At 49.0% G+C, this 115,343-nt stretch carries 93 protein-coding genes (2 of these 93 cut by a window edge); 34 read left to right on the top strand and 59 right to left on the bottom strand.

Annotation, left to right across the window (positions count from 1 at the left end):
• The 3 genes from AC58QD_RS18980 to AC58QD_RS18990 form a co-directional block, all read right to left on the bottom strand.
• Positions 1-615, bottom strand: partial view of a glycerol-3-phosphate dehydrogenase/oxidase gene (locus tag AC58QD_RS18980; protein ID WP_497336106.1) — the beginning only. The gene continues 1,065 nt to the left of window position 1, outside the view; the window shows 615 of its 1,680 coding nt (coding positions 1-615); the start codon lies at positions 613-615; the stop codon falls past the left edge of the window.
• Between the two features lie 158 nt (positions 616-773).
• Positions 774-2,273, bottom strand: coding sequence for a glycerol kinase GlpK (glpK, locus tag AC58QD_RS18985; RefSeq protein WP_497336108.1), 1,500 nt, complete (start codon positions 2,271-2,273; stop codon positions 774-776).
• Between the two features lie 45 nt (positions 2,274-2,318).
• Positions 2,319-2,873: a glycerol-3-phosphate responsive antiterminator gene (locus AC58QD_RS18990; protein ID WP_497336110.1), complete on the bottom strand. Its 555-nt coding sequence runs from the start codon at positions 2,871-2,873 to the stop codon at positions 2,319-2,321.
• A 339-nt stretch (positions 2,874-3,212) separates the two neighbouring features.
• Between AC58QD_RS18990 and AC58QD_RS18995 the strand changes: the two genes are divergently transcribed.
• Together AC58QD_RS18995 and AC58QD_RS19000 are read left to right on the top strand one after the other, a co-directional pair.
• On the top strand, positions 3,213-4,658 hold the full coding sequence (locus AC58QD_RS18995; protein WP_497336112.1) for a DEAD/DEAH box helicase: 1,446 nt from the start codon (positions 3,213-3,215) through the stop codon (positions 4,656-4,658).
• Positions 4,659-4,671: 13 nt separating this feature from the next.
• On the top strand, positions 4,672-6,243 hold the full coding sequence (locus AC58QD_RS19000; RefSeq protein ID WP_497336114.1) for an ABC-F family ATP-binding cassette domain-containing protein: 1,572 nt from the start codon (positions 4,672-4,674) through the stop codon (positions 6,241-6,243).
• A gap of 162 nt (positions 6,244-6,405) precedes the next feature.
• Here the strand turns inward: AC58QD_RS19000 and AC58QD_RS19005 are convergent, their stop codons facing one another.
• From AC58QD_RS19005 to AC58QD_RS19015, 3 genes are read right to left on the bottom strand one after another with little or no spacing between them, the layout of a single operon-like run.
• Entirely contained in the window at positions 6,406-6,882 is a 477-nt protein-coding gene (locus tag AC58QD_RS19005) for a VOC family protein (protein ID WP_497336116.1), read from the bottom strand.
• 60 nt (positions 6,883-6,942) lie between these two features.
• Complete coding sequence (locus AC58QD_RS19010) at positions 6,943-7,449, bottom strand: SRPBCC family protein (protein ID WP_497336118.1); 507 nt, start codon at positions 7,447-7,449, stop codon at positions 6,943-6,945.
• Positions 7,449-7,799 (bottom strand): ArsR/SmtB family transcription factor, encoded by a 351-nt coding sequence (locus AC58QD_RS19015; protein WP_497336120.1) that lies wholly within the window; start codon positions 7,797-7,799, stop codon positions 7,449-7,451. Before AC58QD_RS19015 ends, AC58QD_RS19010 begins: the two co-directional genes overlap by 1 nt.
• 359 nt (positions 7,800-8,158) lie before the next feature.
• On the opposite strand from AC58QD_RS19015, the gene AC58QD_RS19020 reads away from it, so the two are divergent.
• Positions 8,159-8,782, top strand: coding sequence for a DUF3298 and DUF4163 domain-containing protein (locus AC58QD_RS19020; RefSeq protein WP_497336122.1), 624 nt, complete (start codon positions 8,159-8,161; stop codon positions 8,780-8,782).
• Between the two features lie 299 nt (positions 8,783-9,081).
• Here the strand turns inward: AC58QD_RS19020 and AC58QD_RS19025 are convergent, their stop codons facing one another.
• Positions 9,082-10,671, bottom strand: a complete 1,590-nt coding sequence (locus tag AC58QD_RS19025; protein WP_497336124.1) for an extracellular solute-binding protein — start codon at positions 10,669-10,671, stop codon at positions 9,082-9,084.
• 371 nt (positions 10,672-11,042) lie between these two features.
• Between AC58QD_RS19025 and AC58QD_RS19030 the strand changes: the two genes are divergently transcribed.
• Positions 11,043-13,292 (top strand): helix-turn-helix domain-containing protein, encoded by a 2,250-nt coding sequence (locus tag AC58QD_RS19030; protein ID WP_497336126.1) that lies wholly within the window; start codon positions 11,043-11,045, stop codon positions 13,290-13,292.
• Between the two features lie 556 nt (positions 13,293-13,848).
• Positions 13,849-14,871: an SGNH/GDSL hydrolase family protein gene (locus AC58QD_RS19035; protein ID WP_497336128.1), complete on the top strand. Its 1,023-nt coding sequence runs from the start codon at positions 13,849-13,851 to the stop codon at positions 14,869-14,871.
• Between the two features lie 48 nt (positions 14,872-14,919).
• Here the strand turns inward: AC58QD_RS19035 and AC58QD_RS19040 are convergent, their stop codons facing one another.
• From AC58QD_RS19040 to AC58QD_RS19050, 3 genes are all read right to left on the bottom strand, one after another.
• Entirely contained in the window at positions 14,920-15,801 is an 882-nt protein-coding gene (locus tag AC58QD_RS19040) for a TetR/AcrR family transcriptional regulator (RefSeq protein ID WP_497336130.1), read from the bottom strand.
• Between the two features lie 21 nt (positions 15,802-15,822).
• Positions 15,823-18,960: an efflux RND transporter permease subunit gene (locus tag AC58QD_RS19045; RefSeq protein ID WP_497336132.1), complete on the bottom strand. Its 3,138-nt coding sequence runs from the start codon at positions 18,958-18,960 to the stop codon at positions 15,823-15,825.
• 355 nt (positions 18,961-19,315) lie between these two features.
• Positions 19,316-19,675, bottom strand: a complete 360-nt coding sequence (locus AC58QD_RS19050) for a response regulator (RefSeq protein WP_497336134.1) — start codon at positions 19,673-19,675, stop codon at positions 19,316-19,318.
• Positions 19,676-19,868: 193 nt separating this feature from the next.
• Here AC58QD_RS19050 and AC58QD_RS19055 point away from each other — a divergent pair, with 193 nt between their 5' ends.
• Entirely contained in the window at positions 19,869-20,291 is a 423-nt protein-coding gene (locus tag AC58QD_RS19055) for a universal stress protein (RefSeq protein WP_497336136.1), read from the top strand.
• Here the strand turns inward: AC58QD_RS19055 and AC58QD_RS19060 are convergent.
• From AC58QD_RS19060 to AC58QD_RS19075, 4 genes are all read right to left on the bottom strand, one after another.
• Positions 20,251-21,681 (bottom strand): ArnT family glycosyltransferase, encoded by a 1,431-nt coding sequence (locus AC58QD_RS19060; RefSeq protein WP_497336138.1) that lies wholly within the window; start codon positions 21,679-21,681, stop codon positions 20,251-20,253. The genes AC58QD_RS19055 and AC58QD_RS19060 overlap by 41 nt on opposite strands.
• Before the next feature lie 133 nt (positions 21,682-21,814).
• Positions 21,815-23,251, bottom strand: a complete 1,437-nt coding sequence (locus AC58QD_RS19065) for an ATP-binding protein (protein WP_497336140.1) — start codon at positions 23,249-23,251, stop codon at positions 21,815-21,817.
• A complete protein-coding gene (locus tag AC58QD_RS19070) occupies positions 23,248-23,922 on the bottom strand; it encodes a response regulator transcription factor (protein WP_497336142.1) in 675 nt (224 codons plus the stop codon). Before AC58QD_RS19070 ends, AC58QD_RS19065 begins: the two co-directional genes overlap by 4 nt.
• Positions 23,919-25,706, bottom strand: coding sequence for an ABC transporter ATP-binding protein (locus AC58QD_RS19075; RefSeq protein WP_497336144.1), 1,788 nt, complete (start codon positions 25,704-25,706; stop codon positions 23,919-23,921). The genes AC58QD_RS19070 and AC58QD_RS19075 overlap by 4 nt, the downstream gene beginning before the upstream one ends.
• A gap of 148 nt (positions 25,707-25,854) precedes the next feature.
• Between AC58QD_RS19075 and AC58QD_RS19080 the strand changes: the two genes are divergently transcribed.
• Both AC58QD_RS19080 and AC58QD_RS19085 read left to right on the top strand, forming a co-directional pair.
• The gene (locus AC58QD_RS19080; RefSeq protein WP_497336146.1) at positions 25,855-27,111 is read left to right on the top strand and encodes a peptidylprolyl isomerase; all 1,257 of its coding nucleotides are present in this window, start codon (positions 25,855-25,857) and stop codon (positions 27,109-27,111) included.
• Positions 27,112-27,308: 197 nt separating this feature from the next.
• On the top strand, positions 27,309-29,168 hold the full coding sequence (locus tag AC58QD_RS19085) for an LTA synthase family protein (RefSeq protein WP_497336148.1): 1,860 nt from the start codon (positions 27,309-27,311) through the stop codon (positions 29,166-29,168).
• 103 nt (positions 29,169-29,271) lie between these two features.
• On the opposite strand, the gene AC58QD_RS19090 is transcribed toward AC58QD_RS19085, so the two are convergent.
• The 4 genes from AC58QD_RS19090 to AC58QD_RS19105 all read right to left on the bottom strand — a co-directional run bounded on the left by AC58QD_RS19090 (position 29,272) and on the right by AC58QD_RS19105 (position 35,290).
• Complete coding sequence (locus AC58QD_RS19090) at positions 29,272-29,538, bottom strand: hypothetical protein (protein WP_497336150.1); 267 nt, start codon at positions 29,536-29,538, stop codon at positions 29,272-29,274.
• A gap of 525 nt (positions 29,539-30,063) precedes the next feature.
• Positions 30,064-31,575 carry a DHA2 family efflux MFS transporter permease subunit gene (locus tag AC58QD_RS19095; RefSeq protein ID WP_497336152.1) on the bottom strand — a complete coding sequence of 504 codons (1,512 nt, stop codon included), beginning with the start codon at positions 31,573-31,575 and terminating at the stop codon, positions 30,064-30,066.
• A gap of 59 nt (positions 31,576-31,634) precedes the next feature.
• The gene (locus AC58QD_RS19100) at positions 31,635-33,563 is read right to left on the bottom strand and encodes an ABC transporter ATP-binding protein (protein ID WP_497336154.1); all 1,929 of its coding nucleotides are present in this window, start codon (positions 33,561-33,563) and stop codon (positions 31,635-31,637) included.
• Positions 33,560-35,290 carry an ABC transporter ATP-binding protein gene (locus AC58QD_RS19105; protein WP_497336156.1) on the bottom strand — a complete coding sequence of 577 codons (1,731 nt, stop codon included), beginning with the start codon at positions 35,288-35,290 and terminating at the stop codon, positions 33,560-33,562. The genes AC58QD_RS19100 and AC58QD_RS19105 overlap by 4 nt, the downstream gene beginning before the upstream one ends.
• A gap of 190 nt (positions 35,291-35,480) precedes the next feature.
• Between AC58QD_RS19105 and AC58QD_RS19110 the strand changes: the two genes are divergently transcribed.
• Positions 35,481-36,839: an FAD-dependent oxidoreductase gene (locus AC58QD_RS19110; protein WP_497336158.1), complete on the top strand. Its 1,359-nt coding sequence runs from the start codon at positions 35,481-35,483 to the stop codon at positions 36,837-36,839.
• Positions 36,840-36,920: 81 nt separating this feature from the next.
• Here AC58QD_RS19110 and pyrH read toward each other — a convergent pair whose 3' ends face one another.
• Entirely contained in the window at positions 36,921-37,664 is a 744-nt protein-coding gene (gene pyrH / locus AC58QD_RS19115; RefSeq protein ID WP_497336160.1) for a UMP kinase, read from the bottom strand.
• 319 nt (positions 37,665-37,983) lie between these two features.
• On the opposite strand from pyrH, the gene AC58QD_RS19120 reads away from it, so the two are divergent.
• A complete protein-coding gene (locus AC58QD_RS19120; RefSeq protein ID WP_497336162.1) occupies positions 37,984-38,805 on the top strand; it encodes a (2Fe-2S)-binding protein in 822 nt (273 codons plus the stop codon).
• 32 nt (positions 38,806-38,837) lie between these two features.
• On the opposite strand, the gene AC58QD_RS19125 is transcribed toward AC58QD_RS19120, so the two are convergent.
• Together AC58QD_RS19125 and AC58QD_RS19130 are read right to left on the bottom strand one after the other, a co-directional pair.
• Positions 38,838-40,382 (bottom strand): histidine kinase N-terminal 7TM domain-containing diguanylate cyclase, encoded by a 1,545-nt coding sequence (locus AC58QD_RS19125; RefSeq protein WP_497336164.1) that lies wholly within the window; start codon positions 40,380-40,382, stop codon positions 38,838-38,840.
• A 132-nt stretch (positions 40,383-40,514) separates the two neighbouring features.
• Positions 40,515-44,255: a glycoside hydrolase family 44 protein gene (locus AC58QD_RS19130; RefSeq protein ID WP_497336166.1), complete on the bottom strand. Its 3,741-nt coding sequence runs from the start codon at positions 44,253-44,255 to the stop codon at positions 40,515-40,517.
• A 93-nt stretch (positions 44,256-44,348) separates the two neighbouring features.
• Between AC58QD_RS19130 and AC58QD_RS19135 the strand changes: the two genes are divergently transcribed.
• The 4 genes from AC58QD_RS19135 (at position 44,349) to AC58QD_RS19150 (ending at position 49,920) form a co-directional block, all read left to right on the top strand.
• The gene (locus AC58QD_RS19135) at positions 44,349-45,020 is read left to right on the top strand and encodes a response regulator (RefSeq protein WP_497336168.1); all 672 of its coding nucleotides are present in this window, start codon (positions 44,349-44,351) and stop codon (positions 45,018-45,020) included.
• Positions 45,010-47,046 carry a sensor histidine kinase gene (locus AC58QD_RS19140; RefSeq protein ID WP_497336170.1) on the top strand — a complete coding sequence of 679 codons (2,037 nt, stop codon included), beginning with the start codon at positions 45,010-45,012 and terminating at the stop codon, positions 47,044-47,046. The genes AC58QD_RS19135 and AC58QD_RS19140 overlap by 11 nt, the downstream gene beginning before the upstream one ends.
• A 119-nt stretch (positions 47,047-47,165) precedes the next feature.
• Entirely contained in the window at positions 47,166-47,321 is a 156-nt protein-coding gene (locus AC58QD_RS19145) for a DUF1540 domain-containing protein (protein ID WP_497336172.1), read from the top strand.
• 199 nt (positions 47,322-47,520) lie between these two features.
• Positions 47,521-49,920, top strand: a complete 2,400-nt coding sequence (locus tag AC58QD_RS19150; RefSeq protein ID WP_497336174.1) for an S-layer homology domain-containing protein — start codon at positions 47,521-47,523, stop codon at positions 49,918-49,920.
• A 72-nt stretch (positions 49,921-49,992) separates the two neighbouring features.
• Here AC58QD_RS19150 and AC58QD_RS19155 read toward each other — a convergent pair whose 3' ends face one another.
• Together AC58QD_RS19155 and AC58QD_RS19160 are read right to left on the bottom strand one after the other, a co-directional pair.
• Entirely contained in the window at positions 49,993-51,540 is a 1,548-nt protein-coding gene (locus AC58QD_RS19155; protein WP_497336176.1) for a PLP-dependent aminotransferase family protein, read from the bottom strand.
• A 53-nt stretch (positions 51,541-51,593) separates the two neighbouring features.
• Positions 51,594-51,893, bottom strand: a complete 300-nt coding sequence (locus AC58QD_RS19160) for a hypothetical protein (protein ID WP_497336178.1) — start codon at positions 51,891-51,893, stop codon at positions 51,594-51,596.
• A 298-nt stretch (positions 51,894-52,191) separates the two neighbouring features.
• On the opposite strand from AC58QD_RS19160, the gene AC58QD_RS19165 reads away from it, so the two are divergent.
• Complete coding sequence (locus AC58QD_RS19165; RefSeq protein WP_497336180.1) at positions 52,192-52,749, top strand: permease; 558 nt, start codon at positions 52,192-52,194, stop codon at positions 52,747-52,749.
• 71 nt (positions 52,750-52,820) lie between these two features.
• On the opposite strand, the gene AC58QD_RS19170 is transcribed toward AC58QD_RS19165, so the two are convergent.
• On the bottom strand, positions 52,821-53,756 hold the full coding sequence (locus tag AC58QD_RS19170) for an aldo/keto reductase (protein ID WP_497336182.1): 936 nt from the start codon (positions 53,754-53,756) through the stop codon (positions 52,821-52,823).
• Between the two features lie 219 nt (positions 53,757-53,975).
• Between AC58QD_RS19170 and AC58QD_RS19175 the strand changes: the two genes are divergently transcribed.
• The 4 genes from AC58QD_RS19175 (at position 53,976) to AC58QD_RS19190 (ending at position 59,125) form a co-directional block, all read left to right on the top strand.
• Positions 53,976-54,908 carry an ABC transporter ATP-binding protein gene (locus tag AC58QD_RS19175; RefSeq protein ID WP_497336184.1) on the top strand — a complete coding sequence of 311 codons (933 nt, stop codon included), beginning with the start codon at positions 53,976-53,978 and terminating at the stop codon, positions 54,906-54,908.
• Complete coding sequence (locus AC58QD_RS19180; RefSeq protein ID WP_497336186.1) at positions 54,901-55,671, top strand: ABC transporter permease; 771 nt, start codon at positions 54,901-54,903, stop codon at positions 55,669-55,671. Before AC58QD_RS19175 ends, AC58QD_RS19180 begins: the two co-directional genes overlap by 8 nt.
• 105 nt (positions 55,672-55,776) lie before the next feature.
• Positions 55,777-58,455: a sensor histidine kinase gene (locus tag AC58QD_RS19185; RefSeq protein WP_497336188.1), complete on the top strand. Its 2,679-nt coding sequence runs from the start codon at positions 55,777-55,779 to the stop codon at positions 58,453-58,455.
• Complete coding sequence (locus AC58QD_RS19190) at positions 58,424-59,125, top strand: response regulator transcription factor (RefSeq protein WP_497336190.1); 702 nt, start codon at positions 58,424-58,426, stop codon at positions 59,123-59,125. The genes AC58QD_RS19185 and AC58QD_RS19190 overlap by 32 nt, the downstream gene beginning before the upstream one ends.
• A 635-nt stretch (positions 59,126-59,760) precedes the next feature.
• Here AC58QD_RS19190 and AC58QD_RS19195 read toward each other — a convergent pair.
• Positions 59,761-60,927, bottom strand: a complete 1,167-nt coding sequence (locus AC58QD_RS19195) for a hypothetical protein (RefSeq protein ID WP_497336192.1) — start codon at positions 60,925-60,927, stop codon at positions 59,761-59,763.
• A gap of 10 nt (positions 60,928-60,937) precedes the next feature.
• A complete protein-coding gene (locus AC58QD_RS19200) occupies positions 60,938-62,416 on the bottom strand; it encodes an S-layer homology domain-containing protein (RefSeq protein WP_497336194.1) in 1,479 nt (492 codons plus the stop codon).
• Between the two features lie 196 nt (positions 62,417-62,612).
• Here AC58QD_RS19200 and AC58QD_RS19205 point away from each other — a divergent pair, with 196 nt between their 5' ends.
• The 3 genes from AC58QD_RS19205 (at position 62,613) to AC58QD_RS19215 (ending at position 67,491) form a co-directional block, all read left to right on the top strand.
• Positions 62,613-63,650 (top strand): ion channel, encoded by a 1,038-nt coding sequence (locus tag AC58QD_RS19205; RefSeq protein WP_497336196.1) that lies wholly within the window; start codon positions 62,613-62,615, stop codon positions 63,648-63,650.
• Positions 63,651-63,733: 83 nt separating this feature from the next.
• The gene (locus AC58QD_RS19210; protein ID WP_497336198.1) at positions 63,734-65,050 is read left to right on the top strand and encodes an NAD(P)/FAD-dependent oxidoreductase; all 1,317 of its coding nucleotides are present in this window, start codon (positions 63,734-63,736) and stop codon (positions 65,048-65,050) included.
• A 143-nt stretch (positions 65,051-65,193) separates the two neighbouring features.
• Positions 65,194-67,491: an ATP-binding protein gene (locus tag AC58QD_RS19215; RefSeq protein ID WP_497336200.1), complete on the top strand. Its 2,298-nt coding sequence runs from the start codon at positions 65,194-65,196 to the stop codon at positions 67,489-67,491.
• Here AC58QD_RS19215 and AC58QD_RS19220 read toward each other — a convergent pair.
• From AC58QD_RS19220 to AC58QD_RS19265, 10 genes are all read right to left on the bottom strand, one after another.
• Positions 67,451-68,404, bottom strand: coding sequence for an ABC transporter permease (locus AC58QD_RS19220; protein WP_497336202.1), 954 nt, complete (start codon positions 68,402-68,404; stop codon positions 67,451-67,453). The two genes, AC58QD_RS19215 and AC58QD_RS19220, sit on opposite strands and share 41 nt — an antisense overlap.
• Positions 68,405-68,408: 4 nt before the next feature.
• On the bottom strand, positions 68,409-69,464 hold the full coding sequence (locus tag AC58QD_RS19225) for an ABC transporter permease (RefSeq protein ID WP_497336204.1): 1,056 nt from the start codon (positions 69,462-69,464) through the stop codon (positions 68,409-68,411).
• On the bottom strand, positions 69,461-70,987 hold the full coding sequence (locus AC58QD_RS19230; protein WP_497336206.1) for an ABC transporter ATP-binding protein: 1,527 nt from the start codon (positions 70,985-70,987) through the stop codon (positions 69,461-69,463). Before AC58QD_RS19230 ends, AC58QD_RS19225 begins: the two co-directional genes overlap by 4 nt.
• Positions 70,988-71,061: 74 nt before the next feature.
• A complete protein-coding gene (locus tag AC58QD_RS19235) occupies positions 71,062-72,153 on the bottom strand; it encodes a BMP family lipoprotein (RefSeq protein WP_497336208.1) in 1,092 nt (363 codons plus the stop codon).
• 309 nt (positions 72,154-72,462) lie between these two features.
• The gene (locus AC58QD_RS19240; protein WP_497336210.1) at positions 72,463-73,608 is read right to left on the bottom strand and encodes an ABC transporter permease; all 1,146 of its coding nucleotides are present in this window, start codon (positions 73,606-73,608) and stop codon (positions 72,463-72,465) included.
• A 1-nt stretch (position 73,609) separates the two neighbouring features.
• Positions 73,610-74,731, bottom strand: a complete 1,122-nt coding sequence (locus AC58QD_RS19245; protein WP_497336212.1) for an ABC transporter permease — start codon at positions 74,729-74,731, stop codon at positions 73,610-73,612.
• 29 nt (positions 74,732-74,760) lie between these two features.
• The gene (locus AC58QD_RS19250) at positions 74,761-75,696 is read right to left on the bottom strand and encodes an ABC transporter ATP-binding protein (RefSeq protein ID WP_497336214.1); all 936 of its coding nucleotides are present in this window, start codon (positions 75,694-75,696) and stop codon (positions 74,761-74,763) included.
• Positions 75,697-75,820: 124 nt separating this feature from the next.
• The gene (locus AC58QD_RS19255; RefSeq protein WP_497336216.1) at positions 75,821-76,930 is read right to left on the bottom strand and encodes a sensor histidine kinase; all 1,110 of its coding nucleotides are present in this window, start codon (positions 76,928-76,930) and stop codon (positions 75,821-75,823) included.
• A gap of 10 nt (positions 76,931-76,940) precedes the next feature.
• Entirely contained in the window at positions 76,941-77,630 is a 690-nt protein-coding gene (locus AC58QD_RS19260; RefSeq protein ID WP_497336218.1) for a response regulator transcription factor, read from the bottom strand.
• Entirely contained in the window at positions 77,614-78,237 is a 624-nt protein-coding gene (locus AC58QD_RS19265; RefSeq protein WP_497336220.1) for a TVP38/TMEM64 family protein, read from the bottom strand. The genes AC58QD_RS19260 and AC58QD_RS19265 overlap by 17 nt, the downstream gene beginning before the upstream one ends.
• Before the next feature lie 261 nt (positions 78,238-78,498).
• On the opposite strand from AC58QD_RS19265, the gene AC58QD_RS19270 reads away from it, so the two are divergent.
• The 3 genes from AC58QD_RS19270 to AC58QD_RS19280 all read left to right on the top strand — a co-directional run bounded on the left by AC58QD_RS19270 (position 78,499) and on the right by AC58QD_RS19280 (position 81,331).
• Positions 78,499-79,530: an agmatine deiminase family protein gene (locus AC58QD_RS19270; protein ID WP_497336222.1), complete on the top strand. Its 1,032-nt coding sequence runs from the start codon at positions 78,499-78,501 to the stop codon at positions 79,528-79,530.
• A gap of 50 nt (positions 79,531-79,580) precedes the next feature.
• The gene (gene aguB / locus AC58QD_RS19275; protein WP_497336224.1) at positions 79,581-80,456 is read left to right on the top strand and encodes an N-carbamoylputrescine amidase; all 876 of its coding nucleotides are present in this window, start codon (positions 79,581-79,583) and stop codon (positions 80,454-80,456) included.
• A 170-nt stretch (positions 80,457-80,626) separates the two neighbouring features.
• Positions 80,627-81,331 carry a copper homeostasis protein CutC gene (locus AC58QD_RS19280; protein ID WP_497336226.1) on the top strand — a complete coding sequence of 235 codons (705 nt, stop codon included), beginning with the start codon at positions 80,627-80,629 and terminating at the stop codon, positions 81,329-81,331.
• Positions 81,332-81,340: 9 nt separating this feature from the next.
• Here AC58QD_RS19280 and AC58QD_RS19285 read toward each other — a convergent pair whose 3' ends face one another.
• The gene (locus AC58QD_RS19285; RefSeq protein ID WP_497336228.1) at positions 81,341-82,132 is read right to left on the bottom strand and encodes a lipase family protein; all 792 of its coding nucleotides are present in this window, start codon (positions 82,130-82,132) and stop codon (positions 81,341-81,343) included.
• Positions 82,133-82,221: 89 nt separating this feature from the next.
• On the opposite strand from AC58QD_RS19285, the gene AC58QD_RS19290 reads away from it, so the two are divergent.
• Positions 82,222-82,878, top strand: a complete 657-nt coding sequence (locus AC58QD_RS19290; RefSeq protein WP_497336230.1) for a Crp/Fnr family transcriptional regulator — start codon at positions 82,222-82,224, stop codon at positions 82,876-82,878.
• A gap of 9 nt (positions 82,879-82,887) precedes the next feature.
• On the opposite strand, the gene AC58QD_RS19295 is transcribed toward AC58QD_RS19290, so the two are convergent.
• The 9 genes from AC58QD_RS19295 to AC58QD_RS19335 form a co-directional block, all read right to left on the bottom strand.
• On the bottom strand, positions 82,888-83,655 hold the full coding sequence (locus tag AC58QD_RS19295) for a sugar phosphate isomerase/epimerase family protein (RefSeq protein WP_497336232.1): 768 nt from the start codon (positions 83,653-83,655) through the stop codon (positions 82,888-82,890).
• Positions 83,656-83,678: 23 nt separating this feature from the next.
• Positions 83,679-84,530 carry an AAC(3) family N-acetyltransferase gene (locus tag AC58QD_RS19300; protein ID WP_497336234.1) on the bottom strand — a complete coding sequence of 284 codons (852 nt, stop codon included), beginning with the start codon at positions 84,528-84,530 and terminating at the stop codon, positions 83,679-83,681.
• Positions 84,514-85,224, bottom strand: a complete 711-nt coding sequence (locus tag AC58QD_RS19305; protein ID WP_497336236.1) for a cyclase family protein — start codon at positions 85,222-85,224, stop codon at positions 84,514-84,516. The genes AC58QD_RS19300 and AC58QD_RS19305 overlap by 17 nt, the downstream gene beginning before the upstream one ends.
• Positions 85,225-85,462: 238 nt before the next feature.
• On the bottom strand, positions 85,463-86,461 hold the full coding sequence (locus AC58QD_RS19310) for a Med9 domain-containing protein (RefSeq protein WP_497336238.1): 999 nt from the start codon (positions 86,459-86,461) through the stop codon (positions 85,463-85,465).
• A 167-nt stretch (positions 86,462-86,628) separates the two neighbouring features.
• On the bottom strand, positions 86,629-86,895 hold the full coding sequence (locus AC58QD_RS19315) for a zinc ribbon domain-containing protein (RefSeq protein ID WP_497336240.1): 267 nt from the start codon (positions 86,893-86,895) through the stop codon (positions 86,629-86,631).
• Positions 86,896-86,923: 28 nt separating this feature from the next.
• Positions 86,924-88,384: a CAP-associated domain-containing protein gene (locus AC58QD_RS19320; protein WP_497336242.1), complete on the bottom strand. Its 1,461-nt coding sequence runs from the start codon at positions 88,382-88,384 to the stop codon at positions 86,924-86,926.
• A gap of 108 nt (positions 88,385-88,492) precedes the next feature.
• Positions 88,493-89,473, bottom strand: a complete 981-nt coding sequence (locus AC58QD_RS19325; protein WP_497336244.1) for an ABC transporter permease — start codon at positions 89,471-89,473, stop codon at positions 88,493-88,495.
• Complete coding sequence (locus tag AC58QD_RS19330) at positions 89,466-90,377, bottom strand: ABC transporter ATP-binding protein (protein ID WP_497336246.1); 912 nt, start codon at positions 90,375-90,377, stop codon at positions 89,466-89,468. Before AC58QD_RS19330 ends, AC58QD_RS19325 begins: the two co-directional genes overlap by 8 nt.
• A gap of 14 nt (positions 90,378-90,391) precedes the next feature.
• Positions 90,392-91,189, bottom strand: a complete 798-nt coding sequence (locus AC58QD_RS19335) for a GDSL-type esterase/lipase family protein (RefSeq protein WP_497336248.1) — start codon at positions 91,187-91,189, stop codon at positions 90,392-90,394.
• Positions 91,190-91,463: 274 nt separating this feature from the next.
• Between AC58QD_RS19335 and AC58QD_RS19340 the strand changes: the two genes are divergently transcribed.
• Genes AC58QD_RS19340 through AC58QD_RS19350 form a run of 3 tightly spaced genes read left to right on the top strand, consistent with a single transcriptional unit; the run spans position 91,464 to position 94,132 of the window.
• Positions 91,464-92,444, top strand: a complete 981-nt coding sequence (locus AC58QD_RS19340) for a glycosyltransferase family 2 protein (protein ID WP_497336250.1) — start codon at positions 91,464-91,466, stop codon at positions 92,442-92,444.
• 45 nt (positions 92,445-92,489) lie between these two features.
• Positions 92,490-93,281 carry a DUF6492 family protein gene (locus tag AC58QD_RS19345; RefSeq protein ID WP_497336252.1) on the top strand — a complete coding sequence of 264 codons (792 nt, stop codon included), beginning with the start codon at positions 92,490-92,492 and terminating at the stop codon, positions 93,279-93,281.
• A complete protein-coding gene (locus tag AC58QD_RS19350) occupies positions 93,275-94,132 on the top strand; it encodes an alpha-1,2-fucosyltransferase (RefSeq protein ID WP_497336254.1) in 858 nt (285 codons plus the stop codon). The genes AC58QD_RS19345 and AC58QD_RS19350 overlap by 7 nt, the downstream gene beginning before the upstream one ends.
• 5 nt (positions 94,133-94,137) lie before the next feature.
• Here AC58QD_RS19350 and AC58QD_RS19355 read toward each other — a convergent pair whose 3' ends face one another.
• The 7 genes from AC58QD_RS19355 to AC58QD_RS19385 all read right to left on the bottom strand — a co-directional run bounded on the left by AC58QD_RS19355 (position 94,138) and on the right by AC58QD_RS19385 (position 103,220).
• Positions 94,138-95,121, bottom strand: a complete 984-nt coding sequence (locus tag AC58QD_RS19355) for a glycosyltransferase family 2 protein (RefSeq protein WP_497336256.1) — start codon at positions 95,119-95,121, stop codon at positions 94,138-94,140.
• A gap of 219 nt (positions 95,122-95,340) precedes the next feature.
• Positions 95,341-96,858 carry an extracellular solute-binding protein gene (locus AC58QD_RS19360; protein WP_497336258.1) on the bottom strand — a complete coding sequence of 506 codons (1,518 nt, stop codon included), beginning with the start codon at positions 96,856-96,858 and terminating at the stop codon, positions 95,341-95,343.
• Positions 96,859-96,885: 27 nt separating this feature from the next.
• The gene (locus tag AC58QD_RS19365) at positions 96,886-97,734 is read right to left on the bottom strand and encodes a carbohydrate ABC transporter permease (protein WP_497336260.1); all 849 of its coding nucleotides are present in this window, start codon (positions 97,732-97,734) and stop codon (positions 96,886-96,888) included.
• Positions 97,735-97,807: 73 nt separating this feature from the next.
• On the bottom strand, positions 97,808-98,767 hold the full coding sequence (locus tag AC58QD_RS19370) for an ABC transporter permease (protein WP_497336262.1): 960 nt from the start codon (positions 98,765-98,767) through the stop codon (positions 97,808-97,810).
• A gap of 110 nt (positions 98,768-98,877) precedes the next feature.
• Positions 98,878-100,704: a cache domain-containing sensor histidine kinase gene (locus tag AC58QD_RS19375; RefSeq protein WP_497336264.1), complete on the bottom strand. Its 1,827-nt coding sequence runs from the start codon at positions 100,702-100,704 to the stop codon at positions 98,878-98,880.
• The gene (locus tag AC58QD_RS19380) at positions 100,701-102,260 is read right to left on the bottom strand and encodes a response regulator (protein WP_497336266.1); all 1,560 of its coding nucleotides are present in this window, start codon (positions 102,258-102,260) and stop codon (positions 100,701-100,703) included. Before AC58QD_RS19380 ends, AC58QD_RS19375 begins: the two co-directional genes overlap by 4 nt.
• Before the next feature lie 189 nt (positions 102,261-102,449).
• The gene (locus AC58QD_RS19385; protein WP_497336268.1) at positions 102,450-103,220 is read right to left on the bottom strand and encodes a phytanoyl-CoA dioxygenase family protein; all 771 of its coding nucleotides are present in this window, start codon (positions 103,218-103,220) and stop codon (positions 102,450-102,452) included.
• 235 nt (positions 103,221-103,455) lie between these two features.
• Between AC58QD_RS19385 and AC58QD_RS19390 the strand changes: the two genes are divergently transcribed.
• Positions 103,456-104,307 carry a helix-turn-helix domain-containing protein gene (locus AC58QD_RS19390; protein ID WP_497336270.1) on the top strand — a complete coding sequence of 284 codons (852 nt, stop codon included), beginning with the start codon at positions 103,456-103,458 and terminating at the stop codon, positions 104,305-104,307.
• A gap of 272 nt (positions 104,308-104,579) precedes the next feature.
• Here the strand turns inward: AC58QD_RS19390 and AC58QD_RS19395 are convergent, their stop codons facing one another.
• The 3 genes from AC58QD_RS19395 to AC58QD_RS19405 all read right to left on the bottom strand — a co-directional run bounded on the left by AC58QD_RS19395 (position 104,580) and on the right by AC58QD_RS19405 (position 108,244).
• Positions 104,580-106,151 carry a histidine kinase N-terminal 7TM domain-containing diguanylate cyclase gene (locus tag AC58QD_RS19395; protein ID WP_497336272.1) on the bottom strand — a complete coding sequence of 524 codons (1,572 nt, stop codon included), beginning with the start codon at positions 106,149-106,151 and terminating at the stop codon, positions 104,580-104,582.
• A gap of 199 nt (positions 106,152-106,350) precedes the next feature.
• Positions 106,351-107,379 carry a GntR family transcriptional regulator gene (locus AC58QD_RS19400; protein ID WP_497336274.1) on the bottom strand — a complete coding sequence of 343 codons (1,029 nt, stop codon included), beginning with the start codon at positions 107,377-107,379 and terminating at the stop codon, positions 106,351-106,353.
• A gap of 61 nt (positions 107,380-107,440) precedes the next feature.
• Positions 107,441-108,244: a phytanoyl-CoA dioxygenase family protein gene (locus tag AC58QD_RS19405; protein ID WP_497336276.1), complete on the bottom strand. Its 804-nt coding sequence runs from the start codon at positions 108,242-108,244 to the stop codon at positions 107,441-107,443.
• A 206-nt stretch (positions 108,245-108,450) separates the two neighbouring features.
• Here AC58QD_RS19405 and AC58QD_RS19410 point away from each other — a divergent pair, with 206 nt between their 5' ends.
• Complete coding sequence (locus AC58QD_RS19410) at positions 108,451-109,194, top strand: RNA-guided endonuclease InsQ/TnpB family protein (protein ID WP_497336278.1); 744 nt, start codon at positions 108,451-108,453, stop codon at positions 109,192-109,194.
• 216 nt (positions 109,195-109,410) lie between these two features.
• Here the strand turns inward: AC58QD_RS19410 and AC58QD_RS19415 are convergent, their stop codons facing one another.
• The gene (locus AC58QD_RS19415; protein WP_497336280.1) at positions 109,411-109,962 is read right to left on the bottom strand and encodes a class I SAM-dependent methyltransferase; all 552 of its coding nucleotides are present in this window, start codon (positions 109,960-109,962) and stop codon (positions 109,411-109,413) included.
• 215 nt (positions 109,963-110,177) lie between these two features.
• Here AC58QD_RS19415 and AC58QD_RS19420 point away from each other — a divergent pair, with 215 nt between their 5' ends.
• Positions 110,178-110,837 carry a response regulator gene (locus tag AC58QD_RS19420; protein ID WP_497336282.1) on the top strand — a complete coding sequence of 220 codons (660 nt, stop codon included), beginning with the start codon at positions 110,178-110,180 and terminating at the stop codon, positions 110,835-110,837.
• Here AC58QD_RS19420 and AC58QD_RS19425 read toward each other — a convergent pair.
• Entirely contained in the window at positions 110,788-112,887 is a 2,100-nt protein-coding gene (locus tag AC58QD_RS19425) for a sensor histidine kinase (RefSeq protein ID WP_497336284.1), read from the bottom strand. The genes AC58QD_RS19420 and AC58QD_RS19425 overlap by 50 nt on opposite strands.
• Before the next feature lie 175 nt (positions 112,888-113,062).
• Here AC58QD_RS19425 and AC58QD_RS19430 point away from each other — a divergent pair, with 175 nt between their 5' ends.
• Together AC58QD_RS19430 and AC58QD_RS19435 are read left to right on the top strand one after the other, a co-directional pair.
• Positions 113,063-114,022 carry a TRM11 family SAM-dependent methyltransferase gene (locus tag AC58QD_RS19430; protein WP_497336314.1) on the top strand — a complete coding sequence of 320 codons (960 nt, stop codon included), beginning with the start codon at positions 113,063-113,065 and terminating at the stop codon, positions 114,020-114,022.
• 459 nt (positions 114,023-114,481) lie between these two features.
• On the top strand, positions 114,482-114,745 hold the full coding sequence (locus AC58QD_RS19435) for a His/Gly/Thr/Pro-type tRNA ligase C-terminal domain-containing protein (protein ID WP_497336286.1): 264 nt from the start codon (positions 114,482-114,484) through the stop codon (positions 114,743-114,745).
• A gap of 92 nt (positions 114,746-114,837) precedes the next feature.
• Here AC58QD_RS19435 and AC58QD_RS19440 read toward each other — a convergent pair whose 3' ends face one another.
• Positions 114,838-115,343, bottom strand: partial view of a Gfo/Idh/MocA family protein gene (locus AC58QD_RS19440; RefSeq protein ID WP_497336288.1) — the final stretch only. 583 nt of this gene lie beyond the right edge of the window; the window shows 506 of its 1,089 coding nt (coding positions 584-1,089); its start codon lies beyond the right edge, outside the window; its stop codon occupies positions 114,838-114,840.

The raw sequence follows: 115,343 nt of genomic DNA on the forward strand, positions 1-115,343 counted from the left end.
CTTGTTCTCATACAGCAGCTCTTCTACCTTTGTATAATTGACCGCCCGCGCACCCAGCTCAACTGCTTTTTTCATAACTTCTATCGTTAGCCTGGCATCGTCCGTACGGTACTCGACATAATAGCCGCTCCCCTTCAGCCCCGTCTTCACCAGAAGCGGTTCACGTTTAAGTGTATCTTCTGTTCTCAGCATCTTCCTCCGCTCGCCCTTCTTCACACCTGCCAAATAATCATAGAGCCTCAGGCCCCAAGAGGTAGAAAACTTGCCGAATGTCCCGCCCGCATAAATCGGCAGCAGCATCCATTCCGGTGTAGTCACATGCGGTCCGTTCTCGTACACAATGGCGCGTTCTTTGCCGACCTCAGCCACAATCTTGATCTCGAGCTGCTTCAGGTACCGCAATCCGCCATGCACAAGCTTGGTAGAACGGCTGGACGTACCTGCCGCGTAATCCTGCATCTCCACAAGCGCCGGCTTCATCCCTCGGCTTGCTGCGTCCAGTGCGATACCTGCACCCGTAATTCCTCCGCCAATAACAAGGATATCCTGCTCTTCTTCCGTCATTTTCTGCAACACATTTCTTCTATCTGTTCCCGCAAAAGATTGTCTCGTCATCTGGTTCCAGCTCCTCGTTTGCTTAGTTTATTGTATGCAAAAAAGAAGAAACCACTAACAAACCATCTACGTCTTAATAAGACGTAAACGCTGTTGTGGCTTCTCCTGAATCTCCAACCGAAATATTAACTTATCTCAAATGATAGCACAGACAGCCGTTATTTAAAAGAGATAGCCGCCCGAACCGCCTTTTGCCAGCCTTCGTACAACGCAGTACGCTCTGCTTCCTCCATCAAGGGTTCGAAATAACGATCGACCAGCCCTTGCCCCAGCGCAGCCAACTCCTGCTGATCGCTCCAGTAACCAACCGCCAACCCAGCCAAGTATGCGGCTCCGAGAGCGGTCGTCTCTTGCGTAACAGGACGCTCCACCGGAACGCCGAGCATATCGCTCTGGAACTGCATCAAGAAGCTGTTCGACACGGCCCCGCCATCCACACGAAGCTTCTGCAGCGTAATCCCTGCATCCTCTTCCATGGCGCGGAGCACATCCCTCGTCTGATAAGCGAGTGATTCCAGCGTTGCACGGACCAAATGCGCCTTAGTCGTTCCGCGTGTCAGACCGAATACCGCTCCGCGCACATCGCTATCCCAGTATGGTGTCCCCAGGCCGACGAATGCAGGAACGATATACACACCGTCCGACGATTCAACCTGAAGCGCATAAGCCTCGCTATCGGATGCCGCTTCAATTACCTGCAGCCCGTCACGCAGCCATTGAATAGCGGATCCCGCCACGAAAATACTGCCTTCTAACGCGTACTCTACTTTACCGTTCAATCCCCATGCGATCGTAGTTAGCAAGCTCTGCTTAGATGGGATCGCCTCACTCCCTGTATGCATCAGCATGAAGCAGCCCGTGCCATACGTATTCTTGGCAAGACCAGGCTGGAAGCATAGCTGCCCGAACAAGGCAGCCTGTTGATCACCGGCTGCTCCTGCAATCGGTACATTCGCTCCTCCGCAATATTCCGCAGCCGTATGTCCGTAAACCTCTGAGGAGGAGCGCACTTCCGGCAGCATGGAAGCTGGAATGTTCAGAATCTTCAGCAGCTCTTGATCCCATTGCAGCTCATGGATGTTATACAGTAGTGTCCTCGAGGCATTCGAATAGTCTGTTACATGGACCGCTCCATTGGTTAGCTTCCAGATCAGCCACGTATCAATCGTACCGAACAACAGATCACCCGCTTCAGCTTGTTCACGAGCGCTTGCCACATGATCCAGAATCCATTTGACCTTCGTCCCGGAGAAATAAGCGTCCAGCCTCAGTCCAGTCTTGGCTGTGAACTCCTGCTCCAGGCCCTGCTCCTTCAACTGCTCGCAGATGGAGGCCGATTGTCTCGATTGCCATACGATGGCGTTATAAACGGGGTTTCCCGTGTGACGGTTCCATACCACCGTGGTCTCACGCTGATTCGTAATTCCTATGCCAGTAATCTGGGTTGGGGTTATATTAGTTTCCGAGAAAGTCTGATTGATTACATCCTGCACCGAGCGCCAAATCTCCTCAGCGTCATGCTCAACCCAGCCTGGGTGAGGAAAATGCTGAGTGAATTCTTTTTGCGCAATATGCACAGTCTTTCCTTGTCGATCGAACACTAGCACCCTCGAGCTCGTCGTTCCTTGATCAATGGCTACTACGTATTTTTGTTCCACGTCCCATCCTCTCCATTCCCTCTTGTATCTATATGACAGCAGATCTTACTTATAATGAGGCCACAATTCCTTGTGCGAGGTAGTTACAGCAGATGCTCCGGCCTGCAAAGCACTCTCCACGTCGCTAACGGTTCGAATCAACCCTCCGGCAAAGATAGGGATGCCCGTTCGTTCACTCACTTCCGCAATAATCGAGGGCATGATCCCTGGGAGCACTTCGATAATATCCGGCTTCGTTCTTTCCAGAAGGGTGTAGCTCTTCTCGAGCGCGCCAGAATCCAACAGGAACAGCCGCTGAATGGCGAGTATTCCATTCTGCTTAGCCTTGGTAATGACACCTGCTCTAGTAGAGATTAATCCAGCCGGCCGCACATTTTGACACAGAAATTCAGCAGCATACTCGTCATTTTTGAGCCCTTCCACCAGATCTACGTGCAGAAGCAGCTTTTTCTCATGGGATTTGGCCAGATCGACCAGGTGCTTCAACTGCCCTATATGACTGTCGAGCAGCACTATATATGTAAAGGAGGAGGACAGCAGCTTCTCCAGATCCTTCACTTTGCGAACCGCGGGCAGAATACTTTGATTATGGAAGGCCATGGTAGCGACTCCGTTCCAGTAAAGGATAGTTCGTTCTTGCGTCAATAAGAAAAAATCACATAAATTGCTTCCTGTTATGAACTCAACAAAAAGCAACCCATGTGAATCTCCCAATCTCCGTCACAAAGTATGAACTTGATCACATTGTAAGCGTCAGCAATGCGGAATGTCAATCTAATCTTCATCCCAAGTTCGTCTCTTGAGACTTTATCTTGCTGCTTATAACCACACGATGAACAGTTAAACCCGATTCGGGAGTATAATAGATGAGTATACGATAGATGCACGGTGGAAATCTGTATGTATAGGTATTCGAATATAGCGTAGAAGAGGTTAAAGATGAGTGAGAAGCAGTTTACAGATTATCCGTTAAGTGAAGAAATCGTGAGGGCACTGAATAGCTTGGGCTACGAGACACCAACAGAGGTTCAGACGGAAGTCATTCCGGTAGCGCTTGAGAAGAAGGATCTTGTTGTCAAATCGCAAACAGGCAGCGGCAAAACAGCTGCTTATGGTATACCACTCTGCGAGCAAGTGGATTGGAACGAGAATAAGCCGCAGGCATTAATCCTGACGCCAACCCGTGAACTCGCGGTACAGGTCAACGAAGACATTACGAATATTGGGCGTTTTAAGCGACTCAAGGCGACTGCACTTTATGGGAAACATCCTTTTCATATGCAAAAAGCAGAGTTAAAGCAAAAAACGCATATGGTCGTAGGTACGCCAGGACGTGTGCTGGACCATATTGAACGAGGCACGCTACCGCTGCAGAAGATTGCCTATCTCGTTATTGACGAGGCGGATGAGATGCTGAATATGGGCTTTATTGAGCAAGTGCAGTCAATCATTCAAGCGCTGCCTAGTGACAGGGTTACCATGTTGTTCTCCGCTACGTTCCCTGAAGATGTGGCCAAGCTGTCACGCAAGTATATGGACAAACCCGTTGAAATTGAGATCAAAGCGAGCGGAATTACGACAGCCACAATTGAACACTCTCTTATTCAGGTGATGGAGAAGGACAAGCTGGCGCTGCTTCAAGATCTGCTAATTGTTGAGAGTCCGGACAGTAGTATCATTTTCTGCCGTACGCAGGAGCATGTGGATCAATTATTCAAAGAAATGGCTGATCTCGGCTATCCATGTGATCGTATTCATGGTGGTATGGAGCAGGAAGAGCGATTCGAGGTGATGAATGCGTTCCGAAGGGGACAATTCCGCTACCTGATTGCGACAGATGTAGCCGCCAGGGGGATCGATATCACGAATATTACACATGTCATTAACTACGATATTCCGCTTGAGAAGGAAAGCTATGTACATCGCACGGGAAGAACGGGACGGGCAGGCAAGACGGGTAAAGCAATTACCCTCGTCACGCCTAACGATGCCAAGCGATTGGCCGATATTGAAGCGTATATTGGATTTGCGATACCGAAAGTGAAGGCCCCCTCCGAAGAGGCAGTTGATCGCCGTAGAGAAGATTTCGAACAGAAAATAAATGTTGGACCTGAATTGAAAAAAGATAAACGCGAGCAATTAAACAAGCAGATTATGAAGCTTAACTTCAATGGCGGCAAGAAGAAAAAACTTAGAGCCGTAGACTTTGTCGGCACGATCGCTAAGCTTGACGGGGTATCCGCAGACGATATTGGGATCATTACGATTCTCGATCATGTGACGGATGTTGAGATTCTGAATGGCAAAGGACCGCTTGTGCTTGAAACCATGAAAAACACGACAGTAAAAGGCAAGCTGTTAAAGGTGCGTAGAGGCAATAAATAAAAGGGTGATTAGCATGAGCATAATTCGGATGGAAAATGTAACAAAGAAATATGAAGATACCCTGATTTTTCGTGATATTTATTTCCGGGTGAGCAAGGGGGAGCGGATTGGTCTGATCGGACGTAATGGTGCCGGTAAATCGACTGTTTTTAAGCTGATTCTGGGTAAAGAGGAACCTACTGCTGGAAAGGTGGAAGTAGACCCTCAGGTGAAGATGAGCTACTTCTCCCAATTCTCCGAAATGCAGGGACGGCTGTCTGTGCAGCAGGAATTGGAGCTCATCTTCGAGCAGGTTGCATGTATTGAACAAGAACTGAAGGAAGTCGGAGAAAAGCTGGGTCAAGTCATCGATGCAGACGAGATGAATGGGTTGCTAACACGGCAAGCAGAGCTTTTTGATCAAATGGAACATTTGGATGGCTGGAATGTAGCTGTCGAAATCAACACCGTTCTTACCAAGCTGGGATTCGATGACAGATCGAGGAATCAACCAGTGGATGAATTGTCCGGGGGTTGGAGGAATCGCGCTGCACTAGCCAAAATCTTAATTGAGCAGCCCGATGTTGTTTTGCTTGATGAGCCTACGAATTTCTTGGATTTAGAAGGTCTGGCCTGGCTGGAGCAGTGGCTGCACCGTTACAATGGGGCGATGATTCTAGTCTCGCATGATCGGCAATTTATAGACAGAGTCGTTACGCGAACGATTGAGATTGAGAACTATCATTTTCAAGAATACGAGGGTAATTATACCGATTACATCCGCAAAAAAAGGCTGCGCAAGAAAGAATTGGACCGGCAATTTGAATGGGAGGAAGAGCTGCTTATCATGGAGTCCGAAGCCATCGATAATCGCTCGCACAAGAAATCCTCGAAGGATCGAATCGCGCGCAAGCTGACGGATATGAAGAAACGGATTGAGCCGCATCCTGTGAACGTGCTTATTACCGATATTTATGATCAATTACGCTTTCCTGATAAGCTGTGTGAAGTGCGCCAAATTGGACAGAGGTATGATGATCGAACGATATTCCACAATATAAGCTTCGACATTCAGAAGGAAGATCGAATCGCGATCGTGGGCCCCAATGGAAGTGGGAAGTCGACACTGATTAAGGTGCTAACGGGACAGGAGAAACCGGATTCTGGTGAGGTTGTTTGGGAGCGAGGCGTCAGCTACGCTTACTTTAACCGGATGTGGGATGAGCTTGATCTGAAGGACACCGTTAGCCATGCGGTCAATATTTCGGGACTTGGTTTAAATGCGCCACGCAAAAAAGTGAACAAATTTCTAGCGATGCTCCAATTCTCAGAGATAGACCTAAGCAAAGTCATCGGTAATCTATCCGGAGGGCAGCAGGCCCGAGTTGCTCTAGCCAAGTGTCTTCTCTCGGGGGCTGCCGTTATTATATTGGACGAGCCGACCAACCACCTTGATCTGACAAGCATACAGGTCATGGAGCAAGCCTTAATCCATTTTCCAGGAGCTGTCGTTACGGTAAGCCATGATCGATTCTTCATAGACAAGATAGCGACCCAAATGCTCACCTTCGACCCTGATCTGGGAATAAGCGTACAGAACATCTAACCCGCGAATTCGTGTTTGTGGAACAAATCTTTCGTGAGATGAAACCGGCAATAGGCAATGATACATTTCGCCATACTTGTGATACGATTCTCCGCGTTGTCTGTAACGGCAAGATTTTATAACAAAGAGGAGTCGCTAAGACTCCTCTCAAATAAACTCTTACTATCTCTCATAAGCTTGTATTAAAGCTTTCATATCGATTTTATCCATTTGGAGCATGGCTTCCATGACATTTTTCGCTTTCCCGGCATCCTTGTCAGCCAGCAGCTCGCCCATTTTCGTGGGCACGATCTGCCACGACAGGCCGAATTTGTCCTTCAGCCAGCCGCACCGTCCGGGTTCCCCTCCGTCAGCAGTGAGTTTCTCCCACAAATCATCCACTTCTTCTTGCGTCCCGCAATTCACGAAAAACGAAACGGCCTCGTTAAACTTGAAATGGGGACCGGCGTTTAACGCCATGAACCTCTGGCCGTCCAACTCGAAAGTCGCGGACATCAACGTACCTTTCGGAAAAGGTGCTCCTTCCCCGTAACGGGTAACGTCCAACGTTTTCGCATTTTTGAAGACGGAGCTGTAGAAGGTAATGGCTTCTTCCGCGTTTTTATCGAACCACAAGAAGGGAGTAATTTTGTTTTGCATGATCTTTCATCTCCTAGTCATCCATAGATTTTTATGGAACTTTTCGATTCTTCCGATCCTTTAATGATGAAGCGCTCCGATACTTGTTTCAAACTTGTCAAGCGACTGGTTCATGCCGATGACGGCGTACTTGGACATTTGGCCCAGCGTCCAGTCGTGTTCAGTGATCGTCAGTTCCGTCCGGGTGTCACCCTGAGCTTTAAATTCCATGACGAATTTGATCTCTTTCGGAAAATCCGGGGGCATGCCCACCTGAGCGGGATCTATCGGGTTTCCGTCCGCATCGGACAGGCTCTGCGTAAATTCAAGGCGTTCAAAGGGCACAATCTTCGTATAGACGCCGGTGGAGTAGTAATCTTGCCCCCCTTGTTCTTGCGGCGCCCGCATGCAGAATACATATTTCCCGCCTTCGCGAAGATCGATTTCGCATCTCGGTGAGGTATAGTGCGCCGGCCCCCACCACAGCGGGACCAGCTTGGGATCAGTCCAGCCTTTCCATACCCACTCGACCGGGATATCGAAGACGCGGGTGATGACGAGGTCTTGCTTGTTAGAATTTAGGTTCATTAGGGTTCCTCCTGCTTATTTTGGGTCTCGGCGGTTTTTGCCATTTCTGCTTTCATGACGGCCTCGAATGTATCCAAGCGCCGACTCCATCGTTGTCTCATGCTCTTGGACCATTCCTCGAATTGAACCATTGCATCAGTGTCGATGCGATAGATGCGTTGCTGCGCCCTCTTTTTCACTTGGATCAAATTCGCCTCAAGCAGGATCTTCAAATGTTGGGAGATCGCCTGCGGACTGACCTGGAATTGTTCGTGGATCTGAGATGCGGAGAACTCTTCATGGTCAGCAAGCATCTCCAGAATACGGCGGCGTGTTGGATCAGCGAGCGCGGAAAATATATCATTAGGCATAAAGCTTTTTTCTTACCCCTCCTTCCTGCTTGCGGACGTTTCGTCGGTTCAATTCGTCATGTATGGAGAAATTATCCTTGAACCTATATTAAATCGTTTTCTTTATAAAGTAAATGCTTTAGTATAAATATTTCTGTGAATCTATATAATTTCTTTTTCGCCATCAAACTCACTTGCGCTGAAGTTTCGGGGACGAGTGACCTACCCCAAACCCATGCCGCTCAACACGCTTTAACAGGCTCCTACAAGTTCAATCACAATAGTCGTAGCAACATCTCGGAACATCGCTAACCAATGGGCGGTCACTTGAATAGGCTAATGTATGTAATTTTAGTCTAGGAAGGAATGATCCGATACTTATGGCTACTTATCAGCTTCCCGTTCAAGTGCAAACTCGTTTTCTCACTGCGCCAGGTGTGAAAATTCAATACCCTAATGTTGTAGGCCTCCCCTACCAAGCAGCAGAAGACTATATCAACCGCACCATTTACAAACAAGTGCACATCCTGCAGCAAGAGCAACAGAAAATTCAGACCGGCTCTAATATGGAGATGACCGGACAATATGAGATCAAGACCAATGAGCGCGGCATACTTAGCCTCCTTCTTAGTAACTACGGCTATTCGTATCCGATGGCGCACGGCAATACATTGGCCAAGTCGTTGACCTTCAACGTGAATACCGGCAAGCTATACCCCCTGAACGAGCTGTTCAAGCCTGGTTCAGACTATGTGAGGGTGTTGTCCGCCAATGTCGCGGTCCAGCTCAAGCAGAGAGATTTGCCGACGATTCAACCTTTTACGACCATCAACTCGAACCAGGATTACTACCTGGCAGACAAAGCACTCGTTATCTATTTCCAGTTGTATGAGATTACACCTTACTACGTGGGGATACCGATGTTCCCGATTCCTGTATATGACGTGCTGGACATAGCCGCAGATCCGGGACCACTCGCTACCTTGTCTTTGGATGTAGTCTAGAGAGGATGGGCGGATGGAGACAACCTCCGTCTGAGCGGAACTTTTGGACATAATATGGACATGTATCCCACCTATATATCGTTGACCGGTAAATCGCTTTCATGCTGCAGTAGCCCTGATATTAGGACGCCGGGCGTCTCCTCCAACGTCGGCGCAGGCGAGTTGATCTCGGCGCTGCGGGCGATTGTGGGGCGTTCGACCTCGACTGCTTGAAATACAACATCCAAGCGAAACAACAGCCCCTAGCTTTTAAAAAAGCGTAGGGGCTGTGTTTCGTTCTATTCTGTTACGAACGTGCATTATTTGATGAAACCAGCCGCTTTGATTAACGCCGTGTATGCTTCGTGCAGCTTGTTGCCTTCGAACTTAGTCATCAGTTCCTCGCGATATTTCGGCCAGTTTTTGCCCGATTTATCCTCTAATACCGCCTTGACTTGCATTTCCCGCTGTTTGGCCCGATACGTGCCCAAATCGAAGCCTTGTGGCGGAGTAAGGCTTGCTCCAATATAAGGAGCTATAGGAATTGCTGCAATCGCCTTCGTAATTTCACGATCGCGCTCTGTTTCCAAAGGATCTACAACAGTAAGTCCGAATGTCTTCGGAGTATTAGGTGTGAAGAAGTCCCAGATGGCCAGCCAGTCGCCTTTTTTGATAATGTCCTCTTGAATGGCTTCCGGTTTCAAAGTAATGGTGCTGCCGCTGCGTGTGTAATGCTTGTTCTCAAGACCGTAATGGGTCATAATGAAGCCTTCCTCGCTGGCCAGCCAATCCAATATTTCTGCAATCCGTTTCGCCTTTTCCGGTTGCTTATCAATGACCCCTTTTGGGAACAGGAACGGGCTGCCAGGAGCGACCCCGGATGCTATCGGTGTACTTCCGAACATAGTGAACGGCACCCAGTTCGCTTTCGGGAACAGCTGCTTCGTTTTGGTCTGTAAGCCTTGTGGATTCGAATCAAAAGCGAGTTCTTTCACCGTTCCATATATGACTCCGGATTTACCTTGCGCCGCCTTGTCGATGTGTTGCGGGTTTTTGTTCAATAACCAGTCTGGATCAACAAGTCCTTCACCGATTACTTTAATAATGTCGTTCAAAACGCCTTCAATTCGAGGGTCGGTTTGCCCATCAATAAATGTGTTGTTCTCAACGAAGGCAGCGCTTATGAGTCCATTTTTCTGAAACTCCGGCCAATCCAAGCCAAGAGTTGTGCCGCCGCCTGCTGTTGTGAACCCGTAGGTGTCATTTTTGCCATTGCCGTCGGGATCCTTTTTCGTAAATGCCCGCAGCACATTCAAATATTCATCATAGGTTTTGGGGATTTGAAGACCTAGCGTATCTAGCCAATCCTTACGAATATACCACGCGCGGTACACTTCTTTGTTGTAAGGAAGCGGAGCCCGCAAGAACTGATTAAACACCTGGTAGCCTTTCAGTGTGGGTTCGTCTACCCAGTACTTGAAATAGTTCGGCATCGCTTGTGGAGTTACGATATTCGTCATATCCCCGAGCAACCCGTCGAGTGCATATTTCTGTCCTCCGTCGCCGTTCACATCCCTCCACATATCGGGTGGATCATTGGCGGCAAGCTGGGCGTTCAGTTTATTCGTGTAATCGTTACTTGCTGCGTTGTAATCAACCTGGAGCTTAACATTGAATTTCTCTTCAATCTTCTTCAGCACAAAATCCTCATTAGCCGCTGGAAGCTTTGCATTCGCAGGACTATCGATCATGATTCGCAGTGTCAGTTGTTGTTTCGCTGGAGCGGTCGTCCCTGTCTTGGACTGGTCCGGGCTATTCGCCGGCGCCGCTGGTTCTTCCTTCGAGGAGCATGCGGCTAACAAACTCGCCGTCAGTACTACCGCCGAAATCGTTTTCAATGATCGTTTCATGTTACTTCAACCCCTTATTTGTTTTGTTCCTGGCTATTCGCCGATTGCAATGGATACGCCCTTATCGTACCGATGGAGCAACCTTTTGAATATAGGGCATTTTTACGGAGTGAACGTTTTTAAATAGGGAGAATAAAGAGCATCTTATATTTGGAATAGGCACGGAAAAAATGCACATCACACGACTTAGTGGATTGCCGCAAAAAAGTATCATCCAGTAAAAATCGTCCATCTACTTTATTCTTTAGAGATTATCGAATGCTGTTGACGAATACTCCTACCTTAGAAATAATAGAACTTACATGATTGAATGGGATTCACGTCCATTAGCAACGAAAGCGTTTTCGGAAACCTGTGAAAGGATGAGCATGATGAGAAGAAACTGGTTTTACCGCTTATTGGTTTCGTATTTACCCGTCTTTCTTACGGTTAGTGTGACTTTGATGCTCATTGCTTTCGTCAGCTTCCGGCAGCTATCAGAGCGATCAGCCTTGAAGTCGAACGAAGCGGTAGCTAATAACGCGCTTCAACTAATCGAGCAATCGCTTCGCAACATTGAGAATACGATGTATCCTTCCGTATCCATAGACAGTCGGATTATAGCTTATTATGCCGGAACGGACAAGTCGCTAGACTTGTATAGAGCCGCCACCGCACTAGGGGAGATGCAGCTCCGGCTTCCTCTTCTACATTCCGTTTATTTGTACATACCTGAGGAAGGAACCATACTCGGGCCGACCAACATTTCCATGTTGGACTCCTTCGCTGACAAGGCTTACATCGAAGAAAAAATGAAGTCCGATACCCGTTTTGATTGGGGGGACCGCAGAAGGCTGATCGCAGGTCCGTTCGTCACGAAGCAGACGGAAGTGGTATCCTTAACCAGAATTGTCGACTTTCGCACGAGAGGGCTAGTTGTCGCGAACATTGACATCGAAACTTTAAGAGAGCTTCTGATGAGCTCGACTGAAACAGCGACGGGATATCTGGAGCTTACAGATAAGAATGGCACTCTAATCGCTTCCACCCTGAATTCAGAGACTCTCACAGGGAAGCAAAATCGCAAAAAACTGGTTACCGCCAGTATGCCTTACACCGGTTGGAAAATCGAAGGCGGCATGCTGCAGCCAGGCATTTTCGGTTGGGTAGCCCCGATCATGTACGTCTCGATTTCGCTGTGCGTGCTGTGCATGCTGCTCGGACTCGTATGGATCGTATATGTCTCCCGTCGGCATTCCCGGCCGGTAGAATCGCTGTTCCGCCAGGTTGGCTCCATATCGTTAAAGAAATCATCTCCGCCGATGCCGCCAGATAAGCGGGATGAATTCCAAACGATAGGTTTGGCGCTTGACAGCTTATTGAATCTTTCCGACACATTGAGCAAGGAGAATGAAGAGAACAAAAAGTTCAAGAGTACTCATCATTTCAGGCAGCTTGCGGAAGGCCGCACAGAGTCGATTACCCGTGAGATGCGGAAGGAGGCCGAGCAGTCGGGGCTCCCGCTTGAATCGGGGCCGACCTTGGCAGCGATTGTGGAAATCGACCGGTTTTTAGCGTCTGTATGCCGCCACTACTCCGAATACGATAGGCAGTTATTGACTTACGCGCTTCAATCCGCTCTTCAAGAAACGATGTCCGCTGCCGGCGTCTCCGTCTGGCTGGATTGGCTGGCCGAGCATCAGCTTGGGCTTATTGCCGCCTATGGCGGTAAGAAGTCCGCCGAACTGGAAATAGAAGCAGCGCTCGACAGTTTCCGTATTTGGACAGAGCGGCATCTTCCATTTACGGTAACGATCGGTATAGGGATCTCAGTCGATCGAATCGATACCGTATCCAGATCATTCAAAACCGCAAGAGAAGCACTTGCTTATAAAGTGCCGCTCGGCTTGAATCGAGTCATCGCCTTCCGTCATTTGCCGGAGGATGGTCACCCGGAAATCGTACAAGAGCTCCAACGCATTAAGGAAATCAGCCGTTCCTTCCGGATGGGTGAGGCCGGATGGACAGGGGAATGGGCTTTGCTGCTGTCTTCGATCCGGAACGGAAAGTTCAGCGGCGAGCAAATCCGTCATATGCTCTTCATCCTGTTATTCCAGGTGCAACGCGAGATGATCGGGTTGCCTGACGAGCTGCAATCCGTATGGCTCAAGGAAAGCGCCCGATTGGAAGAGGCACTGAAGGAAGGCGAAACGTTGTCGGACATCGATGAAACGTTCACGTCTGTCCTGGAATCCGTCTGGGAACAGCTCTGCAAATGGCGAGAGTCTAAAAGCAACCGCAGTGTGCTGCAGGAGATCAAACGTTACATCGACGGACATTACTCGGATCCGAACCTGTCTCTGGTCATGCTGGCCAATGAGTTCCATATCAATCCTGCCTCAATCAGCAGACTGTTCAAAGAGGAATTTGGCGTGAAGTTCATCGATTATTTGAACAACGTTCGAATCGAGCAAGCGATACGCTTGATGCAATCTTCTGATATGTTAGTCCAGGATATCGCGGAGCAGGTCGGCTTCGTCCATAGCCAGACGTTTATCAAAATGTTCAAGAAAATTACCGGCTCTACGCCGGGATTATATCGTAAGGAAAAAACCGGAGGCGGCCTGACGGGGGAGCTTTAGAGAAGGATCATTATCGGTCATTCCGATGTACACTTGAATAACCAGGTGCTGTACATTCTCTGGTTGGTCACTTGCTGAGTATAGATCTATCACCTTGAGACATAAACAAGCTGACGCCGGTAGAGTACCGACGTCAGCTAAGCAACTAAGGCTTTTTCCGATGTATTTCTCCCTTACTCAAGCACAATTTCGCTGTTTTTGACTCCTCCACTTCTGCTTATTGTCGCCAGTTTGGATTATAGTGGCTCGCCGTTTACAGATAAGCCATTTTAGTACTGGTTATTTTGGCCATTTCATCCCTAAGGCACTAATTAGCCAACCTGACTATCCCCTATTTCCGCATTGTTAGCCGATTTTCCTCAGAACCATTCCAATAACCAGTAGTAAAATAGGCTATCCCAGAAATAACTGTCTTCTCCACACAAATAACCTATACTAGAAGTGGCTATCGGTCACCCGTTGGATAAATTTTTTGCGAATAATTGACGATTCCAAACATTGGTAAGTATAATCGGAATGTATTCCACCCATACCCATAAAGAGGTGTCCAATCCCGATGACGGAACAGTTGAAGCCTTACGACTTATTGTTGCCCCCGATTATTCCAGCCTTGGTAGGCAAGGAGATTAATGTGTATTTCGACAATCTGATATACGGTGATGCCAGGCGTTACGATTTCGTGGTTAAGACAAGCTTAGGCAAGCATGAGAACGAACGATGGACGGCTGTTCCGACTGAGACCGGTGATTACTCCTTATCGATAGAAGTATATGACGAGTATGGAGCCCAATTGTCAGCAGCGGATACGACGGTCCGTGTCGCAGATCAAGCCTCAAACGCCAATACTCACCGCAAAGTTATATTTATAGGCGATAGCACGACCGGCGCTGGACATTATACCGCTGAATTACTGCGTCTATTCGCAGGGGACTCTATGAATCTGGAGCTCGCTGGGACCAAAGGGGAAGGGCTCAATGCCCACGAGGGGCGCGGCGGATGGCGGTCGGATCAGTACTTTAATAGTGAGGAAAGTCCGTTTGTTGTTGATGGGCGGATGGATATTAAGCAGTATTTGCTCAAAAACGAGTATAGCGGGATCACCGACGTGTGCATTCATCTTGGTATAAACGATATATACCACGCGGAAACTCATGGAGGCATTCAACACATTATTGAGCAGAGATTCCCTATGCTGGATGAGATCATCGCCCAGTTCAAATCGTACGATTCGCACATTCGGATCGGGATGATGCCTTGTATCCCTCCTTCCCGCGATCAAGACAGCTTCGGAGCGAACTATGGGACCAATCAGAACCGTCGTACCTACAGACGCAAGCTGCAGCTATGGAATACCGAGATCCTTAGACGTTATGCGAACCGGCAAGCTGAAGGAATTGAGATCATTCCCATTTACGTGAATCTGGATACGGTTAACAATATGCCTGCCCATATGGTACCCGCCAATAGCCGCAGTTCGAGAACAATTCGGCGGCAAAATAATGGGGTTCATCCTCTGCCTGAAGGTTATTTCCAAATGGCCGATGTGATCTATTATTGGTTGAAGCAAGAAATGAACTGACAAAAAAGCCCGACTTGCGTTCTTACCGCATGGTCGGGCTTTCCCGTATTACTTCAAATAACTCTCAATATTCGCGATATGCTTCTTCATCGTACTCGCCTTATATCCCTTCAGCAGAGCCAGCATTCCTTTCACTACCACTTTACTTGGATCAGGCTTGTCGAATTCCGTCTCCAACACTTGCAGTGCAGATTCCAGCTCCTCTTGCTTCACAGGCTTTAACCCCAACGAATCGACCAGCTCACGGATAGCTCGAATATCATCGACAACCCCGCTGTTAATTTTAAACCCGCAGGTAGGATTCTCCGACATGAACTTTTGGATCTCATCCTGTTTCATGATCGGCTCTACTTTTTTGCTGATCATGCCATATACGACATCATCAAGTCGGTCTACCATGAAGCTCGCAACCTTCTTGGCATCCAACGTCATCTGTTCCTTGACTACATAGCCCATATAACCGGTAGTCATGGCGCTGAAGATGGTTGCGGCATCGAATGAGTAGGGTCCCGCTTCTTCCCCGTACAGCTCCAGGATGCATTTCTGATTCTCGACCAAGGAATAGGCCCGCAGGACGAATATAGACTGATGGATCTCCTCGTTGAACTCGAAGCGCTCCGTCATCAACAGCTTAATGAAATCACTATGCTCCACAAAATGGGAATAATTCAATGTGATTTGCCGGATCAGTTTGTCTCGGGGCGCTAACCCGCTATTCTCCATGATCGAACGGAAATCCTTCAACATCAAGTCAAAATGATGCTTACAGATCGAGACTAGCAGATCCTCCTTGGACTTGAAGTAGAAGTACAGCGATCCTTTGGCCATGCCGAGGGCATCGGCGATCTCCTGGATGGAGGTGCTCTGATACCCTTTGTCGGCAAAACATTTCAAAGCCACATCAATAATCTGTTGTTTCTTCTCAGTCAATGGTAACACCGCCGCTTCGGTTTAGGATTCGACCGTTTGCTTTCTGCGGAATTTGGCAAGAAATTCGTAGACAATCGGTACGATAATAAGGGTTAACAATGTGGAGCTAAGCAAGCCGCCGATAACGGTTACCCCTAGACCTTTTGAGATAATGCTGCCTCCCGTGCTCTCAAACCCAAGCGCTAGCGGCAGCAAAGCTCCGACTGTAGCTAGAGCCGTCATCAGAATAGGACGCAATCGGGTTCCTGCTGCCTCGATCAACGCATCTCGCGTACTGAGACCTTCGATCTCTTTGTGCCGCACACGATCCAACAACACGATGGCATTCGTAACGACGATCCCGATCAGCATCAGAGCTCCCATCATAGCGGAGGCGCTAAGCGTCTCGCCCGCAATCCACAAGCCCAGCAAGCCGCCAATAGCGGTGAAAGGCAAGGAGAACAGAATAGCGAATGGCGTGATAGCCCCGCCGAAGGTGATGACGAGCAGCAAGTATACGATCGCAACCGCTGCTGCCATAGCTAAGCCAAGCTGAGTGAACGTTTCTGTAATTTGTTCCGTAACGCCTCCGAAGTCTACTTTAACATTAGTCGGCAACGAAAGTGCTTTTATTTTATTTTGAGCCTCAGTAGAGGCCTTGCCTACGTCTTTTACCGTAATATTCGCGGTTACGTCTACATACAGCTTCCCGTCTTTATTCGTAATGGAGTTAGTCGATGTGCCCTTCTGAACCTTGACTACATCCTTCAAAGGAACTTGGATACCTAGTGGCGATTGGATGGTTGCATTCTCAATATCACTGATGCTGCCGTACTGCGCTTGATCGACGTTCACATATACTTTGTACGCTTTACCATCCACCTTCACCTCAGTCAATGGCGGGCGCGCTCGAACCGGACTAAGCTTCATCGCGATTTGGCCAGCCGACAAGCCTAACTGACTAAGCTTCTGTTGATCGGCTACCAGCGTGTACTGTTCATAGGTTTTGGAAAGGCTGGAGTCGATTTTCTCATAAGTCGGGTCATCCTTCAAAGCCTCTTGAATTTGATCGACCGCTTTCTTAATATCATCATGATTATCTCCGTACACGGACATACTAAGCTTGCTTCCGCCCAGACCGCCGCCTCCGAAGTCCATGAATGCCCAGTTTCCGGCCGGTTCTATCTTTTTCATCTCTTCTAGCAGGTTGTCTTTTTCTTTATCGAAGTCCTGGATATCATTCTCGTATTGCACATAAAAGAGTGCTGATTTGGACGGTCCCACACTGAACGGGTTCGTACCGCCCACGGAATACTGCAGGTGCGTTACCCCTTCACGATCCAATATCATTTTCTCCGCTGTCATAGCGGTCTGCTCGGAATCGCTTAACAAGCCGCCAGGCGCCGGGCTATACGTAACCATAGCATACTTCTGTTCTTCTTCGGGCAGGAAGCTGACTCCTACGACTTTGATTAGGCCTAAGCTGGCTACCAGAAGCACTATAGCAATCGAAAAGGTAACCAACTTGTGTCTCAAAGTCCAACTCAACATTCTCCGGTACCCTTTTCCTAATGCACCGACTTCATCATCGTTATGCTCATGCTTGACTTTCAACCCTTTGCGGAAAAAAGAATGCGTAAGCATCGGCACGATCGTGATGGCCACTAACAAAGAGGCAAGAAGCGCGAACACCATAGTCAATGCAAAAGGAATAAAGATTTGACCGATCGGGCCGCTAACGGTTGCCAAAGGCAGGAACACCGCAATCGTTACAAGCGTCGAGGACATAATCGGCAGGAACATCTCGCGAGTAGCATCAAGTATAAGGGCCTTCCCCTTCAGCTTCTCCGAGCGCATCGACATCCTGCGGTAGTTATTCTCGATAACAACAATCGAATCATCGACGACTCGACCAATGGCAACCGTCATGGCGCCTAGTGTCATCGTATTTAATGTAATATCCATCCACTTGAGGACAACTAAGGCTATCAACAAGGATAACGGGATGGAGACAACCGAGATAAGGGTAGTCCGAATATTTCGCAAGAAAATCAAGATAACGATAATGGCGAAAAGTGCTCCGAATAGAGCTTTACTTAACATCGTCTTGACGGACTCTTCAATCGGCTTCCCTTGGTCGAGCATGACGAGCATGTTCACACCAGGATGATCGGTTTTTAATTGGTCGGCTACCTTCTTTACTCCATTAACGACTGTAACGGTGTTAGCATCATTCGTCTTCGTAACGTTAATCCCGATCGAAGGACTGCCGTCCGTGCGGGAAATGGATTCCGGCTTCGCCACGAGCTTAACATCCGCAATCTCACTCAGCTTGACAGTCGAAATGCCTGTTGCTGCTTGTTGTCCTGCGGTTGGGGCCACAGTTGGAGGAGCTGTTGTTGCTTGTTGTTGCCCTCCAGGAGCAGCGGCACCCGTTGGAACTACCGGGATACTAATGTTTTTAAGGTCCTCTATAGTTGTGATATTGCCGTCCACTACAATGGTTTTCTCGGACTTCTCCATCTCGAACAGACCGAGCGGAATTTTCAAAGCTGAGCCTTGCACAATTCCTTTCACCATATCTTCACTAAGACCCAATGATGCCAGCTTAGCTTTGTTGAACGTCAGCTGCACTTCCTTAACCTGTTGACCGGCAATAGCTACCGTGCCTACACCCTCAATGCTTTCTAGCGCGCTTTTCACTTCATTGTTCACCAGTGTCGTAATTTCTTCCAGAGACTGGTTCTCACCTGATATGCTTAGGGAGACGACTGGGAATGCGTTGAAGTTAATGCGTGAGGTCTGCACCTCCTGGGCACCTTCCGGACGAACGAATCCGTTGATCGCTTCACGAAGCTCCGTCTCTGCTTTATCGAGGTCTTTGCTATATTCATAGTTGACAATGATGGAGGATACGTTCTCTGAGGAGGTTGAGGTTACTACATCTACCCCGTTCAAGTTCTTAATCCTTTGCTCGAGAGGGATCGTAATTTTGTCCGCTACTTCTTGAGGAGCCGCTCCAGGATACACAGTCGATACCGTCAAAATAGGGATCTCAATGTTCGGGATCGTCTCCTGCTTCATCGTAAGTCCAGAATAAAGACCCGCAACGGTAACGATTATCGTTAGGATCCATAATGCAAATTTGTTGTTCAAAGAAAAGTTAATAATTCCTTTCACAAACCCCACTCCTTTTTTCGAATACTGTTCGAATATATTCAAATATTAGTCGAACGACGTTCGAAAATCAATGGAGTTTTGTTTCCTAATGTAGCCATATTGTGTCTATTTCAATGTAGGAAGTCAATTCGTTAAAGTGCCAAGCGAGTGTCCACCAATCACATAGGGTTGTATCGAACCGTGTTCGACTTTATTTAATACATCATCGGCGCGATTCTTTCCAAACACCGCCCTGCAAGGCGAGTTCCGCTCTATAGCAGAGCCCCGACCACCACCATCTAGGCACCAATCCAAAAATAAGCACATGAGGCCCGCATAATTAACGGTCCATGCGCTTATAACAACCAACAAATGACTAGTGAAAAACTTTCGTGATCGCTTCTTGAATCCGTTCCCTTTGGAACGGTTTTACAACAAAATCTTTTGCTCCGTAAGTAATGGCGTCAAGAACCATGTCACGCTGACCCATAGCCGAGCACATGATGACTTTGGCAGTCGGATCTATCTTACGGATCAGCCGTAACGCCTCCACACCATCCATCTCAGGCATAGTAATGTCCATTGTAACCAGATCGGGCTTGTTCTTGGAATACTCATCTACCGCTTCTTTGCCGTTCTTGGCTTCCGCAACAACCTCGAACCCCAGCTCTTCTAGAATGGTTCTCATCATAAATCTCATAAAAGCTGTATCATCTACCACCAACACTCTGAGCATCTAGAAGCCCCCCGACTAATCCTTCTAGGTATAGTGTAGCAGCGGTTACTGAACAATTTCTTAACAACTATGATGGAGCTTCTCGAGGGGCAAATAAATCTGCATTTAATCGGTACTTAACGTTTATATCTAAGCAGATTCGGGTAATAAATGAGATAAGATTCAAGAAGCATCATTCAGGAGGAATATGACTATGTATACTAAGATCCTTATCCCGATTGATGGTTCAGAGCATGCTCGGCGTGCCTTGGATCACGCTATAAAACTGGCGGGAAACCTAGACAGCAATCCCCTTCTCACCATCATGCATGTAAAAGATATCCTGCCCTATCTGGAGCCTATCTCAGGCACGAATGTACTGGAGATGCAGGAGGACAGCGCACAGGAGCTGATCCAGCCTGCCGTGAGCCTAGTCGAGGAAGCCGGACTGGGCAGCTTCTGGCTTAGCGTACAAGGCGACCCGGCCCAGACGATCTGCAAAGCCGCCGCAGAAAGCGGCTACGATCTGATCATCATGGGAAGTCGAGGGTTAGGCCGCTTCACAGAAATGTTCCTGGGCAGCGTCAGCCACAAGGTCATTCAGTATGCTCCTTGTCCGGTGCTTGTGGTGAAGTGATCCGCAGCGCACCGATCCACACACACATCCTGCATATCCCATAGCTCTGCAGAATGAATAGGGCCGGCATAATATCCATCCGATACCTCGTCTGAATCTCGATCGCGATATGAATCGCAGCATACCCCAAGACAAGCAGCAACAATAGCGGGTACGTTGGCACATCACTATCCTTTTTTCTCTTGGCCAACAACAGCGATACCATAGCGATTAAGCCGAATACACTCATGAGCAAATACCCGATTCGCTCCCCTTGAATCATCAATCGTTGCAATTCAGGCCGATCCTGCTGCCACAAGCTCCACATATAAGCGGAGTCTTCATCCCCCCACATGATCTTCAGCTTGCGCACAAGCAGCTCGACAAGCTGCGGCTTGTTCTCCAGCCGCTCCATCAACAAGCGCCGGGTCGCCTCATTCCGCTCTTCTCCCGAAGGATACTGCGTTACATACATGTTATCTTCGAGCGACCAGCCCCCATTCGTCACAGGGTTCACCCCAACCATAAACTTATAATACGGTTCCGAGTTAGCCAGCGGATAAGGTGTCACACCTGAAGCCTGCAGGGACAGACTCGCCGCTTGTTGGACTATCAAGTACACAACTGCCACACCGATCGCCTTAACCAATGTCTTCCATGGAGGAATAGCAATAGCACCCTCGCGACGCGGCAACAGTCCGTACAAGACTACGAAGGCCAAATAAGCGGCTACAAAAGCACTCCCGAGCGGCCTCATCAGATTCCCTGCTCCGAAGCAAAGACCAATAAGCACCCAACGGTACCAACTAGCTTCCCTTTGATCTCGAACCGCCAAATACAAGCCAAGGAAAAAGAAAAAGGTAGAGATATGCTGATTGGTCAACACCGAACACATCATGATCTGCGGTACGTAAAGAGCGAACGCCAGAGCCGCCGCTCTACCGCTCCATTCCCCGTACAAACGAGCAGCCGTCGCATAAATAACAGCTGCTGTTGCCGTATTGAACAGGACGTTGAACACCTTCAGCACCATCAGGCTGTCCCCGAATAGCGATAAGAGCAAAGCTTCGTACATGGTGAAGCCAAGCTGATACACCCAACGTGTGAAATACTCCGATGTGCCAAAAGAGAAATCTCCTCGAACAGCGCTCTGCGCAGCCGAATACATATCTAGGAAATCAGATACCGGCTGTGTATCGACATACAGGATCCAGCCGAATCGCAAGCCTGCCGCGACCACCAGGACAGCCGCAATAGCCTGCGTTCTGGTTAAATATCGATTCACAGCATAACCGAGCACAATCATTACAATAGCAGCAAGCAGCAGTAACCCGGCTGTAGTCCAATTAGAGCCTGTCCAGGTCGCAGTATTCCTAAAGGATTGTAAAGTCATCCAAGCGAAAAAAATCACTCCCAAGAACACCAGGAGTCTTGTCATAGTTGCAGATATTGCCGTTCGCAATCTTAATCACCTCATACCCAAAGAATAGCCTACCGCTTCTCACAAGTACAGAAGCAATAGGCTATGCAGTTGTGCCGCGCTCTCATCGCCCAGACGGATAAGGTAAAGTCACGGTGAATAGAGCGCCCTCCCCGAGTTTACTCTCCACAGTTACGCTACCCTTGTGCATACTTACGATCTTGCAGACAATCGAGAGCCCTAATCCACTTCCGCTGTTGTATCTGGAACGATTCCTCGACTTATCCGCTTTGTAGAACCGTTCGAATATGTGCGGCTGGTCTTCTGCCGCAATACCTGCTCCTGTATCCCACACACGCACAACAACTTCATGTTCCTTCCCTCTCACATCTATTCCGATTGTTCCCCCGTTAGGCGTGAACTTAATACTATTATTGATCAAGTTAATCCACACTTGGCTGAGCAATTCCTCATCACCGGCAAACTCTGTCTCCTGGAAGGAGACATCCATCTCAATATTTTTCTCTACCCATTGCGGCTCACAAGCCAACACAATGTTGCGAATTTGTTTATCGATACGGAAGCGCTTCGGTTCAAAAGGATGATGCTGTGATTCCAGGGACGTCAGCTTCAATAAGTTCTCACTAAGCTTGGACAGCCTTCTGCTCTCCATCTCGATAATTCCCAGATAGCGGTCTCTGTCCTCCGGACTCACCTTTTCACTCTGCAGAGCGCGAGTAAACCCGCTGATGGACGTTAACGGGGACTGGATTTCGTGCGAGACATTGGAGATGAACTCCTGCCGCATACGTTCCATCTCATTCAGCTCCACGGCCATATCGTTCAAGCTCTCCGCAATGGCCCCGAACGGGCCGCGATAATGCAGACGCGGCTGCAGACTGACATTGAAGTCGCCTTTGGCCATTCGCTTCATCGCGTCGATAATCGCTTGCATCGGATTCATATGCTTCCGGTGCCTGGCCCCCATAATGGAAGCCAATAACGTCATCAATGTAAAGGATAATAGAATCGTTACCAACTGTTTGCCATAATCCTGAAATAAGCTGGGAGTGGCAGATTGCACGAACAGGGCATGCGGCTGTCCATTCAGGATAAAGGCTTGACCCGTTGTTGCTACCCCGGAGCGGAACGGATTATGACGCGGCAGCTTTCGGATCTCTCCCCCTGCCAGTACCAACTCCAACTCCTCTGGTGAAACATCAATCGACATGGACCCACCTCCGACCTCAGCCTCAGCCCCAGCCCCTGTCTCTATCGTATGCGTCGGTCCGAATGATTTGCGAGTACCCGCCTTATCGATCAGAACGATCAGATCGTCTCGAAGGTTAGCCACTTGCCGTACCGTCTCATCCGGATTGCCGCTGTGATCGGAGCTGTACAAAGTTGCTATCGTGCTGCCTCTAGCCATCATCTCATCCCAATGCCGAGGCTTGGTATAGTAATCATAGAAGAAGGAAGTGATCAGGAACGCAAGGGTCCAGACGAAAGAGACCATCATAATAACTTGAACAATGCGAAGGGCAAAGTACCGTTTCTTCATCCCAGCACCTCAAGACGATATCCTAGACCGCGGATCGTACTGATGCGGAAGGAGCAGCGGTCTTCCGGGAAGCGTTCACGTAAGCGGTTGATATGAACATCAACCGTCCGTTCATTGCCTTCGAAGTCATAGCCCCATATTTGCTCGATAAGCTGCTCTCTGGAGATCGTTTTGCCGGGATAGCTGGCCAGCTTGAAAAGAAGCTCGAACTCCTTGAGCGGCAGCGTCAAATTCCGACCCTCGAGTATGACCTCATACGTTTTTCGGTTCAACTCCAGCTCCCCAGCTTGGACAATCTGCGAGGTTGCAATTTTATAACGCTTCAGCAAAGCCTTGACCCTGACAACGAGCTCAAGCGGCTCGAATGGCTTCACCAGGTAATCATCAGCACCCAGCTCGAATCCTTTGATCTTCTGCTGCGTTTCTCCAATCGCTGTAAGCATGAGCACCGGCAGATCATAATGCTCACGCAGCTCCTTGCATACTTGCCAACCATCCATATTCGGCATCATGATATCCAGAATGACCATATCTGGTGCGGATGTATCCAGCATGGCCAGCGCTTCTATCCCATCACAAGCTTCGATTACCTCAAAGCCTTCTTTGCTTAAGAATACCCGAACGAGCTCGCGAATATGAGGATCATCATCAACTAGCAACAGTCTGGTCATATACGTGCTCCCTTTCCAATTTCGATGCGGTGCTCCGTATCCTGTCTCATCCGCAGCTGTTGGTCTGCGAATTCCCGGTATAACGAATGCGTGTCATAAAGCTCGGCATGTGTTCCTTTTCCGGTTAGTTTGCCTTTTTCAATGAAAAGGATCTGATGAGCATCGACCACAGTAGATAAACGGTGTGCGATAACAAGAGTGGTCCTGCCTTTCATCAGATTATGAAAAGCTTGCTGCACAACGATCTCCGATTTACTATCGAGACTGGATGTAGCCTCGTCCAGCATAAGAATACTAGGATCCCGCAGCAAAGCTCTCGCAATGGCGATTCGCTGCCGTTGACCGCCAGAGAGCTTAATCCCCCGTTCTCCCACTTGGGTCTCATACTTCTCCGGCAGCTCTTCAATGAACATATCGGCATAAGCCATAACAGCCGCTTCCTTAAGTTCCTCATCCGATACCGTTCTTCCCGTCCCGTAGCAAATGTTGCTGCGGATGGAACCGGAGATAAGCGGACTCTCTTGCGATACGTACCCGATGCGGCCCCGCCAGGATTCTAGTGAATAATCCTGGATGGGGTCTGCGCCCAATCGGATTTCCCCAGCATCCGGCTCATAATAGCGCTCTAGCAACGAGAATAGGGTCGTTTTGCCGCCGCCGCTCGGACCAACAATCGCCGTAACTTTGCCTGGTTCCAGGCTGAAGGAAATGTCTTCGAGTATCGTCTCTCCTTCCTTCGCATAAGAGAACGAGACATGATCGATTACAATAGGCTGATCTACCTTCACCAGCTCTCGCCCTGCCTTAGGCTCTTCCTCTTCGGAATGAAGAATCGTAATCATCCGTTCCGTTGCGCCTCTGGCTTTTTGCAGTTGAGTGAAAAATTGCGTGATTTGAGTCATAGGGAACATGATTTGAAGCAAATATAGAATAAACGCAACCAGATCTCCAGCCGTTAAAGCACCACTCGATACTCGCAAGCCGCCATAACCAATAATCAGCACCAGGAGCAGCATCATAACTGTAGACATGATCGGAGCGATCATGGCCGCTACTTTGCCTTCCTTGAGCCCGAATTGGAACAAATTCCGGATTCCGGTAATTCCTCGTTCGTACTCGACCGCTTCTGCATTCGAGGATTTCACCAGGCGAATCTCCGAGACGACTTGGGTCAGCACGTTGGTAAACCGCGCTGTCTCATCCTGCACACCTTTGGAGATCTTGAACATTTGCCGACCAAGCGGCACTAACGCCGCCACAGCAAGCGGGACGGCCGTCAACATGGTCAGCGTCATTTTCCAATCCAATATAAGCAACAAAGTTACGGAGCCTATTATCGCTACAATCCCTGTAATGAAGTTCGACAGATGTTCGCTGATAAACCCTTTTACAAGACCTGTATCATTCGTGACCCGACTGATCGTTTCCCCTGTCTCCTGATTATCATAATAGGGGATTCGCAGCACAAGCAGCTTCTTCCACAGACGTTCCCTAAGCTTGGCTACAACATGCTGCCCTGCTCGATTGAACAAGTATATCGATACTCCAGATGCCAAGGCTTGAATAAGAAAAGCACCGGCCAACAGGGCTATTTGCCCTCCACTGATAGTAGAAAGCGAGAAGCCGTCAACCAGATTCTTAGTAAACAAAGGCACGACTAAACTTACTAAAGTAGTAGCCATGCTGAACGTAAGCGCAATGGCGATTAGTTTCTTGGGTGGATTGGTCTGTTTGATTAATTGATAGAACTGCTTCCAGCCTGCCCCTTGAGGTTGTTCTTGCACCCTGCTCTCCCCCCTCTATTGATTCCATATTAACATGTGCATGGTTACCTTCTTTAACACCTTACGAGATTTACTAGTGTGCCGTTTCAATAACTATAATTGTTCAATATGAACCGAATATAAACAACGGCAGGAGATCGACATATGAATGCGGAATACTAAAACAAGCAGCACCTTTCAGGCACACGAATTTGAAGAAAAGAGAAGAGAAGAGAGGATGAAGTTGATGAAAGACAAGCTAAAAGGATTATTGGTCGGATTGGCGCTCGGCACCATGATGACCGGAACGCTTACTTATGCCACAACGAGCACGGACATCGGGGTTTATTTTCGCGAGCTGAAGTACATGTTTGACGGAGTGGAGAAGCAGCCTGCCGCCGAGCAGCAAGGTTTTATTTACAACGATACCACTTATGTCCCCCTTCGCTTCGTAGCGGAGACTTTGGGTAAAGAAGTGGGCTTCGACAATGAGACAGGCACGGTCTGGATCGGTAAAAATTATGGCGGAGCAGGCTTAAGCACCGTTGCCACATATAAGGGCGGTGTTATTACGAAAATCGAGCTCGATACGTACATAAGCTCAGTAACCTTCTATAATCCGCAAGCTGCCTCGTCTGTTAATAATCCGAGCTTCAAGCAGGAGATGCTGCGTCAGCTAATTGGCTTGAAAGTATTATCAGCCCGAGCAGATGATGCCGCTGTGAAGCAAGCCGAAGCAGCCATAGCGAATGAGATGACTCAAATTATACAATACTTCGGTTCTTCTTCTGCTCTTGGGGCTGCTCTCAAGCCTTTGAACTTAACTGAACTGGACTTGAAGCGCTACATTCAGCTTCGTGCCCAATCCCAACAAGCGGTTCAACTGCTAATAGATGACACCGCTCTGCAAGCGGAATACGATCGTCAGCGTAATGCGGACTCCGCAGCGTTCGTCACTGCAACCGTTCGCCACATCCTTATCTCTACAGCCGATCCTAACACGGGACAAGTTCTACGTACCGAGGAGGAGGCACTCGCCAAAGCTAAAGGATTGCGCGATGAGCTCCTGAAAGGCGCCAGCTTCGATGAGTTGGCTAAGGCGAACTCCGATGATGAAGGCTCCAAGAACAATGGCGGCCGATACTCGAATGCCGCTATCAGCGGTTATGTTGCTGCGTTCAAGAAGGCGGCGGCAGAGCTTCCGCTCAAGCAGCTTAGCGAGCCGGTCAAGACTGAGTTCGGCTATCACCTTATTGAGGTGGAAGCCCGTTCCACACAGTCACTTGAACAAGTCAAAGCCCAATTGAAACAATCGCTCGCAAGCGCAACCTATCAGCAGTTTTTTGCCAAAGAGGTGCCTTTACTCATCGAGTCGAATACGCTCACTTCCACTTCCGCTGAATCCGGAACAACTGTACAACCATAAGCTATTTCATTGCAACATTTTGGAACATAAGGTCGTCCTTAAAGTAGGTTAACTACTGTCAGGGCGGCCTTTTCTATTAAACTGCCAACCTGTCCCTTTTGACACAGCCCCACTCAAAGGAGCATAATAGAGTCTGAATGTGGTTTTACACAATATTAATAATGACCACCTTATTAGTAAAGAAGGCGTTGATATATATGCGATCATGGTTAACATCTGAGCGGTTGCTGCATTTCCGACCCTTTATGTTCTTCACCGTTATGCTGCTGCTCAAAAGCTACTTGGCGTGGATGATTCTATTCGACAATGGCCCTTCGTGGACAACTCTATTGAAGGAGCTGCCGCTGATCTGGATCGTGTTCTGTTTCATAGAATGGTTCGCCACCAAACGTAAATTAGCGGTCTATTTATGGGTGAATCTATTCATTACCGTCCTGCTATTCACAATCATTATGTATTTCAAATATTACGGCGTTATTGCCACTTACCATTCCCTGAAACAAGTCAATCAAGTGACAGCGGTTCAGAAAAGCGTATTTAAACTGGTAGATCCTTACTATTTGCCGGTCTTCATGGATATTGTGCTGTTCTTTGTGTTCATGTTCCGCAAGGAAAGCAAGCTGGTTTGGCACAAAATTAGTACGGTGCGAATCAAGAAAAGCGCAGTGGCGCTCCTGTTCTCAGCCTCTGTACTTTTGCTCCTGTTGGATGTATTGCCTCACCGTGCTAGTCTGAATGAACATGTAAAAGCGGAGCAAATGGGCATTCTCAACTATGAAATGTACACTTTGTTCGCCAAAGATAAAGTGGAGCTGGTCGACTCGTCGCAGGTGAATCAGAGCCGAATTAATGAGTTGAAGAAAATAACACCCGTAACCAACCCAACCTATTGGAAGGCTGCGGAAGACCGGAATCTGATTATTATCCAAATGGAGTCCTTCCAGGATTTCTTGATTAACTATAAAGTAAACGGCAAAGAAGTCACACCCGTTATGAATCAGTTGGCCAATGGCAATTTCTACTTCCCTAACTACTATCAACAAGCGGGCCAAGGCAACACGTCGGACGCCGAATTCCTTACGAATACTTCCTTTTACATTCCTCCTCGCGGAGCGGCTTCCCAACAATATGCAGGTAAAGTTCTTCCTAGCTTGCCTCGCTTGTTGGAAGAGAAGGGTTATTCGACATCTACCTTTCACACCAATGTGGTAGAATTCTGGAATCGAGGAGAGCTATATCAGGCTATTGGGTTCCAAAAGTATTACGATCAATCCTACTTCGGTACGGATGACCCTATAGCGTTCGGCTCTTCCGACGAAATCTTGTACAAAAAGACGGCAGATGAATTGCTTAAGAAACAGCAGAGCGGCCAACCCTTTTATGCGCATGTAATCTCGATGTCCGCACACCATCCCTTCACTCTGCCAGAGGGGAAGGAGAGATTCACGGTTCCGGAACGTTTCCAGAATACACTCGTTGGCGACTATCTCGTCTCGCAGAACTACGCAGACTATGCTCTGGGCCAGTTCATCGAGCGCTTGAAGAAGGATGGAATCTGGGACAACAGTCTGATCGTCCTGTATGGTGATCATCGCGGGATTCCAATGAATTCACTCGATCAGGAAGAGAAGAAATTAATGGTCGAGATCTTTGGTAAAGAATATAATTATACCGATATGGTTAATGTGCCTATGATTGTCGCTGCTCCTGGAATCACACATCCGCAGGAGTTCCAACAAATCGGCGGACAAGTAGACAATATGCCTACGATTGCTAATCTTATGGGCTTATCCTTGGACGACCACATTCATTTCGGACAAGATTTGCTGAACAACACTCGCAATTTATTACCGCAGCGTTATTATTTGCCTTCTGGCTCATTCATGAGCGACAGCTCACTGTTCCTCTCAGGGAGCGGGTTCGCGGATGGTACGCAATTCCCTTTGACCAATAGGGAAGGCGCTGCAGCGACAGAAGAGGAATTCGAACGAGCGCTCAAGCTGCTGAACATCTCAGATACGTATGTTCTCCAGCTCCCGGATCGCGAGGAAGAATAGATAGCCCATGCTTCCGCTAGCTGAAGCATGCCCAATAAGCGTTCTGCCTACTCAGGCGGAACGCTTTTACTTGTGCTTGCATGGTATAAGGACGCTGTCGAGACTAGGATCCAAGCTCATCGAATTGCACGTTCAGCAAGAACCTTAATTGCCTTTCACTTGCGCTTGCAGGGATGGCTCGGAACAATCCATTCCTCGCGGAGCACAACAGCTTCGATTCCAGCTGCGCCACTCGCCCGATCGACCAAGAGGAATTCACAATCTTGCGAGTACACGGGATGCGCAGTCGCTCGAATTGACGGAAGAGTGCGATAGCCGCACTTAATCCAGCAATACCTCCGCCGATAATGAGGAATCGTTTATTGGCCATGACTGTCACCCTCTCCCGCCCTTTCTATTCGACTTTGGATGAAGAGCCTCTTGGATCAGATTCATGTAGGGTAGATGTAGACGAATTCGACATCTAACCCGGAAAACAGGCTGTTTAATGATCTAGATGTCGAAGATTTATACATCTAAACACTCAAACTCTTCAAAATGCATCCTAATAGGCTTAAAACCCGTCGAAATGGGCCTTAGATGTCGAAATTTTGTACATCTAGACGCGAAAACTCACCGAAATAGCCTATCTGTGTATAAATCATCGACATCTACTTTAATCCGCTAAAGAAATTCTAATATTTATTAGACCCTATCACGATTAAAAGGGCAACCCCCTCGAATTATATACTTTGATATGTTAAAAGAACGCTGGAGATGATACTCCAGCGTTCCATTGGTGATTGAGTTCAATTTGCGTGTAGGAGAGCAAGAAGATGGGCTCTAAGCGCAACTGGCGACCGCTGACACTTTTGCGCTCCATCTTCCTGCCTTTTTGTTCGACTTTAACCGTGTTCTAGTGCATGACACTGGTAGAGAGCTGCTCCTCTTGTACATCGCCAGCCTTCCCTTGCGCACCTTCCGGTTTTTTGCCGCGCCGCAGCAGAAGACCTAGAACCGCACCTCCAATGGCGATGTAGATCATAATGTGGAAGGTATCCCGGAAGCCGTGAACCATTGCTTCGAGCACATCCACCTTCGCTCCGCCTGCTTGCATCTCAGCTACATTGTCCGCTGTCTGCGAGGTAAGGATCGTTACCAGCGTAGCTACGGCCAAGGAGTTGATGACCTGCTGCATCGCATTGGTCACCGAGGTTACTCGGCTCACCAGCTCGCGCGGCGTCTTACTGATCAGATGGGTATTCAACGGCATCATCATCATACCCATACCCGCTCCGCACATAATAAGCGGAAGCATGATGTCTTTGCCTGTCGTCATCATATCGACGTGCGAATATTGGTAAAGCGCGCCTGTGATCAGAGATAGCCCTGCTACTACGAGCCAACGCACCCCGATTTTGTCATACAACATTCCGGCAATCGGCATCATTAGCCCCGATGCGAGCGCCTGCGGCAGCAAGATTAATCCCGTATCAAAGGACCCGAACCCTCGCGCCTGTTGAAGAAATTGCGGCATAAGGAAGAGTGCACCGTATAACCCGAACTGAACAATCCATTGAACGACAATCCCGATTGAGAAATCCGGAGAACGGAATATTCTTAGCTCTAATAAAGGAGAGCGAGATCGCAGCTCCACAATAATGAAGGCGATGAGCGCAGCGGTACCTACACATAGACCGATGATCGTTTTGTCCGAGGACCAACCATGTGCCCCTTCACTAACCCCGTAAGACAAGGCTGCAAATGCCAGAGGCCCGAGGAACATTCCCGGGACGTCTATGCTTTTCACAGCATGCTTCTCTATCTTCGGGAGGCGTCGGAAGCCAATCATTAAACATATAATCCCGATGGGAATGTTAATCAGGAAGATCCAGCGCCAGGAATGAAATTCAACTAGCCAGCCGGATAACACCGGACCAATAGCAGGTGCGAACAGGATCGGAAGCCCCATCATCCCCATAACCGCTCCCACTTTGTGAGGCGGGCTTAGCCGGTAAATATAAGCCATTGCGACAGGCAGAACACAGCCTCCGCCCAAGCCTTGGATTACACGGAATACGATCAACCACTCCGCACTATTCGGTGTAGCACAAAGGATAGAGCCTAGGGTGAATAGCGTTACAGAGATAAGAAAAATCTTCTTGGCTCCGTATCGGTCCGATAACCATCCGGATAACGGGATTACAGCAGCTTGAGCTAGCATATACCCTGTGACTGTCCATTGCAGCGTAGGCAGATCCGCGTCGAAGTCATGCACCAAGCTCGACAAAGCTACGTTCATAGCGGTAGAATCCAACACAACCATGAACACGCCGGCGATAATCGCGATTAGTGGAACTAAGATTGATTTGATACTGAAATCAGGCTGTAGATTACCTGGATTACCTGGAATGGATGTAGAACTCATACAGTGATTTGCTCCCTCTATCTGATTAAATTTCGTTTTTATATCGATTCCGTCCTACATTACACCACAGAGCTCAAGCTTTTGCCGCCCGTGAACTGGCTGTTATACAGCTCGGCATAGAAGCCCTCTTGCTCAAGCAACTCCAGATGAGTGCCCTTCTCGATCACACTGCCATGATTCATAACAAGAATCAGATCGGCATCGCGAATGGTAGACAGCCTATGGGCGATCACGAAGCTGGTCCGGCCCTGCATTAGCTGCTGCATCGCTTTTTGGATGTACACTTCCGTACGCGTATCGACACTGCTGGTCGCTTCATCCAGAATGAGAATCGCCGGATCCGCCAGAATCGCTCGGGCAATCGTCAACAGTTGCTTCTGACCCTGGGAGATATTAGACGCTTCTTCATTCAGAATCGTATCATACCCATCCGGCAATGTGCGAATGAAGTGATCAGCGTGTGCTGCAACTGCAGCCTGCACAATTTCTTCCTCGGTCGCGCCTTCGCGCCCGTAACCGATGTTATCGCGGATCGTTCCATTGAACAGCCATGTATCCTGGAGAACCATCCCGAACAGGCTGTACAGGTTACGACGCTTCAAGTCCGTAATGTCCACACCGTCCACGGTAATGGACCCCCCATTCACTTCATAGAACCGCATAAGCAGGTTAATCAGGGTGGTTTTGCCTGCACCGGTTGGCCCAACGATTGCTATGGTCTGCCCCTTTTGCACATCAATGTTCATGTTCTCAATCAGGATCGCATCTTCTTTGTATCCGAACTTCACGCTTCGGAACTGTACATTCCCTTGCGGAGATGTAAGGACTTCAGCGTTCACTGCCTCCGGAACCTCCTCCTGCTCATCCAGCAGCTCGAATACCCGTTCAGCCGACGCAATGGTGGACTGGATTACATTGGCGATATTCGCCGTCTGAGCAATCGGCATCGAGAACTGTCTGGCATACTGGATAAAAGCCTGGATATCTCCAATCTGAATCGCTTGACGTGTAACCAGAAGCCCCCCAACCACGCAGATCATCACATACCCGATATTGTTCACGAACGAGATGAGCGGCATCATAATACCCGAGATGAACTGCGCCTTACGGCCGGATTCGTAGAGCTGGTCATTGATTCCGTTGAATTTGTCGATCGACTTCCGTTCATACCCGAATGCCTTCACAATCCGGTGTCCGGTATACATCTCCTCCACATGGCCGTTCAATTCTCCAAGATGCTTCTGTTGGCCCACGAAGTGCTGCTGCGAACGCTTCGCAACCCCTCTGACCACAACAAAGCTAAGCGGAATCGTCAGTACCAGAATGACGGTCAACAATGGACTGATCGTCAGCATCATCACAATGACACCTAATATAGTGACAACGGAAGTGATAAGCTGGGTCAAGCTTTGCTGCAGCGTACCGCTGATATTGTCGACGTCGTTGACGGCACGGCTCATAATCTCCCCATGAGTACGGGAATCGAAGAAGTTAAGCGGCATGCGCGTCAGCTTGTTGCTTACTTCCCGCCGCAGGTCATAGACGGTCTTCTGCGCTACACCAGCCATCAGATATTGCATGATATAACCGAATACGGCGCTCAGCAAGTACAGCCCTAACAGAATCAGTACAATTTGGAGGATGTAATCAAAATCAATACCGGCACCAGGCACTCCATTCATCTTGCCCATGATGCCTTCGAACAGCTTTGTGGTTGCATTTCCCATCAGCTTCGGACTGATAATCGAAAAGATTGTGCTCAATACGGCCGTTAATAGAACGGTAAGAAGACGAAATCGATAAGGCCTTAAATATCCAACGAGTCTGCGGAAAGTACCCTTGAAGTCCTTTGCCTTCTGCGGGGGCATGCCCATTCCCATCCCGGGAGGGCCTCCGCCAGGACCTCTCCATCCTCCTCCACCTCCGCCTGGACTCGTACCTGGGGCCGAATGTCCGCCAGAAGCTGATCCTCTTTGTGCCTGACTCATGCGATCTCCTCCTCAGACAGCTGGGAATATACGATCTCCCGATATACTTCACAGAACTCCATAAGCTCACTGTGTGTTCCGATCCCTGCGATCTTGCCGTCATCCAGCACGACAATGCGATCGGCATCCATAACTGTACTAACCCGTTGGGCGACAATAAGCACGGTAGAATCTTCAATTTCAGACTTTAGTGCTGCCCGCAGTTGAGCGTCTGTCTTGAAATCTAGTGCCGAGAAGCTATCGTCAAATATATAAATTTCCGGCTTCCTTACCAACGCTCTAGCAATGGACAAACGCTGCTTCTGTCCGCCGGATACGTTTTTTCCCCCTTGTGCCAAGACGGAGTCGAAGCCTTCCTTCATTCCGCTAATGAATTCCGTAGCCTGCGCTACCTTCGCCGCATGACGGATCTCTTCATCGGTTGCAGCTTCTTTCCCATAACGGATATTCTCGGCCACCGTACCCGTGAACAACACCGCCTTCTGCGGGACAAAACCGATCTTCGATCGCAGATGCTCCTGTGACATCTCGCGAACATCAACATCGTCTATGAACAAGCCCCCGGCGTTCATATCATAGAATCGCGGTATCAAGCTGACGAGTGTCGATTTGCCCGAACCCGTACCCCCGATAATTGCCGTGATCTCTCCCGGACCAGCCTCGAAGGATATGCCATCCACAGCAGGCGCTTCCGCACCGGGATAGCTGAAGGTCACATTCTCGAACCGAACGTAGCCGCGTTTGTGCTCGGATGAACGTTTCACATGCTCCGCATCCTTAATCTCCGGCTTCATCTCCAACACCTCATTGATTCGCACAGCAGATGCGGATGCGCGCGGCACCATAACGAACATCATCGATACCATGATGAGAGAGAACATAATCTGCATTGCATATTGAATAAAGGCCATCAGATCACCGACCTGCATCCCTCCGCCTTCAATGCGCAGCCCACCGAACCAGATAATAGCAATGGAGGAGAAATTCAGAATCAAGATCATAGCAGGCATCATGGCTGCCATAATCTGATTAGCCCGGATTGCCGTATTGGTCAGATCCGCGTTCGCTTCATCGAAGCGTTTCTTCTCATAGTCCACTCGATTGAAGGAACGAATGACACGAATACCCGTCAACGATTCACGCAGCACCAGATTCAGCTTATCGAGCTTGCTCTGCATCACCTTGAAGAGAGGAATCCCCTTCCAGGCAATCCCGAATATCGTCGCGACCAGAATCGGAATTATGCCCACGATAACCAGAGACAGCTTAGCGTCCTTCGATACCGCCATAATAATCCCGCCGATACACATCATGGGCGCCATTACCATCATCCGCAGCATCATAATGAGTACCTGCTGGACTTGCGTGACATCGTTGGTCGTTCTGGTGATTAGCGACGCAGTGCCAATCTTGTCAAATTCCTGCAAGGAGAAGTTCTCTACATGAGCGAACAGCTTGCCTCGAATGATCCGCCCCAACCCTGCCGAAATAATCGCAGACAAGTGACTCGCCCAGATCGTGAACACCACCCCAGCGGCCGCTACGAGCAGCATGAATCCTCCAATCTTCAGAATGTACGCAGTATCCCCATCCACAATCCCGATATCCACGATATCCGCCATCAAGGTAGGGAGATATAATTCGGATAAAGATTGCAGCAGGACGAGAAACAACACACCTGCAATGAGTCCTTTATAAGGCTTTAACAATCGGAATAGCTTTAGCACCCTTTCCACTCCTTTCGATCGTTCAGCTTTTCGTCTGTGTTCAAAGATACACTAGTTTTTTAAACTGAATATTAACTAGCCGTTAGCCTTTTGTCACAGACCCTAAGTGATACCAAAATTAAACTTAATCATTTTCTCCAGAATCAGTAAAATGAAGTTAAGATGGCCCCTATGCAAAGGAGAGTAAAATATGAATCAACAGCAAAGCTCGATAACAGCGGACGTGGTCGTAATTGGCGGCGGACCGGCAGGAATTAATGCAGCAATCGCATCAGGACGCGGAGGTGCCAGGACAGTGTTAGTGGAACGTTACGGCTTCCTGGGCGGAATGTCTACAGCAGCGTTAGTCTATCCGTGGATGACCTTCCACACATCCGATGGCAAGCAAGTGATTCGAGGAATTGCTCAGGAAATCATTGATCGCTTGATGGCCGTTAACGCCTCGCCAGGGCATGTCCGAGATACAGTCGGTTTCACCTCAACGATTACACCATACAATCCGGAAGTATATAAAGTGTTGGCTATGAAAATGCTGAGGGAAGCTGGTGTAACGCTCCTGCTGCACAGCTTCGTAGATCACGTGTCCATGAATGAACGCGGTGATACGATTCAGTCGGTCCAGCTTACTTCCAAATCCGGCCGGATCGACCTGCAGGCCAAAGTGTTCATTGATACGAGCGGTGACGCCGATGTTGCCCATCTATCGGGTGCTCCCTGCCTCAAGGGCCGTGATGGAGATAGCGCTACTCAACCCATGACGATGAAGTTCAGAATGCGCGGCGTAGATTTGGTCAAAGTGAAGCAATATATGATCGATCACCCGGATGAATTTTATCGTAAAACTCCGCATGCGGAACTGCCCAATCTTCCTTTGTCGGGCATATGCGGATTTTTCAAGCATTGGAAAGAAGCGAATCTCCCGATCAATCGCGATCAAGTGCTATTCTTCACGGGGCCGAATGAGGATGAAGTGCTCGTTAATACGACACGTGTACAAGGACTCGACGGTACGAATGTGGTGGACTTAACGACCGCCGAAGAGCTTGGTCGAGAGCAGGTGCTGCTTGTGGCTGATTTCATGACTCGCAACCTTCCGGGGTTCGAGAAAGCTTCGATCTCTCAGGTTGGGGCACAAATCGGGGTTCGTGAATCCCGCCGGATCGACGGGCATTATGCCTTGACTAGCGAGGATGTGGTGGCCGGCACTCGCCAAGACGATGTCATCGCACGCAGCGGATATCCGATCGACATCCATGATCCTTCTGGCAAAGGCGTTACAGCTGCCTGGGTGCAAGGGGATGGCGCTTACGATATCCCTTACCGTTGCTTGTTAGCCAAGAAGGTGGTCAACCTGCTGGCTGGAGGTAGATGCATCTCGACAACACACGAAGCGCTAGCTACTACTCGTCTTACCCCAAGCTGTATGGCTACAGGTCAAGCGGCAGGCACTGCGGCAAGCATCGCCGTGCGCCACGGCATACTCCCGCATGCCATTGATATTAAGGAGCTGCAGTATGAGCTGCGACAGGGCAGCGCGGTGTTGGACTAATCCATTTCGTAGAAAAAGCAGCAATAGCGGAACCGCTTCTACCTGCGTTCCGCTATTGTTCCTATTCAGACTTACTCAGACCTATTCATCAAACGCCAAAACAGAATCCCGACTAATCAACGTTCCATTATTGCGTCCTTCACATATTTCTCTCATCGATCCTGGCTTGTCGAAGTTAAAGACGTGGATAGGCATATTGTAATCCCGCGCAAGAATAAAAGCGGACTGGTCCATCACCTTGAGATCGTTCTGCAGCACGTCGTTATAGTGCAGAGTTGCATATTTGCGCGCATTTTTGTCCTGCCTTGGGTCAGCGCTCAGCACTCCGTCCACTCCTTGCTTCGCTACGAGCAGAGCCTCGCAATTGACTTCAATGGCCCGCTGTACAGATGGATAGTCCGTAGTGACATAGGGCTGACCATTTCCCCCTGCAAATATAACAATGTACCCTTTCTCCAGATGATGTACAGCTCGCAAACGGATATACGGCTCGGCTACGGATGTGATCGGCAGAGCCGTCATGACTCGCACTTCCTTGGCGGTCTTGGCTTTGAGAACCCCTCTTAGCATGAGGCTGTTGACGACAGTGGCCAATGTCCCGATGTTATCCGCTTCCGCTCGTTCAATACCCCAGCCTTCTGCCATGTTCCCGCGAAAAATATTTCCCCCGCCTATAACAATCGATACCTCTACACCTAACTCAACGACAGACATGACTTCATTGGCAATGTGATCCAACCGTTCCGGCTCGAATCCGAACTCGCTTTTACCCGCTACGGCCCCTCCGCTTAGCTTGATCAACACTCTTGAGTACCTGTTCCCCATGTCTCATCCGCTCCTATAAGAAGTATTTGTGCATAAAAAAACACTAAAGCCAAAGAACGCTCTAGTGTCTCAGTGGAATGGGATATAGAAGACCATCTCGACGAAACAGGTTGTTCCTGGACTTCTTCATATCCCCATTCCTTTCCTTTAATGACATCCATTAATTGTAATATGCTCCAAAGAAAATTGCAATACACATCTCCTTGTGAGTGCTTTGAAATAACCAGGAATAGTTCTTGACTTCAAGATATGATAATGATTATCATTATTAAACAAGCAGGTGTTCAACTCAATCACTTAGTGTTCGGGGGAAATAATCATGGAACAACCGATGGATCTTTCGCTCCTTAAGCATTTTTTCCATATCTCGCTTACAGGCGAAGAAGATGCAGTCACCACAATTCCGGGTACGGATCTCCTCCGGAGAGAACAGATGGATGCCATCATTAGGCAGAGCGGGACTTTATTGAAGGCAACCGGCACGGAATTAGCTGCTTCATTCGTCGGGATGGCCTTCTTTGGTGTGTGCGCCAGCATCCAACTGATTCTTGCTACCCATAATCGATTCCTTGATCTGACTCTAGCGAATATGGAGTTCCAAATCGACATGCATGAAGACCATATCCACGGGTGCTTCAAGATACGCGAACTTAGATGGAAGGAGGCTCCAGAAGCAGCGCAGGATCGGGACGCTTGGGTTGCCGCTGAGCTTACAAGCTTCTATAGGAACGAAATCCGTCCAGTCGTGGAGATTGCTGCCGCAAGCGCAGGCGTGAAACCAGAGCTGATCTGGAGCCAATATGGCGCCAGAATGGCATATGCCTCGGACTATGTTGAAAGGATAGAGAAGCGCCCCGAGGTATTGGAACGATTCCGTCAAGATTACCAGACACTAGTTCGCGCAGTGCCAGCAGAGGTATTCGGCAGAAGGAAGAATCCATTCGAGCACAAACCGCGTTATATCGACAGTCCATATGAAGCCGGCAAGAAATTAATGATGCGTTCCTCCTGCTGCATGTATGATCGTCGTGAGAATGGTGAGAAATGTTACAATTGTCCGATGCTGCTGCCTGAAGAGAGGGAGACACGCAGACTTCGCATCGAAGCTGCCCGAGATAAACAGTCGGAGCATACGGCATAACAAGCAGTGTCCATTTGATTAGCGGTTGATTTTCACCCCAGATTCTCCATATGCACTCCGTTTCTGCCGCCCTGCTTGACTTTATACAACGATTGATCTGCCAATGAATACAGACGCTCGAAGGTATTGGTTTCTTCCGTCTGACAAGCGACCCCGATGCTGACCGTGAACCGGATGTTATCTTTGGACGACTGAACCACGGTCTGCTGAACTTCATCGCGGATGTATTCCGCTATCGCTAAGGCTTCTACCTCCCCTACATTTGACAGGGTAATGGCGAATTCCTCGCCTCCTATTCGTCCGAATATCCACGATTCCTCACGAATACGCTCGACTGCACCCACAAACGCTTGAATCGCCTTGTCTCCTGCCAGATGACCATACCGGTCATTAATTCGCTTGAAATGATCTATATCTACAACCAACAAACACAGCGGCAGGTTTTCTTCTAAAGATGCCCGTATCGTGTGCTCGGTTTTTTCTATGAACCCGTAACGGTTATAGATACCGGTTAATCCGTCCGTAACGGCTCTCCACCTCAGCTCCAACTCATTGCGCCTGATCTCTGTCATATCCGTCATGACGGACATAGAACCTGCATAAGTCTGGGTGCCATAGATGACTGGAATGATTTTGACCGCTATATACAAGGGCTCAGCCTCCGTGCCGAAACGAAGCTCAATCTCCCGCTCTTCCAAGCTGCTATGAGCAGCGATCCACGAATCAAGTCCCTTAACCGCTTGATCTAGCCGTTTTCCATTCAATGAATCATGTGATTCACCGCTTATTCGTTCCAGCATCACTCTGGCGGCCTGATTGCTATCCACGATCCGCGTATCCGCGTCTAGAACAACGATTCCTTCCTTCATTACGTCGAATAGTTTATTCCGTGCTATGGGAACGACCTCGAACAACTGATACTTGAACATCCCCCATAACAGCAGCAACGAAGAAGGGATGTACGTGATGGCTATTGAAGCTGAGTGGCCTGAAATCGGAAATATATGTAGAAAACGCAGTGTAGAAATGATTGTTGGAAAGGTTATTCCCAGAATGAGTACAATGATTTGTCTCCTCTGCAGCCCATTAGTGAATATCAAGGTTCTGAAAAGAACGACCATTGTAATTAAGAACAGCAAAGTTAAATAGGACAATACAAGCCCATTCAGGCCTGTCCGCTCAATGAGCAAGATTCCTTGTTCGCCCAGAGCTACTGATTTGCGCATCAAATGATGATAGGAATCCGTGAAAATCAGTCCCAACCCGATGGTCGGGAGCACACTCGTTCCTAGCACCCAGCTAGCCTTAATCCGCCTATCCAGCCCGGAAAGGGCCAAGGATAAGTACAGGATCATAACCGGTGAATAGAAGTAGGAGATCTGTTGCACATTGCGCCATAACAGCATGCTTTCCAAGGAAGAGCTCATGTACTCCATGTTGGAAGCGATCGAGGCATTAACCGTTAACAAGCTGAGCAGGAGAAAGAAGTAGCTGCCAGGCAACCGGCGGTATTTATACGCAAAGACGGCACTTGCGAACGCTAGCAACCCCGAGAATAAATAGGCCATCGAAATCATACTCTACCACCTCCTGTATGACCTATTCTATCAGCTTCAACTATGAATGGATACGGATTTGACTTTCCAGAGCTGACAGACTGATACTAAAATAAGCTGCCGAGACATCTCGACAGCTTACTTCGTTACAAGTTATGGAAGTACAACCAGAGCAGCGGATTTGGCTTTCAGCTTAATGGAGAAGCCTTCTGTTGTCGAAGTCACGTGCTCGGTGAATGCCAAGCGATTGTTAGAATCAAATCGGTATACTTCCCCTTTGCTTGTTGCTTGGAAGTCACCTGTCACATTAATGGAGCGCGCTGCATTGTCTTTATTGAACAAGAGCACATAGGTTTTGCCGTCCGCGCCAACGATTGTGTAAGCTCCAACTGCATCCGCAATGGCACTGATCGTCTGTACACTGTTCCCTTTAATCTGACTGCCTTTACCATCATAGTTCAGATACAGCTTGAAAGCATCTTCAAGTGCAGTACCTGCCGGCAGAGATCCGAAGCGTGTAGCAAGATCAACCCCTTCGCGTCCGAAGATAGCAAGCGCCTCTGCTTGAGCCAAGCCTACGCTGATTCCATTGCCGTTGCCGAAGTTGTATTCGGTAATGGCAAGCTTCATCCCAGGCATGATGTTGTTGATCATTTCCTTCATCCGAGGGATAAGACGGATCGGCTCCTGAATCCAGGATTCATCGATGAAATTCGGATCATAGAGCGATTTCAAGGCTTGGAAACGACGTTTTACCGTGTTCGGCCCTTCGTCTCCGGTTGGAACCCCATTTTCCTGAGAGTAGTAATGGATATCCAGATAATCCACCAATCTTACGCCGGTTGCTGCCTGATACGCTTTTATCTTCTGCAAATACCACTCCAGGAACGGTGTTCCGCCATGCGCAGCACGATCCGGTCCATTGGCGCAATTGTCTGCAGACGAATAGAAGTATGCGCACCAGCCCCATGAGGTAGGACCGAAGATACGAGCTTGACTGTCCTTAGCTTTGATCGCTGCTCCATAGAGCTCGGTGAAACCCCAGATTTCATCATAGGTTGGAGGATTCGGATGAACGTCGCGATGTGTGACATGCCAAATCTCCGGTTCGTTATCCAGTGCATAGTCATGAACCAAATTACCCGTGCGTGCTGCGATATGATCGATCCAACGCGTTACGAAATCAGGTCCGATCGGAATAGAGGTGTCTCTGGGATCATTATTCGTAACGAGACTGCCATCCGGGCGAACACCGCTGCCGGCATCCGGATAATCATTCGGAGAACTGGTTTGTTGGCCGTATTTGCTTTGCGCGAATCCATAAGCGACTTCGCGGGATTTGGGCGTCCAACCAATGGTCGGAATCGTCAACAGCACCTTGCCATTTTTGCTGAGCGTGTTATCTATGAACCGGTCCGACATCGTGCCTGCCGGATCCTGTTCGTAAGGGAAGTTCATGAAATACCAGTCGGATGCGCGATTGGCGGCATCAATCTCCCAGTTATACCGCGTTGTGTTGTTGCCGCCCCAGCGTTGAACAGGGAAAGGCAATTGTGATTGTGTGGTATGCATATCGTCAAAGTTAATCCCATATATATCCGGATTAATGGCGCGACGGTCTGCCTGCTTATCAACCTTTACTTCCAAGGAAGGCAGCTCCGGTTCTGGAAGCTGGCCAGCATATAGATTGCGCAGTAAGCTTACATCATCGATATATACTGCACCCTGGTTAGCTTCAGTAGCAGCCTGGAAGATCATGCCGTCGAATTTCTCGTCGTACAGACCCATATCCGCAAAATTGACTGTAATTCGCGTCCACTGCCCAGCTGGAATCACACCGCCAGGCACATACTGACTGAGATCAACAGCGCCTTGAGCGGTCGTTCCGTTGTAAGCATGCAGCATCAGCTTCTGGCCGCCGGTTGTCCCGCCGTGGATCCAGAACTCAATTCCGTAATATTCACCCACGACCCGCTTCACATCACCCGCGAACCATACTCCATCCCAGCCATCCGGTTCAAACTTCACAGCATGGGAGCCGGAGTGGGTCTGCTCGGTATTCGCCAGATCCTTGGAGTGCCAACTGTAATTGTTGAAGCCGCTCGCCAATCCATCCGTATATACGGCCTGTGCTTCAACCTCCGTCACTTGTACGTAAGCAACGGCTGTCCGAGATTTATAAGTAGCGGTTATTCGGGCAATCCCCGGAGCAACTGCAACAATCGCGCCTTGCTCTACTCGGGCAACCTCCGGTTTGTCAGATTGCCAAACCGCTGTATCTGTCACTACTTGAGTCGCACCAGTGGAGAGGAACGTCTCCGCTTCCAAGCTCTGACGCTCACTTGGCAGCAACACAAGCTGAGGACGATCCATCCTCACTTCCAACACCTCCGGCGGAGCCACATATTTACGCACCACTGCAATATCGTCCAGGTACAACGCTTCTTGCTGACCGCCAGTTGTACCTGCAATTAACAACCCATCAAACAGTTGACCTGGCAGATTCAGATCAGCAAGCATAAGCTCTACCTTCGCCCATGTGCCGGCTGGAATACCGCCTGGAATGAGGCTTCCAAGCGCAAGCTCTTTGACTGGCTGACCGCCTGCCATGAACACCAGCTTAGCTTGCTGTCCGCCCTTGTCGCCGCCATGCACCCAAAGCTGCAGCTTTTCGAATTCCTTTACCGTCAAGAGGCGGCCGCTATAGAAGTACAGACCATCATCATTGCGCGGTGCGAAGCGTATGGACTGCGATCCGGTATGAACCGTGTCTTGTTCGTCAACCGCATGCTGCGCCCAACTATAGTTGGTGAAGCCCTCCTGTACCTGATCGTCAAATACATACAGACCATCAATCTCCTCTATCGGGCCTGAGCTTCCGACTTTGGCAGTTACTCGAACGGGCAGTTGGGCAGTAAAGGATTCATATACGGCACGAACAACCGTCGCACCGCTCTTGACACCCTTCACCTGACCTGCTGCGGTTACCGTTGCAATGGTTTCATCGTTTGAACTCCATTGCAGCATCAAGCCTGAAGGCGGATCGATCACCGTTCCGTTGGCAAGCTGTGCCTTAAGTGTAGTCGCGCGGGTATTCCCTTCGCGAACGATCACTTCCGTCTCCTCGAAGACCAGACCGGTTATAGCCTGCTGTTGACCTTGCGGCTCACCCGTGCCAGTTCCAGTTCCAGTTCCAGTTCCAGTGCCTCCAGTGGTACCTGTAGCGCCGTGGAACTTCATGTCATCCAGGAATACAGACTCCTGTTCACCATCTCCCCACAGCCAAATCCCATCCAGAAGTCCTTGGATACCCGCGTCTTTCAGGTTAACCTTCACTTCCACCCATTTGCCAGCCGGAATCCCGCCTGTCACCAAGCTCTCCACTTGACGCTCGACAACGGTCTGCCCGCCAAGAGAGAACACCAGCTTAAGCTTCTGCCCGCCTGTACTGCCGCCGTGAATCCAGAAGCTGAAGCTCTCATAGTCATCAGCATTCATGATCCGATCTTTATAGAAATAAAGCGCCTTGCCGCCATCAGGATCGAGACGAATCGCCTGACTTCCCGAATGGACTTGAGCGGTTGATGCCTGATCTACGTCCGCCCAGCTATAGTTAACGAATTCACTCGATAGTGCATCCTCATATACCGATAATGAGCTTGCTTGCGCCGCAATGGCCGTTGACTTGCCAGGCATCCACCCATTCGGATACAACATGGTCAGTACCATCAATAGCACGGCTGTTACTCGAGCTTTATTACTCCTCTTTCCGTTACTCCAACCCATACTCCATCTCCTCCCGCATGCTCCCGTACACGTCTCGCGTGTACTGGATTCATCATACTTCCATATCTTGTCATACAGCCAGTTACAACGTGTCATTACTTTTGTCATAACCCGTCATTTCTCTTCGCAAGCCCCTGCCCTAACGCCTGGATCTGTGATAGTCTAAAGAAGAATTTTACAGCAAATGAGGGTTCAACCGATATGATAAGACTGCTAATTGCCGACGATCAGACTTTGTTAAGAGATGGATTGCAGACGATTCTGAATTTGGAAGATGATTTGAATGTGGTAAAAGTAGTGGGGAATGGGCTGGAAGCCTACGAAGCCGTGGGTGAGCTGCGTCCCAACGTTGTATTAATGGATATCAAGATGCCGATTCTAGACGGAATTGAGGGAATGAAGCGGATCAAGCGTGATTACCCCAGCACGATTGTCCTGATGCTGACCACCTTCGCGGAGGATAAGTTCATTGTCGATGCTATGGCCGGGGGAGCTGACGGCTTCTTGCTCAAAGACATGCCGGGTGACCGAATCATCCAGGTTGTTCGCGATGCGGTTGACGGCCATGTTATTCTCCCTGGGGCCATCGCTGCGAAGCTAGCTGCCCGGCTATCGGCATTCAACCCTGCTGCTGCGGACACCTTCGATGAGAAAGCATTAAAGCAAGCTCGTCTCACATTCACCGAGAGAGAACGCAAAATTATTATCCTCATGCTGGAAGGCCATACGAACAAACAAATCACCGGAACTATGTTCATGAGTGAGGGTACTGTGCGTAATTACATTAGCGTCATTTACAATAAAATAGGTACAAATGACAGACAGGAAGCGATTGCGCTGCTAAAGGAGCTGATCCTCAAGGATGCGAACTAAATCGGTTCTTGCTCTCCTGATCGCGTTGATCTTGGTTTCCGTTGGATCGTATGTGTTCCTTAATAAGAAGCAACCGAAAGACCCCGGTCATTCTATGGAAGCGGACACGGACCAGAATTACTTTCAAAGATCCGGATGGCTTGTCTATCAAGGCGATGCACCCGATGCAAACTCGGAGTGGAGAGCGTTCGACCGGTCAGCTAGAGCGGAGATGACGGATTACAAGGGGATCGTCTGGCTGCGTCTTACACTGCCCGCAGCCTTGCCTGGGAGGGATCCTTATTTGTTCCTGTTTGGTTTTCAGCAATTTGAAGCCTTTATCGATGGAAAAACGGTATACAGCTTCAATATAGATCGTTCATCTATCCATATTCATCCCACTATGAAAATCCATCAGCTTCCGTTGAAGGCAGAAGATGCCGGTAAACGGCTTGAAATCAGGATGAAGTGGAATAGCAATACTTTCCTTGGCATTTGGAATATCATAGGGACACGCTTTATATTTTTATTGGATGTATTGAAGTATGAATGGTCGACTCTTGTATACGTCACGCTATTCCTAGCCGCAGGACTCGCCTCCGCCTTATTGTTCCTTAGAAGAAAGCAGGATTTTATCTATTTATGGTTTGCTCTTCTGGCTTTGTCAGCGGGTATTGGCCTTATGTATAAGATGCTGCTTTTACAATGGCTGGTTGATTCGGATCCTATTTATTACTGGAAGGATTTGCTTCTCCCTTTTGGATTTTATGCGTTCGTCGGTTTCTACGGGGAAGCTCTAAGATTGAGCACACACCGGGTTTTCCGCTTGATGAAAACCGTAATACTTGCTTATACCGGTCTGACAGCAGTTGCAGGGTGGTATAACAATGATTTGTACTGGAAGCTTCTTGTTGACTATTTGCCCTATTGTTTCACTGCTGTGTTTGTTACGGTGAGCATCTACGTGTTCAAACGATTCCGCAAGAACCGGGACAGGGATACGCTCTGGTTACTCGGGGGTTACGCCTTACTGGTTTTTACCGTTGCTATCTACCTTATATTAAACCTGTCGCCATCCTTTGTGAGTTGGTTGGTATCTTTGTCCCCCCCTATAATGAACCATCTTGTCCAGCATGAGCTGCAAGGAGGATTGCTGCTGTTCATGCTCTGCCTGACCATGGTTCTTGTCCATCGCTTCTCGGATGTCTATAGACAAGTTGAACGCAATACTATAGAGCTGGCGACCAAGAACGAAGAGCTTGAACGGTTCCACCGCTCACTGGAAGACATCGTTGAGCTTAGAACAAAAGAACTGGAGGAAGCGAATCGATCGTTGGAGGCGTCCGTACGTGAGACCGCAGTGACACTAGCAGAAGTATCGGTACTGGAGGAGCGCAATCGGATCGCTCATGAGATTCACGATGTAGTTGGGCACACTTTGACCGCAGCCATCGTGCAGCTGGAAGCCTCGAAGAAGCTGGCTGGACGCGATCTTATGAAATCCGTGGAGAAGCTGGACATTATAAATGGCCTGGTGCGAAAAGGTCTGGACGATATTCGTCGATCGGTCCGATTGTTGAAGGATGAGGGGGAGACGTTCGATCTTCATGCAGCCCTGGACGATTTGATTCGGGATACAGAGCTTACAATGGGTGTAGAGATTGATGCGCATATTGAACCGCTTCCTCCTCTAGCTTGGCTGACGCAACGAGTTATTTACCATGCGCTTCAGGAGGGATTAACGAATGGGATCCGCCACGGGAATTGCAGCCTATTCACGTTCACATTGCGCCGGGAGGATCAGCGATTGCGTTTCTTGCTTATCAATGACGGCACCCCCTTCGGCTCGTCCAAGCCAGGCTTTGGCTTAACAACGATGATGGAGCGCATCCATTTGCTCGGAGGTACGGTCGAGGTAGGGGCTATTCGAGAAAGTACCGGCCCTGGCAAAGAGCCATCGGCCTCCGAATCAAGTGATGGAGCGGCCTCTTCCGAAGGCGAGATCGGTTGCCGCTTGGAGATTACGCTACCGGTGGTTGCCGCCTAGAGCAGGATTGAGCAACTCTAATTCTATGTAAAGTCATCGTTCCCTTCCCTTTTCCGAATTGTATTCGGTTAAAAAAAACCTGATTCGACCATCCTACTAATAAGGAGGTGAATCAGATCATGGCAAAAGACGTATTGTGCGAAGTCAATTCCTGCAAGTACTGGGCTCCAGGCAATAATTGCAGCGCATCCTCCATCTATGTAGTCAGCCACCGAGGCAAACAGGCGCATAATTCCGAGGAAACGGATTGCAAGACATTCGAACCCAAGATATAACGTTTACTTGAAAGAGCGGCTGCCCCACAGCTGCTCTTTCTTTTTTTGACCTCTATATAAACTAGTCTACCCATCAATGAGAATTATTATCACTCTTTTTTTCTGGCGATTAATTTTTCGTTACGATCTGCAACATTCTCCTAGAGACGTGCGTCATGAAGATTGGAAAAGATTACACATCCAACTAGGAGGATTGTTCATGCCATTCGTCAAGAAAACCGCTATGCTCGCTTTGTCCACCGCGCTCTTGCTCTCGATTGCGCCTTCCGCATTTGCAGCAGACGCAACTAGCGCCCAGTCTTCTGTTAGCAGTTCAGCAACAGGTCCAACTGCACCTGTGAAAGAGCCTTCCACCATAGCCGCGCCTACCGATTCATCAGAAGCGGTGGATGCCAAGATTAGCAAGGAAAGCGCTATTGAACTCGCTAAGAAAGCAATCTCCTTGCCCGACGGCTACACGTTGCAGGGCATCAACTTCAATTCTTCCTCCTATTTGAACGGAAGCGGGGCATGGAGCGTGCAATTCGAGAAACGCAATGAGAACCGTTCTTTCGGCAATATCAATGCCACTATCGATGCTGACACTGGCAAGCTCCTTAACTATTACAGCTACGAGAACGATCCGGATCGCATCCCTTCTTATCCACCCCGTGTGGACTTGCAAGCCGCCAAGCAGCTCGGATTAAGCTTGATCCAGAAGATGCATCCCGATCTCGCAGATTCTTTGCAATATAACTCGACATTCGAGGATAATTTCAAATCACCGCTTAACGGCCAGGTTCGCTACAGCATCCGCTACGATCGCACCGTGAACGGCATTCCATTCCCTCAGAATTTTGTGGAAGCCAGCTTTGACGGAGACGGTCGTTGGATTGGTTATGAGTATCAAATGAACACTAAAGTAACATTCGAGGACACGAAGGGTGTCTTGACACCAGAAGAAGCGTTCAAACAATATCGTACTGTCAGCAACCCATCCCTGCTCTACGTGGCTACTCGCCCTAACCGCAATGACACAGCCTTAAAGCCTGTGCTCAGCTATACGATGCCATTCAACCTGTTAGACGCCAAGACTGGCACCATGATCGATTATAACGGCAAGCCTGTCACTGATCGAACAACACCCGTTCCGTTAACCGATAAGCCTCTGGCCAACAAACCTTCCGCTAATCAGAATTTAAGCAAGGAGCAAGCGATAGCTATTGTAACGTCACAATTAGGTTTACCTGCTGGAGCGGTGCTTCAGAACGCTTCATACAACGAGAATGTGGACAGCAAATTCAGCAGCGGCGGCGGCTCCTCCTGGAATATGTCATGGCAAGTTCCGGCTGAGAAAGACAAGGAAGCCATCTACATTAGCGCCACTGTGAATAGCAAGACCGGCGAAATCATGAATTACTACCGTAACCAGCCTTACTATTACGATAAAGCACCAACTGCAACCGATAGCACGATCTCAATCGATACGACCGACAAAGCTAAGGAAGCGGCGATTGCTTTTATCAAGAAGGTTCTCCCGCATTACACGAACGAGTTGACTTTGGACACGAATAACATGCGTCCGCTTCCTACGGAAGACATGAAGTACATTAGAACATACGATGTGAGCTTCAAACGTCTGGTGAATGGAGTCGAGACCGAATTCGAATCTGTTAATGTTGGCATCAACTTGTCTACAGGGGCTGTGGAAAATTACTGGAACAATCTATCCAACCTGACGTATCCGAATGACCTAGGTAAACAACTCGATGCCGAGCGTGCAGAAGAGCTGATCTTGTCCCAATACAAGTTGGAAAAGCGTTATGTGCTGCCAGGCGGCGGACCTGGATACGGAGGCGGACCCATCAAGCCGTATGCTGAGCCAACGATTGCTGTTGGTGACCAAGTCGAGCCTGCTGCTCAATCTGCGAAGATCGTCTATGTAGCAACTCCTAAGAACCCTTCGGAGCACGTCTTCCTTGATGCTCTGACAGGTGAATGGAAAAGCCGTGATACTGGCGAGATTACGGTACCAGGCAAAACGGTTGTAACCGACCTCGACGGCCATTGGGCGCAAAGAGAGCTGCAGCTGATGATCGATTACAAAGCAATCGATGTTAAGGACGGCATCGCCAATCCGGACATCTCGATCAAGCGGGGAGAGATGATCAAGATGCTGATCATTGCCATGAACGGCGGCTATTACAACGCCAGCTTCTCCGCTGAGCGCAAAGCCTCATTCGCCGATGTGGCCAATGGTTCCACGTACTTCGCCTATGTAGAATCTGCTGTTGATGCTAACCTGATCGACCGTTCCTCGCAGACGTTCAACCCGGAGAGCAGCATGTCCCGCGACGAAATGGCTGAGCTGCTCGTTCGCGCATTAGGTTACAGCAAGCTCGCGTCAACATCAGGATTGTTCAACTTGAACGTGAGCGATGCCGATGCCGTGCACAATAAAGGGCACGTCGCTATCGTCGTGAGCCTTGGTATTATGACCGCAGCAGACGGTGTCTTCCAGCCATCGGTGGAAGTGACTCGCGCGCAAGCCGCGACAGCGTTCTTCCGTTACTTGGAGAAACGCTCCGCCCTGCAAGATACACCGATTCGCAACTATTAAGCAATTCGAAGAGCAGGCTTAACGGGTCTAGTGCCCGCCTAAGCCTGCTTTTTTTGCGTGGATTGCAGAATCCTATTGTTTGGCCGCGCCAACTGTCAACGAGAGATACAAATAATGCAGCTTCACGAGTAGTTGACCAAGCGGATCACGGCCAACGGACATGCGCAGCGCATTAAGCTGCCCTGTGGGGTCCGTCACCGTATTGAAGCGGAATGTATCGAAGCCGAAGCTGCCGCCGGAGGTCAGATGCAGCTCGTCTGGCGCCCCGGCCACCAGTTCGTTGATCCAAGCCTGATAGTCCGCTTCTCTCCACTCCCCGTGCAGTTGTATGTAGAACACAGACCCCAGCCACGGCAATCCCTCCATCTGATACTGTTCCGAGGGCTTGACCGAGCTATAGTAAGCTTGTACGACACCGCTCGCTTTCAAGTAACGCAGAAACGACTCGATCCAGTATGCGTTCCGATTCAATCGTTGCAACCGAGCGGTTAGCCGCTCCGCGTCTGGGATCGGAAGCTGCCTTACCATTAGCGGATCCGCGCCGGCTGTCAATTGGCCGAGCAGAGCGATCCACTGCTCTTGGATTCGCTGCTCTTGCAGCGCAGCCCCAACCGCTGCAACGAACCCAACATTAACGAGGTCGAGGCCGTACTGGTAATACTTGATCCCGCTCTCTACACTGATAAGCACCACATGCGAAGGCAGACGATCTCCATATCGCTCGAACAACGGATTGGCTACTCCAGTAAGCGTCCGGTCAACGATTATATACAACGGCTTGTCCTGGGTATGCCCTTCAAGCTTGGCGAACAGAACCTCAAGATTAACAGCAGACTTCACCGGCCAGCACACACCTGGATCTACAATGAGGCAACCAATCTCAGTCCCCCGCTCCAGCTCTTCATAGATTCTCTCGACAGACAGCTCTTGTGAATGGTGCAGCAAGGCGCTTGTCAGATCTGCGCCTTCACAGTAAAATCCGCTTTGTACATAACAAGGCAGCTGCTCTCCAGTATGCTTCTTGTAGGCAACCAACGCCAACTCTAAGGCACTCATACCTGAAGATGTAAGAAATCGAATACATTGGGATCTACAAGCATCGGACATAGGATAAAATGCCTTCATCACTTCATCCTCGAACGCTTTTACATACTCGCTGCCATAGGTGCGCATGTAGGTCCCCTGCTCTTCTTGGATGAAACCAAGCTCAGCGGGGGCACTCGCCGCATGGTGAGACAGCTCAATGGACGGAGTTTGCCAATCACTGCCGGTAAGTGTCGAACCTACCTGTTTGTATAACGTGCGAATCTCATATTTAGCGGCGAGGTAGGTATCGAAGTCGCAGTGCTCCGGGCTCTGCTTCAATGCCCCCACCTTGTCTCTTAGCTGTGCGGACTGATGTCGGAAGGCGGAAGCAAGCTCCTGCTCAAAGGTGCGGTGCGGGTACTCCTGCCGATAAAGCTCGACCCGCTCATCGATCACCTCGAGGAACCACTCCAGCTCAGTCAAATCCGCTTTACGTTCGCTCAGTTCGGTCAGGTTCAACACGGAATTGGAGTTCCATTCGAACCGCGATGTTGTCGAGAATAACGCATCCCAATCCAGCTCTATTGGATTCATCCATCCCTCACCCCTGTCATATCAATGGTTGGTCTGCCTAACCTATTACCCGCTTATATCCCAAACCGCCTCATGTGTTCCCACAATTGTTCCGCAATCAAGATTTCCTTCTGCTTCGGTCCGATTAGATCAAAGTGCGGGTATTCCTCGCGCCTATGAATATACTTCGGATTCAAGCCGTACTGTATACACCAGCCCGAGAGCACCACCAGATCGGAGCAGCCCACCTTAGTGACCGTCCGAATGCCAGGGAATCGGGGCTCCAGCCAATAATGAGTCAAAAAGGCGATCTTTCCTTGAGAGACCGCTTGTTTCCATTCGTTCATTTCGTTCCTTGTTATGCCAAAAGCCATCGACTTTAGCTCCTTATCGGGAGGGGCTAGTGAGATACGACCTCCGCATTTCCTACTCCTACATATTCTAACCGATTTTCATACATAACCAAAAATCCATCCTCATTAAAAAAAGGTTTGACGCCAATAGTAACCATCGGTTATATTATAACCAATGGTAAGTAACCGACGGTTATAATACTTCTGCGGAAGGAAGTTGATCCTATGAGTTTCATCGTATTCATTCTTTTATTTACAGTTGTATGCGGTTGGTTGGATGCAAAAGTTCGTTCTAATAAACCCAAGGGAGTGAAGTAAAATGTTCGCAGGTCATTTCGGTTTAGCGGCAGCGGTTAAGGCCAAATCACCTGATGTCCCGTTATGGGCACTCATGGTTGGTACACAGTTACTGGATATTCTTTTCGTCCCTCTATTCTTATCCGGAGCTGAGACTATAGAAGGAAGCGGATATGGAGGAGCACTTATTCATGCCATATATACACATTCTTTAGTCGGGACCTTATTGCTCTCTCTACTTGCGGGTTTATTGGGTTGGCGATTATGGGGGAAAAAAGCAGGAGGTGTGTTGGCAGCAGTCGTCTTCAGTCATTGGCTGCTTGATTTGATCGTCCACCGGGCTGATCTGCCACTGCTCCCTGGGAATCTTGGTGAGCTGCCCGTGCTTGGCTTTGGAGTATGGCGTATCCCTGCCTTAAGCATTGTACTAGAGGCAATCCTGATCATTACAGGCGCCATTCTCTACTTCAGGTATATCGTAAAAGACACGCGAGATAAGAATCGATATTTAGCAATAGTAACGGCTTCCTTAATGACAATATTACTTGTCTCCGCTCTGGTCTCGGATGTATTAGGATAATAAGCACACATAAGCGAAAAGACCTGATCGGATCTGTTCATCCGTCAGGTCTCTCCCCTACTATCTACATATCAGGGTTGAAATATTTTATCGATTGTTTCAATCTCGTCTGCTGACAGGTTCACATCCAAAGTCTTGAGGTTGTTCAGCACTTGATCCGGCCGTTTGGCCCCAGGTATCAATACATCAATGGAATCACGCGTTAAATACCAGGCAAGCACGACATGTGCTACCTCCGCTCCGTGCGCATCCGCGATCACTCGTACTCGTTCTACCTTTTCCAGATTGCTGATATAGGTATCGCCCTGGAACATCGGACGCTTGGCTCGTCCATCTGTGAATACAGAATCTTTGTTATACTTTCCGCCTAGCAGCCCCGAAGCCAACGGGAAATAAGGGACGAATGAGATATTATGTTCGATGCAATAAGGCAATATTTCGGCCTCAGCCCCGCGTTTGAATAAATTATATTCGGACTGCAGTACATCCACATACCCATCCTTGTTCGCTTCCTTCAGCTGATCCATAGTGAAGTTAGAAACTCCGATGGCTCGGATCTTTCCTTCGTCCTTCAATTGCTTGAGCGCTCCAACAGCCTCGTCCTTCGGGGTGCTCTCGTCCGGAAAATGAATGTAATACAAATCTATATAGTCCGTCTGGAGCCGTTGCAAGCTGCTTTCCACAGATGCCTTCAAGAAGGCTGGTGAATTATCTACGACCGTGCGGTCATCGACGAACTTATGCGCACCTTTCGTGGCAATAACCGTCTGTCCCCGTACTCCTTGTCCCTTTATAACCTCGCCAATAATTTGTTCAGAACGCTCAGGACCATAGATGAAGGCTGTGTCGAAAAAGTTAATGCCGTTCTGCAGCGCAGCAAGCACCATTTCTCGTCCCGTGTCATCACTCAGATTAGGAAAAAGATTATGTCCGCCAACCGCATTCGTACCCATCCCAATAGGATTTACATAGAGTTCCGTTCGCCCTATCCGTGTTTGCTTCGCCATCGTTCACCTTCATCTCCCTTCATTCCTTGAACGAACAATCCGTTCGTTTATAGGCAAGTATAGGAAACCTGTCCCAGGTTGTCAATTTAGCAGCATGGCCAACATGCATCCAACCCCAACTTTGGTCCAGTCTCACACACGGCTTCCGACGGTTTCTAGCCCCTCTCACGTTCGTTACACTGAATATAAGCAATACTACCCCATTATTTGGAGGAACTCATGTCACAGGAAACCGTCATTCAATTACGCAATGTTACTAAGAAAATAGGCGGCAAGACCATCGTCGATCATCTTACATTTGATGTTCCGCGCGGTGAAGTATTCGGCTTTCTCGGGCCTAACGGCGCAGGGAAAACCACTACGATCCGGATGATGGTAGGTCTGATCTCCATGAGCGAAGGCGAGGTGCTGGTGAACGGCATCAATGTGAATCGCAACTTCGAGCAGGCCATGATGCACATCGGGGCCATTGTTGAGAATCCCGAGCTTTACAAATTCCTTACTGGCTATCAGAACTTGATCCACTTCGCGAGAATGATTCCAGGCATCACGAAGGAAAGAATCGATGAGGTGATCAAGCTGGTGAAGCTTGAGAATCGCATTCATGACAAAGTGAAGACCTACTCGCTCGGCATGCGTCAGCGGTTAGGCGTAGCGCAGGCGATCCTGCATCGCCCTGCGGTCCTGATCCTGGATGAACCGACGAACGGTCTCGATCCCGAGGGCATTCGCGAGCTTCGAGATTACTTGCGAGACCTGGCTAGGAACGAGGGCACCGCTGTGATCGTATCCAGCCATCTCCTCTCGGAGATGGAGCTTATGTGCGATCGCGTAGCGATAATCCAGAACGGCAAGCTTGTCAATGTTCAGCGGATGCGCGATATGGTGCAGAGACAGTCGGATGAGGCCAGTCTCGTCGTTCTCGAGGTCGATGACCCGCAGCGGGCCATGCAGATTCTTGTCGATACAATCAGCATGACGGAAGCCTCCGTCACACCGGAGAGCTTGACGCTATATTTGCAGCGCGATCAAGTGCCGGATGTCCTTAAGCAGCTTGTTCTAGGCAATGTGAGGGTTTACTCCGCCTCCACGGCCTCGATGACGCTTGAAGATAAATTTCTAGAATTGACTCGAGGTGGCCAAATTGTCTAATCTGCTCAATCTCATCCAGAATGAGAATATGAAAATCTACCGCCGTCCGCGCACTTGGGTGATGTTAGCTTTAGTGGTAGCTATTGTTGTTGGGCTGGCAATCTTATTAACGACCGTTATTGACGAAGAAGTGGCCAACAATATGCTGCAATTCATGAACATTGTCAAAAACCTTACTATCATCGTGTTCATTTTTGCGGTAGTAGTATCGGCAGAAATTGTAGCGGGCGAATTCACATGGGGAACCATCAAGCTGTTATTGATCCGACCTGCAACCCGCTCCAAAATCTTGTTGTCCAAATACATCGCGTCTAACCTGTTCCTGCTTCTGTTGCTCGCCGTTTTGTTTATTAGCTCCGTCATCGTAGGACTATTGTTCTTCGGAAGCGCCGGAAGTGGAGAACCCTTAAGCTTACTAGGCATTCTGAAGTCGTATGGCTTCATCACGCTCGATCTGTTCATTAATTTGTCCATCGCCTTCATGATCTCCTCTGTATTCAGGAGCAGCACATTGGCGATTGCGCTCTCTTTCATTTTCACTTTTGTCTCTGGAACGGTCATGTCCATCCTTATTGCGCTGAAATACAATTGGGCCAAGTACATCCTGTTCGCCAACACGAATCTGGAAGTATACACAGCCGATCACAAACCTCCGATTGAAGGGATGACCCTCGGCTTCTCCATCACCATGCTGGCGATCTATTACGTCATCTTGATGAGCCTGTCATTCCTGGTTTTCCGCAAGCGAGATGTTGCAGGTTAACTACGGCTTCCCTAATAGACGGTCGAGTCCTTACTCGGTCGTCTATTTTTATTTCCTTGTCCTCTTTTGTGATAAAATAAATGGTAGACCGTGGAGGATGGAGGAATGAAGGAAATGAAGGGAATGAATAATCGATCACTGCGCCTGCATTTAACGATTACATTCGCTATTGTGGCCTTGATTCCTATTCTCGTGCTTGGCAGCTTTCAAGTAAGGCAGATCCGGCAGATTACGAATGACTATAACAACACTCAGATGCAAGCAGCTTTTCGTTTAGCCGATGCTGTGCAAACCTACATATACTATTACCGCAACGCCGTGGAGACGCTCGCCACTACCATCAGCGCATCCGGCACCTCCTTCCGCAATCGGGAGGGGCTGACTGTGAAGCTGCAATCGGTCAAAGACACCTTGCCTGGCTTCAAAGGCTTATACGTGGCCGACGAACATGGAATTGTGACTGCTTTGTATCCCGATCCTGAGCGTGATCCGAGAAGCACCTCCCTCCCTTCCGTGTTGGGCGCCGATCTGACTAAACGCAGCTTTTACGAGACAATGCGGGCGGGTCAGTCTACGATCATCTCCTCTCTTTACCTCGGACCAGAAGGCGGAGACACACCCGTCCTGGCAATCGCCACACCAGTGTACAGCTTGGAGAAGCGTTATGATGGCTTTGTCCTGGGAGTCCTTGATCTGAAGGAAATTGAAACACTGGTAACCAAATATGACTACGGCCCCGGCTCCTATCCCGTCGTACTCGATACAGAGGGACGGGCGGTCTATCATCCGAATCGCGAGATCATCACTTCTCTGAAGGATTTATCCGGTGAAGCGATCGTCCAGGACAGGAAGATGAATGGACAAGGGTTAGGAAAATACAAATCGGATATCTTCAAGCAGGACGAGCTTGTGGCTTATACTACGATCCCAGATCTCGGATGGACGGTCTGGGTAAGCCGTTCCTATGAAGTGGCCAATGCAGCGTTCCTAAGCTCGCTCAGAACTACTTTTCTCTTGCTTGTACTGACTCTGGCCTTAGCGATTATTGTGGGTACATTGCTAGCCAAGAGATTGAATAATACGATACATTTACTGGTGGATTATACTCAAAAGCTGGCGAATGGAATATTAGGTGAGTCATCCAGCCCAATTGCATCCAAAAGCGCTCCATACGAGCTGCAGATGTTAGCCGATCAATTCTTCCGGATGGCTAAGCAGCTCACCTCCAATCAACGGGCGCTGCTAGCCCTCAATTGCGAATTGGAGAGCAGGGTCGCAGAGCGTACGCAAAGCCTCTCGCGCACGAATCAGGAGCTGGAGATTGTGAACACGTTGCTAATTCCTGCTGCGGACTATCGGACGACGAACAGCTTCATTGAACGGAGCATTGTGCTGCTGCGGGAGCTTACTCCCGTCGGGGTTCGGCTCCATTTGTTCCCGCATACGGGCTCTTCCTCTCTCGGGAACTTCAAAGGCTGGGAAGGCATGATTGTGCCTAGTCCCCATGAGTCCCAACAGGGAGCGCAGCCTGACCTCGTCATTCCGGTTAGTTCAGGCAGCTCCAAGCTCGGCGAGCTTATCGTTGGCAGCAAGCCCGAGATGACAGAGGCCGATCGGAAGTTCCTGCACACGTTCGCCAATACAATTGCTGTCATTCTACAGAACGATATTCTGTTAAGCAGCATTCGCCATGAAGGCGCCACCTTGAACGCGGTATTAGAGAGCATGTCGGATGCTATTGTGTTGATCGACACCGAGCAGGATGTAGTGTACGCCAACCGCCGCATGTCGGAAATGTTCCATATCCCGCTTCAGGAGCTGCTAAAGATGACCGAACACAGTCTGTTTGCAGCAGTGATCGGCTCGCGCCCTGATAACCAGGAGCTGTTCAGGGAATGGTCGCGCAAGCATAGCGGTGCAGTGAAGTTCAAGCTGTTCACCGCGCAGGGCAAGGAGCGGTATATCCTACTCTCCTCCTTCGAGGTATCTGGCGAGAACACCGTATTCGGTCGGGGTTATGTATGGCGTGACATTACGAAGGAGCATGAAATCGACAGCCTGAAGAACGATTTGATCTCGCTTGCCTCACACGAATTCAAGACGCCAATAACTAGCATCAAAGGCGGTGTGGAAACGCTTCTTAGATCGGATACCGAGTGGGAAGAAAGCTTCAAGCGTGAGCTGCTGGAGGGCATTCACGAGGATATTGGCCGCATACAGGGTCTTATTGACGATTGGCTGGATATATCCAAGATTGAAGCAGGAGCGATGCGCATCGAACGTCAACCGCTCAGGGTGTCAGCTGTACTGGAGGCTGCAATCAGGCGATTACCGAAGACTTCCGAAGAAACAACCTTCGATGTTTCCTTAGCCGCAGATCTGCCGCTCATCTATGCTGATAAGCTGCGGTTGGAGCAAGTATTCGTCAATCTATTCAATAACGCGATTCGTTATAACGATAAACCGCCGCTTATTCGCGTTACGGCTGAAACCGATCGCCATTTTGTCATTATTCACGTGAGTGACAATGGGATCGGTATCCCGTCTGAGCATTTGGAGCACATCTTCGATCGGTTCTACCGTGTGGATGTGTCCTCTAGCCGGCAAACAGGCGGAACGGGACTCGGGTTAGCGATATGCGCGGGGATCATAGAAGCGCATGGAGGAGAGATCCGAGTCACAAGCGTTCAAGGGGAAGGCAGCACCTTCTCCCTATTCATTCCACGATTCCACATAGAGGACGGCGATGATCGTGAAACAACCGAAAATTCTAATAGTCGATGATGAACCGAAGATCGTCCGATTCATCTCCGCCAATCTGAAGTCATTAGGTCACGAGACAGTGTCCTGCACGAATGGCAAGGAAGCACTGGAACGGATAGACGACTTTGATCCGGATCTGCTGCTTCTCGATATTATGATGCCGCACATGGACGGGTTCGAGGTATTGCAAAGGCTTCGCCACTTCTCGAATGTCCCTGTGATCATCCTGACCGCGCGAAGCGACTCCACGGACAAAGTCCGCGGATTGAATCTCGGCGCCGACGATTACCTGACGAAGCCGTTCTCGCTAGACGAATTATTCGCCAGAGTGAACGCCGTGCTCCGCCGCATTCAGGCTCGAACAGACGCCACCGTATCGAAGCTCAGCGAGCTCAAAACCGGCCCCATAACCGTTAACTTGGCGAGCAGAAGAGCATGGCTGCTCGATACGGAGATCCGATTCACCGAGACCGAATACAACCTTTTCGCCCTGTTGATCCAGCATGCAGGGAAGGTCATGACCCACGAACAGCTGCTGAGTGACGTATGGGGGCCGGAATATCGCGATGATGTAGAATACTTGCGTGTGGCTATCGCTCGTATTCGTCAGAAGATCAAACAGCTTGATGCGGATTTGGATATCATTGTCACTTACCCCGGTGTCGGGTATATGGCGGCTGCTAAGAATTAGCAATAAGAAAAACCTGACCGGAAGTGCACCGGTCAGGTCCTTGGCGTTGGATATCAGTTAAGCGCGTGGGAGGGCAGTAAGATGGGCTCCAATCGCTCTTGAAATCGTATTCCTTGAATTTATTTTTAGTTGTTAGAATACGATATTCAAATGCGACCGCTGACGCTTTTCCGCTCCACCTTCCTGCCCTTTCTGTTCGACATCGGATTAAGGAGTTACGTTCTCTATGTGCTCTGCCTCCAGGTTTGCTGGAGGAACGTCTTCAAATCGGTTCTAATACCTAACAACAATGTTAGATGTATAAAAATTCGACATAGACGACTAAAAATGACTCTTTTCAGCTGCTAGATGTCGAAGAATTGTACATCTAACGCTGCATTTGATCGGGATCGGCCTTATTTTACCCCATTCCTTGCCCTTTTCGTGGTTAGATGTCGAAATTTTATACATCTACAGCTGAAAACAGGCTCAATTTGCCTATCTATGTATAATTCTTCGACATCTACTTTAGCTCATTAAAGCAATTTGCTTTGATGCTTTTCCGCTCTAAAGCAATCGTTCCACCCAAAAACATAATGTTAGCAAAACCACCATTCCTACCCTGGAAGCTCAGGTAGAAATGGTGGTTCCCTGTTCTATTTGTTCAAAACTTCGATTTCCAACGGGTAATCCGGCAGTGCTATCTCTGTTGTCGTTCCAGTCTGCAGATCGATTATAGTCATCCCGTCCCAGCCGGTATCCGCATAGGTGACGCCGCCCGTGAGATACGCGTAGCGCCCATCGGCACTGCCTGCAACCATCTGATGCTTACGCTTCAGAGGAATGATCCTCTCTTCCATCGTGTCCACATCCAGCACCGTCAGATTAGGACTTCCTGTTGCACTGCCCGCCGCGCCATTCCCCACAATCAGAAGCTTCTTCCCGTCCGCTGTCAAGGCGACACCTTCCTGATGGGTATTGCCTGTCAACGGCTTGGTTTCATAGACGCCGCTCTTCGGATCCAGAATGGCCAGACCGCGTCCCTGATAAGGCATCAACAGCTTCCCGTCCTCACGGACAACCGCATAGTGAGGCTTCTCGAAGCCGCCTTTACCGAATGGAGCAACCTCCAGCTTGCGTGCTTCCAGGCTCTTCATATGAACGGCCGTCACGGAATAGGAATCATGATCGATGCTGTATACTTCTTCCCCATCGAGGCTCACACTAACATCGAAGGGTCTAATCCCCACCGGCACTTTATGAACAAAAGCCATAGTCTGCGTGTCCAGCACTTCCAATTGGCTCGCCCTGCTCGAGCTATAAACCCCGACATAGACGTATCGGTCATCCGGAGATACGATAATGCCCATGCCTCCCGGACGGTACTCGCCGTATTCCACGGATGGGATCGGGGTTAGATACGGCACGGTCGTAATCAATTGACGCTGTGCCGTATCAACCACGGATACTCCTTCGGCCGTGGACACATAGGCTCGATTACCTTGCGCAGCCAAGGCAAGTCCGAATGGAGACTTCCCTACCTCCAGCTTCTCCACAATCCCAGTCGCTGGGTTTGTAAAGGAAATATAATTACTCTTGCTGTGTGTAACAATTAAGATTTCGGATTCCTGAGCTGCTCCTTGCGGTGATTCCGGCTTACTTGTCTCCGCCGGAGAAGGCTGCGGCTTCACAGAATCCTGAACATCCTCCTCCGTACAACCGACCACGAATATAGCCATCAATATCAAGCATACTGTAGTCATGACCTGCATCTTATTGCGTACTCGTTGGTTCCGGATGGTAGATCGACACGCGGTTCGCATGGTCGCCCCCTTATTTCGCTGTTACTGTCATTCCGTTAACCGCTGCCCAGTTCCCGACGGAGGTAACGGTGTAAGTGGTGCCCCCTGCAAACTTGCCGCCATTCTGAAGCTCGAATGTTCCTACAGCTCCCTTACGGCTTGTTAGTTTGTAGGTGGCAGTTAATGTTGTGCCGTCCGGAGCGGTTAATGTCAAGCTGCGCAGAGCGAACAATTCGTCCTTCGGATCTTCAGTCAGTGTCACGTTGATCGTCGTTTCGTTAACGGAGTCAACAGATTGAATCGATAGTGGCGCGATTTCTTTGGCTGTGAAAGCAGCTGCCTCGATTGTAGCCCAGTCCGAGGTTACTGTGTATTTAACGCCTGGTTGGAACTTTTGCCCGTCAGGGAGACGGAACTTAGGCGCTTGTCTTCCATCCGTTGCCTGGGTGAATGGAATATATCCCGCTATCATCGTTTGACCGCCTTCCGGTGTAATATACACCTTCTTGTCTCTCATAGAAGATAAGATTTGATAGGTCTTTCCATTATACACGTTGTTCTCATCCACTATGAATGCTCCAGGGCGACCGGCGCTATAGGCTTGCACGACATATCCATAATCCGCTACTCCATCAGCCAGACTGGATTCCACTTCAAAAGTATCGGCAGCCACTTGCTGTGCCGATCTCATCGCCAATTTCTCGGTGCTAGCCGCGAATGTATCCGACTGTTGGCCTTTGTAGCTTAATGTGTAAGTAACGCCCGCCGCTTGAGGAGACGTTGGAACAATATACGTACTAGTGGAGCCGGATTTCAGCTGCGGGATGTTTAACACGGTTAACCCGTTATCGAACACGAAGTTTTCTTTTGCTTTGGCTACATCAACCTCTTCTTTGGGAAGTGGGGCCGAGAAAGTAACCTGCAAGGTAATGGAGTTTAAATTTTTAACACTGGTTACATGAGCAGGAGCAATAGTTTGCGCGGATCTCAGCAACCATGCCGCCAAACCTCGGGATGCAGGATCCCCGCTTACTAGCGGTGTCTGGAGCAACGCCTGGACAACTGCCGCATCCTGCTTAAGAACGGAAGCTACTACCTCTATCATTTGACCCTGTGTTACAGGCTTACTAGGCTGGAATAGTCCGTTCTCTCCCTTCATAGCACCGAGCTTAGCCATTGCCGTAACATACGTACTGTACCATTCAGCAGCAGACACGTCGCTATAATCACTTACAGAACCTTGAGCCGGATTAACGTCCAGTGCAAGCACGACCATTTTGGCCAATTCTGCGCGTGTAATGTTCTGCAAAGGCTTGAAGAGCTGATCCTCATACCCGTCAACTACGTTTTGCTTGGCCATTTCATCTATAGCTGCCTTATACGGCGAATTCCCCTCATTGTCGGTAAAACTTGCTGCAGATACGTGAAGGACGTTGTAAGGTATAGTCGCTGATAACCCTACTATTGTGGTGATTGCCAGTGCAGTAAGAACTTTTTTATGTTTGTTCATGCTCATCTCTCCCTTAAGTTGTAGTGTGGTTCTCTTAACCTCAGGAATAGAATACCCGTTGCCGCATTGCCATCGAATAAAAACGACAAGAAAAACATTAATAAAACATAACAAGTTGATATAATACACAGTAGGGTTGCAAGTAACTTCCACAGAAACCATTACCATTCAGAATCTTTAGGAGTGAACAAAGGTCATGCTATTCTTCTCCAAACTACTGACTCAACTGGTCCGAACCAGTACAGGGCTAATAACTCTGGCAGCAGTCTTCCTGATTATCGCCGCTTCGGTATTAGGTTATTTCCTTGAACCGGATACATTCGGAAATATGTTCAACAGCTTCTGGTGGGTCATGACTACTGTAACTACGGTCGGTTATGGGGACTTCTACCCGCATACGGTTGCCGGTAAATGCCTGGGCATCTTCCTCTACATATTCGGGATCAGCTTCATTTCGATTATTATCAGTAAAATTGTAGACGGACTATTCGGATATAAACGCAGAAAGGATGAGGGTAAATTGAGCTACACAGGATCGAATCATTTCGTCATGCTGGATTGGAGCAAGAACGCTGAGCTCGCTATCCAGGAAATTCTGAATACAGATTCCACAGCTGAGGTTGTCATCATCGATACCATGGATCGAACCCCATATCAGCACGATCGGGTCTATTACGTGAAAGGCAATCCCGTGCATAAGGAAACGTTGGAGCAAGCTAATCTCGGAAAAGCCAAAGCCGCCTTTATATTTGCTAACGAAATGACGGAGAACCATGGGTATATTCATGACTCTTCTTTCGTTGACGGTAAAACGCTGCTCATCGCTACTACAATCGAACGTTATTTTAATAATGTGTATACGATTGCGGAGATTAAGGACAAAGGGAATGTTCATAATTTCACACATGTCAAGGTAGACGAGTTCATCCTGAGCTCGGAAACCATATCTCAATTAGCCGTTCGATCGGCGTTCAACCCAGGTGCATCCAAGCTGCTCACTCAGCTGCTCACGAGACAGCATGGCGATGATTTGTATGAGATAGCTAAGAAGCCGCATTGGGTTAACTTTCGGGATGCTTTTGAGGAGCTACTGGAGCAAGGCGCTACATTAATATCCGACGGCACGCATCTGAATATTAATCGCAGGCTGCATGAACCAATCCCTGAGTCAGCCCGCCTATTCGTTATTTGCAACAAGGATACGTATCAGGATCTGCTTCGCAAGCATTCGTAAGCGATTAGAGGGTGTTGGTTTGTTTCAGGCTCCCTGGCAATGGGTTATTAATAATACATGAACCCTTACAGGAGGCTGTCAATATGGAACATACATCGACCCCTACCCCAAATTTACATAATGGCTCATTGTACTGGCCAACTACGATGAACCATGTACCTAGCTACCCTAAGCTTGAGGAGCGTGTAGAGACACAAGTCGCTATCATCGGAGGCGGAATGACGGGTGCTTTGAGCGCTGCTGTACTGGCACGCGCAGGTATTCCAGCTGTATTGATTGAGGCCAATCGTGTTGCTTCTGGCAGCACGGCTGCCAATACGGGTTTGCTTCAGTTTTCTAACGACATTATGCTGCACGAGTTAGCCGAACAGATCGGTGAAGCGGATGCGGTCAGCTTTTATAAAGAATGTCGAATGGCCTTACGAGGCTTAGCCGGACTTGCTTGTTCTCTACCGCATGATACCGGCTTTTATGGGCGTAGCAGCTTGTACTGCGCAAGCACCTCTAAGGATGCTCCTCGTCTGTTCAAAGAGTACTTGATGCTGCGTAAGCACGGATTCGCAGTGGAGTGGGGATTGCCTCCTCACATAACAGACACCTTCAAAGCCCGCAGATCGTCTACTCTGGTTACACACGGCGACGCTGAGCTCAATCCCGTGAAGTTCGCTCAAGGCTTAATCGCCCAAGCGCATCAATTCAAGACCGGTGTGTACGAGAATACTACCGTCAAGGAAGTGCAGCGGCGTAACGGGCGTTTCGTCATTCACACTGACTCCGGTGAAGTTATCGCCAGTAAGATTGTTCGTGCAGTCGGCTATATTCCAGGCATTGAGAGTCCTAACTCCGTGAAGCCGATTATGAAACGCACGTATGCTCTGGCCACTCAAGCAACATCGCTGCCTGAAGACTGGCCTTCCGACTTCATGATGTGGGAGACCTCCCGCCCTTATTTTTACTTCCGCACCACACCGGATGGTCGAATGATTGTTGGCGGAATGGACAACCCTATGGGCGATCAGGCAGCAGACCGTACGAATGATGCAAGCAAAGGAACCGAAATGTTCGCCCTTACCCGACGTATATTAATGGAACTAGGCAGACTGTTCCCGCAGCAGGATTGGAGAGCTGAATATGTCTGGAGCGGAGCTTTCGCCGAATCGGAAGATGAGCTTCCTTTTCTGGGGGAATCCATCGAGCAACCGGGCATATTCCACGCCATGGCATGCGGAGGGAACGGGACGATCTACAGTATGATTGCCGCTCACTTGTTGCGCAGCCAGCTGTTCGGCCAAGAACATCCCATGGCACAGTTGCTCAGCCCGGACCGTTCCGCATCGAAGCCAAAGAAAGTGACCGCTCACCTCTTCCCTCATCTGGGCCCGCGGTATATGACTCGATAATACGCTTACAATCAGCCCTCTGAAGCGCTAGCAGCCCTTTCAGAGGGCTGTTCTATTCCTTCGGATACAATTCCCCCAACAGGAATCTCTGTTACGATGTATAATTGTATGTAAAGACAACCAACATCTTGGGAGGCACGGCTGTGTCCATTAAAGCCAAACTATCAATATCTATCTCTTTAATTGTAACTATTATACTGTCATTGAATATATGGATTAACTATATTTCCTCCAGTGATGATCTGGAGCAGAGCGCCGAGCAGCAGATGAATGCTATCTCCATGCAGGTCGGAGCCACCGTGGAGGCTAATCAGTATGCCAAGAAACTATTGGAGGATTCACTTGGCGAGAAACTGAGATTTGCCGCTATAGCTGCTCAAACCCAATTGGACCCAGACATCGACAAGGTGACGAATGAGCAGTTAGTCGCTCTGAGCACCAAGCTTGGAGTGGACCATATCACCTTGTGGAGGAGAGTCGAGGGCGATATTATAGTTCAGAAGTCGTCCGACCCCAAGGAAATAAACCTGAGCTCCAAAACCTGGCAATACTGGTTCACGGCGTTTAACCAGCTCTTCGATAACCAGAATGTTACGATTCCCGAAGGTCAGAAGCTTCCCCATTATTGGTCGGGGCCGATTGACTATGCCACCTCAGATCCTACCCAAATTAAGAAGTGGGGCAATTACCACGACGGAACGACCAATTACATGATCAATCCATTCGTCAACGCCAAGGTCTATATCGACTATGAGAGGTTTCTAGGCACGGAAGCTCTCGTGAACAAGATCCTTAAAGATAATCCTAATATTCTGGAGATCACTGGATTTAACCCTCAATTTCTCGGAAAAGAACCCAGTATTGACTTGAAGCACGGGATTCCTGTCTATAACTTGGACTTCCGAGACATCATTGTCGGGCAATACCGCTACAAGGATCCGGTCAATGATATTATTAAGGTTCAGGAAGCCATTAAGACGGGAAAGATGACTACCTCCTCTGCTAATATTCAGGACAAGCATATTATGAAAACCTTTGTCCCTACATTAGTTACCGATCCCTATGTGATCGGAGTGAGCTTTGACCGAGCATCCATTCATGAAACATTGGTGAACCAACTCATCGTACAATCCGTTATATCTATCGGACTCATTCTTCTCACTCTATTCAGCAGCTATTGGATAGCCGGTTTCATGATGCGCTCCCTCAATCAAATCATAAGTAAAGTCGATCAGATGGCGGCAGGGAACTTTGGCGCTGTCATCGCGATTAACACCAAGGATGAGCTGGGGCTGTTAGCTTCCCGTGTTAACGATATGGCAAGCAACTTGCACTCCAACATGACAGATTTGAAGAATACGGCTGAAGAATTAAGGAGCACAAAAGAATATTTGGAATCGTTCTTCAACCACACTTCCGATGCGATTCACGTATGTGATATGGACGGTCTTGCTATTCAGGTCAATCCAGCCTTTGCCTCCATCTACGGTTGGAATGAACAGGAAGCGATTGGTAAATTGGTTCCTGAAATCAAAGAAGATCGCCATTCCGATTTCTTTGAAGTTATGAATCATGTATTACAGGGTAAAGCCGTAGCTGACTACGAAACTTTGTGTGTAACCAAAGACAGGCGCATCCTCGACATAAGCATGACCATCTCACCCATTCGCAATGAAGAAAGTGAGATTGTAGCCATTGCCTGTATCTCCCGCAACATTACGGAGAGGAAACAGACAGAGGAGGGATTGCGCCGTTCGGAGAAACTCTCTCTAGTTGGCCAACTGGCCGCTGGAGTGGCGCATGAAATACGGAATCCGCTAACCACTCTGCGAGGCTTCGTTCAATTGCAACAAAAAAAGGGGGACAATGCCCCCTTCTATCTCGATATTATGTTATCGGAGCTTGATCGGATCAACTTCATTGTAAGTGAGTTCCTCGTGCTAGCAAAGCCTCAAATCAATAAGTTCCAACCAGTCGATGTAAGTGAGCTGCTGCAGGAGTTGTTGTTGCTGCTCGATACACAGGCTAGTCTGAACAATATCCAGATCGAGACGAAGCTTGCAGTCGCTCCCCCTCTAATTACGTGTGAAGCCAATCAGTTAAAGCAGGTATTCACCAACGTGATTAAGAATGGGATGGAAGCGATGACGAGCGGCGGAACCCTTACCGTCGAAGTAGAGGTCGTCCCCTCGGATTGCCTCATCATCCGTATCACGGACCAAGGCTGCGGAATTCCGCAGGAGGAGCTTAAGCGGTTAGGCGAGCCTTTCTTCACCACGAAGGAGAACGGAAACGGCCTGGGTATTATGGTTAGCCAACAAATCATTGCCAATCATAAAGGCAGCATGCGCATCACAAGCGAATTAGAGATCGGAACTTGTGTAGAGATCAAGCTTCCGCTCAACGCTTCCCTGAATCGAACGGCTCTCCCGCCGCTTTAGGCGCATTGGAGGACTTGGAGAATACTACAAGCGCGATCAGCGTTACTACGTACGGGAATACTTTCAGAATAACAGGTGGAAACACGGCAAGCGATGGAATGACCTGAGATACGTTCGCTACCGTGCTTGCGAATCCGAAGAATGCGGTCGCGGCTAATATGCCGAGCGGCTTCCATTGCCCGAAGATTAGCGAGGCTAACGCCAGGAAACCTAGTCCAGCAACCGTTCCGGTAAATTCGCCGGCGTAGGTTACGATAATGATCGCCCCTCCGAGTCCTGAGAAGGCTCCTGAGATCAAGACACCGATGTAACGCATTCTCTTCACATTGATCCCTGCTGCTTCTGCCGCATGCGGGTGTTCCCCGCAAGCTCGCAAGCGCAATCCAAACCGGGTCTTATAGAGCACGAATACGCTAACGAGCAATAGAATCAGAACCAACCAAGTCGTTGGATAAGTCTTCGTGAACAATAAGGGTCCCAGAACTGGAATATCCGACAGCAGACGGAAATCATCCGGAATAAAAACATTGGTAATCCGTATGTTCCCGCTGCCTGTAATGTTTCTGGCCAGGAATATAGTCAGAGCGCCAGCAACCAGGTTAATGGCCGTACCGCTTATGATCTGATTGGCGCTTAGGCTAATACTGGCAAAGGCGTGCAGAAGCGAGAATAACGCACCAGCCAGCATCGCAATGAGCAAACCTATCCATAGGGCAAACACGCTGCCAGGCCAGGTTTCCTGAAGCTTGAATATGACGAATGCCCCGGCAAATGCCCCTACAACCATAAGTCCTTCCAGTCCAATATTGACAACACCGCTTCGTTCACTGAACAAGGCGCCTAATGCAGTTATGAGCAGAGGGATTGTAAACACGATTGCATAAGGGAAAATTTGTTGAAGTGTGAGCCACATAGCCTCATTCCACCTGCCTTCCGTTTGCAGAACGGCGTTTCCAATATTTCCGGGTTAGACGCTCTATCAGAATACTGGTAGCTGCAAAATAAATGATAATAGCGATGATCGTATCCGCAATCTCAGGCGGAATCTCGGTCATAGCATTCATAAAGCCCCGTCCTGAATATAACAGGCCGAAGAAGATGGCAGAGAGCAATACACCTATAGGTGTATTGGCCCCAAGCAAGGCAACGGCAATCCCGTCGAAGCCTTGAGTAGGCATGATCCCAATTTGGATGTTATAGGCATTCCCTGCATATTGGGCCACTCCAGCAAGACCTGCTAATGCGCCGGAAATAAGCATCGACACCACAATCCCGCGATTTACCGCGATTCCCGCGTACTCAGCAGCATGACGATTGAATCCAACCGCTTTCAGTTCAAAGCCTAATGTGGTTTTGTTTATAATGAAAGCTACCACTATGACGGCTATTACCGCCAGGAAAAGTCCAAGATTCAGATAAGACCCGCCGAATAAATCGGATAAGAAGGGCATCCGGAGCGACGCTGTTTCCGGCAACAGCCTTGACTCTGTTTCAAGAGACTGTCCTTTGAAATAGGCGGGTATAGCGTAATAAATCGTCCAGTAAGCAATCCAGTTCATCATAATGGTGGACACTACCTCATGGACGTTAAATTTTGCCTTGAGCAGACCAGGAATGAAGGCCCACAAAGCCCCGCCCAACATCCCGGCAGCAACCATAGTCAACAATAACAGGAACCTTGGCAGGTCCAGGCTCAAGCCTACAGCTGTTGCACAGAATCCGCCGAATAACATTTGCCCCGCTGCTCCAATATTGAATAAACCCGTCCTGAATGCGAACGCAACCGATAATCCTGTGAAGATCAAGGGGGTTGCAGTTGCTAAAGTATTGCCGATTCTCTCCGGACTCTTAAGCCCTCCTTCCACCAAATACTGATACCCGGTGAATGGATTATGGCCTGTAATCGCCATCAGAATAGCGCCGGCGATCAGCCCCAATACAACGGCCATTAAGGAGATGACTCCATTCCTCATGCCTCTTCCCCCCTTTTCACACCGGCCATCATGAGTCCAATCTTCTGTTCAGTCGCTTCGGATGCTTGCACAACCCCTACGAGTTCTCCGCCGTTCATAACCGCTATTCGATCCGATAAAGCCAGCACCTCATCGAGCTCCAGAGACACGAGCAAGACTGCTTTTCCCTTGTCTCGGTGCTCCACCAGACGTTTATGAATGTACTCAATGGAACCTACATCAAGCCCGCGAGTAGGCTGTACTGCTATAAGTAAAGTCGGGTTCTGCTCCACTTCCCGTCCTATTATCGCCTTTTGCTGATTGCCCCCAGACAGCGTTCTGGCAGCTGATGAAGCTCCTTGTCCAGATCTCACATCAAAGCTCTTGATGATTTGATCGGCATGGGTTCGGATAGCCTGCTTGTTCAGCAAACCATATTTGGAGAACGGCGGTCGGTTATATACCTCGAGCACCAAATTCTCTTCCAGGGTGTAGTCGAGAACCAATCCCCGTTTGTGCCGATCTTCCGGTATATGGCCGATCCCTCTCTCCAATCTTTTGCGTGTGGCCAAGCCCGTTATTTCTTCACCCTGGAACACAATGCTCCCTGATTCTGTCTTCCTAAGTCCGGTTAAACCTTCAATTAACTCTGTTTGTCCATTCCCATCAACGCCAGCAATAGCAACAATCTCGCCCGTTCTTACTTCCAACGAAAAGTTGTTAAGCGCCATCACTTTCTTGTTGTTCTTGATGGACAAGTTGTTGATCTTAAGTACTACTTCACCCGGATGACTAGCTTGCTTGTCCACCTTGAAGGAGACATGCCGCCCGACCATCATTTCCGCCATAGCATCTTCACTGGTCTCTGCTACTTCTACCGTGCCTATCGTCTTCCCTCGACGAATAACCGTACAGCGATTAGCCACTGCCTTAATTTCTTTGAGCTTGTGTGTGATCAAGATAATGGACTTACCTTCAGCAATCAGATTGCCCATAATATTCTGCAGATCAATGATTTCTTGAGGGGTCAAGACAGCCGTAGGCTCATCGAATATGAGAACCTCTGCATCTCGATATAGCATTTTGAGAATTTCAACACGCTGCTGCATGCCAACCGATATTTCGTCTATTCTGGCATCAGGATCTACATTCAAGCCGTACCGCTTAGATAATTGCCTGATTCTAGTGCTTGCTGTATCGGTATCTAACAACAACCCCCATCGACGGGGCTCACTTCCAAGCACAATGTTCTCAGTGACGGTGAAGTCACCGACAAGCTTAAAATGCTGATGAACCATCCCGATCCCCAGCCTATTCGCCACGTTCGGATTCGCGATCCGCGTTTCCTGGCCATTCACTACAATCGTCCCACGGTCCGGCTGATACATGCCGAAGAGCATCCCCATGAGAGTAGACTTTCCCGCCCCATTCTCACCTAGCAGAGCATGGATCTCTCCGCGCTTCAATGTAAGCGTAATGTCATCATTAGCGACAATACCTGGGAACTCTTTTCGAATATTGTGCATTTCAACAACATAATCCATACCTTCAACCTTCCCTTCTATGGAAGTAAAAAAAGACGGAGCCAAGCTCCGCCTTTTTCGGTTATCCAATTCGACTATTTAATCAGGCTTCCTTTTTCTCCGGCAACCTTAATCTCTCCCGCTTTAAGCTTCTTCGAGACTTCATCAACCTTCTTAACCGTGTCTTCGCTTAAGTTAGGATTCTTCTCAGGTATGCCTATGCCGTCATTCTTGGAGTCGAATGTTAATGTTTTACCACCTGGGAATTTACCGTCTTTCTCTGCAACGACCATATCATAAGCTGCATGATCGATTTTCTTCATTGCCGATGTCAAGACAACGGATTTGTCGCCAGAGTAAACTCCGTCTTTGTATTGATCCACGTCTACCCCTACGATCCAAGCTTTCTTACCAGCCTGCACACGAGTCTTAGCTTCATTGATTGCTCCTACACCTACGCCGCCTGCAGCAGCGAAGATTACGTTAACGCCGCGGTCGAACATCTGTGCTGCCAATTGGCCGCCTGCCGCCACGTTATCGAAGGAACCTTGGTATACCACGTTCTCAGGTTTGATTGTGATCTTTGTGCTCAAGTTCTTGTTCGCATAGTCAACGCCTTGCTGGAAGCCCCAGTTAAATTTCTGTACCGCTGGAATTTCCATACCGCCGATGAAGCCTGCTTGTCCTTCTTTAATTTGCAAGGCAGTTGCTACACCTGCAAGGAATCCGGATTCATGCTCTGCAAAGAAGATGGACACTGTGTTCTCTTTCACAACCGCTTTGAAGTCTCCAGCATTCGGAGCACCATCGATGATAACGAACTTGGCATCTTTATATTTGTCCTGCGCTTTGAAGATAGCAGTTTCGAATTTGTAGCCTGGTGTTACGATAAATTTGTAGCCTGCATCGTACAGATTCCCGATTTCTTTGGTGTAATCCGCTTCTGTAGTACCGCTTGGCTTCAAATACTTGTTCTCCAGCTTCAGTTCCTTGGTTGCTTTCAGGACGCCTTCCCAAGTGCCTTGGTTGAACGACTTGTCGTCGATTGTACCCGCATCGGTTACCATTCCGACTTTGAACTTGGCTGCCCCGCCAGTACCGCCTGATGTGTTGTCCTTACTACCGCATCCTGCCAACATCGACAATACTAATGCTGATACCGTTAATGCAATAATCCCCTTTTTCACTACGACAAGCACCCCCTGATTGATTAGAAAAAAGCTTGTACCTCTGTATAAGATCCATACTAAATATATTCGCAAAATCTGTTAATTTCAACTAATATTTGTGTCATTATTCATAACTCGGTTTATGATTCCCTTTCATGGAAGGATTATACGAATTTGCACCCCTGGAGACGGATGACAGCAGTATTGCAGCTGCTTCCAAGCCCATTCCTAATATAGTAACCGCGCCAGACATAAAAGAAACACTTTTGTACTTAACCCCCAACTTCAAAAGCGCCGTTACTCACATAACGGCGCTCTACAGGAGCTCTACACAAAGCTTCTCGTATCATTATTCCGCCCGAACCTATAGATGGCGATCAGGAAGAAGGCAAGCGCAAAAGCACCCAAAATCAGCAGATTCACATACAGACTTCCTAGTGTTTTCCCTTCCATCAGCTCGGTAATCGTTACCAGGAGCCAGTGCTGCGGTAGAAATCCAGAAATCTTCTTGACCATGTCCGGCATAATCTCAACTGGAAAGAAACAGCCGGCAAGCAGGCAGGTCGGGGTGATAATAATATTCTGGATGGCTCCGGCAGCTGCCGAGCTGCTCGCGAATGCGGTAATGGATAAGGAGAGTCCAATCGCAACGAGAGCAAACATCATCATGATCAGGAACATATAGCCGACCGGTACACCGATATCCATCTGGAATATGACTTTCATGAAGAATAAAGTCATGATGATCTGCATCGTCATGATCATCAGGTTAACAATCACATTGGAGCCCACATACTGCCTGGCTGAGATTGGCGTAGATAATAGGCGAAGGTACGTACGGTTTTCCTTTTCCTTCGTAATCATCTCGGATAGGTTAACCGCCGAGAACAGCATGAACATGATCAGGAATCCAATGGTCTGATAAGTGATATAGTTATTTTTGGTAGCATCTGTTGTTGGGATCGAGTTCAGTTTAAAGGTGGACTGCTTGTAATTCGAGTACATTTGGTTGAACGCGTTCGAATCGCCCTTGGAAGCTTTGCTAATCGCCGCAACATTGTCGACATAGTTATACAGCATGGCTTTCACATAGGCCGTCACTTCAGCGCCCTTGATGGAAACGATTCGAATATGCCCTGGCTGTCCTTCCTGAACACTACGGGAGAATCCGCTTTCGAATACGATTGCACTATCCAGTCTCCCGGCCGCAATACGCGCTTCCATCTCAGAGCCTTCGATCGTTGTAACCGCAACATGATCCAGCCCCTCAATAAATTGAATCGTATCCGCTGCAATCATCTGATCGTCGTTGTTCACGATCCCGATCCTTAACTGGCTTTCATCAGCATTCCCGTACAACAACAGAGAGACCAGAATTCCGATAATAGGCAGCCCGAAATAGGCGAACAAATTCCTTTTTTTCTTGAAGGTCACATTCAAAGTATTTCTAACGAGCCATAATGTATTTTTCATCTTATAGCCCCTCCCTTCTGTGCAGCGACAGGCGGGTTAGCAGCAGGAACAAGGCCGCGAGCCCTACATTTAAACACACAACCGGTATGGCCGCCGACAGATCATTCTCATAAATAACGCGGGTAAGAGCTTGATTCACCCAACGAAGCGGCGAGAGATTCGTAACAAGGGAGGCTATCCCTTCCGTATCGCCAATGTAAAAGTAAGTACCGCCCAGGAAGGAAGACACCTGCACGACAATCATCAAGATCATACTGGCATGGACTCCCGTGGAAATATAGCTAACGACTAATCCGAAGCTGATGGCTAGCAGCATTTCGGTCAACAATACAAGGATAACGATCCCCATATGCTCTCCCCAATAGGCATGAAACACATATTTGCTGAATGCTACCACGATCAGAACACCAAGGAATTGAATGGCCAGGGAGCCAAGTATTTTACCTACGAACAGTTCACTTTTACTAATGGGAGACGCAAGCAATCGGTCCGCTGTCTTACGGTTGCGTTCCCCTCGGAGCAAGGAGCTGGCGGGCATTGCCGCATACATAGCAATCATCGTGGTCATCACAAGGGCGTAATAGTCCATTGAGCCTGGTTTCTTGTCAGCCTGCAAGGAAGATTCTTGAATATAACCGTTAGCCGACGGAGGCGTTCCAACAACCTCATCCAACAGCCTCGGATCTGCCTTCACCACTTCCACCGCAACATTGTATTTGCCTACAAATGCATGAAGCATCCCTTCCACAATGCTGCTTTCCACTGTGTTTCTCCCGCTTCCGTATAGATCAATCCCGCTATCCTTAAGCTCCACATAAGCCGTGTAATGATTCTGCTCCACTTCCTTCGCTCCGTCTACATCTCCAGCAGCCTTGGTGAATTGGATGCCGGAACCCGCTACCTCCTTGGTGAACGACTCGAATTGTTGGGTTACTACCCCTTTGCTCATATCCTTGTATAACACTTGCACTTCATCCAATCGAATCTCATTCTTGAACACATTCGATAGTGCCGTACCCAGGATCAACATAAGAACAATCGGAAAGGCCAGCATGAATATCAATGTCCTTGAGTCTCGCATTACACTTTTAATTTCTTTGAGAGCTATATTCCAAGTATTCAAGGTTGTTGTATCTCCTTTCTTGATGCAGCTTAATCACGCAAGTGTCGCCCGGTCAATGTCAAGAATACGGTCTCCAGATTAGGGGCTTGCTCCTCTACAGATCGAATTTCAATCTCGTGGGCGATCAGATGTTGGATGAGTTTATTCAAGTTGTTAACTTCTATGTCCGAGCTAATCTTGATCAGATTCTCCTCTATCGCCACCGTTCTAACCCCGGGAATAGCTTTTAGTTTATCGGCATTCACGGACTCCGTTGACTTCACTTCCAGCCATACTTCCTTTGTATCGGTGATGATCGCTTTCAGCTGCTCCTTGGTGCCTTCAGCGATGATTTTTCCATGGTCCACAATGGCGATTCGGGTGCAGATCTCCTCCACCTCTTCCATGTAGTGGCTTGTGTAAATGATTGTGCTGCCCATTTCATTAAGCTTGCGAACGGATTGAAGGATGTAGTTTCTGGAGTGAGGATCGATCCCTACGGTAGGTTCGTCCATAATAATCAGCTTAGGTCGGTGCGCGATCGCACAAGCTATGTTCAGCCTTCTTTTCATCCCGCCTGAGAAATTCGCCGGAAAGCTCTTATGTTTATCCCCTAGTCCAACAAAGTCTAGAGCCTCCACAACACGATCATGCAGATCTGCCCCTCTTATTCCATACAAACCTGCAAAAAATCGTACATTTTCATAGGCTGTTAAATTCTCATAGATGGCTATGTCCTGCGGGACGATCCCTATGTTGCTTTTGGCAAATTTGCTATGCCTTACAATGTTCTTGCCCAAGATCAGGATTTCGCCTTCATGAATGCGCAGCAACCCGGCGATCATATTAATCGTAGTGCTCTTCCCAGCCCCGTTCGCCCCAAGAAACCCGAATATTTCGCCCTCAGCTATAGTTAAGGACATATTGTCCACTGCTATGAAATCATCAAACTTTCTTGTTAACTTCTTGATTTCCAACACGTTCATGGTCTCACCTCGTAATAGGATTATGATGTAAGTATAAAGAAAAGAGATGACTCTGAGTCAGTGCAGAAGTTCATCTCTTTCCCATGAGAATATTCACATTTTGATGATGAGAGAGGTCATTCCCTCACCCAACCTGAATCGGGATCAGCATCGTGACAGAGAAGCCTTGAGTACCGTCTATAATAATAGTCCCATGAATGGAGGCGGTCCGCTCTTCCATCCCGATGATGCCTAACCCTTTTTTGATCTTCTGCGTTCCCTTCCCATCATCCTTCACTTCCACTTTGACAAACTTATTCAACACATGAATATCGATGGATATATTCCGAGCTGCCGAATACTTCATCGCATTTGTTATAGCTTCTGTCGTATTCTCCTGAATAATGGTCCATTGCAACGGTGTGATAACCTCAAGATCGCCTCTGTAGACAAGGGAAGGTTGGATCTGATGTCTGGCTGCCAAATCATCCACGAGCAGTTTCATTCGGTTAATCCCTAGCTGCTCCATCGGCGGCTTGAGGTCTTTGAGGGTCAGTCGAATGCTTTCAATGCCTTCTTTGGAAATCTGAATCGCATTCTGTAATAGAAGGGCTGCCTTCTCCTCATCGGATCGCATTAATCGCTTGGAGGCTTCCATCTGGATTAACGCACCTGTCATAGAATGGCCGATCTGATCATGAATCGCTTGGGACAATCGATTCCGTTCTTCCAGCTTAATCGTATACTCCGACTGCTTCATGTAAGCATGATTCTCATTCAGACTCTTCGTTGCCTGCTGCATATCCAGACGCATTTTCGTAAGCACTTCTTCCAAATGCTGCAATCGGTCCGAGTATCGCTTGTTCATGGTGTGGATGATGAAGGCCAGGATGGTGATTAACCCGTATAGAGTACGAATTTCTGTCTCGATCCATATAGTCGGAGCAAGGGCTAGGATGGCGATTAACCAGGGCTTTTGTATGTAGGATGCCGTTACTTCGTACAAGCTTATGGGAATCAATAGGATAAATAACGGATGGATCTGGGCATAGAACACAACCGTCGTCAAGATCGAGGACACTCCTAGCAAGTGCTTCACTACAGGCTTCTTGACTAAATAAATGGCGATATTAAGACTGAAATAAACAAGGGTGGCCAATACCAACCAAGGGAGCGCCGTTTCACTTGTTACAATATAGCTAACCGCAATGAAAATGATGGCTGCCAGCTTCGTAAGAATGATCCATATTTCCATAATCGATCCCTCAAAATTCCACTTTCCCTGTCAAATAAGAAATCGCGATCTGGGTTCTATGCTCGAGCCCTGTTTTGCCCAAGATGGACGTAATGTAGTTCGCTACTGTACCTTCGGAGATGAATAAGTGCTTCGAAATCTCTTTGTTGGAAAGCCCCTTGGAGATAAGCGACATAACCGCTTGCTCCCTCTCGGTGAACATGCTGAGGTCCAGCTTCGAATCGGCTGCCTTCTCTTCCGTCAGGCTGGATTTGAGCTTCTCTAGAACTACATCCTGCAGCACATTATTACCATTATGAACGCTGACAAGCGCATCGCGGATTCGCTCCGGTTCATTGTTTTTAAGCAGATACCCTCTTGCTCCGTTTTTGATCGCACTCAGAATATATTCATCCTCATCGAAGGTCGTCAGAATGAGCGGCTTCGTTCGGGTCTGTTCAGCTATGAGCCTGGTCGCTTCCACTCCGTTCATATTAGGCATGCGTATGTCCAAGAGGGCCACGTCTACTTGATGCTGAAGACAATAGTCGACTGCCTGTTGACCGTCATCCACAGTGGCTAACACTTCGAATTCTTCGAAGGTGCTTAGAATTATTCGCATGCCTTCCCGGATAAAAGAATTATCGTCGGCAATGATAACTTTGATTTTCACTTTGGTGTGCTTCCTTTCCTTCTGGCCTATTTCAAATTCCTTTTTCATGCTGTTCGGGAGGGTTCGTTCTGGTGTAACGCGCTTCGATCTGCTTGCTGATGATTAAGGAGAGCGCGAGAAACAACACCACGTATATTAGCAAGAATGGTTGCTCTATAAATCGCGATAAATCATGACCAATGTAAGAAACCGAGAGAACCATGATTGCTTTTCCGCACAAGACCGCTATTAGAAAAGATCGGATCCGCATCCGCGCCAGCCCAGCAGCCATGTTAATTACCACGAAAGGACCAACCGGGAACATGCTGAGCAGGAATACATAGCTGAATGCATTTCTCTTAACCCACCGCATGCTTTTCTGCACTTTAGGCTTCTGCGCCCAGCGCAATAGATAAGGATGACCCGCTATCCGCCGCACGATGAGAAAAGTTACCATACATCCGCTCACTATCCCGATCCAGGAATAGAGAAAACCTAACCATAAACCATATACAGCCGCATTCACTCCCACAATGAGCAGAGTAGGCAGCGGAGGGATGAATGATTTCATAAACGTTAATAATAGGCCTGGAATGGGCCCGAAGGACCGGTATTGCTCTAGCAAATTCCGCAGGTTCTCCTCCGTGATATTGGACAGGATGTCCGCTACATTCATGGTTGCCATACACCTACACTTTACTTGGATGTTCTTGATCATCTTCCTATACCCGTTGCAAGTCTCACATGCTTTACTAGCATATCACAAGAAGTACTCGACCGTAACATTTTGCCCAACCGGTATTCGGTAGTGGATAGCCTCCGGATCCTTATGTGAGGGGCCCCATATTGAGACAGGCTGTTATTTGTTATATGATGTGTAAGTACATGCCTTGAGTTGGATCCAATCAAAATGAACTAATAAAGTGAGATGAATGCCATGTATCCAAAAGACTTGAACTATTCCATGCCCCCCGAGTGGGCAACGCATACACGCACCTTCCTGTCCTGGCCGGTCCAGTCCTCTATGGTTTATCCTGATGATTACGAAGCTGTATGCCAAGGTTATGCCGAGATCGCGAAGGCGATTGCCGAGTTTGAACTAGTCACCATAATCGTTAACCCTGAGGATGCCGAATACGTTGGAAGCTTCTTCGCAGATTCACCCCAAATTGAACGGTTACCGATTCCCCACAACGACGCCTGGTTCCGGGATAATGGACCCACCTTCGTAGTGGATGATAAGGGTGTTATTGCCGGAGTTAACTGGCGGTTCAATGCCTGGGGCGGCAAGTACGCTCCTTGGGATCTCGACGATGACGTCGCCCCGCAGCTGCTGGAGCAATTCGGAGTACGCCGATTCGATGCTCCCCTTGTTATGGAGGGCGGATCGATTCATGTCGATGGAGAAGGCACGCTGCTTACAACCGAGGAGTGTCTGCTTAACCCGAACCGCAATCCAGACATGATGCGTGAGCAGATTGAGGAACACCTTAAGAATTATTTGAACATAAGCAAAGTGATTTGGCTGAAGCAAGGCTTAAGCGGAGACGAAACCGATGGCCACGTAGATAATGTAGCTTGCTTCGCTGCTCCGGGTAAAATTATTGTTCAGGTGTGCGATGATCCTGAAGATGACAATTATGCGATTACCCAAGAGAACCTGCGCATTCTCGGTGAGGCTACGGATGCGCAAGGCAGGAAGCTCACAATTATTCCAATCCAACAGCCGCCGATCGCCAGCTATGAAGATAACCGGTTAACACTCAGCTACCTCAACTTCTATTTCGTGAACGACGGGATTGTTCTACCTGTGTTCGGGGGGGCGGCCGAAGAGGCGGATCAGTTGGCCGAGAAAGTGTTAAGTGAGACGTTCCCAGACCGACGTATCCGTAAAGTGAATGGCATGGCTATCATCCGCGAGGGCGGAAATGTACACTGTACAACTCAACAAATGCCTTCTGGGAAGTAATTGCAGTGACTGTACGTTGTTGTTATTCTGTATAGAAAAGAGGGATTACCTTGCGCATGGTGAAAGTGGCGGCTACTCAAATGAGCTGCTCGACCAATATCGAGGAAAACATAAGCAAAGCGGAAGCGCTCGTCAGAAGCGCAGCCTCTCAAGGCGCGCAAATCATACAATTGCAAGAGCTGTTCGAGACTCCCTACTTCTGCCAGAAAGAGAAGTCGGATTATTATGTATACGCAGCGGAAATGGAACACAACAAAGCGGTGAACCATTTCCGCTCCATTGCCAAGGAGCTGAATGTTGTGTTACCGATCAGCTTCTATGAGAAGAAGAACTATGCTCGTTACAACTCCCTTGCTGTTATTGATGCTGATGGGTCCGTGCTCGGCAAATATCGCAAGAGTCATATTCCAGACGGTCCCGGCTATGAGGAGAAATTTTATTTCAATCCCGGGGACACGGGATTCAAGGTATGGAATACCCGCTACGCCAAGATAGGAGTAGGCGTGTGTTGGGATCAGTGGTACCCGGAGGCAGCCAGATGTATGGCGCTCATGGGCGCTGAGCTGCTCTTTTACCCTACCGCTATCGGCTCAGAGCCGCAAGACGGAGGGATTGATTCCAAGGATCACTGGCAAATGTGTATGCGCGGCCATGCGGCTTCGAACCTGATACCGGTCATTGCCTCTAATCGTGTTGGTGTTGAAGAGGATGAGGAATCCAAGATCACCTTCTACGGGTCCTCGTTCATTGCCGGTCCACAAGGGAACATGGTGGCAGAGGCCGGCCGATCAGAGGAAACGGTATTGATCGCCGAATTCGACCTTGATCAATTAGAAGTCGGACGGATCGAATGGGGTATATTCCGCGATCGTCGACCGGATCTGTACAAGATCATTACCTCCTATGACGGCGAAACCTTAATCTAATACACAAGAAGGGGTGGGAATAATTTCGCACCCCTTCATTATTTATTTAGGTCTTTTATACTACTATGACTTACTTTTTCAACTATTTTCCACTATAATTAACAACATGGATAGGTCAAAATATTCATTTTTGGCTTGTCCATCCATCACAAACACTGCGGAGGATTAATATGATTCTGGAAGTCATCGCCACGTCTGTATCGGATGCCATCATTGCTGAACGGAACGGGGCTCATCGAATTGAGCTGATCTCCGGCATCTGCGAAGGCGGGGTTACCCCGAGCTACGGTCTGATCGAACAGGTGGTTTCTGCTGTCAGTATCCCCGTACATGTAATGGTGCGTCCTCATGCGAATACATTTTGTTACGACGCTTACGATGTAGAGGCTATGCTGTCGGATATCGGAACGATCCGCGGACTGCAGGCGGCAGGTATTGTACTTGGTCCCCTGACCCGCGACAATCAAATCGACGAAGCAACCTTGAAGAAGCTGCTTGACGTCAGTGACGGGCTATCGGTTACATTTCACAGAGCATTTGATGAAATTGCGGATCAACTGGAAGCCCTGCGAAGGCTGAGCGCTTACCCTGAAATCTCACGAATCCTCACATCAGGGGGACAACCCAGTGTGCTGCAAGCTATTGCCCGCATCCAAGAGCTCAGAGAAGCCTCTAATGGAACGTCCATCTGCGTATTAGCAGGCGGGGGAATCACATTGGATACGCTTGATGCATTCCTTACGGCAACTGGCATCGAAGAGATCCATATGGGAACCGGGGTCCGGCGTGATTGTAATCCACTCGGTCCGCTTGATCCTGAGCGCGTGCGCGCGGCTGCAGCAATTTTGAGCAGTCATTGTGGGAGCAACTCATAATCTCAACTTTTAGGGACAATAACCAACATTCTTCTTACACATATTCTCTGTATACATCGGATCTAATCGAGACAAGGCTTGAAAATAGTCTTCGATTTTGTGGTTATCGGCAACAGAACCGTTCTTGAATTGCAGCTCGTAATCCTGCTTGACATGCATATAGTAGAAATATTGATCTTCTCGAGGTTGTTTGTAGACGATGGGCGGCAAGTGTGTAACCAGGTCGTATTTGTTAGCTATTCGGTGACTGCAAGCAATCTTGGCTGAATAAGCTTTGGCGAATGTGGGATCGCCTACTCTTGGAGAGCCGTACGTGTACACACAAGGGTTCTTGAACTTCGTGTTCTCGGCCAAATCCATGGCGCATAAAGTGGCAAGTGCTCCACCGAGGCTATGCCCCGTTACGTAGAGGATCTTCCGCTCTGACAATTTCTTCATAACTGACTGAATAGTAGAGCGCACCGAATAATAAATCTGTGTGAACCCGTAATGGGTCCAACCAGAATTAGGCACACACTTGAACTTCTCCTGACGTGCAAGAGCGTTGGAGGCCCAATCTGCGGTCGAGCTCGTACCGCGGAAAGCAACGATGATCTGCTCCTTGGACTCGAGAATAAACCCGAACCACTCCGAGACACCGTCAAAAGAAAGTGCCTTAAAGGATAAGGCAACTTTATATCCAGCAGGAACCAGGAATTCCCCATTCGGATTATCGAATTGACAATAAGCTTGCCCACATACGGCCGCAAGGAATATAGCGGTTTGAATATCAAATTTAGTATCTGAAGCTTGTGCTGGCACTTGAATTGCCCCCCGTCGTTCTTCACCCTACAGCTTATGAAGAAACAGACGGCCATGTTCCTAATACTACTTGCCTTCAGGAGGCCCTTATGATTGATTTACTTCGCGGAATCTCGCTATTCTCCAACCTAGATCATTTTCAGCTGCAAAGTGTTGCGAATAAGTGTACAACGCGCACCTACAAGCCTGGAACCATTCTTTTTCGTGAGAACGAAGAGGGTACGGTCTTCTATCTGGTCCTCTCAGGTGCTGTTAAGATTTACACCTCGAATAGTCAGGGTGAAGACAAGATTATGTCCATTCTCACAGCGGGCGATAGTTTTGGAGAGCTCGCTTTACTCGATGGCAAACCAAGATCAGCCACAGCTCAAGCGATCGAAGAGACAACGGTCATCTCTTTATTTGCGCGCAATTTTCAGATCTTGTTGAAGGAGCATTTCGATTTAAATCTCAGTATTCTCAAACAATTGAGCCTAAGGCTCCGTGAGACGAACCAGCAGGTTCATGACCTCACATACATGGATGCCAAGCAAAGAGTTGTGAAGAACCTGGTCAAGCTCGCTAATGATCACGGCAATCGGGTAGGGACATTCGTTCATGTCAAGATTAATCTCAATTACGATGAGTTATCCCAGTTGGCCGGCGTTTCCAAACCTCTCGTCTTCCAAGTACTGGCTGAACTGCAAACGAAGCGAATCTTAACGGTTTCGGGCAATCGATATCGACTGGATTTGAGCCAGCTGTAGGAAATCCATTCATAGCTCCTTCAGCATTTTTTTGAATTGTTCCATAGTTCTTCTATACTGAGCAACATCCGTCTGTCCCAGATACGGTGTAAAGGAGAAGTACCCGTTGAAGGATCGCTTAAGAAGGATCGACGCCATCTCCTTAAGCTCCGCATTCCCTTCCCCGGGCAGAACGGCTGAGCCGTCACCGAATAAGCCATCCTGGACGCGTAGAAAACATATCTCGTCTTTCAGCTTGCTATTATAAAAGGAATGAAAAAAAGGATGTGCCTTCCTTCTGACGAACTCTAGCGGATTAAAAATGATTCCCGTTTGCTCTGTCTTGATAGGCTTGTAAACCTCGGTTAGCTGACGGTCATCGGACAAAATCGAAGCCGTTTTATTCTCGATTACAAGCTTGATGCCCGTGCTTTGTGCTATAGGAAGTAAGTCTCTGATGCTATCGATCAGAGTTGCAATTCCCTCTTCGCTACCTCCTTCAGATGCTTGCACTTTGATACTCTCTACATTCAGCATGTAAGCTTTGGTGAACAATCGCTTATAATATTCAGAATCGGAAGCAGGTTTGCTGCCGCTAAGGAGCACAATTTTTTTATGATTATCGATGAGTAGATGCCTGCATGCCTCTAACTGTTCGCCATTCATCTGAGAAATGGATGCGCCTTCAGGACCATCCTCGATCTCCATATTCGTGATTAACAGCTCATTGCACACTTGGATCTTATTCTCCAAGCTGGTCGATACTGAATCGTCTACCAAGAGACTGAAATTATACATATGACCGTCACCTTATTCTATAGTTATTCTATTACGCATATTTCACAGGTAGGATCCGAGCAGCCCATTCCCTGGTGGCGCGAGGAATCAGTCCGGTCTTGCGAATAAAGCAGCCTGGACCATTGGCAGAAATTGCAATGCAGATTATGGCAAATGAAGAATAAGGGATCGCTCCGAAGCAGCTCCAGCCCAATGTCGAATAACCGCTGTACCTCCATTACCTTAACAACGGCATTCCCCATTCTCCCTTCCACCAGAGCGTCCCGTTTGCGCAGCTCCGGTGTAAAGCGGAGAAAATCTCTATGTCCAGGCGGGAACTTCTTCAATGTGAACGTCTTTTGCTCGTACCCATCGATATAGGTAGGTGCAGGAATGTCCAAGGTTAGAAGATAACGGGCATCAATCTCCTCTTCGAGACAATGCATGATCGTATTTCGGTCCATATCTACGCCGAGCAGCATGACCTTGCCGCCCATATCCTTGATTTTGTAGTAAGGGGAGCCGAGTCCACATCCCGTTGTGCATAGGTCATGGCCAGATGTAATCCATTCCGCATGCTTCCCCACGGCCGCAACCGAATGGACGGGATGCAGACTTCGATGAGCATCGCTTCGCAAGCGGAAAATTTCCGATATTTTGCCTACAGCAGAAGGAGTTCGACCTGCATCAAAAGGCTCCGCCCACATCGTCAGGGTAGACATCACGATCGTTCCTTCTTCTCCGACTGCCTCCAGAAGAGCCTCGACTACTGCAGCCGCGCCTCCTTCCACATAACCCATACTGGTCAGAGAGCTATGCACAAGGACAAGATCGCCCCTCCCTACGCCCATAAATGCCAAGTCTGCGAGCATACTGGTCTTATTCACCCTGTGCATTTGCGATTGCCTCCTGTTCAACAACTACTATTGCACGGCAAGGAACCGCGCTCGTACCCGCGATACGCAGCGGAAGTGCTGTAAGCCGGGCATTCACTTCTTGAATCTTCTCCAGGTTCACACAAGGGGCCAGCATAAGAATGTCGGCTTCATAAAAATCGTTGAAGAATCCTTCCGAGCTCTTGGGATTATCCCATCGCGGGAAGTCCGTGCCCAATAGACAGGGCTTCTTGGCGATAAGCCACTGCATAGCATCATAGGTAAAGTGAGGGGAATGCTCCAGATAACATGCATCCATCCAATGCTTGCCCCATCCAGTCGCTACCAGAATAGCTCTGCCTTCCGTGATGCTCTGGCTCCCCGAACAAGCTTCCAACTGATTTACATCAATCGGATGACTGGGTCCTGTGATTGAGAACGTATTCTCTTCGAGCTTCAGAATGGTGCAAGGAAGCTGGAATAGACGCTCCACGGGAATATCCGCTACTAGCTCCCCATGTTCATTACCAAAGTAGTGGGCAGGCGTCTCCAGATAAGTGCCCGTTTGCGAGTGCATCCCTTCGAACACCTCGCAATACACATCCACATCTACCCACGGTACTTTATCTAAGGGTCTTATATGAAATGCAGGAAAGGGCGCTGCGTAATTCCACATTCCGTCTTGGATCACTCCGGTAATATCAATAATTCTCATGCGATAGCCCCCAAGCTACAGTATTCAATCGATTGGATGGTATCATTATACTCGAACATAATCAATATATCGAACATGATTTTGTCTGATCAAAAAAATTGCAGCAACTGCTTGAACTCAATAAGCAAGCTCGAGAGCCTCCGTAATAAAAGAAGAACCTAGTTACGATGATCGGGGAGATCATCGCGCTAGGTTCTATTGGTATTTGAATCCTAGTTGATAGGATTCTATTCACAAATCATTGCGGTCTGTCCGTATGCATCATCTGCGACACTTCTCGCATGATTGCCTCTATATCCAATGCCGCAGCACGAAGATCTACTTGACGACCAGCACGCAGCGATGCCTCCACCTGTTCGACGATCAAATTCTTCTTCTGCAGGATCTCGTTGAGGTCGGCTCCCTGAACGGGAGGCTGTCCCCCATCGAACTGCAGCTGCCATTGCTGCTCAGCTTTCTTCACGCGTTCAAGCATCTGCATAAAAAGGGATATATTCTTACCATGCTCTTCCGTTCTCTTCTGCAAGGCATCTATGGATCGACCAAGCTTGGCTAGCTCAGGCTCTGCTTGCAAAGAATCAAATGCCGTAAGCTTATCTAACTGGCTGACTGTCAGGGTTGTTTGCTCCAACTGCTCCTTCAACACATCTAACGGGAAGCCAGTCTGCATCACTAGCTGGTTAATCAACTCGGTCACTGCCTTTAACTGATTGTCCAGCTGTCGCATCTGTTGATTCGCCTTCTTCACGGATTGTCCGATGCTCGACATATCCTGAAGATAGCGTTGCACACGATGGCGCAAATCCTCAGCCTCATGCACCAACAACTTGGCGTGATGTAAGGGCTCCAATAATGAAAAGAATGCGGGTCGATTGGCATTTAGCTTACCAGCTAGCTGTTGGGATTGTTGATGAAGGGCAAGAGCAGATTCTTGCATATGGCGCAATCTTCCTTCTGTCTCTCCCTCCGCTAATCCTAAATCCAGATCACGGAACGTATCCGTTGAAACTAATACCCCGCTCAGTTGAGCGGCTGTCTCCTGCTGTAATTGCGTTGCTTGCTTCAATAGTCGGGTTGTGTGGGAATGCTTGGCCTTAAGCACGAAGAATAGGATTACCAGCAATATAACGAGCACAGCGACCAGTAGAGGAATGAAATTAGCAAATACAAAAGAAAACAAAGCAGCGAAAAAAATAGGCACAACCGATTCAAGCTGGGATTCGATTAGATCCTCCATATGTCGGCCTCCTTGTAACTGTAATAATACAGTACGTTTCCCCAGGTGTTTGGTTTCGTTGCAACGAGGCTGACAGCAGGGATAAGGGATAAAAAAAACCATCCGCATGACACAAACGTCACGGGATGGCTTCTCCTTACCCTTGCTTCTTACCTCACTCGCACCACTTAATGCCTCCACCGCTCCAGCTTAGGGATGTTTCTCGTGAACAACCCGGTTAGAAACTTCGGGAAACCGAATTCCACCAGTTTCTGCTTCACGCGCTCCTTCATCTGATCGGCCGTCAGGTCGGGAAGCACGAAGCTTCCCGCCTCGTAGCAGTGGCTGCAGTACTTGCCGCTCTTCGAGCCGTCTGCTTCTGTGCCTCCGCCCTTCTCATCACGCGCTAACGGCATTCCACAGCTTTGGCAATTCTTGTACGTTGCCCCACTCATCTTTCATCCCTCTTCCAATAATAGTGTCCTATGGTGTGAAGAAATTTTGCGTATAGTAGATTTTCATCGTTCCACCAAAATAAACACCTACACCAAGCTGCGTAGTTTCCCCCAGGACGTTCAGGCGATGCCCCAAGGAGTTCATCCATCCGCTATGCGCGAATATCGCGCTAGTCTGCCCTGCTGCAATGTTCTCAGCTGCCCTGGTGAACTTGATTCCGTCATCCTTCATGCGGTCGAATGGGCTTTTCCCTGACAAATTCTCATGGTCAAAATACTTATTATTCGCCATGTCTTCGCTATGTTTACGTGCTGTCCCTGCAACTGCATCGTTCCAATTGAATACCTTCTTGCCGAATTTCAAGCGGGATACGTTGGCCAGATCAAACGATTGTCTCTCATAGGCATCGCGTAGAGCATCACTTGGCGCACCATAATATCCGGCCTTCCCGTCTTCCACTTGCTTCTTGATCACAAGCAGTGCTGCCGCCTTCTTACTATCGTGAGCATCCAAGAATATCGTAACATAGTTGCCGTCTAAAAGGTAAGTGGGCTCATTCTCTACTTCCTCCAATTGAAACCGAATATTCCCTTTAAGCATATCTCTCAACTGGGTTCCATAGGCCGCTTTGACTTGAACGCTAGTACTGCCTACCCTAATATCCTTGTCCGTAGACCAGTTAGCAGCATTCGAATATATAGCTACGACTTCCCCATCTAGTATTCCGATCTGAGCATAATTATTATAATCTGCGTTATAAATATACCAATGGAAGGCATACTCGCTCGCATCGACTCTTTGCGGCTGACCTAAGCGGAGCGTAACCGAGCTCTCCGTATCTCCAATCGCAACACCGCGCACCGCAAAAGCTGGTTGCGTCGGACTGACGACGGGATCCCCTGGAGGAGCGGCCATCAGCGTTAAGCGCTTGTCGACCAGATTGCGGATCAGCTGCAGAGATTCTGCCCGCGTCAGTGTATCATACTTGCCGAATCCATCGACAGTAGCTGCCGTTTTGCCCTGGACCAGCTTATGCTGCAGCAGGAATGAGATGGATTCATCCACCTTCAACTGCTGTCCTTGTGTAGCGGCAATAAGCCTTGCAACTTCCCCGCGCTGATAATATTCGTTGGCCCTTGACAGCTCGACTGGCCAGTTTTGCCCGGAAGCGTATTGAAAGTAGGCTCCGTACCAAGGAGTAAGCGTCTCTACGTATCCGCTATTCATCAATGCGAAAGTCCGCAATAGCATAGCGAGAAATTCAGCTTCGGTTACTACCTGATCCGGGTGAAATCCCCCATCCTCATAACCGTTCACAAGCTTCAGGGAAACTCCCCAGTTCACTGTATCCGCAGCCCAATGGCCGCGTGTATCATAAAAGTCTGCCTTAGCAGGCTCAGGCACAACGAGCAGCATCGCCACACTCAAAGAAATAACCAATAAACCCGTTACTAGCCTATTCCAAAGGTTCTTATAATTCGTCATCATGCCAGTCCACCTCCATCTATGTCCTATTGTGTAAATTCCACATAGAGAGGCGGGATTCCTGTACACTTCACACAATGTATCATTGAACGATTGAGGAGCTGCTACTGTTTAATACACATCTCGTCTTGTAAAAGAAATAAAGGATATCACAAGTGCCGACGCACCCCAAATCAACAGCACCAGCAAGGAAAAGCCAAGCGACATCCCTTCAATCGGCGGAGCTGCGTCCTCAAGATAATCGATCAGCTCCAGATTGACCATGAACAAATACTTCGCCGATTCCCACGAGGCCACCATGGCGCTCAGAATCGTCCCTGCTATAAGGCAGGCCAGCATAATCCCCATCACCGCCGCCGTGCTTCGGACTAATACCGAGAGCATGAACGTGATCGTGGCTACCACGAGCGAGACGAACCAGGCCAGTCCGAGCTCCATCAGAATATATTGCCATTGCGGCACCAAGTGCAGCCTCGTCGCATCCAGCTGGCCGTCCGTAACAGAGAATCCCGTCAGCACAGGGGCGGTCCACCCTTGGAAGCCGAAGACGAGTCCCGATATACCGGCGGACAACAGCCCGAACATAGTGATAATCAAGGAGACGGACAATGTTAAAGCCCAATATTTGCTCAGTAAAATTCGCCATCGTCGGACGGAACGTGTTAACAGCACCTTAATCGTACCGGCGCTATGCTCCGAGGAGACAAGATCGGCAGCTATTACCATCATCATTAAGGGCAACAACAGGCTAATCCCGTTCTCTACGAACCCTCGCACGAAGGTTGGTGCTCCAGGCTCCGAGGGATTAATGTCATAGTCCAGATAATAGCGTTGCTGCGCGATGCGGATTTGAAGCTCTTCCTTTGACTCCTCCGATGTCCGGCTGCTCGTCAAGCGATTCTCCCAACCTGCAATGCGTTGCTCCAGAGCAACTCTCCAATCTACATTCCCGAACCGCTTCTGGTTCTCCTCCGCCTGACGGTATTGGGCATACGTGAACAGCGAGATCAGGATCGTTAGGATCAGCACCACCACTACGAGTCTACGCTTTCCCATTAGCTTGATCATTTCGTTATACACTAGATTAATCAATGCTTTGCCCTCCTGTCAGCTCGATGAACAGATCCTCCAGAGAAGGGAGCTTACGGCTCATCTCCGTCACAGTTACTCCTGCTTCGACTAGTGCTTGATTCCAGAGACCGACCTCTTGCTCGTTATACGGAGTCAACACCAGCTCTCCTCGCGTCTCGACGCCTCCCGTAAGCTGCTGCAGCACTCGAATGCCTTCCGATTGAGGAGACAGCCGCCAGCTTATCCTTTCCTGCTGGGCGAGCAGGTTATGAACCGTGTCCACCCGAACAACCTGACCTTTGGCAATAATAGCAACCCGATCACACATCAATTGAATTTCACTTAACAAGTGACTGGATACCAATACACTCAGACCTTGCTTCTCAGCCAAATAGCGAATGAATTCTCGCATCTCGCGGATCCCTGAAGGATCTAGCCCATTAGTCGGCTCGTCCAATATGAGCACCTTCGGATTCCCAAGCAATGCCTGAGCAATACCAAGTCTTTGCCGCATTCCGAGCGAGTAAGTCTTCACTTTATCGTGAATTCTCGCGGTTAATCCAACAAGAGCGACGACTTCCTTAATCCTCGCATCATCAATCCCTTTCACCATCCGGGCAAAATATTGCAGGTTGTTCCAGCCGGTCAAATAGGAATAAAGCTCCGGATTCTCTACAATGCAACCAAGGTTGCCCATAGCCTCCGGAAATTGCTTGTGAATATCATATCCGCATACTTGAATCGTGCCTGCCGTTGGCTTGATGAGACCCACCAGCATACGGATCGTCGTTGTTTTCCCGGCCCCGTTCGGTCCAAGGAACCCGAATACCTCACCCCGCTTCAATTCGAAGGACAAGCTCTGAATGATCTCTCGTTTGCCAATTACTTTGCGCAAGCCTCGGACCGACAATGTAATCTCGCTCATATGCCCACCCCCTTTTACCATGTTATTAGTGAAGCTACCCGTTCGCCGATCAGCCGATATCCAGCGGCATTGGGGTGGAACAAATCGCGCGCCAGGTAATCCTGTACTTTCAATTGAAAAAGATCAAAGGTAGGGACAAGCACAGCCTGCGGATATTGCGCAGCAATCTCGGCAGCCTTGTAATTCCAATCTCTTACGATCTTAGTCGTGGTCACGGTATCCTGCAGCTCTATGAACGGATTATATAGTCCAATCAGGAAAATTCGGGCATTGGCATTCAGCTCCCGAAGCTGTTTAAGTATGGCACCCAACTGAGTCAAATACTTATCTTCGATTTCTTTGATCCTTTGCGGATTCAAGTTGCCAAGCGTCTCTCCGCCCAGGAAGAGGTCATTCCCGCCTATGCTCAGCACAAGAACGTTAGCTGCTTTCACTTGCTGCTGCAGTTGGCTTTGACCAAGGGTTGCGGCCAGTTGAGTAGAGGTTTGTCCATTTACACCATAATTATCTATCACAATCTCTTGCTTCGTCTTGCTCTTCAATTCGTCCGCCATATATCCCACGAATCCTTTTCCGTCGGGGTCTCCTGTCCCCCTCGCGAGCGAATCTCCTAACGCTAGAACGCGAAAGCTGCCTTCCTGGGCCGCGGGTGCAGATGTCACGGCAGGTGTTGCAGACGGCTTCGGAGGAGCCTCTAATGTGGGCGGGATGTCACGGAAGTAATCCTGAAGTGTCCAGGACAGTCCACCCAACCAGGCAATGCCTGATAGAACGGATACGACCATGATCCATTGAATCCATTTCTGTCTCACATTTATTACCCCTTTCCTGTTCTGGAGGAGTCTGATCTTCCTAGTCTTTTCATACGGTTACGCAGTTACTGTGGTTGCATTAAACCTTACGGCGATGCGAACTTTACAGGGAATTAAAGCTGCGCATTCCTTATGTCATTTTATTTCCACAGTCCAAATACCCGGTTTTGTCCGCACTTATCCCTTTCACTCCCGGTGTGCAACTCATACAAATAAACTAATCTACTCATAATTGGGGTGAATGACTAAATTCTTGTCCGCCGGAGGTAGCAGCATGAATATATCTGTTGTAATGGCAGTCTATAATGGTGAACAGTACGTAGAACACTCCATTAACAGCATCCTGGGACAAACATACAATGATTTCGAGTTAATTGTCGTCGATGACGGGTCAACCGACTCTACGTGGGACATTCTTCAAAGCTTCTCGGACTCAAGGATGAAGATTTTCCGTCTTTCCCCGAACGGCGGAACTGCTAAAGCTATGAATTATGCGGTCCAGCAGTCATCAGGGAAATGGATTGCCATTCAGGATGCCGATGATTGGAGTCACCCTGACCGATTAGCCATTCAAGCTAAGTATGTTGGAGACCATCCCAAGATTGCGGCACTAGGAACACGAATTTCTTGCATCGGAGATAAGAATATTCCAACCGATCACCTGGAGCGAGCGGAAAAGTTGTTGAATCGCACAGGGAGGAAGAAAATGTACAAGGAGAGGTATTCCATTTGTCCGTTATGCCATGGGACTGCCATGATCTCAAAAGCGAAGTTCTTAGAAGCGGGAGGATACGACACCAGGTACAAAATCACCTACGATTACGATTTATGGTTAAAGCTTTTTCAGCTAGGTCCGATTCAAAAGATGCGTAAAGTCTTATATCACTACAGACTTCATGAGGAGTCTCTATCCCATCTTAACGGAACTACTACCTATATCGAAAAACTGAGATGCTGCGTACAAAGACTGAAGCAGTTCGAGCTAAGTCAAGGTACCCAACCTCCTCGTCTTATCGTGATAGGCAATAAGCAGGTATGTCACATTATGAAAAAAAACGTGGCTTCTACGTGTCAAATTCATGTTCATTCCTATATACACTCTGATATAGAGGATCAAGCCGAATCGATCTGCAAGTTGCTTGAGCGCGGGGAGATTGACGGCATCATCCAACTTTATCACAGGTTACTGGAAACCACGACACGCTATTTTCTAAAAAAAGGCCTTGTCGTGAACCGAAATTTATTTAGCCTATAACATGGATAAGAGCTATGGAAAATCCATTCGAAAGGAGGCAAGCTCTTGAAGAAGCCCGTTTGGAGCAACACCAAGATAGATATAATCATTCCCTCCCTCAACAAAGACTTGGACGTTCTTCCTTATGTAGTAGAAGGTGCCCGACAATATATCAAACACCCGATCCATAACATATATATTGTTTCTCCTAATGATCACGCCTTAAAAGAGTTTTGCAAAAACCACGGATGTATTCATATTGATGAAAACAAATCCCTGCCCATCACAAAGGCAGATATCGCCTATACGGCAAACGGTATCGATCGATCCGGTTGGATTCTTCAGCAACTCATCAAACTGAATGGCGACCAAATAAGTGAACAGGAGCATTATCTGGTCATTGATTCCGATACGGTGTTTATACGACCCAATTGCTTCGAGCACCGAGGAAGAGTAATTTTTCATACGGCAGACGAATACCATCCGCCTTATTTCACCACCTACGAGAAGTTGCTGGGAATCACTCCTTCTTCTTCCAAGTCATTCTGTACGCACTATATGCTATTCGAGAAACTCAAAGTGGCCAAATTAAAGAAAACCATTGAACAAAGATGGAATACCTCATGGCATAAGGCTATTCTGCAAAACATCGACAGGACTACCCATTCTGGATTCTCGGATTACGAAACGTATGGGAATTTCGTTCTGTCCACATACCCTGGGCATGTTAGGTTAAAGTACTGGCGTAACAAAAGCTTGCGGCGGCCCCTCTTGGAACAGACGATGGGGCTACAAACGCAGAAGCTGTCCAGAAGATACAATACTCTCTCTTTTCATAGCTGGAACACTTCATGGTGACGGACAATCTTCAGAAACCAAATATTCCTCTGATCACCATGACATCATTGGGGGAGAACGGTCGATTCGGGAACCAGCTCTTTCAGTATGCTTTTCTGAAAATTTACGCCAAACGCTACCGTCTACGCGTGCGAACCCCAACTTGGATCGGGCAGCACTTATACGGCCATAGCGACAAACCAATTCGCAGAAGACTCCCTAGAGTATATGAGAATCACATTTCGGATAAAGAGGTCTTATTGACAGCCTCAAACCCTCTATATGTCAATGTGGATTTCTGGGGTTACTTTCAATTCCACACCCAGTACTACGCCCCCTATAAAAAGTATTTCTGTTCCTTGTTCACACCTATCCCAAAGATACAGGAAGAGCTGGGCAACGGGATTGGGAAGCTGCGTTCGAAAGGAAAGACGTTGGTTGGGCTGCATATAAGAAGAGGGGATTACCTGCTTCGCACGAATCACGAAATTTATGGGAAGCTGCATTTTCCAACTCCATGCTCTTGGTATCAGGAATGGCTGAAGTCGATTTGGGCGAAACTCGAGGAACCGATCCTTTTCATAGCAAGCGATGAACCGAACAGCGTTCTCCGCGATTTCTCCGAGTACAAGCCGATTACAGCCAAGGACTTATTTCCCTCTTTCCCGGAGGCAGAGTTTTATCCAGATCATTATATTCTGTCCCAATGCGACATATTGGCTATATCTAACAGCACCTTTTCCTATACGGCAAGTATGCTGAACAACAAGGGGACTATTTTTGTGCGCCCCGATCTGGAAATGCAACGATTGGTGCCTTATGCTCCGTGGAATAGTCCAGTCAATCCTTGGTTATATTTAATTGGATTTTAAGCTGGTTACAGGAGAAACAAATCAAGGTTCATGCGCATGCCTTGTTTTAGCAAATATTGCTTGATTTTCGATTTCTTTGGACAATCAAGCACAACAATTCCGTTAATCTCTTTGCTTTTAAACATTTCGCTGGCGTTGACCATTTTCTCCTCTATCTTGTTATATTTGAAGTAACGGAGCACTTCGACTCCGCTTGAAGGAATAATAGAATTCATCAGATTGATGCAGCTTTCCTGTGGACCGAACACAACGAATTTCGGTAAAGGTTCTGCCGCATAGCGCCTCCGAATCGCAGCAAATGAACTCCTTAGCTTTTCATTCAACATCACTTCCCAATTCGAGTGGGAAAGGGAGGAGTCATGGACGCGGTATTGATAAAGAACCTTTTGAAGCTTGTCGATCGCTCCGATCTCGAACATGCGCATCCACAAATCATAATCGTATGCCACCTTGTACTCGGTATTATAGCCCCCTGCTTTCAGGAATGCATTTTTGGAGAACATAACGGAGCCATGACACAACGGGCATCTTTCATATCGAATATTCAGGAGTTCGTTTCGGGATATACAGGAATTGTAGAATCCATCCACATTTAAGAGGTTTTGTTCGGGGATCGATTTTTTCCCGGATATACTCTTGACTAGAGCGCCTACTGCGATCACGTCAGGATTGGACTTCACATAATTGGATTGTTCCTCCAGTCTTAGCGGCAGACTGATGTCATCTGCGTCATGGATAGCAATCCAGTCACTTTTTGCTTTTTGGATGGCGAGGTTGAGAGCGTTTGCGGCCCCTCGATTCTGAGTTAAATGAATAATACGGACCCGATCATCCTTAATTTCATCCAGAACACTCTTCGTGCGATCTGTCGAACCGTCATTCACAATGATATACCTCAACTTCCTATGAGTCTGGGTCAGGATACTATTAATGGACGATTCGAGGTAAGCTTCTCCATTATAAACAGCGGTCACTACGGTGATCTTCACTTGTACACCATCCTTACACCTATAGATATGTACAATTAATCTATGACGGCTGCAATCCTGAAGTGCTTTTCCAGATGCAAGACGGCCTGATTATTGCCGTTCAAGCACAAAGAGGCGCTAGAACAAATCCCGATGTGGATCTGTCTCCAGCGCCTCTTCCTGTACTTGCATTAATAGGGATCCGCTTGCTTCCCTGCTTGTTCGGCCTGCTTCACGGGATTATTTCGCGTTATACGCGTCGGTCAACGCCTTAGCGACATCTTCGCCGCCGACTTTTTGCCATTTGCTCACGAATTCGTCGAATGCCGAGACTGGCAACGCGCCGGTAATGATTTTCAGGAAATACTCGTTCTTCAGGTCGAGAATTTCTTTGCTCTTCTTGTCGGCCGCTTCGACCGGCGGCAGCAGGTCGACGACATTCTCGTACTTGGACGATTTGAGCAGCGGGTTGAAGTACGGCCCGAACCCTTTTTGCTCCATGCGCTGCAGCCCGAGCCCGATCGTGTCGAACATGTTGTAGTAGACGCGGAAACGAATTTTTTCGGCTTCCGGCGTGGAGCTGTATTTGCCGTCCTGCTTGTTGTAGTGCTTCCCAAGCTCGCCGAAGGAGATATAGTCGATCAGCTCGTTCGTCGACACTTTGTTCAGGAATTGTACGACCTCCTTCGCTTTCTTGCTTGCCTTCGGCACAACCATGTAGCGGGTCACGGAGCTGAGCTTCGCCATGCCATACGAGCCGTTCGTGCCGGTGACGGCATCGATGTAGCCAAGATCGGAGGTGGCGATTTTCGCTTTAAGCGCGTCGTCGGTCGTCTTGGCGTCGGCCCAGCCCATCGTCGTCATGAACGCTTTGCCGCTAACGAATTTTTCTTTGACGTTCTCCAATTTGTTGACGACCGATTCTTTGTCGAGCAAGCCTTCGCTATACAGCTTGTTGGCAAAAACAAGGAAATCCTTGGAAGCAGGCGAAGCCGGATTGTAGATTACTTTGCCGTCTTTGAATGTATAATCGACCGGCGGCACGAACATGGCCAGGATGCCGTCGAGCGCACTAAGCCCCTGCGACAGATTCGCCGTGAACGGGATCATGTCCGGCTTCTTCACTTTGACTGTCTTGAGCGCGGCGTACAATTCATCCTGCGTCTTCGGCTCGGCGATGCCAAGCTCCTTCAACACATCCTTGCGCGTCAGCAGAGCGGAGTTCGGCGTACCGAAGTATGCCGCCCGGATCGCATACAGCTTGCCGCCGGACATCGCCGATTTCATCTGCTCCGGGGAGAAAATTTTCTTGATGTCGGGACCGACTTCGTTGACCAGCGCATCGAGCGGCGCAAGCAAGCCTTGCTGCACGAAGCTGCCGAACAGCGCCTTGTCGTTCATGATCAGCAGATCGGGCGTATCTCCAGATGCCATGGTCAAATTCATCTTCTGCCGCGCCGCTTCGGCATCCTTCGGCAGCAGTTCCCATTGCACGTTGAAGCCGGTCTTCTCGCGGATCATGTTGGCGATTTCATTGTTGTTCACATCGGACCCAGACGGGAATTCTTCCACATTGCTCGGGACGAGCACCTTCAGCGTCACTTTCTCTTTCGGCGCAGCGGACGCAGATGCCGCTGGCGAGCTTGATGCAGACGACTTCGTATCGTCTGATTTGCTGCCGCAGCCAGCGAGCGCGGTGCCGGCGAGCAGCATGGCCGCCATCGTCAGCCCGAGTTTTTTCTTATACCCCTGTGTCATGTTTTAAATCCTCCCTTTATCTATTTATCAGCCTTTTACGGCGCCAAGCACGACTCCTTTGACGAAAAAGCGCTGCAGGAACGGATAGACCAGCACGATCGGCAGAGTAGCCGCCACTACTGTCGCGCCGCGGATCGACTCCGTTGACACGTTCACCTGCTCCAGCATATTGACGTTGTTGCTCGCATCAGAAGCATTCAAAATCATTTCCCGCAGGAACACCTGAAGCGGCAGCAGCTTCGCATTGTTGATATACATCAGGGCATCGAAGTAACTGTTCCAATACTCTACCGCGCAGAACAGCGCGATTGTCGCGATAACCGGCATAGCCAGCGGCACCATGATCGAAACCAGGATGCGGATGTTGCTGGCGCCGTCGATTTTGCCCGATTCCTCGAGGCTGTCCGGCAAGTTCATGAAATAGAGTCGGACGATGATCATATTGAACGGACTGACAAGTCCCGGAATGATGAGCGCCCATAACGAGTTGACGAGACCAACGCCCTTGACGACGAGATAGGTCGGGATAATTCCGGCGCTGAACAGCATCGTGAACACGTACAGCATCATGATCATCTTCTGCCCTTTCAGGCGGCTGCGGGACAGCGCATACCCGGTGCACACGGTAAGCGTCACGTTGATCAACGTACCGACAATCGTAATAAACACGGAATTGCGAAACGACGTTATAAATTTCTGGCTGCCCAGGACGATATCGTAGGCCGCCGTCGTAAAATGCACCGGCCATATCGTCACTTCGCCGGCCATGACGCTCGCCTCATCGCTGAGCGATTTGGCGGCGATGTTCAGCACCGGGATCAGGCAGGCCAGAATGACAAGGGAGAGCAGCACGTAATTGACCCATTCGAATATCATTTCGCCCCTCGTCCGAAGCTTCATGACACATTCCTCGCTTTCTCTTTCGCATTCCGCTTATTCGCTAGCCCGGTTACCAAAGGCTGCGTTCGCCGAATTTTTTGCTGAAATAGTTGGCCGTCGCGATAAGCGTCATGCCAATAACCGATTGAAACAAGCCGATGGCGGTCGTGAAGCTGTATTTCATTTCGGTCAATCCGATGCGATACACGTAAGTCCCGATTACATCGCCTACGCTGTAAACGAACGGGCTGTAGAACATGAGCACCTGCTCCAGATCGTTGCCAAGCGCGCTGCCGATTCGCAGCAGAATAATGAAAATGATGACGTTGCGGATGCCGGGCAGCGTGATGTGCCAGATTTGCCGCATTTTGCCCGCGCCATCAATGCGTGCCGCCTCGTATTGCCCGGTATCGATGGACAGGATGGCGGATAAGTAGATGATCGAGGACCAGCCGGTTTCCTTCCAAGCCGCCGATAAGACCAGAACGCTGCGGAAAAACCGTTCATCGGCGATCATCATGATGTCTTGCATGCCAAGAAAGGAGAACAACCCTTTCAGTACGCCCGTTTGCGGCGATAGCAGGTTGATGAAGAGCGCGCTGATAATGACCCACGACAAGAAGTGAGGCAGGTACGAGACGCTCTGCGTTACCCGCTTGAATGCCAAATTGCGCACCTCGTTGATCATAAGCGCAAGTATGATCGGCAGCGGAAACTGGAAGACCAGCTTATACAAGTTGATCAGCAGCGTGTTGCGCAGCACTTCCCAGAACTTAGGTTGATCCATCAGCTCTTTAAAATGCTTCAGCCCCACCCACGGGCTCCCCCATATGCCGTCGAACAGGTTGTAATCCTTAAAGGCAATGATCGTTCCCAGCATCGGGACGTACCGAAACACGAGTATCACCACAAGTCCGGGAATAAGCAGCAAATATAGATCGTAGTCGTTCCGCAATAGGGTCCGCCAAGCGCTTCGTCGGACAGGCGGCGCCTTAGGCGCAACGATCGTTCCCTCCTCCACATTTGCCATGTGTAGACACATCCTTTCCGCGTTGCATCTGAAAATGGTCGGCTTGCAATCGCTTTCACTTTACTCTTTTGATTATAGAGAAATAAAAAGACCCCGAAAACGGGGCATTCCTACGATAAGGTGTCGGATCTTACGCTATTTGATAACGCTTCCAGTGAGCCCGCCTGCAGCCGCAGCCGGATTGCCGTCCCACTTCCGGGCTTGCTGCGGATTTTCACGTCGAACCCCGGTCCGTAGGCCAGCTTCAGCCGCTCTTGCACATTGCGCAGTCCATAGCCGGGGCTTTCGGCCAGCAGCAGCGTGGCGGCAATCTCGCGGCTCATGCCTGCACCGTCGTCGAATATGAAAAATTCGACCGCCTCTCCCCGCAGCCGCCCGCGCAGCGTGATCGTACCCGCTTTGCTAGGGCGCTTGTTGATCCCGTGCACAATGGCATTCTCGACGATCGGTTGGAGGATCAGCTTCGGGATTCCGACCCGGTTCAGCTCGGAGTCGACGCGTGTCTCGAAGCGGAGCGCGCCGCTGAAACGGATATTTTGAATTTCCATGTAGGCGCGAACGTGCTCCAGCTCTTTCTCCACGGCGATCGTTTCCTGGCCGCGGTTCAGGCTGATGCGGAAAAACTTCGATAAATTCGTCACCACGTGCGCGATGTCAGGCGCTTTCGACGCGAGCGCCATCCATTTGACGGTATCAAGCGTGTTATACAGGAAGTGCGAGTTGATCCGCCCTTCCAGCACCTTCATTTCCTCCCGCTGCTTGTTGATTGTAATCGTATAGACTTCGTCGATCAGATTTTTGATTTGCACGGACATATTATTGAACCGCCGCTGAAGCAGTGAAATTTCGTCGTTGCCGGTAATCGCCACCACTTCGCCGAAATTCCCTTGCTCAATGCCCTTCATCTTGTCGCCGAGGATGTGAATCCGCTTCGTAAACGTGCGCGACAACAGCACAGACAGCGCCAACACGAGCACGACGACCGATACGGACAGAAGCAAAATGTACAATCCGATCGACTTGCTCTGGCTCGTGATGTTCACCGCCGGAACGAGCACTGCAAGCCGCCAGTCGGCGTTGCCGACCGGTTGGGTGAGCAGCAGGTAGCTGCTTCTACCGGGCCGAATGGTGCGATATCCTTGCTCGTCAGCGGGAATTTCCTGCAGCATCCGGCGCACCTCGTCCTCGTCCGTCTCCAACTGCTCCGGCATCTGTGTATAGGACGAGACAAGCGAGTTGCCTTTGTACAGCATCGCGCGATAAGGCAGCGCAAGATTCATGTCCTTGAGGACACCCACCAGCGTCTCTTCGTCCACGTCGATCGCAATGACGCCCAGCGTCTGACTGACGGCTTCAAAATCCTTCATGAGACGGTACAGCGAGACGATCGATTTCTGCACATTGCCGAGATAATTGGTCACGCCGAGATAACGCCATTCCATCGCACTCGGTTTCGCCATCAGCTCCTTGTTGAGCTTGGCCGATTCTTCCGCGCTGATCGGGAAAATGTTGAAATTCTCCGTCGTATAAAGCGGGTTGTTCGGCACGAGCAGCCGAATGCGGAATATGTTGCGGCTCTTCTCCAGATTATGGATGATTTCGACAATCGCCTTGTAATCGCCGATCACGTCGCCGATTGTCAGCTCCTGCCGGCTGGCCCGGCGCAGAATGTTCTGCAGTTGCACGTTCGTGTAAGTGATGTCGGAAATGTTCTCGACCTCGGTCAGCCGGTACGAAATGTTGATCGCCGTCTGGCGCAGCGCTTCCAAATATGCGCGGCTCGTCTGCTCCTCGATGATGAACGACGATTTGCGATAAGAGAAAAAGCCGATGATCACCGACGGAATGAGCAAAATGGCGATGAAGGCGATCAGCATTTTGCTTCGCAGCTTAAGCCGGGCGTCGAAGCGGACGAGCAGCCGGAACAGCCCCATCATCTTGCCTTCTCCCGGTATTCGCTCGGGTTCATGCCGACTTCCCGTTTGAACAGCTTCGTGAAATACTTGCCGTCCTTATACCCGACCCGCTCCGCCAATTCGGCGATCAAGAGGCCCGGCTCCTCGCGCAGCAGCAGCTTCGCCTCTTCGAGCCGCAGCTGCGTCAAGGCGTCGATCACCGTCACGCCGGTTTCTTTCTTGTACAGGCCCGCCAAATAATTCGGCGACAAATGCACGTGCGCCGCCAATTGCGCCAACGACAGCTCCTCGCGGAACGAGCGCTGCATGTATTCCGTGGCCGCGAGCACGACTTTGCGCCGGTCGGGCTTGCTGTGGATGGCGGCAGCCAGCCCGTCGAGCACTTCGGCCAGCAGCCGCTCCAGCTCGTGTTCGCCGCAGGCGGTGCGTATGCCGGCGAGCGCCTGCTCCCCGGCGGCCGCGCCCGCGGCTTCGAGCAGCGCGCCGAAGCGGCGGGCGATCTGCAGGAGCAGCATGCTGCTGAACGCCTGCAGATACGGCAGCGCATGCGGCCCCGTGCGGCGGACCGCGCCGGTGAAGCCGAGCAGCGCATGCTGCACCTCGGCTCGGTCGCCGCGCTCCAGCGCCGCCAGGATCGCCGCCTCGCGCTGCGCGATGTCCGCTAGCAGCGGCTCCTCGTGCTCGGCGCGGGCCGCTTCGTAGACGGCGACTGCAGCGCCGTCGCCGGCAGCCTGCGCGCCAAGCAGCGCGATCCGCGCCTGGCGGAACGAGTGGCGGATATCGGCGAGCCGCGCCACGGGAGCACCGATGCCGATGCGCGCGGCATGCCCGGGCAGCAGCCGGCCGATGGCGTCCGCCGCTTCGCGCGGTTCAGCAGCGACGATGGCGCCGCAGGCGCCTCCGCCGGCGTCGAAAAGCAGCAGCGGCGGTTCGATGCCTTGCGCGGGCTCCGGTGCCGGTGCCGGGCGGACGCCTTCGGTTTCGATGTACGCGGCGCGGTAAGCGGACGTGGCTCCCTTTTCCGTCAGCGCGTCAAGCACCGCATCGTCATCGCCGAGCACTTCGCGGTAAGCCGCCAGCGCCATCTCGTCTAGCTCGCGGTACATCAGCTCCTGCAGGAACCGCTCGCGCACGAGCGAGCGCGACACGCCGACGTGCCGCTCCAGGCTGTTCAGCCGCTCGTTGCGCGCCCGTTCCTCGCCGCAGTCGCGCAGCACCTTTCGCAGCACGTCCTCGAGCTCCTCGGTGTGGAACGGCTTCAGCAAATAGTCGACTACCTGCAACTTGAGCGCCGACTTGATGTACTCCACGTCTTCATGGCCGCTGATCATAACAACACGGATAGTTTTATCAGGAATGTCGGTGCGCAGCCGGCGGACGAATTCGATGCCGTCCATCTCGGCCATGACGACGTCGGTCAGTATGATGTCGGGCCGCAGCGCCACCGCCATGTCGAGCCCCATCTTCCCGTCGACGGCGTCGCCGATCAGCTCGATGCCGTATGCCGGCCAATCGAGACAGCCTTTCATGCCTTCACGGATCAGCTCTTCGTCCTCGACAATCATCAGCGAGTACATCGTGCGTCCCTCCCCTTGTTGGTTGCTACCTTATCGACAATTAGTTAACCGCTTTCATTTTATCGAGCCAAATCATTTATCTCAGTGATAAAGTGAATGATAAAACCTTTCTCAGCATCCGTCAACCGCGCTTAACCCGTGCAAAGCACAATTGCCTCCCCGGCGAAAGGTCGGGGAGGTTTATAGGCATTACGTGAAATAATACTTCGACAAGTCCCGTCCTTTTAGCGCATACCGCTTGTAATGCTGGTAGTGTGCCTTGTACAGCTGTCCGTTCTTCGCGGGCGAGTAGGTCAAGTACATCTGCTTGCGGCTGACGTTCGAAGTGTTCGCGCCGCTCTGATGCGGCGTAAACGAGTGAAACAGGATGATGTCGCCGGGATTCGTTTCGACGAGCTCGCCGGTGCCCGGGTCGATCTCGGCGATTTCTTCGGCGTTCATGTTGCGCAGCGAGCCCGGCTCGGAGCGGAAGCGGTCGTGGTAACCGGGGAACAGCTCGAGCCCGCCGTTTTCCTTGGTCGCGCCATCGATCGCCACCATCACCGAGATTAGGCCTTCCATCGGGAACACTTGCCAATAGGCCGCGTCCTGGTGCATCGTATAGCCGTTCGTGCCCGGTAGCTTGAAGATCAGCTTGTCTTTGAACAGCAACGGTTCGTCCATATAAATGTCGCGAAGCGGAGCCAAGATGCGTTCGTCCTGCACCATCGACTTGAACACCGGCGATATGTCATGCACCGGATCGAGCTTCTCGATCTTCACCACATCGTTCGGGTACGTACGGTAAGCGACACGGGCGTTAAAAGGATCGTTGTACGGACTCGGCGTCAGCAGCCGGTCGCATTCCAGCTGCATCACCTTCGCTTCCGCCTCGCTGAACACATTGCGCAGAATCAAATATCCGTTTTTGTAATAAGAATCGATTTGCTCGTTCGTGAGAATATTCAACGCCTGTTTCATAAATGTTGCGCCTCCGTTATGTTTTTGCCAGGTTATTCGGCTGATACCTTCATTCTAGTGCAGCCCCTTCCCAAACGCCATGCCGTGTTTTATAATATTTCATATCCTTTTTTGCAGCTGTCAAATGAGTGAGGAGTGAGACGATCGGATGCATGGAGCGAGGGTCAAACGATATACGTGCAGCGGGCCGCGCGAGAAATTTTCGCTGGAGGAGGATGTGTACGAGGGGTGGGTCATGTTGGCGGCGCAGACAGGGTCGTTCATGTTTGCGATGATGGAGGCAGGAGAAAAAAGCGATGAGGATGCGAGGAACGAACGTGGAGAAGCGGCCGTTGCGAAGAAGGGGGGAGTAGGAGACGATCAGAAGGGTGAGGAAGAGAAGGCAAACGAGGCGAAAGCGAATGGAGACGCAACCGAAATCGATCACTGGGAACGCGAAGGCGTAGCCGGTTTCGGCGAGCTGCTGCTGTGTCCGCCGGGAACGACGCTGTGGCGGCGGGCGCCGGAGCCGATGTCGTTCGTTTTCGTCGAATACGCCGCCGAAGATAACGATCGATTCGGCGGCATTCCCCTTCGCGGCGGCAAAGTGCGCATCCGCGACGTGCAGCGGCTCAGTTCGTCGTTCGGCTATATGAACGAGCTTCATGACCGGAATGGCGGTGCCAATCCGGACGCGGCCGTCGCGCATCTGGTCGCCGATCTACTGTTCGTCATCGCGCGCGAGCGCAGCACCGCGGACCGCCTGAGGGAACGGCGCGCCGCCGAACCGCTGATGCACCATGCGGCCGCCTATATTGAGCAGCACGCCTGCAGCGCAGGCTTCACGCTCGGCGCGCTGGCGGACAAGCTCGGCATTACCGGCCCGCATCTGACGCGGCGCTTCCAGGCCGCCTACGGCACGGCTCCTGTCGCCTATGCCACCGAAGTGCGCCTGGCGCGAGCTCGACGCCTTTTGGTCGAAACCGATGCGACGCTCGATTCGATCGCCGACCAGTGCGGCTACCCGAACGGCTTTTACCTCAGCCGCGTGTTTACGCGCGCCATGCGTCTCAGTCCGTCCGCGTACCGCAAGACGCATCGTATCTAACGCCCGGTCGCCTGCCTTCAAAAAAGCCTTCATGTCCGCATAGTAAGCGTGGACATGAAGGCATATTCGATTTGTCCTACCGGCCATCGGATCGAGACCGAGGACAACAAACCCGCTAATTTCCTATGATAATAAATAAAGGCATCCCTGATTTATAGGGAGACCACCAATTTTTGTAAGGGGACTGTTTCCGGTCGTCCGAGGATAAATTTCCAAAAGGCACTCTCCGCAGAGACATTCAATCACTTTATTTTCCCTTACCAACACGCTTCTCACTGATATTTCTGAGCCAGGCCACCTAATGTTACCTTGTTCTTTCCTGTTTCCTTGGATAAATATAGAGCGGAATCAGCCTGTTGATACAACTCCTCGAACGTAACGCCGCTCTTATTCGTATAGACAACGCCAATGCTTGCCGTCATGGAGATTATCAGATCCCCACGAAGTTCAATCGGGCTCGCTTCCATCAGATGACGGAATTTCTCCGCTTCTTGCATACTCTCTTCCTCACTCAACCCGCTGAGACATACCGCGAATTCTTCTCCCCCCACTCTCCCCACGATGCCATTAGCCTTGAAAAGATTACGTAGTTGATCAGAAAAAGCAATGAGTGCTTGGTCACCTGCCAGATGGCCGTACCTATCGTTAATCGATTTGAAATTATCAATATCGATCAATAACAACGAGATTCGATCTTCTGCTCGTGTTAACCGGTTACAGACCAACTGCAGGAAATGTCTGCGATTGAACAAACCCGTCAATTCATCGATAGTCGCTTGAACAATCAATTCCCGTTCATAACGCTTCTTATCACTATGGTCCGAAAAAATAAGTAGCATCCCGGTATTAAGGGAGTCTGGAGTCCCGATCGGAACAAGAGTAATTTCATAACAGAGGTCCCCCTCTCCGTCCACAGCCACGGTGAGCTCCACTGTTGTTTCTTGCTTGTTGATGTACGACGACAGAAGCTTCGGATGATTAAATAAGCTGTGAGTGATAGGTTGTCCAATCCGACCCGCCTCGCTTATTCCGCTGAGGGTCTTCAGCATTCGTTCTGCCGAAGGATTGAGGTCCGCGATAGTATCATACCGATCCGTAAGCACAATGCCGTCCTTCATGTTGATGTATATTTTATCCTTGGCAATCGGCCATATGGAGAGCATTCCGAACCGCAATATAGCGAAATAAATAATACCGCCTGTTGGAAAGAAAGTTAAAGCGCTGATTCCTAGTATCTTGATATTCAGTACGGGGAGCAGGAGGCTGAATGTGATCGGGACCACCAGACCGATGATCAACAGGATGTGCTGTTTATAGTAATACTTTGGCGTGTTACGCAAATGAACAATTAGAATGAAAACAGCGAACAAACAGAGCACTTGGTTGCAGACGATTAGAGTCATACTGAGCAAGGTCGGCTTAACGGTGATTCCGCTTAATGTCCCCATCGTTTCCAGACCGACACTGCTGCGCATAAGGTGATGGTACTGATCGGTAAAAATAAGCAGAATATACCCCACAATTGGAATTAATAGCAGGAATAACTGCCTTCTGGGCAATCCATTCGGTGTTCGGCCCACGTAATCTTTGGCAAGCGCATATATAAACAAGCCGGTTAGGAACAACGGAATCTGTTGCACATTCCTCCACCACAATTTGATCATAAAAGAAGAGGTCATCAATTCGAGCACCGTAGTGATGACGGTCACGGATCCCAGCAGCATCACAATCCAGAAATATCTTCTGCCAGGTGTGTTGCGATAAGGGTAGGACAGATAGGTCAGGTAAATACCGAAAGCCGCTCCAATTAACAAATAAAACGGATACCCTTGCATCCATTGCATGAATAGTTGCCCCTAAAGGTTAGTAAGTTTCTACTAATATTATAGCTAGAGACTTGATGTCCGTCACTAGATAAAGATGTGCTCGTAAACATAGAGATCAAAAAAACGCTAGAGGAGATTACTCTAGCGCCCTTGTCAATCGAGTTCAGTTAAGCGTACGAGAGGGCATGAGGATGGGTTACGATTGCTGTTTTTAAGTTTATAGATTCAGCCGAACAACTTCACCTTGAAGCTGAATCGTGCTTGACTGCCAAAGCTCCCCTTGTTCATTTTGCAGCAAAAGCCTTTCATAGCTCTTCTCTGCCAATTGTTTCATCGGTTGCTTATAGGTGATAATCGGATAACCCGACATCTCAGGCATGTAGTCAATTGCGGATATCAGGATGTCCGCCCTTGCTCGATCACGCATGTATTGGGCCGCGGCTAAGCCGATGGGACCATTACAGCACAGTATGCCTGCGGGCATCCTCTCCTCCCGCTCCAAGCGGCCCAGCAATTGAGCTGTCTCGGCTTCCACATTACCCCCCCAGGGAATCGTGTGGATCTCACCCGTCCCGCCGGTCAAGGCTTGAAATGTTTGCTCCCGCGTAACTTCACTTGGCAGCGCCATCCCATGATAGCCGATAAAGATGATAGGACCGCTAATCAGGCTTCGCATCTCCCTGTATAGCGATGTTACCGCATGATCATTATCGACACACACCACATCAGCAACTTCAGTCTCGAACTTCTGATCGAAGAATACCAGATTCATTCCAGCAAGTCGTAATTGCCTTAACAGCTCATAATCTATTTGTTCGGTTTGCGGCCATAACACCACGTTGCGTATATTCTTTTTGATGAACCGGTGGAACAGCTCATCCGATTGAAATGCCTTGCCCTGAAAGTCCTGTTTGAACAGAACAAGCGACCCATTCTCTTCTGCAGCTCTCTCAAAATGCTCCATGTAGGAGGAAAAGAATGGATTGTGTACAGGTGCTACAAGAGCAATCAGATCCAAGGAGCTCGGAAATCCACCCTTTCGATGAGCAATAATGGTTCCTTGTCCTTGAACACTTGTAAGCACGCCTTCTTTCTTAAGCGTATCCAGTGCCTTGCGCACCGTCACGCGGCTGATTCTGTATTTCTCGCATAGCTCATGCTCGGTTGGAATCGCTGCTCCGCTTACATAGGAGCCTTCCAGGATATGTTTGATAATCTGATCCTTTAAGTCAATATATAAGGACATTTCGGTTATGCCAGCCCTCTTCCTTTTGCAATTGGAGCAACTGAATGAGCTGGTACAAGGCTCAGCTTGAAACTTCATCCGTGCTGGAAATATGATATTCCTTAGGTAGTCGGGCGAAGCGCTCTGTGGGAATGACTCCTGCAGGGTTATGCTTAAACTCGTCAACCCCATGCACCAGATACGCCTTGAACTGGGGTGCTCTTCCGAGATCACATTTCACATTTGTACCCGAGTATCGGATCGTTAAGCCGATTCTCCATTGATCGGACAAGTTCGCGGGCGAGCCGTGAACGATAGCATCGTCATGCAGCGACACTTGCCCTGCGTCAAGCAGCAAAGACTTGGCCGTCGCTTCATTAAATGTACCTTGCTCCAACTCCAATGTTAACACAGAATCTCCCAATACGCTCTTGTGTTTGATCAATCCTGCCTTATGACTCTGCGGAATAACCTTCATCGCCCCGTTCGCCTCCGTCACATCAGAGAAAGCCAACCAAACCGTGACCGAGTTATGCGGGTGGAGCGGCCAATAGTAAGCATCCTGATGCCAGGCTACCGTATCCTTCGTATTAGGCGCCTTCGTGAAAAATTGGGAGCCCCACATATAGAAATCAGGCCCCAAAATGCCCTCCACATAGCTCAGGAGCTGAGGATGCGTACATACATCGTACAGCCATCGACTCGACATATGCCATTCCCGAATGGTCATCATCTTCTCACCCGGCTCAAGCAGCCGCTGCAGCTCTTTCAATTCGCTGTTCAGCTGCACCATCTCTGCAGGGCTGAATACAGGGGGAAGCCCAATCAAGTACCCCTCTGTCCGATAGATTGCTTTCTGCTCCTCTGATAACTGAACATTTGCCATTTCATCCCGCCTCCCGATTGTAGTACAATGAATCCCTTATTAATTTGTATTATACAACAATACAAATTAATAAGGTACACAAATAATCCCAAGGCCGCATTTTATATTTGCACCTCGGGATGGCTCCAATTACAGATATCAGCCGAAAAAGCCCATTCCTTCAGGCGTGGGATGAATCAGCTTAGGACAAGGACTGTCCACCGGGCATGATGGATGGGAAAATGCAGCGGCTCTCCATCTCATCTCGTATAACAGAACGAGAGAAAAATAGGCTGTCTAGCGGAAAACGGGGACTTCTCAAATTGGTTGAAAGGTCGGGCAGATGGTATGTTCAAATTGCAATTGAAGTACCCACTGAACAAACGGTTGGCGATGAGACGATGGGTGTTGATCTTGGCTTGAAAGTACCAGCCGTTGTTGTCACATCAACAGGCAAAACAAAGTTTGTTGGCAACGGGAGACAGAACAAATACGTCCGTCGTAAGTACAACCAGCGTCGAAGGAAGATGGGCAAACTTAAAAAGCTATCCGCCATCCGAAAGCAAGCAAACAAGGAACAGCGCTATATGAAAGACCAAAACCACAAAATCAGCCGACAGATCGTGAACATGGCGATTGAAGAACAAGTAGCGGTCATCAAGATCGAGAAATTAACAAACATTCGCCAAACGACAAGAACAAGTCGTAAAAACGCTAAAAACCTGCATAACTGGTCGTTTTATCAATTGCAAATGTTTATTGCGTACAAAGCTGAATTGGCGGGTATCCAAGTTGTTGAAGTGAATCCTGCCTACACTTCACAAACATGCCCGACGTGCGGTAAACGCAACAAAGCAAAGGACCGAACGTATCAATGTCCAGCATGCGGCTTCCACGCACACCGCGACAGGGTTGGAGCAATCAATATCATGCATCAACCTGCGGTAGACGGTAACAGTCTGTCAGCCTAAGATGCTAGATGCACTGTCTTAGGACGGGCTGATGGCACAGCCCTGTGTCAAAACGAAGTTTTGACATTGAACTTGGGCGTTGTCCAAAACAGAAATGGACTGCGGACGCTAACGACTAAGAATCCCACGGCTTTAGCCGTGTGGAGTGTCAAATTATAGCTTTGAACATGAATGTTGATTAGTTACTTTTCGTCATATTCTGTCATTGGTTTAAAGCTAAATGGTATAGACATAGATAGGGGTGCGATACAGATCCCTGCATGTGATGACTCGTTCTGCCTCCCAACCTGGTATGGCAAAACAAATGCTGATTACTGTCGCTCCGGGCGCCAGACGATCAGGCAAAATCGTGCTTAATCGTTTCATCGCACCAGGGTAAAGGTAACAGATTACCGCATGGGCTTCTTTGTATGAATATGTATAAAGATCTTCATACTTGAATGTAACCGCTGTGTTCCTATGTATTAGCCGAGCCAGTATTCTTGAAATCCACAAGGGAAAGATAGAATTCTCTATTCCGACTACTCGCCATCCAGGACAGGTTCTAGCCGCTTGCTGGGCAAGTGTGCCCCATCCCGAGCCGGCTTCCACCAGTGTGCCTCTGCTAGCGAGTCTATTAATCTCCGCCACCGCCGCGTGTCGTACCGGAGATGTGGCCGGCATCGGGGAGATCCCATTCCGTAGGCTGACGAACACGATGGATATCATTGCAATAAATACGAATACTGCCAGCACACCTAGCAGAATTTGATAGAGTAAATAAATCATGCCTGGCCTCCAACCCCCCTCGAGAAGATTCATGTTTCATTCAACCCGCTTGCAAGTAGGATGTCAAGCTAAACAACAATAAGAGCCGACTACAAATGAATAGTCGGCTCTTGTTTGGGGTATATACTTTGCAGAAAGTACGGTAAAATATAGGAAAGATCCCATAGATCCCATGAACAACCTATTAGAATAACCTCATGTACAAGAGAGGATAAATGATGTCTGCTCTTAAAATATTTATTGTCGAAGACGAAGATTTACTTCGTAACGGATTGGAATTAGTAATTAACTCCGATGAGGGTATGAAAGTAGTCGGGACCGCAGCTAATGGTCTTGAAGCTCTCGCCAAAATAGAACAATCCAAGCCCGATCTCATCTTAATAGATATCCAAATGCCCATCATGGACGGGATCGAATGCATAAGAAGAATAAGAGAGTTGAATTCGGATGTCATTATTCTGATTTTGACTACTTTTAATGAGGAAGAATATATCATTGGCGGACTTGCTGGCGGGGCAAACGGATATTTAATAAAAGGAATCGATTTCCAGAAGCTGCTGCAAACGATCCGTGATGCTATGGAGGGTCAATACTTCCTGCCTGCAGAGGTTGCAGCCAAGCTTGTCCGGTATATTTATGAGCGGAATCTATCTGAGAAGAAATACTCCCTTACGTCGTTTATAACGAATACCTTTACCACAAGGGAACAAGAAATAATCCCCCTATTATTAGACAGGCTAACGAATAGGGAGATGGCAGAGAAATTGTTTGTGAGTGAAGGGACGATGAAGAACTATTTGACGATTATTTACGAGAAGCTGAATGTCAAGAATCGCCATGAAGCGATTCAATGTCTACAACGACAGGTAAAATGAAATAAAAGGTGCTTCCTTTGCCAAGCGTGCTTGTAACACCAACATTTCCACCGTGCAGTTCAATAATTTCTTTGGATATGGCTAATCCGAGGCCGCTCCCGCTTGCGTTACCTTCCTTTTTCTTATAAAACCGTTGGAATACTTGAGGTAATTCTTCTTCAGCTATTCCGACTCCATGGTCAACTACCTCGAAACACATTCCATATCTTTCGTTATCCGTATACGGCCACTCAACAATATAACAGTTTATAGTTAAGAGGGTCCCTAAGGATTCGCTGAATTTCACTGCATTCCCTATATAGTTTTGCAGCACCTGCATGATTCGGAATGGATCTATTCGGATGGAAGCTTCCTTCCCCATGCAGCTCGTTTCGATTCGGCCTAATTGTAATTGCATATTCACATGACTAAGATCGGGCTCGAACTTATGATACACATCCTGGACAAATCGGTTAACCCTCACATCCTCATACTGAAGGGATAATTCTTTGGACTCCAACTTGGTTAATTCAAATAGATCATCGATCAACCGTTTCATATCATTGGATTTGCCGAATAATTGCTGTACGAAATCCTGATTTCCCGCCTGAATGATTCCTTCTTTCATAAGCTGCAGATACGTTTGAATGCCTATCATAGGGGAACCCAGGTCATGGGCGATGTTAGCGAGCCTTCTGGTTCTCATATTTTGCAATTGCGCTAACTGTTCATTTTTCTCATGAAGCTCCTTAGTCCGATCCTTTACTTTTTCTTCTAACGTATTATTCGTTTGAACCAATTCAGCGGTCAGCCCTTGATTCTTCTGGAAAACCAACGCGTAGCGGTAGGAAACAATAACGGCTTGGAACAGGATAAACAACAGGACACAGTAATCCATGAAAGGAGTCGTGTCTACTATTTGCGCATAATATAAAGTGTCGTTCCCCATAGCCAGAATGATGGCGAATACGGCGAATAAATTAATACGCGCACCCTCTCTCTTCCTTAATGCCGCCAAAATACCCACATAGAAAACAAAATATAAGAGGATGAACGCCATTATGGTTACATTCAATAACAAGGTCTCTGTAAAAACCCGCACAGGGGCTAACAAAATATAACCTATGAACACTACAACAAAGCCGCAGGCAAGGCGAAACACGTATCTATGCACTTCACGGGGATACATATGCTTCATTAAGAGGATCAAGAAAACAAATCCGATCGCCTCCATCAGATATTCGATCCTCACGATCAACTCCCAACTGACTGCGGGGAATAGTGAAAAAGCAAGGAATTCGCTGAGCAGCAAGATTCGCACGGCAAAAGCAATCCCAGCACATCCGATAAACAGGTTGGACAATTCCTTCCTCTTTGTGATATAGATAATCAGATGATACAACCCGATAACCAGAAATCCGCTTATTAGTACGATATCCTTAGAGAGATCCTTTATTACAGAAGGGATTAGCGCTTCGGAATCCCCGTATGTTACATCACCGAATATTCCACTTTCACGAAAAGAATAATTGGACACTTGGATTACAATTTCAACGGTTTCTTGTGAAGGCTCAAAAAATATTTGATTTTGCAACAGCTTGGGGGTCGCCTCCTCCTTATTCTTTCCTACAACCCCTATTCCGCCCTTATGGTGCCCATCGATCCAGATTTGATAGGAGCTGCCTATGTATCGCAGAAACAACACTTTACTGTCCCCGATATCGTCCGGATGTACTTTAAGAAGCAATCGATAGGTGGCGTATCCTTCACTCGATAACGGTTCACCATGGCTAACTTCTCTTCCCCACGGGGAAGGAACTTGAATATAATCGGGTTGAATGCTAGTTTGTCTAATCTCTTCAGGGGTCAGCAGTTGTTTCCAGTAAAATTCCCAATCGCCCCTTAATGAAACCTTCTGCCCACCCGGTGAACGATCGTTCCCTTGTAAATGAATGACCCCTTTAACTACGGGTGCTCCCGGCATCGTTTCTCCATTTACAATCACGCTTGTATTAACAAATACCATCACGCAACATAGCAAGATCCAAATGGCTATTATTCCTTTATTCATAGCAGGGCTCACCTATCTCTTGTTGCATTTTCTTTTATGATAGTGCCTCCTCCAATTAATAACAATCTCTATTCTTCGTGAACGCTTTATTCGTTCGATTTTTTGCTTTTTCGGTCTATTACAGCTATGGTGTGAGAGGATGATCTATAATAACCCCTTGAAGGATGAGAAACGAATGATGATTCATAACCAGTCGCCATTGTTCATTTATACATATGCTTGCCGGGAAGAAGAGACTTCCTTATGTCAGTTGGAGCTGCGCACCTTGTTTGGCAATCAGAAGTTCGACACTCCTTTCCTGATGAGCAGAACTTCTATTGATCCCAGCCGCAGTCCGTTTATAAAAGAGCGTATTGAAGTGATGTACGAAGCGGAGCAGCTGCCGGACATGATGAAGCAAGTGTCACAGATCCACATGAAGGGTTCCGCAACGTTCAAAGTGATTTTTGTCAAAACGAATGATCTGGACCCTTCTGAAAAGGTAGCGTATGACGAACGGCGCGCAATTGAGCGTGAACTGGGGCTGCATATTAACGGAGAAGCAGATATACGTAATCCGGACCTCGTGTACGGTATTATTACTTTAGGAGGACGCTGGTACTTCGGGAACTACGTGAAGAACCGGACTGTATGGCTGCACCATGTGAAGAAACCCCGCAGCTACTCCATTGCCCTTAGCACTCGCGTGGCGCGAGCTGCGGTTAATATCGCGATCCCTGACCCCCGGGGAATTAAGGCGATCGACCCTTGCTGCGGAATCGGAACCGTCTTGGTCGAAGCCCTTTCGATGGGAATTGACATCGTTGGCCGCGATATTAATCCTTTCATCGCTCAAGGAGCGCGTGCTAACCTTGCTCACTTTGGCTATGTAACCGACGTAGCGCTAGGTGCAATTGAGAATATATCTACAACCTACGATGCAGCCATAGTGGACATGCCCTATAATCTATTCTCTACTACGTCGCCGGAGGAGCAATTTTCTATCTTGAAGCATGCCCGGAGAATCGCCGATCGAGTCGTTGTGATTACCATCGAGGACATGGATGAGAGTATTGCTGCGGCAGGCTTTACGATTGTCGATCGTTGCGTGGTGAGAAAAGGCTCCGTTAATCGGCAAATTATTGTGTGTACCTAACGATTCGACTGTACGGAGTTAAAATAAAAGGCTACCCCATTGGCATTAATAATGCCTGAGGTAGCCTTTTATTGGCTTAAGCGTTACTACTTAGGTTCTCCTTTGTAGAGAGCTGTTAGCCAGTGATCGTATAGGTAATTTGAGCGAAAAAGCCGGCTTTTTCCGGGATAGCAAGTTTTACTACTGGTTATTTGACCTGGATTGAGGGAAATCGGTTCCCAATACGGAAATAAGGGATAGTTAGATTGGCTAATTCGTCTCTGAGCGACGAAAGGGCCCAAATAGACAATAGTAACATGGCTTATCTGTAAGTTTCGCGTCACTGTAATCTCTACTGGCCACGAAAAACAGAAATGAAGCAGGAAAGAACAGCGATTTTCGCTTATGGAAGGTGGAGTCACACAACGGATTCGAGCAATCGAAACCTAAGTAGACATCCCTGCCGCCACTGCGCCGGTTGTGATTGTCCCGATTGGCAGCACGGTGCCCGAAGCGCTGAACACTGCTGCTGCATTCCGAGCTAGCGGCATACGGACGAGCATAGACACCAGCGGCCGTAAATTGAAGAAATTGCTAGCCTCCCTCGCCGCCAAAGGAATCCGGTTCGTTGTCTTGATCGGAGAGAATGAAGCAGCACTTGGCCAAGTCCGCTTGAAGGATATGGCAGCCTCGACGGAGTACGATGTAACCATAGAGGAGGCTATTAGTCTCATAAATCGTTAGGGCGGCCAGATCATAGAGTGACCGCCCCTACTAATGGTCCTTACTAACGGATAGATGGCAATGATCCGAATAATGATTATGCTATAAAACCACTATCCGTTCCTCTTCAAAGCCTCTATAATCATCCCAAAAATAATCAGATCGTTCTTGGAATCTTCAGGCGTCGTCTTGGGGGTTAAGTCCTCTATGATCACATCATACAAATAGTTAAGCTCCAAGGTATACGGATCTGTGAAGGTTGGTCTGATCACGGATTCCTTATACGTCTCGCCTACCGTCTCGTTGATGTACAGCTTCGTTGGCAGATGGCGGATGTAAGGCGTATCGTATTGCACCTTCACCGATTTGTGGCTGCCGTACACCTCCACATGCGCATCGAAACGCCCTTGTGCATCCACACCGGTCTCGAATGTAACCGAAAAAGGGCCGTAATCGAAAATAACGCTTAGGAACAAACATCCGTTATCGGTAAGCTTAGCGCCAACCACTCCATTCGGCATGCCTAGCGCTTCCCTCATGGCCGAGAGATCATGGCTTGATAACCCGCACAGAAACCGATAACAATCGAAGTACGGCGAGCTTGCATCTAATCCTGTTG

It is taken from the genome of Paenibacillus sp. J2R1T-4, from assembly GCF_059692235.1.

What these genes read in the sequence shown, in the direction of transcription:
- AC58QD_RS19100 (WP_497336154.1), bottom strand. Translation starts at nt 33,563, where the DNA reads ATGAGTCAGGCACAAAGAGGATCAGCTTCTGGCGGACATTCGGCCCCA.
- AC58QD_RS19175 (WP_497336184.1), top strand. Translation starts at nt 53,976, where the DNA reads ATGTCACAGGAAACCGTCATTCAATTACGCAATGTTACTAAGAAAATA.
- AC58QD_RS19095 (WP_497336152.1), bottom strand. Translation starts at nt 31,575, where the DNA reads ATGAGTTCTACATCCATTCCAGGTAATCCAGGTAATCTACAGCCTGAT.
- AC58QD_RS19145 (WP_497336172.1), top strand. Translation starts at nt 47,166, where the DNA reads ATGGCAAAAGACGTATTGTGCGAAGTCAATTCCTGCAAGTACTGGGCT.
- AC58QD_RS19090 (WP_497336150.1), bottom strand. Translation starts at nt 29,538, where the DNA reads ATGGCCAATAAACGATTCCTCATTATCGGCGGAGGTATTGCTGGATTA.
- AC58QD_RS19070 (WP_497336142.1), bottom strand. Translation starts at nt 23,922, where the DNA reads ATGACCAGACTGTTGCTAGTTGATGATGATCCTCATATTCGCGAGCTC.
- AC58QD_RS19360 (WP_497336258.1), bottom strand. Translation starts at nt 96,858, where the DNA reads ATGACACAGGGGTATAAGAAAAAACTCGGGCTGACGATGGCGGCCATG.
- AC58QD_RS18990 (WP_497336110.1), bottom strand. Translation starts at nt 2,873, where the DNA reads ATGGCCTTCCATAATCAAAGTATTCTGCCCGCGGTTCGCAAAGTGAAG.
- AC58QD_RS19320 (WP_497336242.1), bottom strand. Translation starts at nt 88,384, where the DNA reads ATGATGACGAATTATAAGAACCTTTGGAATAGGCTAGTAACGGGTTTA.
- AC58QD_RS19310 (WP_497336238.1), bottom strand. Translation starts at nt 86,461, where the DNA reads ATGGAGGATCTAATCGAATCCCAGCTTGAATCGGTTGTGCCTATTTTT.
- AC58QD_RS19350 (WP_497336254.1), top strand. Translation starts at nt 93,275, where the DNA reads ATGGTGACGGACAATCTTCAGAAACCAAATATTCCTCTGATCACCATG.
- AC58QD_RS19000 (WP_497336114.1), top strand. Translation starts at nt 4,672, where the DNA reads ATGAGCATAATTCGGATGGAAAATGTAACAAAGAAATATGAAGATACC.
- AC58QD_RS19210 (WP_497336198.1), top strand. Translation starts at nt 63,734, where the DNA reads ATGGAACATACATCGACCCCTACCCCAAATTTACATAATGGCTCATTG.
- AC58QD_RS19065 (WP_497336140.1), bottom strand. Translation starts at nt 23,251, where the DNA reads ATGAAGAAACGGTACTTTGCCCTTCGCATTGTTCAAGTTATTATGATG.
- AC58QD_RS19405 (WP_497336276.1), bottom strand. Translation starts at nt 108,244, where the DNA reads ATGGCAAATGTTCAGTTATCAGAGGAGCAGAAAGCAATCTATCGGACA.
- AC58QD_RS19185 (WP_497336188.1), top strand. Translation starts at nt 55,777, where the DNA reads ATGAAGGAAATGAAGGGAATGAATAATCGATCACTGCGCCTGCATTTA.
- AC58QD_RS19290 (WP_497336230.1), top strand. Translation starts at nt 82,222, where the DNA reads ATGATTGATTTACTTCGCGGAATCTCGCTATTCTCCAACCTAGATCAT.
- AC58QD_RS19280 (WP_497336226.1), top strand. Translation starts at nt 80,627, where the DNA reads ATGATTCTGGAAGTCATCGCCACGTCTGTATCGGATGCCATCATTGCT.
- AC58QD_RS19375 (WP_497336264.1), bottom strand. Translation starts at nt 100,704, where the DNA reads ATGATGGGGCTGTTCCGGCTGCTCGTCCGCTTCGACGCCCGGCTTAAG.
- AC58QD_RS19260 (WP_497336218.1), bottom strand. Translation starts at nt 77,630, where the DNA reads ATGAAAAAGGAATTTGAAATAGGCCAGAAGGAAAGGAAGCACACCAAA.
- AC58QD_RS19050 (WP_497336134.1), bottom strand. Translation starts at nt 19,675, where the DNA reads ATGCTCAGAGTGTTGGTGGTAGATGATACAGCTTTTATGAGATTTATG.
- AC58QD_RS19385 (WP_497336268.1), bottom strand. Translation starts at nt 103,220, where the DNA reads ATGAAACAGGCGTTGAATATTCTCACGAACGAGCAAATCGATTCTTAT.
- AC58QD_RS19410 (WP_497336278.1), top strand. Translation starts at nt 108,451, where the DNA reads ATGATGGATGGGAAAATGCAGCGGCTCTCCATCTCATCTCGTATAACA.
- AC58QD_RS19220 (WP_497336202.1), bottom strand. Translation starts at nt 68,404, where the DNA reads ATGTGGCTCACACTTCAACAAATTTTCCCTTATGCAATCGTGTTTACA.
- AC58QD_RS19200 (WP_497336194.1), bottom strand. Translation starts at nt 62,416, where the DNA reads ATGAACAAACATAAAAAAGTTCTTACTGCACTGGCAATCACCACAATA.
- AC58QD_RS19035 (WP_497336128.1), top strand. Translation starts at nt 13,849, where the DNA reads ATGACGGAACAGTTGAAGCCTTACGACTTATTGTTGCCCCCGATTATT.
- AC58QD_RS19415 (WP_497336280.1), bottom strand. Translation starts at nt 109,962, where the DNA reads ATGATTTATTTACTCTATCAAATTCTGCTAGGTGTGCTGGCAGTATTC.
- AC58QD_RS19170 (WP_497336182.1), bottom strand. Translation starts at nt 53,756, where the DNA reads ATGGCGAAGCAAACACGGATAGGGCGAACGGAACTCTATGTAAATCCT.
- AC58QD_RS19205 (WP_497336196.1), top strand. Translation starts at nt 62,613, where the DNA reads ATGCTATTCTTCTCCAAACTACTGACTCAACTGGTCCGAACCAGTACA.
- AC58QD_RS19195 (WP_497336192.1), bottom strand. Translation starts at nt 60,927, where the DNA reads ATGCGAACCGCGTGTCGATCTACCATCCGGAACCAACGAGTACGCAAT.
- AC58QD_RS19400 (WP_497336274.1), bottom strand. Translation starts at nt 107,379, where the DNA reads ATGTCCTTATATATTGACTTAAAGGATCAGATTATCAAACATATCCTG.
- AC58QD_RS19135 (WP_497336168.1), top strand. Translation starts at nt 44,349, where the DNA reads ATGATAAGACTGCTAATTGCCGACGATCAGACTTTGTTAAGAGATGGA.
- AC58QD_RS19315 (WP_497336240.1), bottom strand. Translation starts at nt 86,895, where the DNA reads ATGAGTGGGGCAACGTACAAGAATTGCCAAAGCTGTGGAATGCCGTTA.
- AC58QD_RS19430 (WP_497336314.1), top strand. Translation starts at nt 113,063, where the DNA reads ATGATGATTCATAACCAGTCGCCATTGTTCATTTATACATATGCTTGC.
- AC58QD_RS19305 (WP_497336236.1), bottom strand. Translation starts at nt 85,224, where the DNA reads ATGAGAATTATTGATATTACCGGAGTGATCCAAGACGGAATGTGGAAT.
- AC58QD_RS19125 (WP_497336164.1), bottom strand. Translation starts at nt 40,382, where the DNA reads ATGATTTCGATGGCCTATTTATTCTCGGGGTTGCTAGCGTTCGCAAGT.
- AC58QD_RS19295 (WP_497336232.1), bottom strand. Translation starts at nt 83,655, where the DNA reads ATGTATAATTTCAGTCTCTTGGTAGACGATTCAGTATCGACCAGCTTG.
- AC58QD_RS19155 (WP_497336176.1), bottom strand. Translation starts at nt 51,540, where the DNA reads ATGAATCCAATAGAGCTGGATTGGGATGCGTTATTCTCGACAACATCG.
- AC58QD_RS19420 (WP_497336282.1), top strand. Translation starts at nt 110,178, where the DNA reads ATGATGTCTGCTCTTAAAATATTTATTGTCGAAGACGAAGATTTACTT.
- AC58QD_RS19425 (WP_497336284.1), bottom strand. Translation starts at nt 112,887, where the DNA reads ATGAATAAAGGAATAATAGCCATTTGGATCTTGCTATGTTGCGTGATG.
- AC58QD_RS19025 (WP_497336124.1), bottom strand. Translation starts at nt 10,671, where the DNA reads ATGAAACGATCATTGAAAACGATTTCGGCGGTAGTACTGACGGCGAGT.
- AC58QD_RS19055 (WP_497336136.1), top strand. Translation starts at nt 19,869, where the DNA reads ATGTATACTAAGATCCTTATCCCGATTGATGGTTCAGAGCATGCTCGG.
- AC58QD_RS19270 (WP_497336222.1), top strand. Translation starts at nt 78,499, where the DNA reads ATGTATCCAAAAGACTTGAACTATTCCATGCCCCCCGAGTGGGCAACG.
- AC58QD_RS19015 (WP_497336120.1), bottom strand. Translation starts at nt 7,799, where the DNA reads ATGCCTAATGATATATTTTCCGCGCTCGCTGATCCAACACGCCGCCGT.
- AC58QD_RS19330 (WP_497336246.1), bottom strand. Translation starts at nt 90,377, where the DNA reads ATGAGCGAGATTACATTGTCGGTCCGAGGCTTGCGCAAAGTAATTGGC.
- AC58QD_RS19340 (WP_497336250.1), top strand. Translation starts at nt 91,464, where the DNA reads ATGAATATATCTGTTGTAATGGCAGTCTATAATGGTGAACAGTACGTA.
- AC58QD_RS19390 (WP_497336270.1), top strand. Translation starts at nt 103,456, where the DNA reads ATGTTGGCGGCGCAGACAGGGTCGTTCATGTTTGCGATGATGGAGGCA.
- AC58QD_RS19110 (WP_497336158.1), top strand. Translation starts at nt 35,481, where the DNA reads ATGAATCAACAGCAAAGCTCGATAACAGCGGACGTGGTCGTAATTGGC.
- AC58QD_RS19365 (WP_497336260.1), bottom strand. Translation starts at nt 97,734, where the DNA reads ATGATATTCGAATGGGTCAATTACGTGCTGCTCTCCCTTGTCATTCTG.
- AC58QD_RS19160 (WP_497336178.1), bottom strand. Translation starts at nt 51,893, where the DNA reads ATGGCTTTTGGCATAACAAGGAACGAAATGAACGAATGGAAACAAGCG.
- AC58QD_RS19080 (WP_497336146.1), top strand. Translation starts at nt 25,855, where the DNA reads ATGCGGAATACTAAAACAAGCAGCACCTTTCAGGCACACGAATTTGAA.
- AC58QD_RS19150 (WP_497336174.1), top strand. Translation starts at nt 47,521, where the DNA reads ATGCCATTCGTCAAGAAAACCGCTATGCTCGCTTTGTCCACCGCGCTC.
- AC58QD_RS19380 (WP_497336266.1), bottom strand. Translation starts at nt 102,260, where the DNA reads ATGTACTCGCTGATGATTGTCGAGGACGAAGAGCTGATCCGTGAAGGC.
- AC58QD_RS19255 (WP_497336216.1), bottom strand. Translation starts at nt 76,930, where the DNA reads ATGGAAATATGGATCATTCTTACGAAGCTGGCAGCCATCATTTTCATT.
- AC58QD_RS19030 (WP_497336126.1), top strand. Translation starts at nt 11,043, where the DNA reads ATGAGAAGAAACTGGTTTTACCGCTTATTGGTTTCGTATTTACCCGTC.
- AC58QD_RS19225 (WP_497336204.1), bottom strand. Translation starts at nt 69,464, where the DNA reads ATGAGGAATGGAGTCATCTCCTTAATGGCCGTTGTATTGGGGCTGATC.
- AC58QD_RS19140 (WP_497336170.1), top strand. Translation starts at nt 45,010, where the DNA reads ATGCGAACTAAATCGGTTCTTGCTCTCCTGATCGCGTTGATCTTGGTT.
- AC58QD_RS19250 (WP_497336214.1), bottom strand. Translation starts at nt 75,696, where the DNA reads ATGAACGTGTTGGAAATCAAGAAGTTAACAAGAAAGTTTGATGATTTC.
- AC58QD_RS19130 (WP_497336166.1), bottom strand. Translation starts at nt 44,255, where the DNA reads ATGACAAAAGTAATGACACGTTGTAACTGGCTGTATGACAAGATATGG.
- AC58QD_RS19230 (WP_497336206.1), bottom strand. Translation starts at nt 70,987, where the DNA reads ATGGATTATGTTGTTGAAATGCACAATATTCGAAAAGAGTTCCCAGGT.
- AC58QD_RS19395 (WP_497336272.1), bottom strand. Translation starts at nt 106,151, where the DNA reads ATGCAATGGATGCAAGGGTATCCGTTTTATTTGTTAATTGGAGCGGCT.
- AC58QD_RS18995 (WP_497336112.1), top strand. Translation starts at nt 3,213, where the DNA reads ATGAGTGAGAAGCAGTTTACAGATTATCCGTTAAGTGAAGAAATCGTG.
- AC58QD_RS19085 (WP_497336148.1), top strand. Translation starts at nt 27,309, where the DNA reads ATGCGATCATGGTTAACATCTGAGCGGTTGCTGCATTTCCGACCCTTT.
- AC58QD_RS19010 (WP_497336118.1), bottom strand. Translation starts at nt 7,449, where the DNA reads ATGAACCTAAATTCTAACAAGCAAGACCTCGTCATCACCCGCGTCTTC.
- AC58QD_RS19120 (WP_497336162.1), top strand. Translation starts at nt 37,984, where the DNA reads ATGGAACAACCGATGGATCTTTCGCTCCTTAAGCATTTTTTCCATATC.
- AC58QD_RS19005 (WP_497336116.1), bottom strand. Translation starts at nt 6,882, where the DNA reads ATGCAAAACAAAATTACTCCCTTCTTGTGGTTCGATAAAAACGCGGAA.
- AC58QD_RS19300 (WP_497336234.1), bottom strand. Translation starts at nt 84,530, where the DNA reads ATGCACAGGGTGAATAAGACCAGTATGCTCGCAGACTTGGCATTTATG.
- AC58QD_RS19165 (WP_497336180.1), top strand. Translation starts at nt 52,192, where the DNA reads ATGTTCGCAGGTCATTTCGGTTTAGCGGCAGCGGTTAAGGCCAAATCA.
- AC58QD_RS19370 (WP_497336262.1), bottom strand. Translation starts at nt 98,767, where the DNA reads ATGGCAAATGTGGAGGAGGGAACGATCGTTGCGCCTAAGGCGCCGCCT.
- AC58QD_RS19265 (WP_497336220.1), bottom strand. Translation starts at nt 78,237, where the DNA reads ATGAATGTAGCGGACATCCTGTCCAATATCACGGAGGAGAACCTGCGG.
- AC58QD_RS19020 (WP_497336122.1), top strand. Translation starts at nt 8,159, where the DNA reads ATGGCTACTTATCAGCTTCCCGTTCAAGTGCAAACTCGTTTTCTCACT.
- AC58QD_RS19240 (WP_497336210.1), bottom strand. Translation starts at nt 73,608, where the DNA reads ATGAAAAATACATTATGGCTCGTTAGAAATACTTTGAATGTGACCTTC.
- pyrH (WP_497336160.1), bottom strand. Translation starts at nt 37,664, where the DNA reads ATGGGGAACAGGTACTCAAGAGTGTTGATCAAGCTAAGCGGAGGGGCC.